The 115343-nt window shown below is 46.4% G+C and carries 87 protein-coding genes, 1 pseudogene, 1 riboswitch and 1 other annotated feature (1 of these 90 running past the window's edge); of the genes and pseudogenes, 22 read left to right on the forward strand and 66 right to left on the reverse strand.

Features of this window, described 5'->3' with window-relative positions; translation table 11 throughout:
* Positions 1–151: 151 nt before the first annotated feature.
* The 10 genes from KI350_RS09905 to KI350_RS09950 all read right to left on the reverse strand — a co-directional run bounded on the left by KI350_RS09905 (position 152) and on the right by KI350_RS09950 (position 9514).
* The gene (locus tag KI350_RS09905) at positions 152–526 is read right to left on the reverse strand and encodes a GNAT family N-acetyltransferase (protein ID WP_020452011.1); all 375 of its coding nucleotides are present in this window, start codon (positions 524–526) and stop codon (positions 152–154) included.
* A gap of 101 nt (positions 527–627) precedes the next feature.
* Positions 628–1092 (reverse strand): 6,7-dimethyl-8-ribityllumazine synthase, encoded by a 465-nt coding sequence (gene ribH / locus KI350_RS09910; protein ID WP_003183115.1) that lies wholly within the window; start codon positions 1090–1092, stop codon positions 628–630.
* Between the two features lie 34 nt (positions 1093–1126).
* The gene (locus KI350_RS09915; protein ID WP_020452012.1) at positions 1127–2323 is read right to left on the reverse strand and encodes a bifunctional 3,4-dihydroxy-2-butanone-4-phosphate synthase/GTP cyclohydrolase II; all 1197 of its coding nucleotides are present in this window, start codon (positions 2321–2323) and stop codon (positions 1127–1129) included.
* A 21-nt stretch (positions 2324–2344) separates the two neighbouring features.
* On the reverse strand, positions 2345–2992 hold the full coding sequence (gene ribE, locus KI350_RS09920; RefSeq protein WP_020452013.1) for a riboflavin synthase: 648 nt from the start codon (positions 2990–2992) through the stop codon (positions 2345–2347).
* A gap of 11 nt (positions 2993–3003) precedes the next feature.
* A complete protein-coding gene (gene ribD / locus KI350_RS09925) occupies positions 3004–4092 on the reverse strand; it encodes a bifunctional diaminohydroxyphosphoribosylaminopyrimidine deaminase/5-amino-6-(5-phosphoribosylamino)uracil reductase RibD (RefSeq protein WP_020452014.1) in 1089 nt (362 codons plus the stop codon).
* Between the two features lie 109 nt (positions 4093–4201).
* Positions 4202–4352: riboswitch (FMN riboswitch) on the reverse strand.
* 101 nt (positions 4353–4453) lie between these two features.
* Positions 4454–4798 carry a hypothetical protein gene (locus tag KI350_RS09930; protein ID WP_020452015.1) on the reverse strand — a complete coding sequence of 115 codons (345 nt, stop codon included), beginning with the start codon at positions 4796–4798 and terminating at the stop codon, positions 4454–4456.
* A gap of 264 nt (positions 4799–5062) precedes the next feature.
* Positions 5063–7252 (reverse strand): RNA ligase, encoded by a 2190-nt coding sequence (locus tag KI350_RS09935; protein WP_020452016.1) that lies wholly within the window; start codon positions 7250–7252, stop codon positions 5063–5065.
* A gap of 205 nt (positions 7253–7457) precedes the next feature.
* Positions 7458–7727, reverse strand: coding sequence for a hypothetical protein (locus KI350_RS09940; protein WP_020452017.1), 270 nt, complete (start codon positions 7725–7727; stop codon positions 7458–7460).
* Positions 7717–8847, reverse strand: a complete 1131-nt coding sequence (locus tag KI350_RS09945) for a Rap family tetratricopeptide repeat protein (RefSeq protein ID WP_020452018.1) — start codon at positions 8845–8847, stop codon at positions 7717–7719. The genes KI350_RS09940 and KI350_RS09945 overlap by 11 nt, the downstream gene beginning before the upstream one ends.
* A gap of 229 nt (positions 8848–9076) precedes the next feature.
* Entirely contained in the window at positions 9077–9514 is a 438-nt protein-coding gene (locus KI350_RS09950; RefSeq protein ID WP_020452019.1) for a peptidylprolyl isomerase, read from the reverse strand.
* Between the two features lie 337 nt (positions 9515–9851).
* Between KI350_RS09950 and KI350_RS09955 the strand changes: the two genes are divergently transcribed.
* Positions 9852–10748: a DUF1002 domain-containing protein gene (locus KI350_RS09955; protein WP_020452020.1), complete on the forward strand. Its 897-nt coding sequence runs from the start codon at positions 9852–9854 to the stop codon at positions 10746–10748.
* On the opposite strand, the gene KI350_RS09960 is transcribed toward KI350_RS09955, so the two are convergent.
* Positions 10745–11605: a poly-gamma-glutamate hydrolase family protein gene (locus tag KI350_RS09960; protein WP_020452021.1), complete on the reverse strand. Its 861-nt coding sequence runs from the start codon at positions 11603–11605 to the stop codon at positions 10745–10747. The genes KI350_RS09955 and KI350_RS09960 overlap by 4 nt on opposite strands.
* Before the next feature lie 259 nt (positions 11606–11864).
* Positions 11865–13184 carry a diaminopimelate decarboxylase gene (gene lysA / locus KI350_RS09965; RefSeq protein WP_020452022.1) on the reverse strand — a complete coding sequence of 440 codons (1320 nt, stop codon included), beginning with the start codon at positions 13182–13184 and terminating at the stop codon, positions 11865–11867.
* Between the two features lie 365 nt (positions 13185–13549).
* Between lysA and KI350_RS09970 the strand changes: the two genes are divergently transcribed.
* Positions 13550–13873, forward strand: a complete 324-nt coding sequence (locus KI350_RS09970; protein WP_143260970.1) for a hypothetical protein — start codon at positions 13550–13552, stop codon at positions 13871–13873.
* Between the two features lie 44 nt (positions 13874–13917).
* On the opposite strand, the gene KI350_RS09975 is transcribed toward KI350_RS09970, so the two are convergent.
* The 19 genes from KI350_RS09975 to KI350_RS10065 form a co-directional block, all read right to left on the reverse strand.
* Complete coding sequence (locus tag KI350_RS09975; protein WP_020452024.1) at positions 13918–15390, reverse strand: spore germination protein; 1473 nt, start codon at positions 15388–15390, stop codon at positions 13918–13920.
* Complete coding sequence (spoVAEA, locus tag KI350_RS09980; RefSeq protein WP_020452025.1) at positions 15350–15952, reverse strand: stage V sporulation protein SpoVABEA; 603 nt, start codon at positions 15950–15952, stop codon at positions 15350–15352. Before spoVAEA ends, KI350_RS09975 begins: the two co-directional genes overlap by 41 nt.
* A gap of 6 nt (positions 15953–15958) precedes the next feature.
* Complete coding sequence (gene spoVAE / locus KI350_RS09985) at positions 15959–16309, reverse strand: stage V sporulation protein AE (protein WP_020452026.1); 351 nt, start codon at positions 16307–16309, stop codon at positions 15959–15961.
* A gap of 1 nt (position 16310) precedes the next feature.
* A complete protein-coding gene (gene spoVAD, locus KI350_RS09990; protein WP_020452027.1) occupies positions 16311–17330 on the reverse strand; it encodes a stage V sporulation protein AD in 1020 nt (339 codons plus the stop codon).
* A 12-nt stretch (positions 17331–17342) separates the two neighbouring features.
* On the reverse strand, positions 17343–17792 hold the full coding sequence (spoVAC, locus tag KI350_RS09995; RefSeq protein ID WP_020452028.1) for a stage V sporulation protein AC: 450 nt from the start codon (positions 17790–17792) through the stop codon (positions 17343–17345).
* Positions 17793–17805: 13 nt separating this feature from the next.
* On the reverse strand, positions 17806–18231 hold the full coding sequence (locus KI350_RS10000) for a stage V sporulation protein AB (RefSeq protein ID WP_025811211.1): 426 nt from the start codon (positions 18229–18231) through the stop codon (positions 17806–17808).
* Positions 18221–18841 carry a stage V sporulation protein AA gene (locus KI350_RS10005; protein ID WP_020452030.1) on the reverse strand — a complete coding sequence of 207 codons (621 nt, stop codon included), beginning with the start codon at positions 18839–18841 and terminating at the stop codon, positions 18221–18223. Before KI350_RS10005 ends, KI350_RS10000 begins: the two co-directional genes overlap by 11 nt.
* Positions 18842–18993: 152 nt before the next feature.
* On the reverse strand, positions 18994–19761 hold the full coding sequence (gene sigF / locus KI350_RS10010) for an RNA polymerase sporulation sigma factor SigF (protein ID WP_020452031.1): 768 nt from the start codon (positions 19759–19761) through the stop codon (positions 18994–18996).
* Between the two features lie 12 nt (positions 19762–19773).
* Positions 19774–20214, reverse strand: coding sequence for an anti-sigma F factor (spoIIAB, locus tag KI350_RS10015; protein WP_020452032.1), 441 nt, complete (start codon positions 20212–20214; stop codon positions 19774–19776).
* Positions 20211–20564, reverse strand: a complete 354-nt coding sequence (gene spoIIAA, locus KI350_RS10020) for an anti-sigma F factor antagonist (RefSeq protein WP_020452033.1) — start codon at positions 20562–20564, stop codon at positions 20211–20213. The genes spoIIAB and spoIIAA overlap by 4 nt, the downstream gene beginning before the upstream one ends.
* Positions 20565–20657: 93 nt before the next feature.
* Positions 20658–21830: a D-alanyl-D-alanine carboxypeptidase family protein gene (locus tag KI350_RS10025; RefSeq protein WP_020452034.1), complete on the reverse strand. Its 1173-nt coding sequence runs from the start codon at positions 21828–21830 to the stop codon at positions 20658–20660.
* A gap of 157 nt (positions 21831–21987) precedes the next feature.
* On the reverse strand, positions 21988–22794 hold the full coding sequence (locus tag KI350_RS10030) for a purine-nucleoside phosphorylase (RefSeq protein ID WP_031304985.1): 807 nt from the start codon (positions 22792–22794) through the stop codon (positions 21988–21990).
* 20 nt (positions 22795–22814) lie between these two features.
* Entirely contained in the window at positions 22815–23999 is a 1185-nt protein-coding gene (gene deoB / locus KI350_RS10035) for a phosphopentomutase (protein ID WP_020452036.1), read from the reverse strand.
* Positions 24000–24192: 193 nt separating this feature from the next.
* Positions 24193–25083: a site-specific tyrosine recombinase XerD gene (xerD, locus tag KI350_RS10040; RefSeq protein WP_023855928.1), complete on the reverse strand. Its 891-nt coding sequence runs from the start codon at positions 25081–25083 to the stop codon at positions 24193–24195.
* A 6-nt stretch (positions 25084–25089) separates the two neighbouring features.
* Positions 25090–25314, reverse strand: a complete 225-nt coding sequence (locus tag KI350_RS10045; RefSeq protein WP_041817238.1) for a YqzK family protein — start codon at positions 25312–25314, stop codon at positions 25090–25092.
* 120 nt (positions 25315–25434) lie between these two features.
* Positions 25435–25884: a ferric iron uptake transcriptional regulator gene (gene fur / locus KI350_RS10050; RefSeq protein WP_003183178.1), complete on the reverse strand. Its 450-nt coding sequence runs from the start codon at positions 25882–25884 to the stop codon at positions 25435–25437.
* Between the two features lie 118 nt (positions 25885–26002).
* Positions 26003–26659 carry a stage II sporulation protein M gene (gene spoIIM / locus KI350_RS10055; protein WP_020452038.1) on the reverse strand — a complete coding sequence of 219 codons (657 nt, stop codon included), beginning with the start codon at positions 26657–26659 and terminating at the stop codon, positions 26003–26005.
* A gap of 369 nt (positions 26660–27028) precedes the next feature.
* Positions 27029–28375: a PTS sugar transporter subunit IIC gene (locus tag KI350_RS10060; protein WP_020452039.1), complete on the reverse strand. Its 1347-nt coding sequence runs from the start codon at positions 28373–28375 to the stop codon at positions 27029–27031.
* A gap of 18 nt (positions 28376–28393) precedes the next feature.
* Positions 28394–28693 (reverse strand): PTS sugar transporter subunit IIB, encoded by a 300-nt coding sequence (locus KI350_RS10065; protein ID WP_020452040.1) that lies wholly within the window; start codon positions 28691–28693, stop codon positions 28394–28396.
* Between the two features lie 261 nt (positions 28694–28954).
* On the opposite strand from KI350_RS10065, the gene KI350_RS10070 reads away from it, so the two are divergent.
* Together KI350_RS10070 and KI350_RS10075 are read left to right on the forward strand one after the other, a co-directional pair.
* On the forward strand, positions 28955–30436 hold the full coding sequence (locus KI350_RS10070) for an NCS1 family nucleobase:cation symporter-1 (RefSeq protein ID WP_020452041.1): 1482 nt from the start codon (positions 28955–28957) through the stop codon (positions 30434–30436).
* A 220-nt stretch (positions 30437–30656) separates the two neighbouring features.
* Positions 30657–31217: a GNAT family N-acetyltransferase gene (locus KI350_RS10075; protein ID WP_020452042.1), complete on the forward strand. Its 561-nt coding sequence runs from the start codon at positions 30657–30659 to the stop codon at positions 31215–31217.
* Between the two features lie 272 nt (positions 31218–31489).
* Here KI350_RS10075 and KI350_RS10080 read toward each other — a convergent pair whose 3' ends face one another.
* Genes KI350_RS10080 through KI350_RS10090 form a run of 3 tightly spaced genes read right to left on the reverse strand, consistent with a single transcriptional unit; the run spans position 31490 to position 33680 of the window.
* Positions 31490–31942, reverse strand: coding sequence for a GNAT family N-acetyltransferase (locus tag KI350_RS10080; RefSeq protein WP_020452043.1), 453 nt, complete (start codon positions 31940–31942; stop codon positions 31490–31492).
* 20 nt (positions 31943–31962) lie between these two features.
* Entirely contained in the window at positions 31963–33126 is a 1164-nt protein-coding gene (locus tag KI350_RS10085) for a TIGR00375 family protein (RefSeq protein ID WP_212930475.1), read from the reverse strand.
* Positions 33123–33680 (reverse strand): NUDIX hydrolase, encoded by a 558-nt coding sequence (locus KI350_RS10090; protein WP_025811205.1) that lies wholly within the window; start codon positions 33678–33680, stop codon positions 33123–33125. The genes KI350_RS10085 and KI350_RS10090 overlap by 4 nt, the downstream gene beginning before the upstream one ends.
* A 76-nt stretch (positions 33681–33756) precedes the next feature.
* On the opposite strand from KI350_RS10090, the pseudogene mciZ reads away from it, so the two are divergent.
* From mciZ to KI350_RS10110, 4 genes and pseudogenes are all read left to right on the forward strand, one after another.
* Positions 33757–33873, forward strand: a pseudogene (gene mciZ / locus KI350_RS10095) (Z-ring formation inhibitor MciZ); the annotation flags it as partial.
* Positions 33874–33973: 100 nt separating this feature from the next.
* A complete protein-coding gene (locus tag KI350_RS10100; RefSeq protein WP_039072812.1) occupies positions 33974–34579 on the forward strand; it encodes a TetR/AcrR family transcriptional regulator in 606 nt (201 codons plus the stop codon).
* A 5-nt stretch (positions 34580–34584) separates the two neighbouring features.
* On the forward strand, positions 34585–34932 hold the full coding sequence (locus KI350_RS10105) for a DoxX family protein (protein ID WP_039072836.1): 348 nt from the start codon (positions 34585–34587) through the stop codon (positions 34930–34932).
* A gap of 73 nt (positions 34933–35005) precedes the next feature.
* Complete coding sequence (locus KI350_RS10110) at positions 35006–35926, forward strand: aldo/keto reductase (protein WP_020452049.1); 921 nt, start codon at positions 35006–35008, stop codon at positions 35924–35926.
* 41 nt (positions 35927–35967) lie between these two features.
* Here the strand turns inward: KI350_RS10110 and KI350_RS10115 are convergent, their stop codons facing one another.
* On the reverse strand, positions 35968–36201 hold the full coding sequence (locus KI350_RS10115) for a YqkE family protein (protein ID WP_020452050.1): 234 nt from the start codon (positions 36199–36201) through the stop codon (positions 35968–35970).
* A gap of 155 nt (positions 36202–36356) precedes the next feature.
* On the opposite strand from KI350_RS10115, the gene KI350_RS10120 reads away from it, so the two are divergent.
* On the forward strand, positions 36357–37286 hold the full coding sequence (locus KI350_RS10120; protein WP_020452051.1) for an alpha/beta hydrolase: 930 nt from the start codon (positions 36357–36359) through the stop codon (positions 37284–37286).
* A 24-nt stretch (positions 37287–37310) separates the two neighbouring features.
* Here KI350_RS10120 and KI350_RS10125 read toward each other — a convergent pair whose 3' ends face one another.
* Positions 37311–37550 carry a YqkC family protein gene (locus tag KI350_RS10125; protein ID WP_003183211.1) on the reverse strand — a complete coding sequence of 80 codons (240 nt, stop codon included), beginning with the start codon at positions 37548–37550 and terminating at the stop codon, positions 37311–37313.
* Positions 37551–37563: 13 nt separating this feature from the next.
* Entirely contained in the window at positions 37564–37887 is a 324-nt protein-coding gene (locus KI350_RS10130) for an iron-sulfur cluster biosynthesis family protein (protein ID WP_020452052.1), read from the reverse strand.
* A 109-nt stretch (positions 37888–37996) separates the two neighbouring features.
* Here KI350_RS10130 and KI350_RS10135 point away from each other — a divergent pair, with 109 nt between their 5' ends.
* On the forward strand, positions 37997–38194 hold the full coding sequence (locus KI350_RS10135; RefSeq protein ID WP_020452053.1) for a CDGSH iron-sulfur domain-containing protein: 198 nt from the start codon (positions 37997–37999) through the stop codon (positions 38192–38194).
* 13 nt (positions 38195–38207) lie between these two features.
* Here the strand turns inward: KI350_RS10135 and KI350_RS10140 are convergent, their stop codons facing one another.
* Genes KI350_RS10140 through KI350_RS10150 form a run of 3 tightly spaced genes read right to left on the reverse strand, consistent with a single transcriptional unit; the run spans position 38208 to position 39714 of the window.
* Positions 38208–39179, reverse strand: coding sequence for a bifunctional GNAT family N-acetyltransferase/GrpB family protein (locus tag KI350_RS10140; RefSeq protein WP_020452054.1), 972 nt, complete (start codon positions 39177–39179; stop codon positions 38208–38210).
* A complete protein-coding gene (locus KI350_RS10145) occupies positions 39176–39544 on the reverse strand; it encodes an antibiotic biosynthesis monooxygenase family protein (protein ID WP_033155094.1) in 369 nt (122 codons plus the stop codon). Before KI350_RS10145 ends, KI350_RS10140 begins: the two co-directional genes overlap by 4 nt.
* A 17-nt stretch (positions 39545–39561) precedes the next feature.
* Positions 39562–39714, reverse strand: coding sequence for a hypothetical protein (locus tag KI350_RS10150; RefSeq protein WP_153247058.1), 153 nt, complete (start codon positions 39712–39714; stop codon positions 39562–39564).
* Positions 39715–40080: 366 nt separating this feature from the next.
* Here KI350_RS10150 and KI350_RS10155 point away from each other — a divergent pair, with 366 nt between their 5' ends.
* The gene (locus KI350_RS10155; protein ID WP_020452056.1) at positions 40081–40695 is read left to right on the forward strand and encodes an esterase/lipase family protein; all 615 of its coding nucleotides are present in this window, start codon (positions 40081–40083) and stop codon (positions 40693–40695) included.
* Between the two features lie 147 nt (positions 40696–40842).
* Here KI350_RS10155 and KI350_RS10160 read toward each other — a convergent pair whose 3' ends face one another.
* The gene (locus KI350_RS10160) at positions 40843–41055 is read right to left on the reverse strand and encodes a hypothetical protein (RefSeq protein WP_003183222.1); all 213 of its coding nucleotides are present in this window, start codon (positions 41053–41055) and stop codon (positions 40843–40845) included.
* Between the two features lie 269 nt (positions 41056–41324).
* Here KI350_RS10160 and nikA point away from each other — a divergent pair, with 269 nt between their 5' ends.
* From nikA to KI350_RS10190, 6 genes are read left to right on the forward strand one after another with little or no spacing between them, the layout of a single operon-like run.
* A complete protein-coding gene (gene nikA, locus KI350_RS10165; RefSeq protein WP_020452057.1) occupies positions 41325–42854 on the forward strand; it encodes a nickel ABC transporter substrate-binding protein in 1530 nt (509 codons plus the stop codon).
* Positions 42851–43792, forward strand: a complete 942-nt coding sequence (nikB, locus tag KI350_RS10170; RefSeq protein ID WP_020452058.1) for a nickel ABC transporter permease — start codon at positions 42851–42853, stop codon at positions 43790–43792. The genes nikA and nikB overlap by 4 nt, the downstream gene beginning before the upstream one ends.
* Complete coding sequence (gene nikC / locus KI350_RS10175) at positions 43789–44619, forward strand: nickel transporter permease (RefSeq protein WP_020452059.1); 831 nt, start codon at positions 43789–43791, stop codon at positions 44617–44619. Before nikB ends, nikC begins: the two co-directional genes overlap by 4 nt.
* A gap of 1 nt (position 44620) precedes the next feature.
* Positions 44621–45460, forward strand: coding sequence for an ATP-binding cassette domain-containing protein (locus KI350_RS10180; RefSeq protein ID WP_020452060.1), 840 nt, complete (start codon positions 44621–44623; stop codon positions 45458–45460).
* On the forward strand, positions 45460–46245 hold the full coding sequence (locus KI350_RS10185) for an ABC transporter ATP-binding protein (protein WP_020452061.1): 786 nt from the start codon (positions 45460–45462) through the stop codon (positions 46243–46245). The genes KI350_RS10180 and KI350_RS10185 overlap by 1 nt, the downstream gene beginning before the upstream one ends.
* A gap of 15 nt (positions 46246–46260) precedes the next feature.
* Entirely contained in the window at positions 46261–47589 is a 1329-nt protein-coding gene (locus tag KI350_RS10190) for an MATE family efflux transporter (RefSeq protein WP_020452062.1), read from the forward strand.
* Positions 47590–47639: 50 nt separating this feature from the next.
* Here the strand turns inward: KI350_RS10190 and KI350_RS10195 are convergent, their stop codons facing one another.
* The 3 genes from KI350_RS10195 to KI350_RS10205 form a co-directional block, all read right to left on the reverse strand.
* Positions 47640–48281, reverse strand: a complete 642-nt coding sequence (locus KI350_RS10195; RefSeq protein ID WP_020452063.1) for a FusB/FusC family EF-G-binding protein — start codon at positions 48279–48281, stop codon at positions 47640–47642.
* A gap of 211 nt (positions 48282–48492) precedes the next feature.
* Positions 48493–48831, reverse strand: coding sequence for a YolD-like family protein (locus KI350_RS10200; RefSeq protein WP_020452064.1), 339 nt, complete (start codon positions 48829–48831; stop codon positions 48493–48495).
* 15 nt (positions 48832–48846) lie between these two features.
* Positions 48847–50109 (reverse strand): Y-family DNA polymerase, encoded by a 1263-nt coding sequence (locus KI350_RS10205; RefSeq protein WP_020452065.1) that lies wholly within the window; start codon positions 50107–50109, stop codon positions 48847–48849.
* A 274-nt stretch (positions 50110–50383) separates the two neighbouring features.
* On the opposite strand from KI350_RS10205, the gene KI350_RS10210 reads away from it, so the two are divergent.
* On the forward strand, positions 50384–50596 hold the full coding sequence (locus tag KI350_RS10210; RefSeq protein WP_003183240.1) for a YqzH family protein: 213 nt from the start codon (positions 50384–50386) through the stop codon (positions 50594–50596).
* A gap of 127 nt (positions 50597–50723) precedes the next feature.
* Positions 50724–51962, forward strand: coding sequence for an MDR family MFS transporter (locus KI350_RS10215; protein WP_020452066.1), 1239 nt, complete (start codon positions 50724–50726; stop codon positions 51960–51962).
* 51 nt (positions 51963–52013) lie between these two features.
* Here KI350_RS10215 and KI350_RS10220 read toward each other — a convergent pair whose 3' ends face one another.
* From KI350_RS10220 to KI350_RS10310, 19 genes are all read right to left on the reverse strand, one after another.
* Positions 52014–52397 (reverse strand): VOC family protein, encoded by a 384-nt coding sequence (locus tag KI350_RS10220; protein WP_020452067.1) that lies wholly within the window; start codon positions 52395–52397, stop codon positions 52014–52016.
* Positions 52398–52411: 14 nt separating this feature from the next.
* Positions 52412–53371, reverse strand: a complete 960-nt coding sequence (coaA, locus tag KI350_RS10225) for a type I pantothenate kinase (RefSeq protein WP_020452068.1) — start codon at positions 53369–53371, stop codon at positions 52412–52414.
* Positions 53372–53617: 246 nt separating this feature from the next.
* Positions 53618–54583: an ABC transporter permease gene (locus KI350_RS10230; protein ID WP_020452069.1), complete on the reverse strand. Its 966-nt coding sequence runs from the start codon at positions 54581–54583 to the stop codon at positions 53618–53620.
* Complete coding sequence (locus KI350_RS10235; protein WP_020452070.1) at positions 54561–55223, reverse strand: ATP-binding cassette domain-containing protein; 663 nt, start codon at positions 55221–55223, stop codon at positions 54561–54563. Before KI350_RS10235 ends, KI350_RS10230 begins: the two co-directional genes overlap by 23 nt.
* A gap of 115 nt (positions 55224–55338) precedes the next feature.
* Positions 55339–55881 (reverse strand): hypothetical protein, encoded by a 543-nt coding sequence (locus KI350_RS10240; protein ID WP_020452071.1) that lies wholly within the window; start codon positions 55879–55881, stop codon positions 55339–55341.
* A 445-nt stretch (positions 55882–56326) separates the two neighbouring features.
* A complete protein-coding gene (gene bcrC, locus KI350_RS10245; RefSeq protein WP_020452072.1) occupies positions 56327–56938 on the reverse strand; it encodes a bacitracin resistance undecaprenyl-diphosphatase BcrC in 612 nt (203 codons plus the stop codon).
* A 120-nt stretch (positions 56939–57058) separates the two neighbouring features.
* Positions 57059–57793 carry an ABC transporter permease gene (locus KI350_RS10250; protein ID WP_020452073.1) on the reverse strand — a complete coding sequence of 245 codons (735 nt, stop codon included), beginning with the start codon at positions 57791–57793 and terminating at the stop codon, positions 57059–57061.
* Positions 57786–58706, reverse strand: a complete 921-nt coding sequence (bcrA, locus tag KI350_RS10255) for a bacitracin resistance ABC transporter ATP-binding subunit BcrA (protein ID WP_041817242.1) — start codon at positions 58704–58706, stop codon at positions 57786–57788. Before bcrA ends, KI350_RS10250 begins: the two co-directional genes overlap by 8 nt.
* Positions 58707–58785: 79 nt before the next feature.
* Positions 58786–59820: a sensor histidine kinase gene (locus tag KI350_RS10260; protein ID WP_020452075.1), complete on the reverse strand. Its 1035-nt coding sequence runs from the start codon at positions 59818–59820 to the stop codon at positions 58786–58788.
* On the reverse strand, positions 59807–60523 hold the full coding sequence (locus tag KI350_RS10265; protein ID WP_020452076.1) for a response regulator transcription factor: 717 nt from the start codon (positions 60521–60523) through the stop codon (positions 59807–59809). Before KI350_RS10265 ends, KI350_RS10260 begins: the two co-directional genes overlap by 14 nt.
* A gap of 158 nt (positions 60524–60681) precedes the next feature.
* Complete coding sequence (gene bacC, locus KI350_RS10270) at positions 60682–79761, reverse strand: bacitracin non-ribosomal peptide synthetase BacC (RefSeq protein WP_212930476.1); 19080 nt, start codon at positions 79759–79761, stop codon at positions 60682–60684.
* Positions 79762–79865: 104 nt separating this feature from the next.
* A complete protein-coding gene (gene bacB, locus KI350_RS10275) occupies positions 79866–87683 on the reverse strand; it encodes a bacitracin non-ribosomal peptide synthetase BacB (protein WP_041817244.1) in 7818 nt (2605 codons plus the stop codon).
* Positions 87684–87800: 117 nt separating this feature from the next.
* A complete protein-coding gene (bacA, locus tag KI350_RS10280; protein ID WP_154059222.1) occupies positions 87801–103571 on the reverse strand; it encodes a bacitracin non-ribosomal peptide synthetase BacA in 15771 nt (5256 codons plus the stop codon).
* A 335-nt stretch (positions 103572–103906) separates the two neighbouring features.
* A complete protein-coding gene (locus KI350_RS10285) occupies positions 103907–104611 on the reverse strand; it encodes a thioesterase II family protein (RefSeq protein WP_020452080.1) in 705 nt (234 codons plus the stop codon).
* Positions 104612–104657: 46 nt separating this feature from the next.
* The gene (locus tag KI350_RS10290; protein WP_020452081.1) at positions 104658–105923 is read right to left on the reverse strand and encodes an MFS transporter; all 1266 of its coding nucleotides are present in this window, start codon (positions 105921–105923) and stop codon (positions 104658–104660) included.
* A 459-nt stretch (positions 105924–106382) separates the two neighbouring features.
* Entirely contained in the window at positions 106383–106892 is a 510-nt protein-coding gene (locus KI350_RS10295; protein ID WP_041817455.1) for a DUF3189 family protein, read from the reverse strand.
* Between the two features lie 53 nt (positions 106893–106945).
* Positions 106946–107668, reverse strand: coding sequence for a poly-gamma-glutamate hydrolase family protein (locus KI350_RS10300; RefSeq protein ID WP_080646604.1), 723 nt, complete (start codon positions 107666–107668; stop codon positions 106946–106948).
* A 427-nt stretch (positions 107669–108095) separates the two neighbouring features.
* Complete coding sequence (locus tag KI350_RS10305; RefSeq protein WP_020452084.1) at positions 108096–108878, reverse strand: SDR family NAD(P)-dependent oxidoreductase; 783 nt, start codon at positions 108876–108878, stop codon at positions 108096–108098.
* Between the two features lie 9 nt (positions 108879–108887).
* A complete protein-coding gene (locus tag KI350_RS10310; protein ID WP_041817457.1) occupies positions 108888–109841 on the reverse strand; it encodes an MBL fold metallo-hydrolase in 954 nt (317 codons plus the stop codon).
* A 145-nt stretch (positions 109842–109986) separates the two neighbouring features.
* Positions 109987–110188, forward strand: a binding site (T-box leader).
* Between the two features lie 44 nt (positions 110189–110232).
* Here KI350_RS10310 and proC point away from each other — a divergent pair.
* Positions 110233–111054 carry a pyrroline-5-carboxylate reductase gene (proC, locus tag KI350_RS10315; protein WP_020452086.1) on the forward strand — a complete coding sequence of 274 codons (822 nt, stop codon included), beginning with the start codon at positions 110233–110235 and terminating at the stop codon, positions 111052–111054.
* Positions 111055–111117: 63 nt separating this feature from the next.
* Here the strand turns inward: proC and KI350_RS10320 are convergent, their stop codons facing one another.
* On the reverse strand, positions 111118–112722 hold the full coding sequence (locus KI350_RS10320; protein WP_020452087.1) for a M20/M25/M40 family metallo-hydrolase: 1605 nt from the start codon (positions 112720–112722) through the stop codon (positions 111118–111120).
* A 137-nt stretch (positions 112723–112859) separates the two neighbouring features.
* On the opposite strand from KI350_RS10320, the gene namA reads away from it, so the two are divergent.
* Entirely contained in the window at positions 112860–113930 is a 1071-nt protein-coding gene (gene namA / locus KI350_RS10325; RefSeq protein ID WP_116758571.1) for an NADPH dehydrogenase NamA, read from the forward strand.
* 119 nt (positions 113931–114049) lie between these two features.
* Positions 114050–114811: an alpha/beta fold hydrolase gene (locus tag KI350_RS10330; RefSeq protein ID WP_145654050.1), complete on the forward strand. Its 762-nt coding sequence runs from the start codon at positions 114050–114052 to the stop codon at positions 114809–114811.
* A gap of 35 nt (positions 114812–114846) precedes the next feature.
* On the opposite strand, the gene rpmG is transcribed toward KI350_RS10330, so the two are convergent.
* Together rpmG and rnz are read right to left on the reverse strand one after the other, a co-directional pair.
* Positions 114847–114996, reverse strand: a complete 150-nt coding sequence (gene rpmG / locus KI350_RS10335) for a 50S ribosomal protein L33 (RefSeq protein ID WP_003183271.1) — start codon at positions 114994–114996, stop codon at positions 114847–114849.
* A gap of 117 nt (positions 114997–115113) precedes the next feature.
* On the reverse strand, positions 115114–115343 hold the 3' end of the coding sequence (gene rnz / locus KI350_RS10340) for a ribonuclease Z (protein WP_020452090.1). 694 nt of this gene lie beyond the right edge of the window; only the last 230 of its 924 coding nucleotides appear in the window; its start codon lies beyond the right edge, outside the window; its stop codon occupies positions 115114–115116.

Here is a 115343-nt window from a genome sequence, read left to right on the forward strand (position 1 = left end):
GCTGTTCGCGCTGATCTTTAGAGTGCTTAGACAACATGGAAAAACCTCCAAAAACTAGATTTCACTCACATTTTAACAAAAAAAGCTTGTCGATCAAGCCACTTTTTATGGCTTTGTCGACAAGCTGAGAGCAGAGGCTAGAAGCCTCTGCTCATTGGTTATATGTGATGTCTTCATTTTCGTGATCCTGACAGCGCTCAAAGAATCCTTTAGTTAATTCATTCGGAACCAGCGGTTTAGGTGCAAACATTTGCGAAATGGCCGACACCATTTTTTTGCCGATTCCTTGATGACGGTGAGACGGGTTTACACTGATATGCTTGATCTCGACTTCTTCTTCTCTTTTCTCTACTCCTACACAGCCGACAATATCCTCGCCTTCTTTCCATAGGAACAGCTGCCTTTCAGTGTCCGTTTCATAGTCTTTAATTGTCTGCTGAAGCTGCTTGACGTCCTTCTCATTCGGCATAAACGAAAGGAGCCCCATCGCAATCTTTTCGAATGACTTTTTATAACGAATTAACATAAATACCCCTCAATATATCAAAATGTGGATCTAACGAAGGCTAGTCGCTTCACATCACATTATAAACATTTTTATAACCTTTTTAAACTCTTTTTCGGTAATTATTGAAGCGACCGGGTCAGGTTCGCCATTTCAATCGCTGCCGCGGCAGCTTCTGCACCTTTATTTCCGGCTTTTGTTCCGGCGCGTTCTACCGCCTGCTCGATCGTGTCTGTCGTCAATACGCCGAAGATCACCGGAACGCCTGTTGACATGCTGCTCGCCGCAATCCCCTTTGCCGCTTCATTGCAGACATAGTCATAGTGGCTTGTCGCTCCTCTGATGACCGTGCCCAGTGTAATCACGGCGTCGTATTTTTTCGTTTCAGCCATTTTTTTGGCGATCAGCGGAATCTCGAATGCTCCGGGAACCCAGGCGACATCAATATCATCAGCTTTGACCCCATGTCTCAACAGCGTATCTTCTGCACCGCTTAGAAGTTTGCTTGTAATAAAATCGTTGAACCTTGACACAACGATCCCAATTTTCAAATCTGTTCCAATTACATGACCTTCTATTTTATTCATATGAATCCCGTCCTTTTTTGTGATTGATTTTAGTTTAAAAATGAAGCATATGCCCCAATTTTGATTTTTTCGTTTTTAAGTACTTTTCATTGTCTTTTTTTGTCTCCATCTGCAGCGGCACCCTGTCTGCGATCGTCAGTCCGTAGCCTTCGAGACCGGCAATCTTTCGCGGATTGTTCGTCAGCAGCTTCATTTGTTTCACGCCGAGGTCTCTTAAAATTTGGGCGCCGATCCCGTAGTTGCGAAGATCTGGGAGAAAACCGAGCTTTTCATTAGCCTGCACGGTATCATATCCTTCTTCCTGCAGTTTATAAGCTTTCAGTTTATTGATTAAGCCGATTCCTCTTCCTTCCTGTCTCAAATAAAGGAGCACGCCCCGGCCCGCTTGTTCGATTTGCGCGAGTGCGGCAGCAAGCTGCGGGCCGCAGTCGCAGCGGTAAGAGCCGAAAACATCGCCCGTCAGGCATTCTGAGTGTACGCGGACAAGGACAGGCTCGTCTCCGAAAGGTATATCGCCTTTGACGAGTGCTATATGTTCCTTGTCATCGATTTCGTTTGTATAGCCGTAAACCTTGAATGTGCCGAATTCGGAAGGCAGCGTAATCTTCACTTCTCGGTTGATCAGCGTTCCCTTGCTGTAGCGGTATTCGATCAAATCTTTAATCGTAATCATTTTCAAGTCGTGCTGGTCGGCTATTTTTTTGAGTTCAGGCACCCTTGCCATCGTGCCGTCTTCATTCATGATTTCGCAGATGACGCCGGCCGGCGCGGAACCGCACGCCTCCGCAAGGTCAACGGCCGCCTCCGTATGTCCGGCTCTTTTTAAAACGCCGCCTGTTTTCGCAATCAAGGGGAAAATGTGCCCCGGTCTTTTAAAATCGCCCGGAAGCGCGTGATCATCAATCAGCGACATGACGGTCAACGACCGCTCTTGAGCGCTGATCCCCGTCTTTGTATCGCGGTGATCCACACTGACCGTAAATGCCGTGTGATGAGAATCGGTATTTTCGTCCACCATCGGATGGAGGTCAAGCCGTGAAGCGATCTCTTCATTAAGCGGCGCGCAGATCAAACCCCTTCCGTGCGAAGCCATAAAGTTGATCACCTCAGGTGTTGCGTATTCTGCTAGCGCAACGAAATCGCCTTCGTTTTCCCTGTCCTCGTCATCGACCACGATGATGACTTTTCCTTGCTTCAAATCGCGTATCGCTTCTTCAATTGTGTGAAACATAGGCGCGCGGCCTCCTTTCATTTAAAACCCGTTTTCTTTAAAAAACGATTCAGTCAATGGCTTTACCTGTTTGTCTTGTTTTGCTTGGTGGAGAAACCGGTAAATGTATTTGCCGATCATATCGCACTCGATGTTGACGATGCTTCCGGGCTTTTTTTCCGAAAAAATCGTTTCATCCAATGTGTGCGGGATAAGCGAGACTGTTACTTGATCTTCCGTCAGTCCAAAAATGGTGAGGCTGACGCCGTCTACGGCGATCGAACCTTTTAACACAAGCATTTTGGCCAGTGAAGGGTCAAGTTTTAAATCATAGTATACGGCGTTAGCCGCTTTTTCTATGCGCACGATAGACGCGGTGCCGTCGACATGCCCCGACACCATATGCCCGCCGAAGCGGCCGTTTGCCGCCATCGCCCGTTCAAGATTGACGCGGCTTCCTTTTTTTAATGTGCCGAGTGATGTTGCTTTCAGGGTTTCAAGCATGACATCCGCCGTGAAACTGCCGGAACCGAACTCATTTACGGTCAGGCAGACTCCGTTGACAGCAATGCTGTCGCCAAGCTTCACATCCTCGGTCACTTTGTTGGATTGGATGACTAAAGACATGGCGCTTCCCGCCTTTTTCATGTCCAAAATCATTCCGACTTCTTCAATGATGCCTGTAAACATATGCCACCGCCTTATTCTTTTATCGGTTTTGCCGCCAGCTTTATATCCTGGCCGATTTTGGTAATGGTTGTGAAATGCAGTAAGGGGACATCTTTCATCGATTGAAAGCCTTCACCGGAGAGGATGCTGGGAGATTGCAGCCCTCCGATTAATTTAGGGGCAAGATAGAAGATCATTTGCTGATAGAGTCCTTCTTTGACGAAGCTTGCGTGAACCGTCGCACCACCTTCGACAAAGACTGAAGCGATACCTCGGTCTGCAAGGTGCAGAAGCACGTCGCGCACCGGAAGTTCATCCGCATCCAGCACGGTTACCTGTACACCTTCTTTTTCCAGGTTCCGAACCTTTTCGGGATCTGCCTTGGACGTCGTGTAAATCCAGGTTGCCGCTGCTTTATCCTGAATGACTTTTGACTGAAGCGGGATTGACAGCGTCGTATCGAGAACGACACGCACCGGCTGATTCACTGCACCGGGGAGACGGCATGTCAAACTCGGGTCGTCTGCTTTTATTGTGCCCGATCCCACTAAAATACTCTGGTGGTTTTTTCGGTATTGGTGAGCGTCCATCCGCGCTTCTTCAGAAGTAATCCATTTGCTGTCGCCTGTTGCGGTAGCGGTTTTGCCGTCAAGGCTGGCAGCTGCTTTTAATGTCACATACGGAAGGCCTGTCCGCATAAAATGCATGAACTTTTCGTTCAGCTCTTCCGCCTGTTCTTTGAGAACGCCTGTTTCGACCTCGATCCCGGCGCTTCTCAGCATCCCGATTCCTCTTCCGGAAACGAGCGGATTCGGATCTTCGGCCGCCACGACTACCCGCTTCAAACCGGAACGGATAATCAGTTCCGCGCAAGGAGGCGTTTTGCCGTAATGGCTGCACGGTTCAAGCGTCACATAAATGACGGCTCCTTCCGCATGGCGGCCTGCCATTTGAATGGCGTGCACTTCTGCATGCGCTTCGCCGTATTTTAAATGAGCCCCCATTCCGACCACTTCACCGTCTTTGACGACAACGGCTCCGACAAGCGGATTGGCTCCTGTCTGACCTTCACCCTGCTTCGCAAGCTCCAATGCAAGATTCATATAATGCGCATCTGTCATGAATTTCCCTCCCTTCTTCCAAAAAAATAACCCCGGATGTCGATCCGGGGGGTTGTTTTTGTGCATGAGAAATAAAACTATGCATCATCATTATTTTTCACATAGTCTCTTCATCCTTCTCCCATCCAGACTTTCACTGTCGGCTTCAGCTTCTCACTGAATCCACCGCTTTGCACGAAGCACAGCGGGTCACGGGCTCTAAAGCTGTCTCTCGCTTTATTACCGCCGGTCGGGATTTTCACCCAGCCCCGAAGGATACAATCGATATTTACTTGTCCTTATGCGTAATTATAGCGGCCGCATATTAAAATTGCAATGAAAACTGCTTGCACAAAAAAACCCTCTGAGAAACAGAGGGTTTTTAATCTGCCACCTTGACGACTTTGATTAATCCGTCGATTCTGTTGGCATTAGAGAAGTAGGCCTTTACTTTGTCTCCTTCTTTAATGTCGGACAGATCCTGGTTGAGATTTTTCGCATTGAAAATGATCTTCGTTCCGTTATCTGATACCCCGTGGTATTCAGTGCCGTCAATTTTGGTGATCTTATATTGATAAATGGTATAGTTCTTTTCCTCAGATGAGACGGTTTGGCTGAGCGCCGTTGAGACATCTTGAACGCTTCCGTTTTTTAAATAATAAAAGCCTCCGGCCAGTACGGCAGCCAAAACGAGCAGAACCGTGAGCTTGAATCTTATTTTCCCCATGATCAAAACCTCCAGAACACGTTCTGAACTATCCTATGTTTATTTCCTGTGAATGATGAAATAAAACATGTTCGATTCAGACGGAAAATATGTGGTTTTTAAGTATAACGCAAAATGAAGGGAAATCGTTTCATATTCAGACGAAATACTACTTATAACCTACGAATGTACATTCTGGTTTAGGGGTGTGTGTGTGAAAACAAGCTTGAAAATTGAGTCTAAATAACTATGTTTCAAGAAACCGTTTGTTCTGTTTTCTTCGCTTTAGGTTTCGCTGTAAAAGTCGTTTCGGATGGTGATAACGGACTGGTTTTTAAGATACTCGCTGTCTTTCGTTTTGGCCCAGGCGAGAAACTTCACATGCTCGGAATGGAACAGGGCCTCGTGATGGGGCGAGCGACCAGCAGCCGCGCCGAGTCTGTGCTTGATACCGCGCACGAACTTCCAATATTGATAGAAAGGCAGTTTTAATTTTGTCATAAATCCTGCCGAGTCTTCAATCACATATCCTTCCTCCTCAATCGACGGGTCATTTGACACAGACAGGTACCATTTATAAAAATCGGTCCACTGGTCAAAAGAAATGACTTTTTGCTTACATTCTACGCGAAATGTCTCAGAAAAACAGAGGACATCTTCATACGGCAGCTTTTCATATTTCATCTGTCTTTTGACAATGTCGAGAAGGACAAGCTTATCCGATTTGTACTCGATAATGTGCGGATCTTTTTCTGGCAGCACGACTTCAAACACTAACGAAACATTGCGTGTTTTTACATATTCTTTTATATCCTCAATCTGAGATGCGTCAAACGTTTTGTGAAACAGCTCTTCCACCCATTTCGCATGGCCGTCTTTTTGTCCGCTTGCCGATGTATAAGATTTTGAGGTGAAGACGAGCTCATCGGTTTCAGAATTGTAGCCGACCGTTCCCAAAAATCCATTCGCCTTATCATAAACAGTGACCGGAAAGCGCAGCGTGTTAACGAGAACATGCATTTTCGTCGTCAGGCGTTCATCGATGTTGAAAAATTTGTTGTAGCTTCTGCTGACGATTTCCTTGGTGTTTCTGTTGATAAACAGCCCTCTTGCCTTCATGCTGACGCTGTCCCATTTTCTCTCCTGAAAAGCCTTCCTCGTAAAGTTAAAAGAGGAAATGCCTCCGGCTAATTTTTGCTCAGATACATAATCGTGTTCGTCCAAATGCTTTAGAAAATGGTCGACAGTCAGCTCCTCGTGTTCGTGATGAGAATCAAGCGAAGGAGAGGACGTTTTAAACACATCATTTTTTATCTCATGTGTTTGAATGCCAGACCGATCGATGGTGACAACCCTTAAATGCCCGCCGTGCTCCACCTGCCCTTCCAGGTTATATGATTTTGCGGCTGCATGCACTGGAAGCCGGAACATGTTTCTGTGCCCGTGGATTTGAATGATGTTCCGCCCTTCCATATTTTTTGTAAAGACATGGTCGATATCTGTCTCATATCCGCCGACACCGTTGATCAGCTGGCTGGTAGCTGTAAGCAGAAGGTTGTCAGGAAGCGCGGAAATACCTCCGTGCGTGATGATGTAAGTATCTTCTCCATACGTGAAGTAGACAATTTGGTGGAAGCGCCTCGCCAGTTCCCTGATATCTTTTTTGTCAAAGCCTGCTTCGTCTAATTCCGGTTTTGTCTTCTTGTTGAATACGCTGCTTCTTGTTTCTTCATCATGCCCGTATTGCTTCAAATATTTATCATGATTTCCTTCGAGCAAAATCACATTTTTACGATCTTTGATACTGAGCAGGAATTGAACGACTTTTGCGTTTTCTATTCCTCTATCAAGCATATCACCTGTAAAAATATATAACTCGTCATCTTCGAGTCTGCCTTTCAAATAAGAATCCAGCACCGTAAAACAGCCGTGCACATCCCCGATCACATGTATTTTTTCATAACTGTCGAGCCGCCTCGGCTTATACTGCATCACATCGTCAAATTCTTCCGGCTTGATGACCGTTGTCCAGGAAGGCGCCGGTTCGGTTAAAATCCGCTCGTGCATGGCGTGAACCACGCTGTCGGGCACCCGCTTATGCTCAGCCCTCTCCCGGTTTCTCAACAGAGCAGTCTCAAGCGGAATATCGGAAAAATCAACCACATACGCTCTGTAGCGATACTTTAAAACGAGAGCTTTATAGCTTGAAATCATGCTTGGTTTCGCATGTGTGGCATCAACAACGGTGAATTCCCCCCTTTCCATCCTTTCTTCAAGGAGGGTGAACAAAAGCTTCCATACTTTTCCGTCATTTTTTTGAGAAATGTCGTATTTCCCTTCCAAATTTAACACGGGTGACTGATGGATCAGCCTCAGCTGATCAGCAGACAGTGTATATTGATTCAATTGATGATCCCTGATCCAGGTTGATTTTCCGGTGCCAGGGCAGCCTCTAAGCAGTACCAAAGTCCTCATTATTGATCTCCTTATTTAGTTCTGATAAGTTTTATTATAAAAAAATTTAGCATTCCTTCCAAGAATATACGTCCTTATTTGCTTTTTGTTTCAAAAAATATCCCCTAAAGGGGACTTTTTACGTGTTATTTCACACCTATCCTCTTTTTATCGGACATAAAAAAGGCAGTGCTCATATAAGCGAGCACTGCCCTTTGACGGAATATTATGTTACATTTCGTTCTCCGATATGAATCGGTGACGTTTTGGCAGATGTTACGTTTCTCTCAGCAACATGTACCGGTGCGGATGTTACATTTCTCTCAGCGATTTGCACCGGTGTGGACGTTACGTTTCTCTCGGCGATTTGCATCGGTGCGGACGTTACATTTCTCTCGGCGACTTTCATACCATCTGTTTGCGTCATCAGCACAGCACTTGCCAGAGAAAGTCCTGCTACTGAAGCAGCGGCGGTTAACAACAGTTTAGATTTCATACGACCAGTCCCCTTTTTTCATTTGTTTTCGAGCACTGAATACCGTTTGATAGAAATAAACAGAGTCGCTCAAGCGCCCAATTTCATTATAGTATTCAGCAGCTTCCAATGCCAAGTCCTCAATATCGGGATACATCTTTTTTGACCCGAGCAGCTGAAAAGTTTCCAGCATTTGAGCTCTTCCGTCATCATCAAGATACAAGGCTTTCAAAAAATGAAATTTTGATAGATAGATCGAATCGTCTGATCGCCGGGCGATGTCAATCCCTTTGTTTAACGCGTCATCCGCCTGTTCCAGCTGCTTCAGCTTGAAATATGCATGTGCAAGACTAAAAAACGCTTTTGGGAGAATATCTGATGACTCTTCTTGATAAATCGCAGCAGCTCTGTTGAAGTATTCAGCCGCCCGATTAAAATCCCCCATCTTATAATAGCAGTTACCCAAATTGTAATAGGTGTGTCCTTCCAATATGAGCTGGCCTTTCTCCTGTGAAAGCTTCAGCGCCTTTTCAAGATGCGAAAGCGCTTTTTCATTCGACTCCAGATCGTCATAGTTGCCTGCGATGACGAACTCGCATTGGATTCTCCGAACCGTGTAAGTTTCATGCGCCTGGTAGGTTTCAATCGCTTGAAGCGCATAATTCATCGACACGTGGCTCTGTTTCATATGATAAAACACTTCAGCCATTTTAAAATGAAACTCGGCTCTCTCTATTTCGTCCTCGACATGCAGCAGCTTTTTTTCGGCGCGCCTGTAAAAAGAGATCGCTTTAATATAATCATGGTTTTTATATTCATACATCCCTCTAAAAAAATTGAAATAATATTCAAGCAGGCCTGTCAGCTTTCCTTGTTCATCTTCGATATCTTTTAATATTTCAGAAAAGTCAGGCGGGGTTTCGCCTTCTTCCAATGGTTTTACGTAATCAAGCATAATTCTGTGTCTGAATTCCATTAAGGCGTAATACAATAATAAGTCTTGATCTTCTTCCATTTGAGAAATTTCGCGCTCAATTTCTGCCTTCAGCATTTCGGCGTCCGTAACATTGAATTTGCGTATCGCGTTATACCAGTCATTAATTTTTACGCCGACTGCAGTCGATGGGATTTTTACGCTCACCCCTTACGCCCCTTCCTTTTATACAGATTGCGTTCTCTTTCTAGCTCTTCACTTGAATATATTTTACATAAAGGGTCATTTTTTCACAATTATTTTATTTATTAGGATCATCATTTCCTAGCAAAACGCGGTCGAAGAATCGGTCCCTGGTCCTATTGCATCTGGAAAATGAACACCGTTTCAGACAAAAAAACAGCCCGGCTTAGCGGGCTGTTTCTTCGCTTTCTAATTATGCGTCAAATACTTCGACTTTTTCCATGCCTTGTCCCTGCTCCATTGAAGTGACAGCATCAAGACCTGATGTGACTTTTCCAAAAACAGTGTGTACGCCGTTCAAGTGCGGCTGAGGCTCATGGACGATAAAGAATTGGCTGCCTCCAGTATCTTTTCCTGCGTGAGCCATTGAGAGAGAACCGGCTTCGTGTTTATGCGGATTCCCTTCTGTCTCGCATTTAATCGTATATCCAGGTCCGCCTGTTCCGGTGCCGTGCGGGCAGCCTCCTTGGCTGACGAAGCCCGGAATGACGCGGTGGAACTTCAACCCGTCATAGAACCCTTCGTTTGCAAGTTTTTCAAAGTTGGCGACAGTTCCCGGCGCCGCTTCCGGATATAGTTCAAACTCGATTTTTTTGCCGTTTGTCAGTTGTATGTATCCTTTTTTAGCCATCTTGATTCTCTCCTTTCATTTCACAAGGGTCATTATATCATATCAAAGAAGCACAGAGCCAATCTACCTGAAATAAACGGCGCTCTTGCATCACTTTTGTAAAAGATTTTAAAAAAAGGTTGAATCGCCTGTGAAAATCATGAATGATAAAAGAGCGGTGTGATACGATACCCGGAGGGCATTTGACTTGAAGAAAAATGGATCACTTTTTTTCTTTGAAACCTCTCTCATCTTTCATCCGTCTATATTTCGGAACGCATTATTTCCGTTCCGGCAGGCTTCTTTAAAAGTACAGCAATTCTGCCTGAAGCCTGCATTTTTAAGGAGGGCATTGAGCTTGAAAAAATCGATACTAGGAATCTTTACAGCATTGTGTCTGCTCATTTTCCCGCAGGTCAGCTTTGCTGACGCCGCAGTGGGTGATGTGATCGTCACGCTGGGGAAAGACTTGTCAAGCCAGGACAGACAAAAGGTATTAAAAGAAATGAATGCGCCTGAAAATGCGACCATCATCGAGGTGACAAATGATGAGGAGCATAAATATTTAGGGGATTATATACCGAAAGCACAAATCGGAACAAGAGCGATTTCTTCTTCTTCGATTACCGTAGCGAAAAAAGGCACCGGTTTGGAAGTGCAGACACACAATATCAGCAGAATTACGGATGAAATGTATTTAAACGCGCTGATGACAGCCGGTGTAAAAGACGCTAAAGTCTATATCACTGCACCATTTGAAGTATCAGGCACAGCCGCTTTGACCGGTTTAATGAAAGCCTATGAAACGACTTCGGGCGAAAAGATCTCCGAAGACGTGAAAAAAGTCGCGAATGAAGAGCTAGTCACCACTTCAGAGCTTGGCGAGAAAATCGGCAGTGAGAATGCATCAGCGCTGATGGCCAAAGTCAAGGAAGAAATCTCGAAAAACGGGGTTCCCGAATCAAAAGAGGAATTGGAAAAAACGATTGATTCCGCCGCTTCCGATCTGGGAGTGACGCTCACAGAGGATCAGAAAAAATCTCTCATGTCTTTATTTAATAACATGAAAAATATTAATATCGACTGGAACCAGGTTGGAGACCAGCTTGACAAAGCAAAAGATAAAATCACGAAATTCCTGGATTCTGAAGAAGGACAAAATTTCCTTCAAAAACTGATCGACTTCTTTGTGTCTCTGTGGAATGCCATCGTTTCCGTATTCACCGGCGGCGGCACCTCAGAGTCCAACGGTTAACACAACCGCCAAAACACCTCCTTTTTCAATTGAAGGGGGTGTTTTATTTTTGCAGAGGGGAAGTCCCCTCCGTCTTCTTCATAGTTTTCGTGAATAAAATCGGTCAGCAGTTTTGTAAATCGGTAAAACGTTTCGTTTTGCGTCGCTGCCCTGTCTTTTAGCGTGAACCGATCAAATAAAGATTGGCGGAATCCTGTGCTCATTTCAAGCTGAATGCTCAGCCCGGAAAGCGACTTGTTGGCGATGTTATTCGGATGGGTTCCGGCGTACTTGTCGTCCGTCGCCAGCATTTCAGCGGCAAACCCCGAGCGATTCAGCTCATCAACCAATATTCTGATTTTAACGCGGTCTGTCCCGCCCACTTTAATAGCGCGGTCTTCACTGTAATAGCCGTGAAGCGACATGACATACTGGTGGCTCGCAGTGATGGCGAGCGCCGCCGGCTCGTCAAAACGGGTGCTTGTAATGTGAAGATCCCTATTGCCTGATGATTTCAGCCCTTCAAACAAGTACAAGGAATAATTTTTCGCCACTTCATTGGCGATTTCACTTGTTCCGGGTTCGATGCCGCCTCCATGGATCGCCATGATGAGCATCGGCACTTTTGCGTCCTTCTCCGTCATTCGGTAAGACGCCGGATCTTCATTCCGCTCCAATTCTTCAAAGCTTGAATATTTATCAGCGGACTGTGTTGCAGGATGAGCCGCAGCAGAATATGGGAATGAAATCACAGCAGAAATTAATAAAATATTCACAGAACTGTTTATTGCTGTAAAACACTTCGCTATGTTACAATCAACACATTGCTTCAGGCACTGGAGCATGCGGTGGAGTAGGGATACTTTGGCCGGTTTCATCTACTCCGCCTCTAAATCCGCAAAATCAGCAAATCTCATCCTTTTCACCTTGATCATTGCCTTTACCATCTCCTTTGTTAAATTTTCGTTAAATTCCCAATATTATATACAATCAGCCCGGTCGCTGTTCTATGCATGTCATGATCTTTTTTGCAAAAAACACCGCCCGATGGCCGGGAAATATTCTTCATGCGGCAAACGGGAAAAAATTCTTTTTGAATAAAAAAATGGAGACCCCCCTTGAGGGAATCTCCATTTTTTATTGTTTTACTTTCGATTTCAGCGGCAGATCCAGCTTGACGATATCCTCATACGTCTCTCTCTGAATGACGAGCTGCGCTTCTCCATCCTCGACAAAAACGACGGCCGGGCGCGGAATGCGGTTGTAGTTGTTAGCCATGCTGTAGCCGTATGCACCGGTGCAGAAAACGGCGAGCACATCTCCGTCACGAACTTCGGGGATTTCCAAATCCCAAATCAGCATATCTCCGCTTTCACAGCATTTTCCTGCGATTGATACGGTATCATGACAAGCATCGTTCATCCTGTTGGCGACGGCCGCTTCATATTTTGCCTCATAAAGCGCCGGCCTGATATTATCGCTCATGCCGCCGTCAACAGCCACATATTTGCGAATGCCCGGCACCTCTTTTTGCGAACCGGTCGTGTACAGCGTGGTTCCCGCATCTCCGACGAGAGACCTGCCCGGTTCGATCCAAATCTCAGGGATGTCAAAGCCGAAATGCTCGGCATTTGCTTTGACCGCCTCGATGATTTTTTCAACATAGACATCGGCAGCGAGCGGCTCGTCGTCTTTTGTATAGCGGATGCCGAAGCCCCCGCCGAGATTGAGCACTTCCGGAATGAATGAGTAAGTCTCCCTCCATTCAGCGAGCTTTTCAAAGATCTTGTCTGCCGCAAGAACAAATCCTGCCGTATCAAAAATTTGCGAACCGATGTGGCAGTGCACGCCGAGGAGCTTAAACGCAGATGAGCGAAGGACTTGTTCGATGGCTTGTTCGACCTGCCCATTGTGCAGATCAAAACCGAATTTCGAATCTTCCTGTCCCGTCGTAATATAATCATGCGTGTGCGCTTCAACTCCCGGTGTGATTCTGAGCAAAACGTCTACAGTTTGTCCTGATTGCTTGCAAAGCTTTTCTGTAATGGCGATCTCGTGAAAGTTATCGAGCACGATGCAGCCGATTTGATGCTCCAGAGCCATGGCTAGTTCTTCAGGGCTCTTATTGTTTCCGTGAAAATGAATCCGTTCAGCGGGGAACCCTGCTTTGATCGCAGTAAAAAGCTCTCCTCCCGATACCACATCCAGAGACAGCCCCTCTTGTTCGGCAAGCTGAATCATGGCGACCGCTGAAAACGCCTTGCTTGCATACGCTACCTGCGCTTTTAAACCGGCTTCCCTGAATGCCTTCTGGAATTTTCGGGCGCGCTCTCTTATCAGCGCGACATCGTATACATAAAGAGGTGTTCCATATCTTTCTGCCAATGATAGAACATCGACACCGCCGATTTCGAGGTGTCCACTTTCATTTCGTCTGCTAGTACCATGTAAAAACAATTGTCATTCCCTCTTTCTCTATCTACAAAGGTGCAAGGGGCGGTCCGATTGCTGCCCGATGCATCTTCCGGCTTCATGATAGTGCGATTCTTATGTTGTATTATAACATTTCGTTTTAAAAACTAAACCACCATTTGTCCAAATTTTCTTGATTTACAAAGGGAATAATCCCCTAAAAAACCAATCCATTCTATTGATTATAGAATAACAGAAAACAGCACTTGATAGAAATAGGCATACATAACGTCCATTCAGTTAAAAAAAGAGCTGAAAAATCGAGATTATCGCCCATACAAATAGGCATTTACCTGAATATAATCTTAAAGATGAAACCTAAAAAAACGAAGTGGGAAAGAGGTTATCATATGTATCCAAACCGTTACCCCTACACCCCGGCTCCAGGCTATACACCGGAAGATGTATACGGCTCTTATCAGCCGGCTGTACATCATGAACAGCGAATTTACGAGCCTTATGAAGGGCAGATTATTACATCTCCGGCGAATACGAGATTTTGGCGGAGAGGAACCGAGGTTTTCCTTCATTCGTCAACGTTTGACCCGTCCGGCCGCGAAATGTTGTATGTCGTCTATCCGATCAGAAGACAGAACAACATCTGCAGCCTCCGGGCAGTCGCGATCTCTGCGAACGAATACAGAGGCATCGGGACCCCTGAATTCGATTACTGAAAAAGAGGCTTTTCCCCGGGGAAAAGCCTCTTGGAGTACCGTCTTCACGGCTGTCTGGAGCGGTTTCGCGGATGAACGATGCTCGGCCTGACTTTTCCCCCGGGAACGGAAGTGCGCACGAGAACATGCCAAAACGCTTTTCCGTTGAACGGGAGGAGGGGCCATAAGTAAGGCGTCCGCAATGATCTGATCGAAGTCATCACTATAGTTAAGATCGTTAATCCGATGACAAATCCCTCCACTTTAAAAAGCGCCACCAATATCAGCATAAACAGCTTCACCATTTTATTCGCCAGACTCAGCTCGTAGCTTGGTGTCGTGTACGCTCCGATTGCCGAGAGGGAAACGTATAAAATGACTTCGGGAGAAAACAAGCCGACATTGATCGCGATATCGCCGATCAATACGGCAGCAATCAGGCCCATTGCAGTCGAAAGCGCCGTCGGCGTATGAATGGCGGCCATTCTTAAAAATTCGACGCCGAGATCCGCCAGGAAAATCTGCATGATAATCGGGATATGAGTGTCTTTGTTTAAACCGATAAACGATAAATGATCAGGCAAGAGCGACGGCTGAATGACAAACAATAGCCAAAGCGGCAGCAAAAAGGTGGAGGCCAAAATACCGAAAAACCGCACCCACCTTAAAAACGTCCCAACAGCCGGTGTCTGTCTGTATTCCTCAGCATGCTGTACATGGTGAAACAAGGTCGTCGGCGTAATGATGACGCTTGGCGACGTATCGACGATCACGATGACATGCCCCTCTAAAATATGGCTTGCGGCTACGTCTGCCCTTTCCGTAAACCTGACAAGCGGAAACGGATTGAAGCCTTGGCCGACAATGAATTCCTCTACCGATTTATCCGACATCGGCAGTCCGTCGATCTTCACATTTTCAATTTCTTTTTTTAATACTTCAACAAGATCGGGATCTGCAACATCTTCCAAATAGCAAAGGCAGATGTCTGTTTTGGAGCGTTCACCGATATGAAGCATTTTATAGCGCAGGCGTTCATCTCTGATCCGGCGTCTGATCAGGGCTGTGTTGACGATGATGTTCTCGACGAGCCCGTCTCTTGCACCGCGTACGACTTTTTCTGTATCAGGCTCTTCCGGCGTTCTGCCCGGATAGCTTCTGACATCAATGATAAATGCAAATCCCGCATCTTCGACGATGATGGCAACCAGTCCCGACAGCACTTGGTCCACCGCTTCATCAAGCGTTTCTGCTTTTGAAACCTGCTGGTTCAAAAGCCTGTTTTCGACAATGTCTTCGACCTCGCCCGACTCTTTTTCTTTATCATTGAGATGGACCAGTTCCCTTAACAGGTGAATGATGTATTGGGTGTCGCACAACCCGTTGACATAATAAAGCTGAACTTCATGGCCGAGGATAAAGACCTTGCGTACGCCAAGGTCAAAGCTTTCTCCCATGCCGACCCGCTTCTTGAAATACGCTTCATTCTTAGAAGGATCAAGGAATACGTTCGTCTTCTCTTGCTTTTGAGCACTCATGATACCCGCTCCTTTCTAAAATGAGCTCGACCGCTTTCATTGTAATCGGCGACCCTTTTTCCACATCGTCTTTTCTGTTCATTTTACCGATATCACCGATTCCGACGATGATCGGAACATCCAGCTGATCAAGGCAATAGACCGTGTCACCGTTCATTCGTTTGACATCGAGCTCTTTGACCCCGTGTTTATCGACGCCGAATTCCGTCAGTTCACCTTCCGCATCGATTGATACATCGATCCTTGTCCACTCTGCATAATGAGTTTTTGAAGCGACGGCGATGACCCCGAGCACCTCGATATCGGCATGCATCGCTACATATTTCATCGCTGTCTCTCCCGGCCCTTCGCCTTGAAGTCCGGAATCATCAAACATGACGAATACAGGATCATGAGGGGTTTCTAGGATCATGGATACAAGCTCCGGTCCCGTTTTAATGCTTGGATTCCCCGCCGATTGGGAAATACAGCGGCCGCCCGTTTTTCTTGCCGCATATTCGATTGCTTTTGCAGCGTATATATCGCCGTCTGTGACCAAAATGACCTTGCGTTTTGCTGGCATTATCCTTTATCCTTTCGGTTTAAAAATCACGGCAACAAGAAAAGCAAACAAGATAGCGGCAGATACACCGGCAGATGTCAGTTCGAATATCCCCATGCCGATTCCGATAAAGCCATGTTCCTCAGCCTGGTGCATCGCGCCGTGCAAAAGAGAATGGCCGAAGCTGACAATCGGGACTGTAGCCCCGGCACCGGCAAATTCGATAAAACGGTCGTAAAGGCCGAAACCGTCAAGGATCGCTCCTGATACGACAAAAGTTGACATGACATGAGCCGGCGTCATTTTAAAGATATCAAGCAAAAGCTGGCCGATGACGCAAATCAATCCTCCTGCAATAAAAGCAATGACATATTCCATCTTAAGCGTTCCCCCCTTCGGCCCGTTCAAATACGACGCCATGGGCAATGCATGGTATCGATTCTTTTTGCTGGACGATCGTCGGGCTTAAAAGGGCGCCTGTCGCTACAACAAGCACTCTGTTCAGCCTTCCCGCTTCAATTTCTTTAAAAATGTGGCCAAAGGTGACGACAGCGGAACAAGCACATCCGCTTCCACCTGCAAAAACCTGCTGGTCAGGCGTATAGATCATCAGTCCGCAGTCATTATGTTTTGTCCCGACATTGATTCCTTCCTCTTTTAACAAATCCTTCAAAATCGGGCTGCCGACACCTGAAAGGTCGCCGGTTAAAATTAAATCGTAATCATCAGGGGTGCGTCCCAGATCCTCTAAATGCTGCTTGATCGTATCCGCCGCAGCGGGGGCCATCGCCGACCCCATATCCTGCGAATCGGTAATCCCCAAGTCGATAACTCTTCCGACGGTTGCACTGCTGATTTTGATGCCGCCTGGCTGCTGACTGAGGACGACTGCTCCGCTTCCGGTCACTGTGGATGTAGCGGTTCCCGGCTTTTGGCCGCCGTATTCCGTCGGGTAGCGAAACTGCCTTTCAGCAGTAGCATTATGACTGCTGGTTGCCGCTAGGGCACGCTTTGCGAAACCTCCGTCAATCAATGCCGAACTGATCGCGATCGATTCCATTGATGTCGAGCATGCTCCAAATAAGCAAAGAAAAGGAATTTTCAAATGCCTCGCCACATAGTTGGCTGTCACGTTTTGGTTGAGCAGATCGCCTGCCAAAAAGATATCGATGTCTTCCTTTTTAAGATTTTGTTTTGATAACGCAGTCTGAACCGCATCCTCCATCAGCTTGCGCTCTGCCATCTCCCAGTTTTTCTGGTTGCAGTGCATTTCATCATACGTTTTATCAAATAAGTGTCCTAAAGGCCCTTCTTTTTCTTTAGGTCCAACCGCTGTTCCGCTCGAGTTAACAAACAGCGGGTTCTCGAACTCCCATGTTTGTTTTCCAGTTAATTTCATGATGTTTTCCTCCTAAAACAACTTGTCAAAGGCAAAGCGGATCATTCCCACAATATAAGCGGCCACAACGCCGAACACGATGACGTTTCCGGCAAGCTTGAACATGTTTGTCCCCACGCCGAGAACATAGCCTTCGCTTTTATGCTCAAGGGCTGCACTCGTCATACTGTTGGCAAACCCTGTAACCGGAACGGCGGAACCAGCGCCGGCAAACTGGCCGATTCTGTCGTAGACGCCAAGGCCTGTTAACAGAGCGGAGATTAAGATGAGCGTAGCAACCGTCGGGTTTCCAGCTGTTTTTTCATCAAAGTGGAATACGGCCATATAAAAATTCTGGAGAGCCTGGCCGATCGTACAGATCAGACCGCCGACAAGAAAAGCCTTGATACAGTTCAGGACATAAGGCGGCGTAGGCTGATAAGCTTTGACTTTCGATTGGTAATTATCTTTCAAACTTGACATCATATTCCTCCTTTTATGACAAATGAACAAAAATGAGCCATTGAAACATCGAGCCAAGGATCTTCCCGAACACAATGGCCATTAAAAGAATCAAAATCCTGTCCCCCATACCGATGCGTTTCGCCAGTATCGGAAGCACGTTCAACACTTCTGTCAGCGCCGCTGCAAGCATTCCGATGAAAACGCCCGCAAAAAGGCCGATCGGAACAAGCAGCCATTTGGATAAAAAAAAGCGGGACATGTTCAGCGATTCCCATCCTCCGAACACCGCGCCCAGAATGACAGCCCATTCATACGCCTGGATAAACCCTTGCGTTTTCGTCAGCTGAGTCAGTCTCGGTATAATGCCAAGCACGGTAAGAAAAGCGACAAATCCAGATCCAACCGCAATCCCTCCTGCGAGTCCGAGAAAGATGATAAAGATCACGCTAATGATCATGAATATCCTTTGTCGTTTCTTTGTTTTCGTGCAATGCCACATAATGGTCCAAATCAAGCTGATATTTAAACATCTCGACCTCCAGAGGGCTCGGCTCCTCGTTAAACCGTTTTTTAAATAAATGATTAAAAAACAAAATCATGCCGAGACCGAGACCGATGCTGTACGGAATCTGCAAAAGGTATGGATAGCGGTTCTCCTTGCCCGTCACCATTTCGTAAAGCAAGATGTGTACGTCCCTCATGCTGACATCTTCATGAAAGTTCATGACAGCAAGGCCGGCACCGACGAACAGGAGCAGCCAGACGCCGACGAACAGTACGGGAGACAGCCCCCTTTTCGGATATTGGATCTCCACGATTGTTTCGGAACCGCCGACGGTTTGGACGTCAAGGTCAGGAAACGATTTATGTACAGCTTCGATCACCTTCATCACGTCCAACACCACCATGCTTTGATCCGCTTTGCTGACCTGATAAATAGGCAGCCGTTCAAGCTTTTCTTTGTATCGGCGGTCGCCCGCTACCTGTGCGATATGGCCGAGCAGAATCAATTCATCGGGATCGGCCTCAAGCCGGTGGCGGAGTCTGATAAAAACTTGACGTTCCATCTGGGTCACTTCCTATATGATGGTTATAGTTGTAGTATGAAGTACATCCCATTTATCATTCAGCAAGCGGCAAAAGACCATAAATTACCACAAAAAAACCGGAACACTCTTTTTTGGAGCGTTCCGGTTTTTCATTAGACATCCGAGCAGCCTCAGCTTTCAAATTGATCCATCTGGTTTTTGATTTGCTTTAAAATCTTTTTTTCAAGCCTCGACACTTGCACCTGGGATATGCCGAGGCGGTCGGCAACTTCAGATTGCGTCTTGTCTTTGTAATACCTTAAATAAACAATCAGCTTTTCCCGTTCATCCAAATCCTTGATGGCTTCCTTCAAAGCGATTTTATCGAACCACTTCTCTTCCGACTGATCGGCGATTTGATCCAGAAGTGTAATCGGGTCTCCGTCGTTTTCGTAAACCGTTTCATGAATGGATGAGGGAGAGCGGACCGCTTCCTGAGCCATCACGACTTCTTCCGAACTGATTTCGAGATAATCGGCGATTTCCTGAACGGTCGGAATCCGTCCGTTTGACTTGGAAAGCTCGTCTTTTGCCCGCCGGATTTTGTTGCCGAGTTCTTTCAGCGAGCGGCTCACTTTGACGGTTCCGTCATCTCTGATAAACCGCTGAATCTCGCCAATAATCATCGGGACGGCGTAGGTGGAAAACCGAACGTCATAGGAAAGATCGAATTTGTCCACCGACTTCAAGAGGCCGATGCAGCCGATTTGAAAGAGGTCATCAGGCTCATAGCCTCTGTTCAAAAAACGCTGAACGACAGACCAAACAAGACGCATGTTTTTTTCTATGAGGAGGTCCCTTGCTTTTTGATCGCCGTTCTGGCTGTTTTTAATCAGTTCTTTCACTTCATGGTCTTTAAGCTGAGTGTTCTGGTTTTCTTTTTTAACCTCCACATCCATAACAAATCTCCCTTAATTGCAAAGCGCTTTGCTTTTTGATAAGTGCTTTGTTAAGTGTATTGTGGTTCCCATCTCAGGTGAGGAGTCGATCGAGATATCATCCATGAAATTTTCCATGATCGTAAAGCCCATTCCCGACCGCTCGAGTTCAGGCTTTGTCGTGAACAGGGGCTGGCGCGCTTCCTCAAGATCAGGGATGCCGACTCCTTCGTCACGAATCGTTAAGTAGACGATATGATCATGAAGGGTGACGGAAATGTATACGTCTCCCTGCCCTGAGTTTTCATAACCGTGTATGATCGCGTTTGTGACCGCTTCGGATACGACCGTTTTAATTTCGGTCAGTTCATCCATCGTCGGGTCGAGCTGAGCGATAAAAGCAGCGACTGTCACCCGTGCAAACGATTCGTTTTGGCTGAGTGCCGTGAACTGGATATTCATTTCATTTTTCATGACGCCACCCCCAACGTTTCAAGTGCACGCTGCTCTGATTGCTCAAGGCGAATGATTTTAAACAGCCCGGACATATCAAATAAACGTTTGACAGCAGGAGAAATGGCGCAGACGATCATTTCTCCGCCGAGCTGTTTAATCTCCTTATATCTGCCGAGCACGACGCCAAGTCCTGAACTGTCCATAAACGAAAGGTCTGCAAGATTCATGACAATATGGCGAATGCCGGATTGTTCCAGATGGTCACTGACTTGTTTTCTCAAGGTTTCTGCTGTATGGTGATCGAGTTCACCTGTCAACCGAATGCATAGTACGGATTCTTTGACGTGAATATCGATTCCGAGGCTCATCCTCATTCCTCCTTGGTTTAAATCGGATAATGAGTGTTTCGCTTCAGACTTTATAAATTCCTTCACCGTGACAAAACTAGTGACCGTTCGGCATTATTCACTCCACTTCGTCCAGTGGGTCATCGTCCGCTTGAACATCGTCCACATCCCTGCTTTATCCATGTCTTTTTCCGCGACAAGAGGGCTTTCAGCGAGAACCTTTCCGTCCTTTTTCAATACGAGCGTCCCAAGCTCTGTGCCTTTTTTGACAGGGGCCTGGATATCTTCCTTCTGTTTGATTTCTTTTTTAACAGCTTCGATATTTTCGCCTTTTTTCGTCAAAAGGGAAATCGGTTCCGATGTGACAAGGTTTATTTTTTGCTCATGGCCTTTATTGACCTTCAAATCGGAAATGATTTCATTGCGTTTATACATCGGATGCGTTTCATATTGGCTGAATGCAAAATCAAGCATTTTTGTGATTTGGGCATTTCGTTCTTTTGGCGTACTGGCACCAAAAACGACAGCGATGACGCGCATGTTTCCTTTTTTCGCTGAAGCTGTCAGGCAGTACTTTGCTTCATTTGTAAAGCCGGTCTTGACTCCGTCAACGCCGGGATAAAATTTGATGAGGCGGTTTGTGTTGACGAGCCAGAATTTTTTATCACTGTTTTCTCTCAGATAGTCTTCATATGTTCCCGTAAATTTCGTGATGTTTTCATATTTTAAAAGCTCTTTCGCCATGAGTGCCATGTCATAGGCTGTGCTGTAATGGCCTTCTTCAGGCAGACCTGTCGTATTTTGAAAAGATGTATCCTTAAGGCCGAGCTCAGCGGCTTTTTCATTCATTCTTTTGACAAATTCCTCTTCAGATCCGGCAATATGCTCTGCCATTGCCACAGAGGCATCATTACCCGATCCGATGGCGATCCCTTTCAGCATATCTTCAACCGTCATTTCTTCGCCGGGCTCAAGGAAAATTTGCGATCCCCCCATTGAAGCGGCATACTCGCTTGTTCTGACTTTGTCTTTCATTTTGATCTTGCCTTCATCAAGAGCTTCCATGATCAACAGCATGGTCATCACTTTTGTCATGCTGGCCGGGGGAAGCTTTTCACGGCTGTTCTTGTCATACATCACCTTACCGGTATCCCGCTCGATTAAAACGGCAGATTTTGCGTCATCAGCAAGCTCCGACGGTTTCTTTTCGCTCTCTTTTGCAAACGCCGGCGGCGCAGTCATCAGGATTATCGTAAAAATCAGCAATTTGGATAAATGACGTTTCATCACCCAGACCTCCATTTCGTAATCCTCTCTATTTTTTCCAATCCAGTTGGATTTATACGGATTGATTGGAAAAAATTTCTCATCAGGCAAAAAGAAAGAGCCAATGCAGGTTCTTATTTGAACTTGCATTGGCTCACATTTCAACTTCGCGGCGGTTTTAGCCAATTTTGGCGACGGCCGCTTTAACAAACCGCAAAAAGTCGGCTTTTACTTTTTCGGTGACTTCGATCACTTCGTCATGGGAGAGCGGCTGATCGAGGATTCCGGCTGCCGCGTTTGATATACACGAAATGCCGAGCACGCGAAGGCCCGCATGTTTTGCCACGATGACTTCCGGAACCGTCGACATGCCGACAGCATCCGATCCGATCGTTCTGAGGAAGCGCACTTCGGCAGGCGTTTCGTATGTAGGTCCTGTGACGGCTGTGTAAACCCCTTCTTGTACACTGATGTTCAATTCTTCGGCTGTTTTTTTCGCCAAGAGGCGCAGTTCCTTATCATATGCGGATGACATGTCAGGGAATCTGACACCCAGCGAGGAATCGTTCGGCCCGATCAGCGGATTCGTTCCCATATAATTGATATGATCGGATATGATCATCAAATCGCCGGGACGGAACGATTCATTGACGCCGCCTGCGGCATTGGTCACAATTAAAGTCTCGATCCCGAGTTCTTTCATGACACGTACCGGGAAGGTTACCTTGTCCATTGAATATCCTTCGTAAAAATGAAAACGCCCTTGCATCGCGACGACTTGCACATTTTCAAGTCTGCCGATGACAAGCTGTCCGGCATGCCCTTCAACAGTGGAAACAGGAAAATCCGGGATGTCTTCATATTTAATGCGAACGGCGTCTTTTATCTCATCAGCAAGCACGCCAAGGCCCGATCCCAAAATCAAGCCGACCGCCGGTTTGATTTCTGTTTTGCTTTTAATATAGTCTGCGGCATTTGCAATCATCTGTTTCACGTCGTTTCCTCCTATTTCAGCAGGGATAAAAAGCTTTTTCCGTACTTTGGCATATTCGTTTTAAAGTTGTCGGCAATCGTCGCGCCGATGTCCGCGAATGTATCTGCGAGCGGAAGCGCACCGGGCTTTTCGTGCTTTTTGCTGTATACAAGAAGCGGCACGTACTCCCTTGTATGGTCTGTGCCATGGTGAACCGGATCATTGCCGTGGTCGGCGGTAATGATGAGCAGATCGTCTTCACGCATCTTTTCAAATACTTCAGGAAGGCGCGCGTCGAATTCCTCGAGCGCTTTTCCGTATCCTTCAGGATCGCGGCGGTGCCCGAACAGCGCGTCAAAGTCCACGAGGTTTACAAAGCTGATTCCTGTAAAATCTTTGTCAAGCGTTTGCACCAGCTTGTCCATCCCGTCCATATTCGATTTCGTTCTAAGCGATTCCGTAATGCCCTCGCCGTCGTAGATATCGGAGATTTTGCCGATCGCAATCACATCATAGCTGTCATCTTTCAATTCATTCATTACGGTTCTGTCAAACGGCTTCAGTGCATAATCATGCCGGTTCGGCGTCCGTTTAAATTCGCCCGGCTTGCCGACAAACGGCCTCGCAATGACGCGTCCGACCATATATTTCTCGTCAAGCGTAAGCTCGCGCGCGATCTCGCAGATTTTGTACAATTCCTCGAGAGGTACGACTTCTTCGTGTGCGGCAATCTGCAGAACGGAGTCCGCTGAGGTGTAGACGATCAGCGCGCCGGTTTCCATATGCTCCGCACCGAGCTCATCCAAAATCGCAGTGCCTGATGCAGGTTTGTTTCCAATCACTTTTCTTCCGGACTTCTGTTCAAGTTCATGGATCAATTCGTCCGGAAAACCTTCGGGAAACACCTGGAAAGGTTTGTCTATGTAAAGTCCCATTATCTCCCAATGACCAGTCATCGTATCTTTTCCGTTTGAAGCTTCTTTCATTTTGCCGTAATAGGCAAGCGGCTCTTCTGCCTTTTCGACACCTTTGATTTCTCGGATGTTGCTGAGTCCGAGCTTCGACATGTTCGGCAGGCGGATGCCTCCCATGTGTTCAGCAATATGGCCCAATGTATCTGCGCCTTTGTCATTAAATTGATCGGCATCAGGCGCCTCGCCGATTCCAACGGAATCCATCACAATTAAAAATACGCGGTTGTAATCAAATGCAGGCATTTGTCGGCCTCCTTTTTTTCTTTCTGTCAGCTGTAGGCTGTCACGCTTGGCATAAAAAAACCAAAATACCGCTATTAGCCAAGTATAAACCGTTTACACAACAGTTGACAATACGAACGGGAATAGTGAGAAACTTCCCGCAATTTGCTGCTCACTCAACATGAAAAACCGTGCTTTCGCCTGTTCTTTTAGGCTATGCACGGGGATGGTATTGCTTATATACGTCTTTCAGCCTTGTTTTCGTCACATGTGTATAAATTTGCGTCGTCGAAATGTCGGCGTGTCCGAGCATTTCCTGAACGGCCCGGAGATCGGCTCCGTTTTCGAGCAGGTGTGTGGCGAATGAGTGCCTCAGTGTATGCGGCGTCAGCTCTTTATTAATTCCCGCTTCCAAGGCGATTTTCTTTAAATTTTTCCAAAACCCCTGCCGGCTCATCTGTCTGCCGTGGTGATTCAGAAACAGGGCGTCTTCGGAATTTTTTTTCAAAAGCTTTCCCCTCGCTTTTGACAGATATTCGCCGACTGCATGTGACGCCGCTTCGCCGAGCGGAACGATCCGCTCCTTTCTTCCTTTCCCGAAGCAGCGGATAAAGCCCATCGATAAATGGACATCGGACAGCTTTAATGCGATCATCTCGCTGACGCGGATTCCTGTCGCATACAGTAATTCCAGCATCGCTTTATCGCGGTAGCCGAACGGCCCCGTCAGCTTCGGCGTATCGAGAAGCGTTTCGACTTCCTGTAATGACAGCACCTTCGGGAGCGTCCGTTCCGTTTTTTGTGACTCAATATGGACGGACGGGTCCTGGGCCGTTACTTTTTCCCTCAGCAGAAACTGGTGAAAGCTGCGGATGGAAGCGAGATGCCTCGCAATCGTCTTACCGGATTTTCCGGCGTCTTTTAAATGCTTTAAAAACTGGATGATGGTAAGCCTTGTCACCTGGTCAAAAGAGCTCAGCTGCTCCTGTTCCTCTAAATAGGCGGCGTAGCTGTTCAAATCCCGTTCATAGCTCACAACCGTGTTGTGGGAAAGCCCCCGTTCAACAACGGCGTAGTGGATAAAGTCTTTAATATGAACTTTCACGCTATCCTACTCCCCGTTTAAATAAAAAAAGATTAACCGGCTAAACCAGCTGCCCTGCTCGTCCCCTTCCATCGAGGCGACCTTGAGGGCTGCTCCTTCAGGTTTATCATACCGATGATAGTTTTCATACTCTGAATTTATCCATATCATAGCATAATAAAACAAGACGGTAAAACCGGTAAACAGCACGAACACCTTGATCATATCGGCAGCCGTTTTCAGCATTTTCATACGGTTTCAGGTCCCTTCTTTTGATTCGATTACTAAAACTTATGCCAAATGAGACAAGTTTTATACGTCTGAATCAAAAAAGAACCCGCTCATGGCTGAAAGGGTTCTCTCCGGTTTAGACTATTCCGATTCCTTTTGCTGACAATCATGACAGATGCCGTGGAACGTCAGCCTGTGGTCTTTTATTTTAAATTTCCAATCCTTTTCAATGATTTCTTCCACATCTTCAAGCAAATCTTCTTCAATCTCAACAACCGAACCGCATTCCATGCAAACGAGATGGTGATGGAAATGGGCGGCACCTTCTTTACGGAGGTCATATCTTGACACACCGTCGCCAAAATTGATTTTATCCACTACTTTTAATTCAGTTAACAGTTCAAGAGTCCGATATACTGTCGCAAGACCAATCTCAGGAGATTTCTCTTTTACGAGGAGGTATACATCTTCTGCGCTTAAATGGTCTTCCTCATTCTCAAGCAGCACCCTTACAGTAGCCTCGCGCTGAGGGGTGAGTTTATAGCTGGAAGAATGCAGTTGCTTTTTAATCCGATCAATACGTGTTTCCATTGACTTTCCCTCCTACGCCGCATTACCTAGCTTATTATAACAAAACAAGCGCAGGGAGCCAACTATAATCATTACAAATTGAGAAACAAAATGAATATTTTTTAATAATTATTATAAATTAATGCTGTTTCGGCAAGACGTACTCTGTCAGCTTTTCCATCAACACCGGCGAAAGATATGCTTCAAAGGAAGAGGATATAAGAGACATCGCGAGAATCAGGACGAGCACGAAAGCGTACCGGCCAAACCAATGGACAGGCGCTTCCGCAAGGCTGCGTTTGACAAAAAGCTGGCGGATGAGCCTCATCGAAAAAGCGATGGCGCAAGTCCCCATGATCAAGTAAGCCGGGATCAGCAGAATATTTTGCGGGAGCACGGAGACAAAAGACAGGAAAAAGCCGTTGATTCCCATTTGATTGACCAGAAAGCCGACTGTAAATCCGACGACGATCCCTTTTAAGAAGACCATGATAAAAATGACGGGCAAGCCGATGATGGAAATCCCGAGAATCCACATTAAGCCTAAATATTTCATATTATGAAGAAAGCTCTGCAAAAACATTTCCTTTGAGCTGGCTGCTTTTCCTTCGGAAAGCTGTCCAAAAAATCGATTCAAATAGTAGAACAAATCTTCTTTTTGACCGATCGTCATGCTGTTGACGATGACCGCGCCGAAAATCACACCCATTAAAAACAGCACTGAAACAAATAAATAGATCGACAGATGATCCTTCATATGTTGAAAGATGAGCTCTTTGATTGTGGGCTTCCGCATGTATCTTCCTCCCAGACGTGCTTTTGATTTTAATAGATTGTATGAGAGAAAAGAGAGCCGCATGACTTTTTTTGAAAAAAGACAGGCGCCCGTAAAAGGCGCCCCAGATTGTTGACAAAATCGCAAAACGACTTTTAGTTTTGGGATTTTGTCATCCTTTCAGCGTGACCCGCAACCCTTGCAGTCTAGGAAGGCCGAGCATCGGAGCGGACTTTCACAGGAAGTGATGACGGCGGCGTTCAGGCAGGACGCCTGGGCGGTTAGCCGCCGATCCTTCCTCTATTCGTGAGCACCGACTTAGCAGGCCTGACAACGAATGCGAGGGTTTGTCGACACGCTGAGGCGCCTGTAAAAGGCGCCCCGATAACGTTATGATTCCTCCCTGTTTTCCGCAGAATGCTCCCTGTCCGTATTCACAGTCTTGTTGGCGGCCATTACAAACGGCAGATAAATCACCGTTGAAATGGCGAGGCAAAGAAAGCCGACCCCGAGCGCAAGCCAGTTCCCTCCTGTCCCGAGAAACGGAATCAACGGCCCGGGCGTTGTCCACGGAACAGCGTATGCAATCGGCGGAATCAGCTGAAACTTGATGAACAAATAGCCGATGACAGTATTGACTGCCGGAACGATGATAAAGGGAATCATGAAGATCGGATTGAGCACGACCGGAAGTCCGAAAATAACAGGTTCATTAATGTTAAATATCCCCGGCCCGATCGAAAGCTTGCCGATGTCTTTATAATCCCGGCGCTTTGAAGCGATGAATATTGCGATCAAAAGCCCCAGCGTCATGCCCGATCCCCCGTAGTTTGCAAAGGCGTCATTCAGCGCCCATGTTTCAGGAAACGGAGCGTTCCAGGCAGAGCCTGTTTTGGCGGCAAAAGCGAGATTTTCAAGGTTTGCTTCGGCAAAGATCGTTTCTCTGATCGCCGCGATTGTATTCGGACCGTGAATGCCGAACAGCCATAAAAAGTTGGCGACGATTCCAAGAAAAACAACGGTGAAAATATTCGTTCCCATCTCTCTCAACGGCGCCTGCAGCACGGTGTACACCAATTCATGCAAACCGTTTTTCGACAGGGACATCAGCGCAAAGCTTAACACCGCAAAACCAATCGTAATGAAGATGATCGGAAACAGCACTTTAAATGTCCGGGCGACCGCAGGCGGCACCTGCGGAGGCATATGAATTTGCAGGCGCTTGGCATTTGAAAGCCTGCTGAACACTTCACCGACGATGATCCCGATGATTAAAGCGACGAACAGTCCTTGCGCGCCGAGCCACTTCGTCGTTAAAAAGCTCTCGTTTTCGATCAGGCGGTACGGTGAATAAATGATAAAATAACAGGATACGGCCGTTAATCCGGCAAGCAGTTCATCCGCTTTCATTGAGATGGCTAAATTGCGTGCGACGAGAAACACGACAAATATCGACATAATATCGAGCGACCCCCGCAGTACGGGGGTAAAGACCGACTGATAATCAGCCAAGTTCGGAAATATCTTTTCAAGGAACAAAATGTTGGCGATAAACCCGTCCGGAGATAAAATAGCGAAATTTAATAAAATGATAATCGATCCTGCCATAATAATCGGAAATGATAGAATAAAAGCATCTCTGATCGCACATATATGGCGCTGTGAGTTCAGTTTAGCAGCAACGGGAACCAAAAACCGTTCCACGTTCCGCTCAAACTTCTCCATAAATCCGCTCATCCCTGTCTCCCCTCCTTTTTATTTCATCAGCTGCAGCGCTTTTTGCAGCACAGCTTCGCCGTTCATGGTGCCGTAGTCGCGCATGTCGATCACCTGAACCGGCGTGTCTCCCGCGCTCGCCTCAACCTGTGACTTTTGGTACCTGACTTGCGGCCCCAGCAATACGACGTCCGCGCTTGACGCGGCAGTCCCGGCTTCGGATACAGGCAGTGCGATGATGTCGACCTCTTCGTTCAGCGTCTCGGCATGCTTTTTCATTCTGCTGACAAGCAGGCTCGTTGACATGCCGGCCGCGCAAACCAATAAAATTTTCTTCATTATTTATTAACCCCCTTCAGTTTCACCTCTCCGCTATTTAGAAAACGCTTTCATTGTGGTGCGGAGTCATATTTCAACCTGGTCTTTTATCCTATGATCGAGATAGACAACTGTTTCATAAAAATCAATATTTTTATAACGGTTTCAAACGGCTCGTTTAGTTAACCTCAACAAACGCCTTGAAACATTTGTTTAGTTTATCTAATGAATTTTTCAGAATAATAAGTTATATTTTCCCTTAAAAATAACCGGAGGGATTACATGAAATCTGTTCATCATGAAAAAGTTCAAACAGACCGCACACTCTCAAACAGCGACCTGCAGCCACTGAAACCTGAGGAACGCACATGGAAAGCGGTCAATTTCGCATCGATCTGGATGGGCTGCATCCATAACATCCCGACTTACGCAACGGTTGGCGGGCTGATTGCGATCGGACTTTCTCCGTGGCAGGTGCTTGGGATTATCGCTGTCGCTTCGATCGTGCTCTATGCAGCCCTCGCTTTAAATGGACATGCCGGCGCAAAATACGGCGTGCCTTTTCCCGTGTTAATCAGATCTTCTTTCGGGATATACGGGGCCAATATTCCGGCGCTCCTCAGAGGTTTTGTAGCGATTATGTGGTTCGGCATTCAAGCGTTTGCGGGAAGCACGGCGATCAACATCCTGATCTTAAATGTGTGGAATGGCTGGAAAGACATCGGCGGCGATTGGAATTTGTTTGGATTGCATTTATCGGGTCTTTTGTCATTTGTTTTCTTTTGGGGAATTCATCTGCTCGTCCTCCACCACGGGATGGAGTCGATTAGAAAGTTTGAAGTCTGGGCCGGCCCGCTCGTTTATCTCGTCTTTGGCGGAATGGTGTGGTGGGCGGTCGATATTGCGGGAGGACTCGGTCCGATTTATTCGCAGCCGGGAAAATTCCAGACATTCGGCGAATTGATTTGGCCGTTTCTGGCCGGTGTGACGGGGATTATCGGCATATGGGCGACACTCATTTTGAACATTCCCGATTTTACGAGGTTTGCAGCCTCTCAAAAAGAACAAATCAGAGGGCAGTTTTACGGTTTGCCGGGCACATTCGTACTGTTTGCATTTGCAAGCATTACCGTCACCTCCGGCTCACAGGCTGCCTACGGGGAGCCGATTTGGGATGTTGTCGATATTCTCGCCCATTTTGACAACCCGTATGTGATCGCGCTTTCGGTCATTACACTTTGCATCGCCGCCATTTCGGTAAACGTTGCGGCAAATATTGTCTCGCCGGCCTATGACTTGGCCAATTTTTTGCCGAAATACATCGATTTTAAGCGAGGCAGCTATTTGACAGCTGTTTTGGCCCTGTTCACTTTCCCATGGAAGCTGATGGAGAATGAAGCGAGCGTGTTTTCCTTTCTCGGCACAATCGGCGGCATATTAGGGCCGGTCGCAGGCGTAATGCTTGCCGATTATTTTATCATCCGGAAGCGCACGCTCTGCCTCGAAGATCTCTATTCTGCAAGCGGGCAGTACATGTATTATAAAGGCTATAATTACAGGGCTTTTGCTGCGGTTGCTCTCGGGGCGCTGATGTCTCTGATCGGCTCTTACATCCCCGCCATGAAGCCGCTTTATGACATCTCCTGGTTTTCGGGCGTGCTGATCGCTTCCTTCGCCTATATCCTTTTGATGCGCATCCATCCGCCGGCCTCCATTTTAAATGAAACGGCTCAATACGAAGACGGAAGACAAATAAGCGGATAATTAATATGGGAAAAAGATTTTTTGCTAGAGAAAAACGCCTTTTCTTCTGTCCGCTTTTTTTCAGAGGCCGCTTATGATAGACTCATATTATCAAATATTTTCCACAATTCTACTGAAAGAGACGATGCAAACGGGAGCCGAGTGCGGCAGTTAGGCCGTTTCGGATCACGTCGTTGCGATGGCAAGATTCCATGAATAACGTCTGCAGGAGGAATACGCTATGAATCCGATACTGCTCGATTTTCCGGACAGCTTTGAAACAGAGCGTCTGCTCATCAGAGCGCCGCGCGCCGGCGACGGCAAGGCTGTATATGACGCTATTACAGCTTCGTTTTCAGAGCTTAAGCCGTGGATGCCGTTTGCAAGGGAGATGCCCGAGGAAGAACATGTAGAAATCAACGTCAGGCAGGCACAGGCCGATTTTATTTTGCGCAACGATTTACGGATGCATATTTTCCATAAAGAAACGGGAAAGTTCGTCGGCAGCACAGGCCTTCACCGCATGAACTGGAAAGCGAAACGGTTTGAAATCGGCTATTGGCGCAGTTCTGAATTTGCCGGACAGGGGTACATGACAGAAGCGCTTAACGGACTGATTGATTTCGCGAGGGGACACATCAAAGCCAAGCGGCTTGAGATATGCTGTGACAGCATGAACACGAAAAGCAGAAAAATGGCGGAGCGCCTCGGTTTTCAGCTGGAGGCCGTTTTACAAAGCGATGACCTTTCGAATGATTTAAGCGAACATCGGGACACATGCATGTATTCGCGCATCTTCTAAAAAAAGAACCCTTATGATCTTCATGAAGCAAATCATAAGGGTTCTTTCGTTTATGTTTCATATGCAGCTTTGCAAGCTCTTCCCGCCTGCTTTTCGTTTTTCTGACGTGCGTGCTGAAGTCAGGCGCCTTGCCTCTTGATGCGGCGGCATCTTTGCCTGTGTTTCTCAACATGTGTTCGCGCTTTTTCCTTGCCTTGCTTTTGGCCATGTTCCCCACTCTCCTGTCAAATTTTTACCTTACTATTATAGAAAGGCGTGGGGCTGAACGCAAGTCATACGGTTTCTGCCGTTCTGATCATATCCACATGCGGAATGCCGTCCTCCATATAGACGTCTGATATTGCTTTAAATCCGAAGGAGCCGTAAAAGGAACGCAAATGATTCTGGGCGCTGATTTTGACCTTTGTCTCTCCCCGCTCGCCTTCCAAAAAGCGGAGCGCTTGATCAAGAAGCGTCTGCGCATATCCCTTTCCCCTGTCTTCTTTGCGGACGATCACCCGGCCGATTGACGCCTCCGGGTAAGCCGTGCCGCTCGGGAACAGCCTGCAATACGCAGCGATCTCTCCTTCTTGGCTCAGAAATAAATGGTGTGCCCGTTCATCTAAGTGATCAAGCTCGTGATACGGACAGTTTTGTTCAACGATAAAGACGTCTATTCTAAGCTTGATGATTCGGTACAGTTCTTCCTTCGACAATTCCTCATACGATTTTAGTTTCCACTCCATCCCTTTTTCTAAAGCCCCCTTTAGCTCTGCACTTTTCCATAGGTTCCGCCGCCTCCGGCTTTCAGCTCTAAACCCCCGTTCCTTGCTTTGATCACGAGCTCAGCCGTCTGCGGACGAATGGTTTCTTTCAGTTCGCCTTCTTTTACCCGGTGAAGGATATTCATCTCAGTGCCGAAAGCATCTTTCAGCTTCTGAATCGTTTTCGGACCGATGCCGGGGATCAGCTGCAGCGGAACCTGGTGAACGTACGGCGGGCGCTTGACCGGGCTTTCATCCTGATCGTAAAGCTCCTTTAGACGTGTGCTGACGCCTTTTGTAAACTTTCGGCTTCCGCACGCTTTACACACCGTTTCACCTGCCTCCTGCAAACGGCCGCATGTTTCACAAGCGGTTTGAAAATATTTGCCCAACTGCGGGTTCATTCCGTAATTGGCGGCAATGCAGCGCCCCTCTTGTCCTTTTAAAGCAAGTGAAAACTCTTGAAAGCTGGCATGTTTAATGTGGAGCTTATTATACTCCCTGCCGATTTTCCCAAGAGAATGGGCGTCCGAATTGGTCAAAAATGCATAAGGATTCAGTTCGGATACGTGTGAAGCCATATCGGTGTCGCTGCTCAGCCCGAGTTCAACCGCATCAATCATCTTCGGATCAAACACTTCTTGCAGCGAAAATTTGACTCCTTTTCCATACAGGCTCTTATGCGGTGTAAAAATGTGCGCGGGAATGAACAAGCCGCCGAGTTCTTTCACTTTCCGCTGCAGGCCGATGCCCGTCTCATAGATGCGCTGGGAGCTCAGGTGGATATTCGTCACCCTTTCTGAGAGCCAGGCGGAAAACTGCTTCATTGCGGAGATCGACGGCATAAATGCCAGCACATGAATCGGGCCGCGGCATCTGTCATCATTGATTTCCAATTCAGACCCGCACAGAAGCACGGTATCTTTATACTTGATTCCGCCGTCTTCAAGCTCTGTATAACGGCCTGAAGACACCCCTTTTTCAATTTCGGCCAGCACTTCGGGTGAATGACAATCTATAATGCCGATCAGTTCCATTCCTTTATGCTCGCTTGCTTCAATCAAAATTTCGTCGAGCGTAAGTGTTCTGGCAGCCGTTATCTTAACGGGCCGGCCTGATTCCGTCCGCCCGATATGGATATGCATGTCTGCGAATATTTCTTTCATTTTTTTGCTTGCAGGGCCTTTCTCAGCTCCAGATACTGCACGGCATAAGCCGTTTTCGCATCATAGATGTCCTGAGTTTCCATCAGTTTCAGCGCGCCTGTAAGCGGCACCTCCATTACTTCTACAAATTCGTCTTCATCAAGTTCGCGCTTTTCTTCAAGCGGTGTCAGCTCTTCGGCAAGGTACAGGTGCACCAATTCGTCCGCAAAGCCCGGCGATGTGTAAAAAGCGGTGATTTTCTCCAGCTTTGCCGCCGTGTATCCCGTCTCTTCCTCAAGCTCCCGCAGCGCGGTATATTCAGGTTTCTCTCCTTTTTCAAGCTTGCCCGCCGGTATTTCAACGATCGTCCGTTCAAGCGCTTTTCTGTACTGCTTCACCAAAATGATGTTTCCTTCATCAGTCAAAGCAAGCACCGCAACAGCGCCCGGATGCTTCACGATTTCGCGCTTTCCCGTTTTACCGTTCGGCAGTTCGACGTCTTCAAGATAAAGATCGATCACCTTGCCTGAAAAAAGTTTTTCTTTACATATGGTTTTCTCCTCTAAATGCTTCAGTTTGATCATCTCCTAAGTTCTGCTCTGGCTTTTGATCCCATACATTTTATCATACACCATGGAAGGGGGACGCGCCATGAAGGTCTACCGGCTGAACAACCGCATCGTCATGTCGGGGAAAGCATGGGAAATCCGCGCCAAGCTGAAGGAATACGGACGAATGTATCACTATGTGAAAGACTGGCTTTCTGAAAAAGAAAATCGCATGATTTTGATTGACATCAAGAAGGATCGCATGAAATAATACTTTTCAGTAACATTACTTGAAAGTATTATTTTGGAGGCGGATGGATGTGGGAAATGAAAAAGGACGCAAAGGTAAAGAAAGCCGGAAGCGGCTGCTCACAGTTGCTGCAAACGAATTTGCAAACCGGGGATTCCATGAGACGAAAGTAAGTACGATTGTCAAAAGAGCGGGGCTGACTCAGCCGTCTTTCTACTTATACTTTCCAAGCAAAGACGCCATCTATAACGAGCTGATCAATGGCTTTCACGCGAACTTAAAAAATCTGATCGAATCGTTTCGTTTAGAAGAAGGAATCGAGAAAAAACACGTATCAAAACGGGTAACGGCTGCTGTAGAGGCTGTATTTCGGTTTTTGGCAGAGGACCCGGATTTGACCCGCATCGGTTTTTTTCTCAGCCCGGAAGCATGCAAAATGAAAAAAGATTTAACACTGGCCTTGAAAGAAAACTTGAAAGCAGAGCAGGAGCTTGGCTACTTCCGGTCCGGCCTGGAAATGGAGACCGTTGCCGAATGCCTGACAGGCATGATTGAGCACCTTGCCGATATCTATTTGCTTGACGGATCAAAAGACCCCTCAAGTCTCGCAAAACAAATCACGGATCTTTTGATCCACGGGATGCTCATTAATCCGCAACATCCAGAAACGGAGTGAACATGGTGGCATTTATTTTCGTAAAAGCAGGATTGGCGGCATTTATGCTGATCGGAGGCGTAATCAAGGCGATGCACGTTCCTTTTCAAGTGGAACATTGGCGCCATTATCAATACCCGCTGTGGTTTCTTCCAGTAACAGGGTTTCTTGAAATCGTCGGAGCGCTCGGCATGATCGCCGGGATTTGGAATGTGCATCTGGCTGTCGGCTCGGGGCTGTTGTTCTCCCTGCTTATGACAGGCGCCATTCATGCCCACCTATTCCGGGCGCGGCAGCCTTTTTTTACGGCCATCCCTGCCGCGGTTTGTTTGATTTGCGCCCTAAGCGTGATCATCTTCGAGCTGTACTTCTGATTCCGATGCCGATGGGTTGAAAACTTCGCTCCTTTGTATTACGTTCAAAGTAAGAAAAAAAGGAGTGAAGCTTATGAAAAAAAGGACGCTCGGACATTCCGATTTACAGGTGAGTGAAGTCGGCCTCGGCTGCATGTCTCTCGGAACAGACAAAAAGCACGCACTGTCAATTTTGGATGAAGCTTTGGAGCTTGGCATCAATTATTTGGATACTGCCGACCTGTACGATTTTGGACGCAACGAAGAGATTGTCGGTGAAGCGATCAAATCAAGGCGCCAAGACGTGATCCTTGCGACAAAAGCAGGAAACCGCTGGGAAGAAGGAAAACCGGGCTGGTTCTGGGATCCCCGGAAAGCGTACATAAAAGAAGCCGTCAAGCACAGCTTAAAGCGGCTGCAGACCGACTACATCGATCTTTATCAGCTGCACGGCGGCACAATTGAAGACAATATCGACGAAACGATCGAAGCCTTTGAAGAATTAAAACAGGAAGGCGTCATCCGTCATTACGGCATTTCTTCTATTCGGCCGAACATCATTAAGGAATACGTCAAAAAATCAAACATCGTCACGGTCATGATGCAATACAGCTTGTTGGACAGACGGCCTGAGGAATGGCTTTCTCTCCTTGAAGAACATGGAATCAGCGTGATTGCAAGAGGACCTTTGGCAAAAGGGATCCTGACAGAAAAACCTCTGTCAGACGCAAACGCCGCGATCAAGAAAAACGGCTATTTATCATATTCCTATGATGAACTCGTTAAAACAAAAGCGGATATTGAAAAAACGGCGCCTGATTTATCCGCGACCGAAACCGCGATGAAGTATATTCTCGCCCAGCCGGCTGTCGGCGCGGTCATCCCCGGGGCGAGCAAAATCTCCCAGCTGCGGGAAAACGTTGAATCTGTCGGCGGACGCGCTCTGACAGAACAGGAAATCAAAGCGCTCCGCTTTTATACAAAACGCGGCGTGTACACCGCACATCGCGAATAAAGCAGTAAGAAAGCCCCGTCTCTTGGTCAGACGGGGCTTTCTTACTTATACTTCCTCCAATCGTCAATTCCGCTTTCGTTGAGGAGTTCTTCAAAGCTTTTGTTTTTTTCCCTTTCCTGTCTTTCCTTGATGAGCCGCTCTTTCTCACGCTCTTTTCTTTTTTCATCCTCCTCTTTCAATTCGCTCTTTATTTGCTGAAGTTTATCTTTCAAATCGTCGGCGAGCGCATCTTTCAGCAGCTGCCGGGCATTTGGGTCTTGTTTTTTCTTTCCCATATCCTGTCCTCCGTTCTCCCTGTTTGTGATGATAGTTTATCAGGAATCTAAAAGTTCAGGCAAGCCGTCACTCGTGAGCCGTCTCTCTCGGCAAATGCCAATCGTTGTGTGGTATGATAAAGAAAGAAGCATTTAAGAAAGGAAGAATACATCAGATGTTGATTTGGCTGGCTGCTATCGGGGCGGTTTTGCTGTTTATTGCCGCGCTCGGAATCTATTTTACGAATCAAATCATGTACATTAAAAAACGGACCGACGAATACATTATCGAACGGGAAACGGCCGACGGCCATTATGATGAAAAAGCTTTTGCCGCTCTCCCGAAAGAAGAAATCATCCTCGCTTCTTCTTACGGCTACAATATTAAAGGATACTACGTCCACCCGCACAAAACGAAAAACACCGTGATTATCTGCCACGGGGTGACGATGAATCTGCTGAATTCGATCAAATATATGAATCTGTTTCTTGACCTTGGCTGGAACGCCGTCATATATGACCACCGGAGGCACGGCACAAGCGGCGGGAAAACGACGAGCTACGGATATTATGAAAAAAACGATTTGAAAACGGTGGTCAATTGGCTTCGTGAAAAACACGGCGAACACGCGCTGATCGGGATTCACGGCGAATCGATGGGCGCTGTCACGACGCTTCTTTACGCGGGAATGGACGAAGCCGACGCTGATTTTTATGTGGCCGACTGTCCGTTTGCCACATTTGAGGATCAGCTCGTTTACCGGCTGAAAGAAGATTTTCATCTTCCGGGAGCTTTCATTTTGCCGCTTGCCAGCCTCTTTTTGAGATGGCGGGACGGCTACCGCATCCGTGATGTCTCCCCTTTATCCGTCGTCGGGAAGATCAAAAAACCGGTGCTGTTCATTCACAGCAAACACGACGACTATATCCCGGCTGAATCGAGCGAAATGCTTTACGAGAAAAAGCCGGGGGAGAAAAGGCTTTATATCGCTGAAAAAGGTGCGCACGCGATGAGCTACACCCAAAACAGAAACAGCTACAAAAACACGGTGCGGGACTTTCTTCAAGAGATCACAAACCGGCGCAAAGAAGGCGAACGAGCATAAGTCTCGTCCGCCTTCTTTTTTGTGCTACAAAATATCCGTAATGTCGCTCATATGATCGCCGATCCAGGAGATCGCCGTCTCAATTGTATCGAATTCCTTTGTTTCAAAAGTCATTTCATCTTGAAGAAGCCAGACATCCTTTTTGACGGACTCTGTCCCTCCGATTGACCAATGAAGGAGTGTATACGGATGATTTTGATGTAAAAAGGACGCCCATGTTTTATTTTGAGCGGTTTGCTTTAAAGATTTTACCTTTTGATTCAAATCGAACGCCACCCTATTTCACTAAAATACTCATTCTGGGAGAAAGCACCTGTGCCGGACTTTTCAGCATCAAGGCACCCGCTTTCTCATAATAGTCGATGGTCATCGCTTCATCAAAAAAGACTTTTTGCGATGACTGAATATAAATCGGAAGCCCGTTTGTCTCAAGGGGCTCGCAACTTCCCGATAATTCGTCCGTCAGCCACAGAACCGGTACGCCGCTGACCGCGCATCCGCAGCCCTCGGAATCATAGCGGAGCTGGATCTTTTTATCAGGGTAAGGCTCTGTTGCCCGCTGAATGGCTTGTTTTGCCTGTGCAGTGATTTCAAGCTGCATGATATCATCCTTCTTTGTTTCGTTTACGGACATTGTACCACAGGAGCGGGAAAAAGCGCATTGTTTCCGGCTGTCAGGCATAAATATGAAGAGATTCGGAGGTGGAATGATGCCCAAAAAAGTGCAAATTAAAGTGATGGACAACGGCGGTTTCCGGGTCACGGGAGACGTCGACCTGATCGATATGGATGGAAACCCGTTCCCTGAAAAACCCGCTTTTTCGCTCTGCAGATGCGGAAAAGCGCTGAAAATGCCTTACTGTGACGGAAGCCATAAAGGAACGTTTGACTCTTGTGTCAGAGCCTGAAGCAGGAGGGGGCTTACCTGTCCTCCCCTGCCTTTTTCCATTGTTCAGCCAAGCGCTCAGTCTCTTTTATCCAGCCGTTTTTGCCGTCAATATAGCCTGCCATGTCAAGCGGAAACATCTCCGCCAGCTTCATCTTCAGAGCAGCATATTCTTCGGCCCGCTCCGGATGCGAGATTAAATAATCCCGAAACGCGAGATGCCGCCTAATATCATGATGCCCGCTTTCATACAGATGGACATGATGTGTACGCTTCCGCCCCCCTTTTTGAAAGAACCTTCTCCCCGGAATGCCGTTTTCCCCCTTCGGTTCATAGCCGAGCATTTTCATCCCCTTTTCGAAGCGGGCGGCAGAGCCGAGATCTTTCACTTCAATCAGCATGTCAATGACAGGCTTGGCGCTCATCCCCGGAATTGACGTGCTTCCAATGTGGTGAATATGCAAGACTTCATTCTGGAAAAGCGCTTCAAGCTGCTTTTTTTCTTTGAAAAATTCGCCTTTCCACTCCTCTTGATAGGAGACGACTTTAACCTTTCTCGGCGCATGCAGCGTCAGCTTTGAAAGAACAATTCCTTTTTCAGGTTCATACTGCTCAATCTCGGAAAATCCCAATTTCTGATACAGCGCTTTTGCCGGCTCATTCCCCGCTCCCGTCGTCACTTCAAATGATTCGGCTTCCTTCTCCATCAATAGATAACGAAGCAATGCCATCGCAATTCCTTTTCGAAAATGGACGGGATGAACGGCCAGCCTGCAGATCGTCAGCTTTTCGGCTGTATGTATAAAGGAAGCGATTCCGGCTAATTCTTCTCCCTCAAACCAGCCGATGAAAGTTTCACGGGAATCCATCACATCAAATGCCGTTTCATTCAGCTGCGGAATGCCCTGGAATTGAATAATCTCCGCTTCTCTTTCATAAGCCGGCCTTTGAACATTTACTATGCAGCGGGCCGTGTGCGGGTCTTTATGATTTAACAATTGAATCATTGCATTTCCTCTCCGCCGGTGCCATCTGACGGGGGCCGGCCGTGCCGCTCTGAAATTCTCGCGTCTTCAACTTTTGCAACCCGCACGGCAAAGTCGGAATACCATTCCGTTCGGCCTTTTTCCTTCGCCTGCCGGTGTTCGCTGTGAAACTTCCATTTTTCAATCGCTTCAAGGCTTTCCCAATAGGAAACCGTTATTCCTTTTCCGTTCATGTCCCTTGCGCTTTCTGCTCCTAAAAAGCCCGGCTGTGCTGCGGCAAGCTTTAGCATGTTCGCAGCCGTCTCTTTGTAGCCATGATCCCCGTTTGTTCTGACCGATGTGAAAATCACCGCGTAATACGGCGGCTCCGGCGTTTTTGAAATCATGTTCATCCCCCTTTGATTCACAATTCTTTAATAAACAGAACTTGATCTTGATCCGGTCTGTCATCATTCAAAACGTCTCTTTTTTCAACCGAAAACCCCATTTCCCGCTGATAAGCAATCGATACTTTGTTAACATGCAGCGGACCGCTCTGCATCCTGCACGCTTTCATTAAGATTTAACCCTCTTTTTCAACAGTGCATCTGACCATCGGCCAAAACGTTCAGCAACTCTGCGATGGATATGTTTCCTTATTATACCGTTTTCCGCTCCCAATTTACCATTTTAATCTGTCTGTAGATTAAATAGGAGAATGTGCTTAGTCCTCATTCAAGAGCACAAATCGATTTGCCATCTCTCAGGAAAGCTTCACTCTCCTTACCCTACAGGCAGCCTGCATACGGAGCGGCAAAAAAACGTTTCATATACTGCTCTTTTTTCTGGGGGAAAAATAGATAAAATTACACTTCGTTTTCATATGTTCGTTTTATAGAATTGTCGTTGTTGTGAATTTATTACTTTTTTAGGAGGAGAAACAATGCGTCGTCATTCATTTTTATCTATTCTATTGATTTGCATGCTGTCTGCCGTGTCCGTCTTTTCGTTCCAGCCTGCTACAGCTTCCGCCGCTTCCCGCAATCCGGTCGTCATGGTTCACGGCATCGGCGGAGCTGATTATAACTTTATCGGCATTAAATCGTATTTACAATCTCAAGGCTGGACGAGCAGTGAGCTTTACGCCATCAACTTTATCGATAAAACGGGAAATAATAAAAACAATGCGCCGAGATTATCCGAATACATCAAACATGTGCTGAATCAAACAGGAGCGTCAAAGGTCGATATTGTCGCTCACAGCATGGGCGGGGCCAATACGCTCTATTATATTAAAAATCTGGACGGCGCACATAAAGTCGGACATGTCGTTACCCTTGGCGGCGCTAACCGTCTGGTTACAAACACGGCGCCTCAGGGAAACGAAATCTCATACACTTCGATTTACAGCACAAGCGACTATATCGTCTTAAACAGCCTCTCCAAACTTGATGGTGCAAACAATGTGCAAATCTCAGGCGTAAGCCATGTCGGCCTTTTGTTCAGCAGCAAAGTGAATGCCTTGATTAAAGACGGACTGACCGCCAGCGGGCAGTAAAAGCGAAGGAGCCTTGAAGGACTGAGACCTCTTCAAGGCTCCTCATTTATCAGGACTGTTTTCCCGCCCGGGCAAAAATAAAAAGGACTCTAAATAAACGCCTTTTCGACCGTTCATTCAGTGTCCGTCAACCCCGTCGATATATGATTATTCCACAATGATTTCAAAGACTCTTTGTTCGAGGTTATATTTAGCATCCTGGAATGTAAATTTATAATCATCTGTGTCGGCATCAGGTGAAAGCCAAGCTCCGTATTTTCTGATCGTCTGGACGATGCTTTCGAGTTCAGCAGGAGTGAAGTCACCTATGTCTGTGCCTTCGGTTTCAGCTGTATGGCGTATTTTTACTGTAATCATCATCGCTTTTTGGCTCCTTTCACTTGCTGTTTGAACATCTTATTAACAGCATATTTTTTTCCCCTGTAAATCGTTCCATTAACTCCCTTGTTTCAAATTATTCGGGCTTTCTTTTTTGCAGACCTATTTTATATGGAAAAGCAGGCCGGACTTCAAAAATTTGTCCCCGCACGTTCGTCAAACATGAGCAATCATTCCTGTTTACAACAAAGGGAATATCCCCTATGATAATGAGGGTAAATCGAAACCATTACTTTTTGGAGGTGTAACCGATGGCTTACATAGCAAAACGCATGATCATACCGATTGTTTTTCTCTTCATTCTCGCTTCCTGCTCCTCCGGAGGCGCGGACTCGGCGAAAGGTGATGAGAAGAAACTCACCTTTCTTTTCAATATTCCAAGTCAAACCCTTGACCCGAATCTCGATGTCAATTATACGGCGGTCCGCGCCGGCATCAGCGAAACGCTCGTCAAAATCAGCGCTGACCTTTCCATCGAACCTTGGCTTGCCAAGGATTGGGAAAGTAAAGACGGACAAACATGGGTCTTCACCCTTAAAGACAATCTGACGTTTCAAAATGGCAAAAAAGCGGATGCCAAAGCGGTAAAAGCGTCTTTAGAACGGACGATACGCGAGAGCAAAGCGATGAATAACGCCTTAAAAATTAAAGAAATCAAAGCTGCAGGACAAACATTGACGATTACAACAAAGGAGCCTTTTCCCGAATTCCCTTCAGAGTTGGTTCATCCAAACACATCGATCATTGACGTCAGCGCAGCAAACATTTCTCAACAGCCCGTTGGGACGGGCCCTTTTCAAGTTTCCTCTTTTGAGGCCGGCCATAAAATAGAGTTAGAACGGTATGACGATTATTGGGACGGCAAACCGAAGCTGAAGCACGTCACATTTTCGTTTAATGAAGACGCAAACGCCCGCGTCATGGCTCTCCAATCAAAAGATGCCGACATTATTTACAGACCGAGCGTGGAGGATATTGACCAAATTCAAAAAGATTCATCGATTACCGTTGATTCGGTGCCGAGCTTGCGCGTTCACCAGATTCTCTACAATACAAAGAAGGATCATTTCGCTGACCGTCACCTGCGCCGCGCCTTCGACGCATTACTGGACCGCAAAGAAATCGCTGAAAGCATTTTGAACGGGCATGCTCAGCCGGCAGACGGACCTTTCTTAGCGGATTTCCCGTTTTCCGCCGGTACGGTTCAAAAGCCGAGCGGACTGGAAGCGGCAAAAGCTGAGCTGAAAAAAGCCGGCTACGAGCTTGAAAACGGCAAAGCCGTGAAGGACGGACAAGCCTTATCTTTTACACTGCTAACCTATCAGTCTCGTCCGGAATTGCCTTTAATCGCACAAATTCTTGAATCAAATGCGAAGGAACTGGGCATTTCGATTAAGATTCACCAAGTCGAAAATATCGATGAGTATTTGGCGAAGAACGATGATTGGGATTTGGCGACATACAGCTCGATGACCGCGCCCAGAGGCGATGCCGGCTATTTGCTGAACACCGCCTATATGCCGAATGGCGCTTTAAACTACAGCGGCATCGAAAATCAAACCTTGATCAAATGGATTGAGGAATTCAACCGCACAATCGACAAAGAGAAGCGAGACCGCCTTGCTAAAAAAGCAGCTGAATTGATCGAGAAGGAGACATTGAACTCTTTTATCGTCACTCCCGAAAACATCACGGCATACCGAGACGGTGTATTAAATTGGGAAACGAGCAAAAGTGAGTATTATATGCTGACGAAAGATTTGGATGTGAAAACGAAATGAAGCAGATCGCTAAGCGGCTGTTTGAACTGGTTCTATTCTTATTCCTGCTTTCGTTTATCAGCTTTGTATTTATGAAAGCGGCTCCCGGTGATCCGGTGAAACAGATGCTTCGCGTAGATGATGTAGCGGTAACAGACGAGCAGATCGAGGCATTCAAAGAGGAGCTCGGTTTGGACAAACCGGTTTATATTCAATATTGGAACTGGTTTAAACGCTTTTTCCAATTTGATTTGGGAAAATCCTATACAACACACGAACCCGTCATCGACGAGCTCAGCCGGAAATTCCCGGCGACATTGCTTCTGACCGGCGCATCGCTTCTCGTCATGCTGCTGATCGCCGTGCCGGTCGGAACGCTTTCCGCTTTATACCGGGATCGGTGGATCGATCATCTCGGCCGCTTGCTCGCTTTAGTGGGAGCCGCGCTCCCAAGCTTTTGGCTCGGATTGATACTGATCGATCTCTTCTCCGTCAGGCTGAATTGGCTGCCGTCGATGGGAGCCGGAACGTTTAAACATTTGATTCTCCCCTCTCTCACGCTCGGGATCGCGATGTCGGGCGTTTATGTCCGCCTTGTACGGTCAAGCTTGATCGAAAGCCTTGGTCAGGATTTCATCAGATCAGCCAGGGCGCGCGGTATCAGCGAGGCGAGAATTTTCTTCTTTCACGCGTTTCGCCACTGTCTTGTCCCTGTCATCACGATATTCGGGGTCAGCCTCGGCAGCCTGCTCGGCGGCACGGTGATTATTGAAGTCCTGTTTGCATATCCCGGCGTCGGCAAGCTTGTCGTTGACGCCATCGTTCAGCGTGATTATCCGATCATTCAGGGGTACATTCTTTTCATGGGGATCACGGTTGTCCTGATCAATCTTTTGGTCGACCTCTCCTATCGGTACCTCAATCCGGAAATTCGCTTAAAGGAGGCTGGACGCCGATGAGAAAAAACGTCAAACTTATATTCCGAACCAAAACAGGACTGTGGTTCGTGCTGCTGTTTTCCGCGGCGCTGTTCACCGTCCCCTTCTTTTTGCCGTTCGATCCGCTCCGCACAGATATGGCCAACCGTCTCCAGCCGATCAGCTTGCAGCACTGGCTCGGGACAGACCATTTGGGCAGAGATATATTTTCCCGAATGATCGCCGGTGCGAAAGCGACGGTCGGCACCGCCTTGGCCGCGATTCTGATCTCCGTTTTCATAGGCGTTCCCGTCGGGCTTGTCTCCGGCTTTTTCGGCGGACGGCTGGATCGGATGATCATGAGAATCGTTGACGCGGTCATGGCGTTTCCGGACTATATTGTCGCGATTGTTTTAAGCGGTTTGCTTGGCCCTGGTCTGATGAACTTAATATTAGCCGTTGTCGCTGTCAAATGGGTCGGCTATGCAAGGCTGGTCCGCAGCACGGTGTTTTCGGAAAAACAAAAAGATTACATCGCCTTGGCCGAGCTGACGGGCTTAGGCTCCGGGGCGATTTTAAAAAAGCACTTGCTGCCCCATGTTCTCGGCAACGTTTCCGTACTTGCGACACTTGATATCGGAAAAACGGTGTTAATGATTGCTGCCCTGTCCTATATCGGACTGGGTGCTCAGCCTCCATACCCGGAATGGGGCGCCATGCTGAATGACGGAAAACATTACTTTTTGCATGCGCCTCAGCTTATGGTGATTCCCGGTCTTGCGATCATGTTCATCGTTCTGTTGTCCAACCTGTACGGTGATCGTTTAAGGGACAGGTTTGACGTTAAACACAAGAAAGGAGTTTCTTAGCATGCCGATGTTATCCATTAAGGGCTTATCAATCAGCTCCCGACAGCACACCATTGTCAAAAATGCCTCCTTCTCGATCCATGAAGGGGAATGGTTCGCGCTGCTCGGGGAAAGCGGCAGCGGAAAAAGCCTGACCGCTTCGGCCATAGCCGGGCTGCTTCCGGACGGACTAACGGTGTCCGGCGGAGATGTGATATTTGAGGGCCGCCAGATGCTTCAAGCCGGCCGCAAAGCGCTCCGACGCATGCGCGGAAAGGATATCGCCTGTATTTTTCAGGACTGTCACGGAGCATTCACCCCTTTTATACGGATCGGCAGACAAATTGACGAAATGGTCAAAACGCATACCGATTGGTCTAAAAACAAGCGAAGAGAAGCGATTCTCCGCGCTTTTCGGGAGGTTTCTCTGCCGGAAAACAGAGTATATGAAAGCTACCCGTTTCAATTGAGCGGCGGGCAGCTGCAAAGGGCCGCGATCGCTCAAGCGATGGTGCTCCGCCCGAAGCTTCTCATCGCAGACGAACCGACAACGGCTTTAGACAGCATCACGGCCGCGGACGTCTTGCAACAGCTCACCGTGATGCGCGCCAAAACAAACTGCGCCATCCTTTTTATCACTCATGACCTCCGGCTTGTCAAAAGGTACGCCGATCAAACCGCTGTCATGCAAAACGGAGAAATCGTCGAAAGCGGTTTAACCGCTGATTTAATCAGACAACCGGCACATGAATGTACAAGACGTTTATTCGCAGCCGTCCCGCCGCTGAAAAATCCTCCGCCGAGGCTGACAGCCGCGCCTGAAACAAAGGAAGCGGCGCTGGCGGGAACAGGAGGTGCGTGATGACCCATTCAGCAGAAACCGTTCTTTTTGTCAGCAATCTGACAAAACATTACGCTTGCGGCCACAAAGCGGTTGACAATGTATCGTTCTCCATTCGAAAAGGCGAATGCCTCGGGCTCGCCGGCGAGAGCGGCAGCGGGAAAAGCACCCTCGCGCGCTGCCTTCTCCTGCTCGAAAAAATCGATCACGGAGAGATTCGGCTTCATCAACATCCGCTTCCCGGCATAAACAAAAAAGAGACCCGAAGACTGCGCCGAAAGCTGCAGGCTGTTTTTCAAAATCCGGCCGCATCATTGAATCCAAAGCTCAATATTATCGATTCAGTTATGGAGCCGCTTGATGTTTCCAAACAAGACATACCGCCATTTTTAAAGGACTTCCAAGGCAGCCGCCGTCTGACGGCTGAGCGTCTGTTCTCAATGGTCGGCCTTCCCTCGAGCCTCCTTGACCGCTATCCGCATGAATTAAGCGGCGGGCAGCTCCAAAGGGCCTTAATCGCCAGAGCCATCAGCACTCACCCGTCTTTAATCATCTTTGATGAGCCTACGGCAAGCCTGGATGTCACCAGTCAGGCGAAGATCCTCGACCTCCTCAAAGATTTGCAGGATGATATGGGGCTTTCCTATTTGTTTATTTCCCATGATCTGGCCGCTGTCCACTTTATGAGCCATCGCATCATGGTCATGAAAGACGGGCAGATTGCCGATCAATTTAAAAAAGAAGAGCTTTTTTCTGCCGAAAGGCACCCATATGCCAAAAAGCTGCTTCAGGTGTTTGAATCCTAAGGGGGGTCATAAGAGATGAATCACAGACATTATCTAGCACTCGCCGTTCCGCTGATCATTTCAACGATCACCACTCCTTTGCTGGGGGCGGTCGATACGGCGGTAGCCGGGCAGCTTTCCTCCCCTGCTTACATCGGCGGTGTTGCAGTCGGAACGATGATTTTTAATACGATGTATTGGCTCCTCGGCTTTTTGCGGGTGAGCACATCGGGGTTCGCTGCTCAGTCGCTCGGCTCCCAAAACAGATCAGAGAGCGTTTTGGCTCTTGCCCGGCCTGTTTGCATCGCGGTTTTTGCCGGACTGATGTTCATTCTCTTGCAAAAACCGCTTGAATACGCAGCGCTGACGCTGATACAGCCTGACCGCCATACCGCTGAATTCGCCTCGCAGTATTTTTCGCTGAGGATTTGGGGCGCTCCATTTGCTTTAATCAGCTATTGCATTCTCGGCTGGCTGATGGGAATGTCCCTTATCAAAGTGACATTGCTTTTGCAGATTTCGATGAACGTCTTGAATATCGTGCTTGACATCGTTTTTGTCTACGTCTTTCACATGGAAGTATACGGCATCGCTCTAGCCACTTTGATTGCGGAAGTGACGGGCTGCCTGATCGGCTGCTGGCTTGTGAAAACGAATGCCGCCATGCGGTTTAAGCTGCCGTCCGTCAAGGTTTTGTTCGACCCGAAACCGTTTAAAAAAATGATGGTTGTCAACCGCGATCTATTGATTCGGACATTGTGCCTTTTAACGGTTTTTAATTTGTTTACGGCTAAAGGAGCCGGCTTCGGCGCTGAAGTTTTGGCCGCAAATGCGATCTTAATTCAAATTCATTATATGATGGCTTATGTGTTTGATGGATTTGCCAATGCATCGAGCATTTTTGCCGGGAAAGCCGTTGGAAGAATGGATCGGGAACTTTATTCCCGTACGCTTTCCCTTTCGATCCAGTGGTCGCTGATCTCGGCCGCGCTGCTTTCAGTCGGCTACTTTCTTTTGAAAGGTGTAATCCTTCCCTTGTTTACACCGCTTGAAAGCGTTTTGGAACCAGCGAAAACCTACGATATTTGGATCGCTCTCTTTCCTTTGGCCGCAAGTTTCGGACTCGTTTTTTACGGGATTTTTACAGGAGCGACTGAAATAGGCCCGGTCAGAAATTCAATGTTCTTGGCTGTTCTCGTCTTCCTGGCCGCCTTTTTTACCGCTGTGCCCGCTTTCGGAAACCATGGGCTGTGGCTCGCTTTTCTTTTATTCAGCCTTGGACGTTCCGTATTCTTATGTATGGCTGTTCCCGGGCTGACCACCCGTCTCTTCGGAGAGCGAAGTGCTGCAAAAGAGGCAGGCTAAAAGCCAAATCATAAAACCCCCCGGCTAAAGCTTAGCCGGGGGGTTCTCGTTTATTCTTTCGTTAATTGTGCGACGAAATGGTTCAGATGATCCAGCGTCATCACATTTTGATTGCATGTTTCACTGTCACAGCAAATATAATTGCCTCTGTCTGTATAGGTTTCTTTCCCGCTTTTCACCCGGGCCATGAACAGTCCGATCTCTTCGGTCCTGTTGCATATCGCGCAGATTCCTTTTTTATTGCTGGATTTGATGGTGCCGTGTATTCCGGTCAGCTTTCCGCCGGCATCCACAATCATGTACTTTCTGCCTGATCCTGCATCATTCCATCCCAGGTAGGAATATCCGCTGAAATCCATCTGTTCAAAATCGGGCGTCTTTAACTTCTTCACTTTAGAAAATAGCTTTTTAGCGGTTTTTACTGTTATACGCTGAAATGGAATGACATGAGGCTTTAATTCGGCTAAAAAGCGCATCGCTTCACCGCTGTCTTCCACTTCTGCCATCTTCTGCAGCAAAGACTTTTGATCGCTGCTGAGATCAGGAAAGAGGTTGAACACTTGATCGAGCGCATTGCATTTCAAAGCGTCAAGTACGTTTTCGTCATTGATGTTCGCATGTCCCTGAACAAGGCTGTCCGTTTGAAACTTAATAAAATTATATTGGTCATTTCTGATAAAAGGTGTCTTCATTTCTGCCAGCTCCTTATTTATGGATCTATATTTAAAAATAAGGTGCAAAGCCGGATGATCAGAAATGATACCTTGCTTTTTTTAGGCGATTTGTTTATAACCCCGCCTCATGCAAAGTATCGCCTTTCAAGATAACAGGCTTTGCATGAGACGCTGCAGTCGGCAAATGAATGTCATTTACCATTTTATCCACCTCCGAATACTGATTCTATTATAAACGACAATCGTATTCAATCTCAATGATATCCTCCATCTTTAAAATGCATATTTCATCCGCCCGGCTTACGATCCGCAGCTCCCTTTTCAGGGCGTCGGCATAGTGAATCCGGCCGGCCAGCGTTTTCACTTCCCCCTGCCGATAATAGGCAAATTGCAACATTCTGTTTTCTGCCATCGCTTCACAAATGATTTCATTAAATTCTTCATATTTTTGTTCATCCAGGATCGGTTTTTTGAGTTTTTGAAGGCTTTCATGATATTCCCTGAGCAATTCCACGTGCTCAGGCAGCATCATGGAAACCCATTTGATACTGCCTCTGTCGCGAAGCATAAATGATTCTCCTTTCTATGCCTGATGGCCTCCGACCAATTTTGACCGCAGCCGGGCCGTCCCGGCGTTTGTATAGGAAACAGCCCGCAAAAGCGCTGTTGATCCGTGCCGTTCTCTGATGCCGTCCATCACGTACCCGAGCTGCCGCTTCTTTTCCTGATCGGGACGAAAAAGATCAAGCTGCATATTGGTGTCGTCTTGAATATTGGACAAAGAGACGGAAATTTTCCGAACCGTTTTGCCGGCATAAAACCGCTCGAACAATGCCAGACATGTATGGTAGAGATCAAGGGTGACATTTGAAGGGCTTTCCATTGTTTTTGAACGGTAAAACCCGCCGCCAAGCTCATCGCGGCTGTATTCGACGCCAAGACTGACGGTCCGGCCCGCCTGGCGGTGGGCGCGCGCCCTTTTGGCCACTTCTTCACACATTTCAAGAATGACATGCTTGACTTCCTCCGGATTCGGATAATCGCGAAGCAAAATCTGGCTTTTTCCATAGCTGACCTGCCCCTCCAAGAGCGGCGCTCCGATCGCTGAAAGGTCGATGCCCCAAGCGTGATAATAGAGCTGGTTTCCCATCACCCCGAATGTTTTCTCAAGCCGCTTGAGATCATAGTGAGCCAGCTGACCGACTGTAAAAATCCCCATCCGGTTTAACGTCTTTTCCAGCCTGGAGCCGATTCCCCACATGCGGCGCAGCGGAGACAGCGGCCACAGCTTCGTTTTCACGTCTTCGTAGCCCCAGACGGCCACCCCGTCTGCTGATTTTTTCGCTTCAAGATCAAGGCACAGCTTTGCCATCAGCAGATTCGGTCCGATTCCGACAGCACAGGGAAGGCCAAACTCCCTTTCCATATCATCTTGAATTTTCATCGCAATCGTTCGGGCGTCTCCCCACATGCTCTTAACACCGTCCACCTGAATAAAGCTTTCATCCACGCTGTACGTATGAATGGCATCAGGCGGCACATAGCGGCAGAACAGCCGGGTGAGCTCTGTAGAAACACGGACAAACAGCCCCATCTTCGGATTGACCAGCTTGATGCGCGGATCATCCGGCAGCTGATAAAGCCTTGTTCCCGTTTGAACGCCGAACTCTCTTTTCAGAGCCGGAGAAGCAGCGAGAACGATGCTCCCCTGCCGCTCCGTGTTTCCGACAACCGCCAGCAGGCAAGTCATCGGATCAAGTCCGAGCAGGACTGCGGCACAGCTTGCATAAAAGCTCCGCATATCAACGCACAAAACCGAACGCGACGGATATTGACCGTAATCCATCTCTCTCCCTCCAAAAAGAACTGATGTTCGTACAATTAGTGTATGAATACTATACTCCGAATATACGTTCGATTTCCAGGCGTAATTTTATCCAAAGAAAATCCTGGCTGAAAGCAATAAAAAACACCTTCTTTGGAAAGAAGGTGACATGGCGGATCATTCCAGTTCGGAATGCCGCCGCATTCGGTTTAATGGCTCAAATTGAAAGCTCCCTTGAGAACCTCGTTTTTTCCTAGTAAGATAAAAGAAAAAGCGCTCCTAAAGGAGAAGAAAAATGGATGAGAAACTGATTGAAAAAATGCTCGGACAGGCGCTGAAGCAGTACGGACGCAATGTTGCAACCGATCCGCTCAGCCCCGGCGAAAAAGAAATCCTGAAGCTGGCTTTGCAGGAAAGGCGGATCGAGGAACCGAATGAGGGGCTGCATGCCCATATCGAGGATGTCATCTATGATTATGTCACAAATCAAGGCTTGTTCTCATCATAAATCGATTTTTCCTGTCGGCTTCCTTTATGCAGGAAGCCTTTGATCATCCAGCATATAGAAATTCCTCTATTCACCGCCATCTGTTTCATGTATGATAAACAAATCAAAACGTAACGGAGAGTTTATCATGAAACAAAAATGGCAGAACATCCACCCGCTCAGCTGGACCATTATTGTCGGAACCATTTTCGGACGTATGGGCACAGCCATGAGCATCCCTTTTTTAGCAATTTATTTGACACAAGTGAAAGGCGCCTCTTCAGGCTTTGCCGGCGCCGTCATTGCAGCGAGCTCTCTGATCGGAATTGCGGCAAGCTTTTACGGCGGGTACTTATCAGACCGGTTCGGCCGGAAAACCATCATGCTCGTTTCGATTTTCGGCTGGACGTTCGTGTTCGCCGGTTTCGCACTCGCCGATCATGTCTGGACATTCTTTGTCATGAATGCCTTAAACGGATTATGCCGCGCCTTGTTTGAACCGACTTCAAGAGCGCTGCTTTCAGACGTATCAAAACCCGAAACGCGCCTTTTCGTCTTTAATCTCCGCTATACCGCGATCAACCTCGGCGTCGTCTTCGGTCCGCTTTTAGGCCTGTACCTCGGATCTTCAAAAACGACGCTGCCGTTTTTCATTGCGGCTTTCATTTATTTTATTTATACGGCGGTGCTGGTCATTCAATTTAAACACCACACCGTACCGGCAACTGAGCGGAATAAGCGTATAAAAGTGCGGGACGCGCTGGAGGTGACAAAAACAGACCGGGTATTTACGATTACACTAATCGGTTCGATTCTTTGTTTATTCGGGTATTCCCACTTCACATCGACGCTCGCACAATACATGGCGGCCAGCCCGTTTATCGAAGACGGGACGAAAGTGTTCGGCATGATGCTGACGCTGAATGCCTTGGCCGTGCTTGCCGTACAGTACCCGATCGTACATATCGCCAAACGGTTTTCACCGATTTTATCGCTGATTGCCGGAAATGTGCTGATTAGCGGAAGCCTGTTCAGCCTCTCGTTTTTCCACGATCTATGGTCCATCGTCTTGATCATTATCGTGTTTACGATCGGGGAAGTGCTTCTCTTTTCGATGATGGATTTACTGGTCGACCGGATTGCCCGGCCTGAGCTGAAAGGCACTTACTTCGGGGCTATGGGCTTCACCCAGCTGGGAAGCGTGGTCGGCCCTTGGGCGGGGGGAATGCTGCTGGACGCCTTTGGAGCGGAAAAGCCGTTTTTCACTTTTGCAATCCTGGCTGCTGTCACCATTTGCGGCGTTCCTTTCCTGGTGGCAGCCTTCCGGAAGCTCAAAATAGAAGAAGCAAAAGTCAAATTAAGTTCGAAAAAAACGATGGAGCATTAAGTGAAACCAGGCCGGCCCGGTCAAAGGCCGGCCTTCCGGCGGACGCCCGCCTCAAGGCGCCGCAAGTTCGACTTTGATGCGATCGGGATCTTCGGTATACAAGGCATAATGCCCGCTTCCGCCGGCAAACGGATGTCTGTCTTCATATAAAATGCGGCATCCCCGCTCCCTCAGTTTCATTGTCATTTCGTCGACTTGTTCTTTGGATGCCGCGTAAAAAGCAAGATGGTTTAAGCCGACGCGACACCTGTGATAACCCGCTTTGACAAACTCCTCTTTCGCCTGCACAAGCACGAGATAGGCGCCGTTTGCTTTCCAGCTGATCCCGTCTTCCCATTGTTGAAAAACCTCATAGCCGAGCTCGCCGAGAAACCAGCCCCAAAAGCGCTTCGACGCTTCCAAATCTGAAACATACAGTTCAATATGATGGATCATGCAAGCCTCCTCTTCTACACCCGTCTGACGAGAATCTCTTCCACCTTGTGGCCTTCACCTTTTCTCAAGATTAAATCAGACCGGAATTTTGTAGGCAGAATGTTCTCATACAAATTCGGACGGTTGACGGTCTCCCATATTGACTTTGCCATATGGTCCGCTTCTTCGTCCGCAAGGTCTTTGAATTTATGGAAATAAGAACTCGGATCTTGAAATGCCGTCTCTCTGAGCATGCGAAAGCGTTCAAGATACCATTTGATAATGAGGTCTTCTTCGGCATCCACATAAATCGAGAAGTCAAAAAAATCGGAAACGAAAACCCGCGGTTTTGTCCGGTCGTCTTCGATCGTCGGTGTCTGCAGCACATTGACACCTTCGATGATGACGATATCCGCTTGTTCAACCGTTTCGTAAACCCCTTCCAATCTGTCGTACGTTAAATGGGAGTAAACGGGTGCGCGAACGATTTCCTTGCCGGATTTTAAATCGTTTAAAAACTCAAGCAATGCTTTGACATCGTAGCTTTCCGGAAACCCCTTCCGCGACATCATCTGTTTTTCTGTCAGCACCGCATTGGGGTAAAGAAAACCGTCGGTTGTGATCAGACTGACTTTCAGCCGTTCCTGCAAACGGGAGAGCACAGTCTGAATGATGCGGGCCGTCGTGCTTTTTCCAACCGCGACGCTTCCGGCAATCCCGATGATGAACGGAATTTTGGCCGCGTGCGGATGGTTCAAAAAACCGTTCACCCGGGTGTTCCGTTCATATTGAGTTGTCCGGTGTAAATAAAGCAGCCTCGCCAGCGGAACATAAACGGTTTCGACTTCTTCCAAAGACAGATAGTCATTTAAACCTTCAAGCCTTTTTACTTCCTCTTCGGTCATTTCTACCGCCATATGCCCGCCGAGATTTGCCCAGGCATCGCGGGTATGACTCGTATATAACGTGTGCAAATTCAAATCCTGATTCGCCATTGTTCTCACCTGCCCTCTGTTCAAAAGCTGTTTACTAAAAAGTTCATGAATTTCTGAGACCGCTTTATTATTATATAGAATTTTTTGAATATTTACGAGGAACAAGGTTTCAATCAAAAAAACCGCCTCATCCAGAGACGGCAGATTCTGTTGTTCCAACCGTTTGACACTCGACTGCCAAACCTGAGCCAACGGGCATCCGTCGCTTGCAAAAGAACAAAGAGCGCAAGTGCCTGCGCTCTTTGTTCAAACGACATATTTGCTTTGCCTGTGCGCCATATAATAAGTAACCGCAGACAGCAAGCCGACGGATGCGGCTAAAATGATGACGACCGGAATCATGTCCACCTTCACCGGTGTAAACAGTTTAAAGCCGCCGCTGAAACTGAAAACCGCATGCCCGAGATTAGACAGCAGGTTTTTCAAATCGAACCTGCCCAAAGCAGGGATAAGCAGGCTGTAAACGATATAAAGCAAAGCAGGCGTAATAAAGCTTCTGAAGAGGACGCCCAAATAAAATCCGATCGTCGAAAAAATGAAGCTGACCGCCAAAACGACAACGAGCTGAAGCGGGATATTGCTTTTTGAAACAGCGGGTATTGTGAACTCGCCGACCGGTATGGCCCTTGAAGCCAGGGAATAAAAGACGAGGCTTGACACATATGCCGTACATACAACGGCGATCACGGCGGCAGCCATCACCATGTAAACCGAACACTGTTTGGCCAACAGAACGGATTTCCAATCATGACTGACAGCTTTCACTTTCACCGTCTTGAACCTGATGTCGTAAGAGGAGATATAGATGGCATACAGTGTAAAAGCCAAGGGAAAAATGATGAAGCCCATCAGCTCAAGCGTCATGATAACCGACTGCTTGGGCTCCAGATGATGGAGGGACAAGACGAAATTCTCATAGTCAAACCTTAAAATATTTTCGACGATCTCTCCGTCGCCATCCTCGCTTTTCAGCTCCCCTTCCTTCACCTTGACGGGCGACGCCAGCGCCTGCTTAATATCGATGCCGAGTTCTTTATATTCGTCTTCAGTCTTTTTAAACTGCTGATAGCTGTCAATTGTATTTTTATAATGTACATATATGTATCCGGATGAAATGAATAATAGAGGAAGCAATAAAATGACGAGCATTTTAGAATACGATTGAAATGCAAGCTCTTTTTTGAAAATATTATAAATATTCTTTATAGACATCGCCCAATTCTGCTCCATTCGTTTTAAAATTGTCTATGTGGATAGCTGAACCGTCTTTCAACACGTATAATTGATCGACGATTGAGGAATAAAACTCAAACTGATGGCCGGCGGCAACAATCGTCATCGTGCTTGACCAGTCATTGATCAGCTTCTGAAGCTCCATCATGGACCGGTAGTCAAGCCCGTTTGATATCTCATCCAAAAACAAATATGACGGTTTGTTTAATGCAGCGATCATTAAAGCCAGCTTTTTCTTTTGTCCGTATGAATAGGTCTTCACCTTTTTTTTCAGCAGCGCCCGGCCGAGGAACTTTTGCGATAATTGTTCCAGCTCTTCTTTGCCGGCAGGTTGATTGATCAACAGTTTAATATTTTGATAGCCGCTCAGATGATCGTAAAACGGGGAATCGTCATAGATGACGTGCACTTTGCTCCTGACGGCTTCAAGCGGCTCGCCGTCGTACAGAATGCCGCCTTCGAAATGTTCCAGCTTGAGCAGGCATTTCAGGAGCGTCGTTTTCCCGGCGCCGTTTTCCCCCATCAGGAAGGTGACTTTGTTTTTTTCGATATTCATGTTGAGACGGTTGAATACCGTTTTGTTTCCATAAGATTTCGTCAGGTCATCGATTTTGATCAATTTAAAAAACCCTTTCTTGCATCAGGATGGTGTTGCAACATTCTCCATTATACAACGCTGCCATTAATTTCAAAATAGTCTTTTAGCAGCGTTGTATGAAATGGCTTACGGCAAATTAATCATTTCCGTATTTTCCTTTTTTATTGACCCACCTTCTGTCTGTAAAGGTTGAGCTGGCGAATTCAACATCTCCCCACGGTGTAACGGTACCGAAGCTCAGCGTTTTTTTCGCTCTCCATTTGTGAAGCCCTGAAGACTTATAATACCTTTTAATCCCCTTTGCCCTCACGACATTTGGAAAGACGTAGCCGACATCCTGCGATCCGCTGCTTTTCGATATTTTTTTGCCGTTGTAGTACCAGTCGATATAATCTTTCGACCAGGCGAGGAAGCTTCCCCTTTTAATTGTGAGCCTTTTTCCTGCATATGCCGTCACACCGCTTTGGACAGATGCCTGTTCAGGAAGTGATTGCACGTATTCTGTCTTGGCTTCAAGCAGTTCCTTTTGCTCACTTGTCAGCTGCCCGTCCTCAGCAGCCGCAGCGAATGAGGATGGAACCAGGAGCGCCGCAGACAAAGAAAACCCTAAAATCGCTTTTTTCATTTCGTTTCCCTCCGTATTTTTGATCATATTCGTATGTACGTCTTCAGCTGCCATCCATAAGCTACTGCCGCATCCAAAACAATTTGAGGTCCGAGTTCTCTCATTTTAATGGATGAAAAAATAGATTTCTAGCAGAATGGACCATTTTATCATTACCTATTGGAAATTATCACCTCCTATATATATTCGATATTATACCATATTTTTACTTATATTCAATTCCTATTATTTGGAATTTTTGTCATGGGCAGCTCGCACCTTTTATAATGAGAATGAAAAAAGGAGGAAGAAGAGGAACCTATACTACCTGGAATGCGATTCAACAGCTGAAAATTCCTACTCGTAAAAAACAAAGCACTCGACAGACCGTCTTCCTTCATGGAGACGGTCATATACTCTTACTGCCAGGAACCGCCTTAAATTTGGAGGATGAGGAAGCCGAGCGTTTATTTGTGAGTGCACATAGCAAAGGCTGCCTAATCCAAGGCAGCCTCATCCTTTAAAAGTTCTTCGATTTATCGTTCGATTTGTTTTTGGAAGGAACAATCCGCTGTTCCACCTTTTCATAAAGGGACAGCATTTGATGAATAAATGACAGCTTCGGTGCTGTCCAGAATACAAACAGAGCTGACAACACGCCAAGAAGGGCTCCCGCCGCAACGTCGAGCGGATAGTGAACGCCCGACCAAATGCGGGAAATTCCCACGGCAAACGCAAGTACAAGCCACAGCCAGCCCGTCTTTTTGTGAAACAGAAAGATTAAAAAACCAATTGAAAAAAACAAAATCGTATGGTCGCTCGGAAACGAATTGTCAATTTCATGCTCTATCAGCTTGTTGACATTCGGAAGCGTTGCAAACGGTTGATAGTTGGAATGCAGAGAGCCCATGATTTTCCCGAGAATTTCGGCAACCACAAATGCGATGACTGCATAAATGACCATCAATCTGTTTTTTGTCGTCCGGGTCAGCCAATAAACGACAAGACCTAATGCGAGAAAGTACATCATATATTCGGCTAGAAAGTAAACGACCGGATTCAGCATCGAATACTCTTTTCCCAAATCATTAATGAAACGAAAAGCATCAATATTTAATTCTGAAAAAGACATGTTTCAATCTCCTTTTTTGTACTTTTATTCTAAATATATCCATTTAAATTGTGCAAAAAAGCCTTATCGGAATGAGGAATGTGCAAACATGTGTCACACATTCCCTTAGACTCTCCTGCATCAATGAATATCGATTTTTTTAAAGTAAACGATTGTCGCGGCTAATCCAAGAACGGTTGTGGCGGCAACACTGATAAAAGAATATTCGGGCGGATATTCCGGAAAGAACGTACCCGAAGCGATCACCCATACCGCTGACCAAGGGAATAAAGCGCTGTATTCCGTGCCGTATACCATAATGCTGACCATTGATATAATGATCGTAAAGATAATGGTGGGCACGTAGTTTTTAAACAGCAGTGTCACAAATATAATCGGACTGACCAGGAAGAAAAGAAGTGCCCCGCCTATCATAAATTGTTTAAACCCTTCAATTAAAACCGCCGAACTGAGCCCTTCAAACTGACCGATCAGCCCGAACAGCAGCGTCAGCACCCAGGCGATTAACGTCAGCATCATGATCCAAATGAGAAGCAGAACCAATTTGCTGACAATCAGGCTGATTCTTGAAACAGGAATCGTCAATAGATTCTTTAGCGTGCTTTCAGCGTATTCCCGATTGAATAAATATGATGTAATCACACCATACAACGGGACTCCGATCAAAAGCACAATATACAGGTTGGTATCGGAAAAGGTCTCACTGAAGCGAATCGGTACATCAGGGTACTTGGCTTTTTTAGCCAAAGACGATATAAAACAGATGAAAGGGGCTGCCGCCGCTCCCAAGATGCTGACCAGAAACATCTGTGAACGTTTCAGCTTCAGCAATTCGGTATATAGCAAATTAGCCAATCGTCCCGCCCCCTATCAACTTCACGAAGTAGTCTTCAAGACTGTCTTCGCTCATCGTAATCTTCAATACGTCTATTCCGTTTTCGACAAACAATTTATTGAGCTTTCCCTGCTGGCCCAAATGGGAGTATACCCGGATGATCCCGTCCTGGTGAACTTCGTAGTCATGAATATCAAAATGCTGTTCCATCAGAACGACCGCTTTATTTTGATCGGATAATTGAAATTCCAGATATTTGCGGTTTCTTTTTTTAAGATGGTCAAACGGAATTTCTTCAAGCAGTTTTCCTTCATGAATGATCCCGACATGATCGACGAGCTGTTCGATTTCAGACAAAATGTGGCTTGATATAAAGATGGTGATGTTTCTTTCTTTGGCGAGAGAATGAATGAGTCTTCTCATTTCTTTGATCCCGATCGGGTCCAAGCCGTTTGTCGGCTCGTCCAGTATCAACAGCTCCGGATAGTGAAGCAAGGCTCTTGCAATTCCCAGCCTTTGTTTCATGCCCAAGGAAAACTTGCCGACGAGCTTTTTCGTTTCATGCTGCAGGCCCACGATCTCCAATACTTCATCGATCGCATTTTTTTTATGGATACCTATGATTTTCGCATTGATCAGCAGGTTTTCCCTCGCCGTCAAGTTCGCGTAAAAGCCGGGCACTTCCACGATAGATCCGATTCTTCTTAAAATTTCTTTTTTATTCTTGAAAAAATTTTCTCCGAAAATTTCTATCTGCCCACTGGTCGGTTTGATCAGACCCAGCAGCATTCTGATCGTCGTCGTTTTGCCGGCGCCGTTCCGTCCCAAAAAGCCGTATATATCTCCTTGTTTTACATTGATATTGAGATGGTCTACAGACTTTTGCGACCCGTACATTTTCGTGAGATCCGTCGTTTTAATAATTGTGCTCAAAGTTGATCCACTCTCTTTCACTAGCCTTATAACTACATCATAAACAGAAGGATTTAACTTCTTCTTAACCAATTCTTAATTAATTCTTAAATGATTGGAGATGGTTTTGTTTAGGCAGCGAAAAACCAAACGTCGTTTTTTCCCACGGGACGCTCTGTGCCCATATGCGTCCGCGGTTTTTTTCGACGAGCGATTTGGCGATGGCAAGCCCCAGGCCGCTCCCGTCATCAAGGCTTCTCGACCGGTCTCTGCGGTACATTCTATCAAACACGTTTTCAATCTCGCTTTCCGGAATTCCCGGACCTTGATCCCAGATGAGAAGCTGATATTCATGCTCTGATTCCGTCAGTTCGATTCCAAGTACTTTTCCCGCTTTTCCATAGTGAATCCCGTTTCTCACGATGTTTTCGATCACGCGGATCAAGCTGAGACGATCTGCGATAACAAAGCATTTCTTTTCCGGAATCTGCACATTCAAATCAATGTCATGTTTTTTCAGTTCCGGCAAAAAGTCGATCAGCGTTTCCCTAGCGACTTCGGCAAGGTCAAAAAACTCTGTTTTCAACTGGACTTCATTCGCGTCCAATTTCGCCATGTTGAATATTTCATCGATCAATTGCTTGAGGCTGTTGGATTTTTTAGAAAGGATATTGAGATATTCCTGTTTCTCTTCTTCTGAAGAAGCGACCCCGTCTTTTAATGCATCAACATAGCCAATAATTGATGTGAGCGGCGTTCGGATATCATGGGAAATATTAGACAGCAGCCGTTTTCTGGCCGCTTCCGATTTTGCGGCGTTGATTTGAACTTTTTCAAGCTGCTCTATCAATTCGTTAATGGAAAAAATGATTTCATTAAACGGCTGACCGCCTTTCGCCAGCAATCTTCTTCTTAAATTTCCATCCGCCACGCGCTTCAGCTCGGTTTCGATCAGCTTTAAGCGATCGATGAAGCGAAGCCTCATCGTAAACAGCAGCGCGGTAACGGCAAACAGAAAAATAAACAGCATTGTGCTGAAAACCCCAAGGGAAGCCGTTTTCATATAGATGAACAAAAGTGCTGCAATCGCCGCACATTGCAGAATGAGAAGCAGCAGCTTTTTATCGGTCAGCATCTTTCTCACCTACAAACTTATAGCCAATTCCCCAAACGGTTTGAATAAATTGCGGATCGGAAGGGTCCGGCTCTATTTTTTTTCTCAGCCTTCTGATATGCACCATGACCGTATTATCATCTTCTATGTATTGATCGCTCCATGCGTTTCGAAACAGCTGCGTTTTCGTAAATACCTGCCCCGGATTTGAGGCGAAAAATTTCAGCAGTTCAAACTCCTTCGCCGTCAGGGAGATCTCCTGTCCGCCTGCGGTGACCGTATATGTTTTCAAATCGATGGTCAATCCTTTAAATTGAATCAACGATTGTTCATCGGAGCGGCTTTCGCTGCCGAGGACCAAAAAGCGCCTCAGCATGGCTTTGATCCGCGCAAGCACTTCGTTCACGCTGAAGGGCTTTGTTATATAATCGTCAGCACCGATGGACAGTCCTAAAATTTTATCGCCTTCAAGGTCTTTGGCGGTCAGCATCAGGATCGGAACATTCGTATGATTCCTCATCCTTCTGCAAACCTCGATGCCGTCGATTTTCGGCATCATCACATCCAATATCACGAGGTGGTAATGGTTTTGTTCAAACAGCCTTAACGCATCTTCTCCGTCAACTGCCACGTCAACCTCATAACACTCTCTTTTTAAATAGGTTTTCAATAAATCTCTGATTTCTTTTTCATCATCCGCTATGAGCACTCGAATGGCTTCCACTTGGTTCACCCGCTTTTATTTTGTCTTGATAGATATTCACACCGCAGCACCCGCTGCTGCTTGTTTTTTGAAATATTTCCTCTCTTTTCTTTGCCTTTCATTATAACAGAGACTTGATAAGGCAAACAAAAGGCACCCTGAAAAGGATGCCGTTTTGTTCATATTTTGACAGTCTTATTGATGATATCATGGATCAATCTTGCATTTCTTTCAAGAATGTCGGGATGGGACTTGGAGATCATTTGCATATGGGTTCCGGCTCCTTGAACGACTGTAAAGGTTTTGGACGTCGCTTTTTCCCACATCATCATATTTTCACCCCGCTGATTGTCGCTTGACTTGATATAGCTGATATGTCCGTCAATTGCGCCGGTTGTGACCGTGTTTTGTATATAGACATAAGACTTCATCACCAAGTCCACTAAATAGTCGCTCAATAATTTCTCTACGTCGCGGTATTTCTCAAGTTCAAATGTTTTGGATATCTCTTCTCTGTATTCCTCCTCTGTGAACTGATGTTTCTCGGCTTTTGTCCGATATTTTGAATCGATGATGATCAAATCCTCGACTTCATATCCTTGCCGGTTCAATTCTTTCGCCACATCAAATGCCAGGATTCCGCCGGATGAATAGCCGATTAATGTGTATGGCCCTTCACCTTGAATGTTTTTAATGATATCCGCGTATTTTCGAATCCTGTTTGCGGATGGAATGAAGTTGAAGCTGTACACCGAATGCTGCTTTAGATGTTTGGCCAAGCCCATGTAGGCAATGCCCATCGACGCGGCCGGCGGGAAGCAGAACAGGTTTTTGCCGCCTTCTTCCGCCCTGGTCAGCTGCATGCAATCATCTGTGTAGTCTTTCAGCAGGTCTTGTGCATGCTTCAGAAAATCAGACAGCTCTTTAATGGTCGGCTTGGAGAAAATGTCCTTAAACGGAACTCTGAAGCCAAGCTCTGCATATAGCCTAGAGACAAATGACATGACGTTTAAAGAATTCGCCCCGATATCGAATATGTTGGCGTTGATGCCAATCTGTTCGATATTCAGGATGTCTTCCCAAATGGCGGCCATTTTTTCTTCAAGTTCGTGTCTTGGAGGCTCGTATTCCAGTAAAGCGCCCGCGCTTCGATCTGGCTCTGGAAGGGCCTTCAAGTCGACTTTTCCGTTTGGTGTCAGCGGCAGCTCATCAAGCTTCAGCAAATAGGACGGCACCATATATTCCGGAAGCTCCTTCGCCAAAAACGTTTTGATGTCTTTCTGTGTGATGTCTCTTTCGGAAACGACGTATGCGCAAAGAACTTGATCGTTGTTTTGATCTGTTTTGGCGGCAACCGCCGCTTCTTTTATATCGCTGTGCCTTAACAATTGATGCTCGATTTCGCCAAGTTCGATCCGGTAGCCCCGAATCTTGACTTGGTGATCGATCCGGCCCAGATACTCAATATGTCCATCCGGCCTCATCTTCGCAAGATCTCCTGTGCGATACATTCTTTCACCCGGTAAAAACGGATTTGGCAGGAATTTTTCAGACGTCAGCTCCGGTTTGTTCAAATAGCCTTTTGCGACTCCGTCTCCGCTGATATACAGCTCTCCGGCAATTCCGACCGGCTGCACTTCCTGACGCTCATCCAAAATATAGAGCTGGACATTGGAGGCCGGCTTGCCGATCGGGACAGAAACTTGGCGGTCCCATCCGGCATCATATTGATAGATCATACAGCCGACAACCGTTTCGGTCGGACCGTATTCATTGTAGATTTCAATGTTGTGATGAAATCTCTCCGTGATTTCTTTGGCCAGTTCCGTTTTTAAATCTTCCCCGCCGACGATCAGGCGTTTGATGCTTGATCCGCTGGCATCCATGTCTTTGACAAGGCTTAAATGAGACGGGGTTAATTTGACAATCCCGGCTTTTTGGTCTCTGAACACTTTTCGAATCAGCGGTTCTCCGTCCTCGCTATGCCGATACACAATCACCCGATTGCCTGAGATTAACGGCGTAAATATCGATGTCACCGTTAAATCAAAGGCAATGGATGAGTAGAGGGCAAAATCGAGCTGTTCGCCTTGGACATATACACGGTCAGCCCAGGTAATATAGTTGACCAGCCCTCTTTGCCTGATCATCACCCCTTTTGGTTTGCCTGTAGAACCTGACGTGTAGATGATATATGCAAGGCTGTCGGCGTTACCCGCCGGTTCCAGATTGTCAGCCGGATAACTGCTGAAATCTCCGGTTAATTCGACGGCTTCTTGATGAAGTGTGCCCAAGTCCTGCTTGTGATCCGCAAGGATGATGGCCGCGCCGCTGTCTTCAAGCATATACTTGATCCTTTCTTCCGGATAATCGGGATCAATCGGCAAATAGGCTCCTCCGGCTTTCAAAATCCCCATGATTCCGACCACCATTTCCGGTGAGCGTTCTGCCATGATGGCGACAATCGTATCCGCTTTGACCCCTTTGTCCCTGAGGTATCTGGCAAGCTGATTTGATTTTTCATTGAGCTCACGGTATGTCAGTTTGTCATTTCCTGAGACAACCGCAGCAAGCTCAGGGGTTTTTTCGGCTTGTTCCTCAAACAGCCGGTGAATCGTCTGATTCGGATATTCCGCTTTCGTGTCATTCCATTCGTACAACAGCCTGTTTCTTTCAGCTTCGGAAAGGACTGTGATATCGTTTAATGACTGATCTTCATGTTGGACGACCTGTTCCATCACTTGTTGAAGGTGTCCTTTGATACCGGCGATGATGTGGTCATGATAGATATTTCCGTCATAAGTCAATTTGATGACCAAACGTTCGCCCGGGACTGCCACAATATTAAATCCGTAATTTGTTTGTTCTTCGGCGTGAATTTCTTCAAAGACAAAACCGGCACCGCGTTTGCCGCTTGTCTCAAATGCACTCTGATCAACCGCGTAATTTTCGAAAATCAGGATATGATCCAGCAGCTCTCTTTTTAATTCACTGAGCGACTGTACTTCCGACAAATTCATGTCATGATATGTCCTGCCTTCCAAAGCCTGTTCCTGAACGCTTTTGATGAGTTCCTTAAAGCTTTGGCTTTTGTCCAGTCTAATTCTCGTCGGTACAGTGTTGATGAATAATCCGACCATTTTTTCAATTCCGGTTACTTGTGCATCCCTTCCGGAAATGACTGTACCGAATACGACATCATCCGTTTGATTGTATCTTGCCAAAAGCATTCCCCAAATGCATTGTAAAACGGTATGGAAGGTGACATTGTTACGGCTGGCAAGTTCTGTGATCCGGCCGGTCAATTGTTCCGGGAATTCGATGACGGCCTCTTTTCGCTTATATTTCGCATGTCCGGAAGAACCCGCCAAAACCGAAATCGGCGATTTTTCGGTAAAGCCTGATAAATAGTTTCTCCAGTACGCTTTTGCAGCTTCTTTATCCTGTTGCTGTAGCCACCCGATATAATCGCTGTACGGTCTTGCCTCTTCAAGCCGGTGTTTTTGCCTGGCTTCTTTCATATGATACATGTGGAACAGCTCTCCCATAATGATTCCCCGGGACCAGCCGTCAAGCAGAATATGGTGGTTTGTCCATATGAACGTATAACTGTCATCCCCGGTTCTCATCAGCGCGGCTCTGATCAATGGTTCGCTGTTTAAGCGAAAACCTTTCTCCCGATCTGCTTTGCGATACGCTTGAATCACTTGCTCTCGTTCCGCCGGACTCTGCTTTCGCAAGTCATGATAGTCAAGATTGATCTTTCTGTCCTTGATGATCACATTCCTTGGTTCATCCGTTATTTCATACTCAATAGAGGCCCTTAGAATCTCGTGTCTTTCCATGATGTCATTGAAGGTTTCTGCAAATAGACGCTCATCGATCAAACCTTTCATATTGATGGCCATTTGTTCAAAGTACGCCTGTGATTCCTTGTCTTCGAGCGCGTGGAACAGCATGCCCCTTTGCATGTTGGCAAGCGGATAGATTTTTTCGATTTCCATCCCTTTATATTTCAGTTTGATTTCCTCAAGCTGATCTAAGCTGATGCCTTTGTCTCCGTAATCGGACGGCGTTTTTTCCGTCTCTTCTCGTTCCGCGCAGTGGCGAATGACCGCTTTAAGAGCTTCTTTATAGTTTTGAGCAAAAGCTCTGACGACGTCTTCACTGTACGCTCTTGTGTTATAGGTCGTTTGAATGGCCAGTTTTCCCCTGAAGACCACCGCATTGATTTCGAGCGGATGTTCTCTTGTGATGCCCTTTCCGGCTGCTTCTCCCGGCGAGAGATGTGATGAAGAAAATTCTCCGCTGTTGATGTCTTCATCAAGCTGCCCCAAGTAATTGAACAGGATTGGAGATGCTGCGCCTTTAGCGATCTCACTGTCCCGAGTAAGATACTTTAAAATTCCGTAGCCGATGCCTTTGTTCGGCACGTTTCGCAAGTGCTCTTTCACCATTTTAATCGTTCTGGACATGTCTGTTTCTTGTCCCAGATCGATGAATACCGGGTATTTCGAGGTAAACCATCCGACCGTTCTGCTGATGTCGATGCCATCAGCCACCTGTTCTCTTCCATGCCCCTCCAGCGTGATTCTTAATTGATTTTGCCCGTTCATATCCCTTGCCGCCACCAGAAGCGCTGTGATCAGAATATCGTTGATTTCGGTATGATAAGCTCGGTTTGTTTCTCTTAAAAGCCGCTTCGTCTCCTCTTTTTCGAGTTCCGTGCTGAATGTCCGGCTGTCCTCAACTTTGAAGGCTCCGGCATTTTCATTCATATCCAGGAATTCGACGCCCTCAGCTATAGCCTTCAGCCAATACTGTTTTTCACTAAGCAGTTTGACGGATTTTGCATATTCCGCTATGTGCCGCGCATATGCTTGGTAGGAAGCCGTTTTCGGATAAAATTCGACTTTTTCTCCATTCGCTAGCTGGCTGTACCCGATCGCCAAATCTTCAAATAATATTCTCCAGGAGATCCCGTCGACCACAAGGTGATGGATGATGATCAGCAGGTGATCCCCATTATTCGTTTTGAAGAGCGCCAGTTTGACCAAAGGGCCGGTTTCAATATCGATGCTTTGCTGAAGCTCCGTGGCCAATTGGTACACTTTCTGAGGCTGGTCGTTTTCGCTCGAGACATCATAGACAAATAGGTCAAACAGCTGTTTGTCCGGTCCCCGGTTGTACTGAATGATCTTTCCGTCTTCTTCTGTAAACACCGTCCGGAGTGCATCGTGATGTTTGATGATTTCTTTGAACACACGTTTGACGATGCTCTCGTCGAATCCGTTTTTCCGATAAAGCATAACCGCATGGTTGTAATGGTTCCTGTCCGTTTTGTTCAACGAGAAATACTCTTGTTGAATCGGGGTCAAGAGAACCTCGCCCTCTACCGTTTCATATGATGCTGATTTATCAGATTCGGCTTTGACATATCGGCTCAAAGACTTGATTTGCGGATTTGCAAACAGATCTTTCATTTCTAGTGACAGGCCTTCTCTTGATAATCTTGAGATCATTTGCAGCGCTTTGATGGAATCGCCGCCTGCTGCAAAAAAGTGATGAGTGATCCCGATCTTGTCAATGCCAAGTACTTCTTCCCATATTTGAACAAGCTTTTCTTCCGTCTCGTTCCGCGGCGGTTCGTATTCCGTCTCTTTTCCCGGCTGCGGTTCAGGCAATGCGGCCGTATCGATCTTTCCGTTGGCTGAAAGCGGCATCTTCTCAATTTGGACAAATGAAGACGGAATCATATATTCTGGAAGCTCATGCATCAGATACGTCCTGATGTCCTCGAACGGCAATTCGGCGTCTGCTGTGAAATAGGCGCACAGCTGTTTTGCACCTTTATGGTCTTCCCTTGCAGCAATAAAGGCTTCCTTGATATCATCATGAGCCAACAGCCTGTTTTTGATTTCTTCCGGTTCTATTCTGTAGCCCCTTACCTTCACTTGGGTATCTATCCGGCCTGCAAGTTCGATATTTCCATCGCTCAGCCTTCTGGCGAGATCCCCTGTCCTGTACATTTTTGTATGCGGTGCAAACGGGTTTTCGATGAATTTTTCTTTCGTTTCATCCGGTCTGTTGACATAGCCTCCTGTCACTCCGGCTCCTGCGATGCAGAGCTCTCCGTACACACCTTCCGGAAGCAGCTTCATGTTTTCGTCCAGCACATATGCATTCGTATTATGAATCGGGGTGCCGATCACCGGACATTCTTTGAAAGAATCGAGGTGTTCCGGGTCGATCACTTTAAAGACTGAGCCGATTGTCGTTTCCGTCGGGCCATAATGATTCATGACTACATGATCCGGATATTGGTTGTAAAATGTCTCAACATCCCTTGTATTGATCATCTCCCCGCCCAAGACGACCAGCCTGAGAGTGGCGCAAGGTTTTTCGGCGGAAAAGCCCGGATCATTGACAAAAATGTTAAACAGAGACGGCGTCAGTTTGATATAGGTGATGCCGTTTTCTTTGATATACTTTAAAGCCCGGTGCGCATTTGTATAGCATTCTTTTCGTGCGATATGCAGTTCGCTTCCGCTTAACAGTGCCGAAAAGATGCTCGTATAGCCCAAATCGAACGCATATGAGGACACAAGCATGGCTTTGTCGTTTTCTGTAAGACCAGCTTCCTTCATAAACCATGTTGTATAATTCACCACATTCCCGTGTCTGACAAATACGCCTTTCGGCTTTCCGGTGGAGCCTGATGTGTATATAATATATGCATTCTGATCGGCTGAACCCGATGCAGACAGGTTTGACGCGACCTTCGCATCAATCAAACCGTCGGCAACATTGACGATTTCTCCAGCGAACGCGACGTTTTCTTTGACAGAGCCTTTGACAAGCAATATTGCGGCTCTGCTGTCACTTAAAATCTCATTCGTCCGTTTGGCCAATTGCTCCGGCTCGATCGGCACGTAAGCGGCTCCGGCTTTCAGTACCGCCAGCATGGAAATGATCATCTCAAGCGATGGTTCAATCATGATCGCCACAGGCTGATCGGCGTCTGCTCCTTTGTCTCTCAAAAGCCGCGCCAATTGGTTTGCTCTTTCGTTCAGTTCCCTGTACGTCAGCTTTTCATCCGCATAGACCACCGCTGTTTGCTCCGGCGTTTTGTCAGCCTGCTGCTCAAACAGCTGATGAACCGTTTGATCTTGAGGATAATCGGCTTGTTTTCCTTGATTTTGATCCAAGAGCGCGTTCATTTCTTCATCTGACAGCATGTTGACGTCGCTCAACGGCATGTGCGGATCGTTTGCCGCTTCCTTTAAAATATTGATCAAATGGCCCGCCATTCTTTCAATCGTCGATCGCTTAAACAATTTTGTACTGTAGTTGAAAACACATTGAATGCCTTCATTTGTCTCAGCGGCTGTCAGCGTCAAATCAAATTTTGAGATGTTCACCTCGGTTTGGAGCGGCTGGAAGGTCAAGCCGTCGATGTCCGCTTCATCGCCGTCGAAGTTTTGCAGAACAAGCATGGTATCAAACAGCGGGTGTCTGCTCATATCCCGTTTGACATCAAGTTTTTCAACCAGTTCATCAAATGGATAGTCTTGATTTTCATAAGCTTTCAGCGCCGTTTCTTTCACTTCTTTTAAATAGTCGGCAAATGGCATGTCTCCTTTTGGATGGTTCCTCATCGCCAGCGTGTTGATAAACAGTCCGATGACATGTTTCAAATCGCTGTGATGCCTTCCCGCGATCGGTGAGCCGACAACGATATCCTCCTGGCCTGTATACTTCGCCAAGAGCGTTGTATATCCCGCCAAAAGCAACATATACATCGTCGCGCCGTTCTCTTTCGCCAGTTTGTTCAGCATGGCGGACGTTTCGCCGTCTATTTCAAACTGAACGATATCTCCTTCAATCGAACGCTTTTGCGGACGTTTTTCATCCGCCGGCAAATTCAGCACCGGCACTTCACCTTGAAAAACGTTGAGCCAGTAGTCTTCCTGGCGTTTAACCTCATCTTTTTGATAAAAAAGTTTTTGCCATTCTGAAAAGTCTTTGTACTGAATCGTTAACGGCGGCAATGTTTTCCCCTCATACAACTCGGCCAGCTCTCTTGTGAAAATGGCCATGGATACCCCGTCTGAAATAATATGGTGCATGTCGAGCATCAGTACATGTTCATCGCCACTCGCTTTTAATACTTCCGCTCTTAAAAGCGGCGCTTTTTCCAAAGCAAACGGCTTGATGAACGCTTTGATTTTTTCTTCTAACGGGTCCTGCCCGAGTCGCCCGTACTTCACTTTAAAATCAACTTCTTTTTCGATTTTTTGTACAGGTTCGCCGTCAACCATCACAAAGGCCGTCCTCAAGGCTTCATGTCTTTCTATCAATTGCCGAAAAGCATCCTCGAACCGGTCGACATCAAAATCTCCTGCAATTTTCATGGCGAAAGGCATGTTGTAAGAGAGGCCGCCTGGTTCGATTTGATTAAGGATATACAGCCTTCTTTGTGCGGATGACAATGCGTAATACTCTTTCTCTTCCGCCTGTGTGATGGACGCATACGGGCTTTCTTTCATGGATTCGATAAAATCACCGATGTCTTTAATTGTCGGTGTTTCGAATAGTTGTCTTAAAGGGACTTCAATCTTCATTTCTTTATGCAATTTTGCAGTCAATGCCGCAGCTTTTAAGGAATGGCCGCCAAGTTCAAAGAAATTGTGGCTGATTCCGATGTTTTCGATCCCTAAAACGTCCTCCCAGATTGAGACAAGCTTTTCCTCTGTGCGGTTCCTCGGTGCTTCGTACGTCGCTTCACTGATTGTGCTGCTAGGTTCAGGGAGCGCTTTTCTGTCGATTTTGCCGTTTGCCGTAAGCGGCAATTGATCAAGCTTGACAAAGTATGACGGCACCATGTAATCCGGCAGTTCCTTTAACAAGCATTTTCTGACGTCTGCAACGCCTGCCGCTTTGTCCGCGACGATATATGCGCATAGGTATTTGCCGCCGGCTTGATCTTCCCGCGCCATGACTGCTGCCGCGTCAATGCCTTCGATTTTCAGCAATTGGTTTTCGATTTCGCCCAGTTCGATTCTGAATCCGCGGATTTTGACTTGGTGGTCGATTCTTCCTAAATATTCGATTTGACCATCAGGCAAAAATCTTGCGAGATCCCCCGTCCGGTACATGCTTTCCCCTGGAGCAAACGGGTTTGGAACAAATTTTTCAAGCGTGAGGTCTGGTCTGTTTAAGTATCCGCGGGCAAGGCCTTCCCCGCTCAGACAAAGTTCACCGGGCGTGCCCAACGGCAGCAGCTGCTGGTTGTGATTTAAAATATAAACCTTGTGGTTGCTGATCGGCCGGCCGATGACGACTTTTTCGTCATCTTTTCGCAGCTCGCCCCGCGTTGAGCAAACGCTGTTTTCCGTCGGTCCGTATTCATTAAACAATTTGACGTTCGGCAGCTTTTCAAAATGCTGCCGGATCAGACTTTCATTGAAGCCTTCCCCTGCGACCGTGACAAATCTTAAATCGTCTAAAGGCTGCTCAATCGTGTCGAGCAGGTTTAGATAAAAGCTCGGAACGGCCAGCAAGTTTGTCGCTTTATGCGTTCGCAGCACGCCGATGATCTCACGCGGATTCATCCGTAAATCTCTAATTAAAACCAGCTTCGCCCCAGATATAAGCGTCGTGAAAATATCTTCAACAGAACTGTCGAAAGAAAAGGACGGCACTTGAAGCGTGGCATCGGCTGTACTGTAGCCATACGATTGTTTCCTCCAATAAAGCGTATTGACAATTGATTGATGGTTGACCATGACACCCTTCGGCTTTCCGGTCGAACCTGAAGTATAGATGACATAAGCCATGTCGGAAGAGCCGCTCGTGTGCCCTAAGTTCTCTGCGGCCATGTCTTTTGCCAGCCCTTTTTCGTTCATATCGATACAGGTGAAATCAACGTCAATCTGTTTGTCCGCCTTTTTCAGCAGGATGCTGATGCCGCTGTCTTCGATCATGTACCTGATCCGGTCTTCCGGATATTCGGGATCGATCGGCAAGTATGCGCCTCCGGCTTTCAGCACCGCCAGCATTCCGACGATCATCTCCACAGAACGTTCCGCCATAACGCCGACGATCATGTCAGGTTTGACGCCTTTTTCCCTTAACAGTCCCGCCAGCTGATTTGACCTTTCATTCAATGCTTTGTAAGAAAGCTCCTCCTTTTCAAATACAACCGCAGTATGCCCAGGCGTCCGTTCCGCCTGTTCTTCAAATAATTGATGGATCGTTTTATTCCTTGGATAATCTGCGTTTGTCCGGTTGAACTCATATAGGAGCGTCTTTCTTTCTTCCTCCGCCAGCATGTCAATCTCTGCAATTTTCCGGTTCTCATTTGCCGTCACTTGCTCAGCGACCCTTTTGATATGACCTTCGATATTGTTGATGATATCCCTGTCATAGACATTGCCGTCATATGTCAAAACAAGTGTGAGCTCTTCGCCTGGAGTCACCGACATGCTAAAGCTGTAATTGCTTTGTTCGGCAGCGCTGATCTCATTCACCTTAAAGCCTGTCTTCATTTGACTCTCTTCAAAGTCCTGTTCATCAGCTTCATAGTTTTCAAATACGAGAATATGATCGATCAGATCTTTCTTTAAGCTGCTCAAAGCCTGGACTTCAGCGAGATTCATATAGTTGTAGCGGTTGCTTTGAATCGCATCTTCCTGAACCTTTTGCAAACAATCGTTAAAACGCGCCTGCTCATTGAATCTGATTCTTGTCGGGATGGTGTTGATAAACAGACCGATCATGTCTTCGATTCCGTCTACGTTTGCTTCCCTGCCAGATACGACCGTTCCAAACACGACATCATCGATCTTGTTGTATCTCGTTAGCATCAGGCCCCAAATCGTTTGAATTACCGTATGAAGCGTAACGCTGTTTTTGGCAGCGAGCTCCTTCAATTGTTTTGTCAACTGTTTTGACAAATGGATGACCTTCTCCCGGCGGTCATAGCGGCTGCTTTTTTTGCGTTTTGTTAATGTAGGCAGCTGCGCCTGTTCCTCATACCCTTTCAAATATTCGCGCCAATATTGACGGGCCTCTTCCTGATCCTGTCTTTCAAGCCACTTGATATAATCGCTGTACGGCTTCGTCTCCTTTAATGGACTGGCTTTGCCGTTCATCCGGTTTTCATAGATGACAAACAGCTCGCGCATGATGATGCCAAGGCACCAGCCATCGAGTAAAATATGGTGATGGCTCCAGACAAGCCGGTACGAGCGCTCCGCCGTTTTCAGCAAATAAGCCCTCATCAGTACATCTTTGCTTAAATCAAAGCCTTTTTTTCGATCTTCATTGAGCAATCTTTCAATGAACATTTCCTGTTGCTGGGCGGAGCTTTTCGCGATATTGAAATAGGTGAAATCGATGCTGCGGTTTTCGATGATGATCTGCCTCGGTTCTTCAACGATTTCATATTCATAAGAGGCCCTTAAGATTTCATGCCGTTTCATGATGTCATTAAAGCTTGCCTCAAGAATCGCCGGATCGACATATCCTTCAATATCCATGACCGTCTGCTGAAAATATGCATCTGAGGTATGATCCTCGATGGCATGGAACAGCATACCTTTTTGCATGTTGGCGAGCGGATAGATTTTTTCAATGGCGCTTCTGTATTTTCCTTTGATTTCTTCAAGTTCGGCTAAACTGATATTTGTATCTCCATAATCGGACGGCGTTCGTTCGCTTTCCGTCTGTTGCGTGCAGTGCTTAATGATTTGTTCCAGGCGTTCTTTTAATTGATGATTCAGCCGGCTGATCGTATCTTTTTCGTATTCCATTTGATTAAAGGTTGTATGAATCACCAGCTCATGATTCATCACGATGGCGTTGATTTCGATAGAATGACTTCTCGCAATTTTTCCGCCGATGCTTTCCCCTTCGGAAAAGCTGGAGCCGGAAAATTCGCCGCGGTTCATGTCGGCATCGATCTCGCCTAAATAGTTAAATGAAATCCGGGCTTTTTCTTCGTTGGTGAAATCCGGGTCTTCAGCCATATACTTTAATAGCCCGTAGCCGATTCCTTTATTCGGTATTTTTCTCAACGTTTCTTTGACCATTTTGATCTGTTGGGAGAGGGCTTTTTCTTCTCCTGCATCAAGAAGCACCGGATACATCGTCGTAAACCAGCCGATTGTTCTCGTGATGTCAACGCCTTCTAAAATATCTTCCCTGCCGTGGCCTTCCATCATGACCTTCAGTTTGTTTTCACCTGTGATGTCCCTTGCTCCGGTCAGTAATGCCGTTAACAAAATATCGTTGATTTCGGTATTGTAGGCTCTGTTCGTGTTTCGCAAAAGGTCCGCTGTTGCCTCTTTGCCGAGCTTGATGCTCAACGTCGTGCTGTTTTCGTATACATCTTCCTTTAATACGTTCTTTGGCGGAATAAACCGGACACGAGCCTTGGCAATGTTCCGCCAATACTCGGCTTCCTTCGATAATGTTCGGCTGTGGGCGTATGCTTTTAACCTGCGGGCGAATTCTTGATAGGAATCCGTTTTGTAGCCGATCTCGAGCGTTTGCCCCTTTAATGCCTGACTGTACAATGTTTCGAAGTCCTCAAACAGAATTCTCCACGATACACCGTCGACGACAAGGTGATGGATTACAATGAGCAGGTGGTCGCCCTCATCAGCCCGGAAGATGCCGAGATGAACAAGTTTTCCTTTTCTAATCGATGATAGTTTTTGAATGCTCGTCGCCAGCTCATATACCTTTTCCGCTTGACGATCAAGACCTCTTACATCATAAACATCCAGGTCGAACAGATCTTCCCGAAAGCTTCTGTTGTACTGAATGAAGTCCCCGCCTTTTTCTTCATAGATCATCCTTAACGCGTCGTGCTGCTCCATTATTTTATTGAAAGCCTTTTTGACACAGCTTTCGTCAAATCCGCCCTTTCTGAAGAGCACAAATGACTGGTTAAAGTGATCCAGTTCTTCTTTGTTATTAGCAAAATACCATTTTTGGATCGGAGTGAGTTCTGCATGTCCCGTGACGATTGTATTGGCATTTTTCCTCTGTGATTGTTTTTTAACATATTTGGCAAGATCCTTGATTCTCGGATTGGCGAACAAATCCTTCATTTCAAGCTTCAGGCCAAGCCTGGACAGCCTTGAGACGATTTGCAACGCCTTGATCGAATCTCCTCCTGCTGCAAAGAAGTGATGGCTGATACCGATGTCTCCGGCACCGAGAACATCCCTCCAGATGTCAACGAGCTTAGCTTCTGTGTCATTCCGCGGCGCTTCGTATACCGCTCCTGTGGCGACATGTCTGTCAGGTGCAGGAAGGGCTTTTCGATCGACTTTATCGTTTGATGTGAGCGGCAGCTTATCAAGTCTGACAAAATAAGCCGGAATCATATAGTGAGGAAGCTCTTTTTCGAGCCATTCACTGATCTCGGTTGATGTCCAGTCTTCTTTGGAGACGATATAAGCGCACAAATAATCGCTGTGGTCATCGTCCTTCCTGGCTATAACCGCCGCTTCGTCGATTTTGTCAAGCTTGAGCAATTGATTCTCAATTTCCCCCAGTTCAATCCGGTATCCGCGAATTTTCACCTGATGGTCTATTCTTCCTAAAAACTCGAGATGTCCATCAGGCAGCCATCTGGCCAGATCACCCGTCCGGTACAATCTTTCCCCTGATGCAAACGGATGTGAAATAAACTTTTCGGCTGTCAGTTCCGGCCGGTTTAAATACCCGCGCGCAAGGCTCATTCCGCCGACGCACAGCTCTCCAACAACGCCTGTCGGCACAGGCTTCTGGTTTTGATCCAATACATATACGTTTGTATTGGCAATCGGACTGCCGATATGAGGACGACCGGATCCTTCGTAAATCCCCGCCGTTGCACAGACCGTCGTTTCCGTCGGTCCGTAGGCATTGATAAACAGCCGATTTCCGGACCATCTTTTTGCGAGTTCTTCGCTGCAGGCAGAGCCCGCGGAAACGATTACTTTGAGGTTTTCCAATCCGGATTCATCCAACACATTCAGTACGGTCGGCGGCAAGGTCGCATGAGTGATGTTATACTGCCTTAGAAAGCTTGTTAACGGCTGCCCCGGCATCATTTCCTCCTGCCGTCCCAACACTAAAGCCGACCCGGCTGCCAGCGCCGGAAAGATTTCAAATGCTGACGCATCAAATGATAGTGAAGCAAATTGAATCACTCTGCTGCCCGTGTTTAAATGCATCAATTTGACAACCGCTGAAACGAGATTGCTCAGCCCTTTTTGTTCGATTAAGACGCCCTTCGGTTTTCCTGTGGACCCTGAAGTATAGATGATGTAAGCCAAATCCCCGCTGCGGCTGACAGGCTCCAATTGAGCCGCATCCTGTGCGGCAATTTGCTTGTCGTGAATATCAATGTTGATCATGTCGGCCTCTTTGATAAAGGCCCGTTTTTTGATGAGCGCCTCTTCCGACAGAAGAAACTTTGTTTGGCTGTCGCCCAGGATGTATTTGATCCTGTCTTCAGGATATGCCGGATCAAGCGGCAGGTACGCGCCTCCGGCCTTCAAAATTCCCAGAAGGCCGATGATCATCTCGGGAGAGCGGTCCACCATGATGCCGACGGCTGTGTCCGGTTGAACCCCTTTTTCTCTTAAAAACCGGGCCAGCTGATTTGACCTCTCATGCAATTGTCGATATGTCAGCGTTTGATCTTCAAACACGACCGCGGTTTTGTCAGGCGATGTCTCCGCCCGCTCCGCAAACAGCTGGCAAATGGTTTTGTCTGTTGGAGCATCCGTTTTCGTATCATTAAACCGATATAGCAATGTGTTTTTTTCGTCTTCTGACATGGCCTCTATTTGATCAAGCCGCTTGTCCGTCCGTTTGGAAATGTCTTCTAAAACACGGACGAAATGCGCCGCCATCCTTTCGACCGTTTCTCTTTTAAACAGCTTTGTACAGTATTCCAAATCAAATTCTATCTTCGAGTCTTTTTCGATTGCCGATAAAGTAAGGTCAAATTTTGAAATATGGATGTCGCTTTCAAACGGTTCAAATGTGAGCCCTTCTATTTCAGCATCCGCTTTTTCCAGGTTTTGCAGGACAAACATCGTATCAAACAGCGGATTTCTGCTCATGTCGCGTTCAAGGTCAAGCTGTTCGACAAGATCATCAAATTGATAATCTTGGTTTTCATATGCCTTCAGCGCCGTCTCTTTTACATCTTGCAAATATTCAGCGAATGTCTTGTCGCCTTTCGGATGATTTCTCATCGCCAGCGTATTGACAAACATCCCGATCACATGTTTCAGCTCGTGATGTTTTCTTCCTTGAATCGGCGTTCCGATAATCACATCTTCCTGTCCGCTATATGTTCGAAGCAAAACCGTATACGCCGCCAGAAGAAGCATATACATGGTGGCTCCATTGTCTTTGGCGATCCGCTTGAGCTTCTTCGTCAATTCGCCGTCGATTGCAAAACCGATTCTATCGCCTTCAACACTGTGCATTTGCGGCCTCGGGTAATCCGTCGGCATGTTGAGGACTGGAATCTCGCCTTTGAAAATATTGAGCCAGTACTCTTTTTGCCTTTTCATCTCATCTTTTTGATAAAAATCCCTTTGCCATTCTGAATAGTCTTTATATTGGAGGCTGAGCGGCTTCAGTTCTTTTCCGCCGTACAAATCGCAAATTTCTTTTGTCAAAACCCCCATCGATGCACCGTCTGAAATGATATGGTGCATATCAAACAGAATGATATGTTCCTCGTCATCAACCTTGACCACCTCTGTTCTAAAAAGCGGGGCCTTTTTTAAATCAAACGGTCTGACAAATTGTTTGATGATCTCCTGAATCGATAGAGACTCTATTTTGCTGCATTTGATGCTGAAATCTACTTCTTTTTCAATCTTTTGAACAGGCTCTCCATCCGCCATCAAGAAGGACGTTCTAAGCGCTTCATGTCTTTGAATGATGGTTTTCAATGCGTTCTCAAACCTGCGGATATCGAAGCGGCCCTTGACTTTCATAGTAAAGGGGATGTTATAGGACAATCCGCTCCCTTCGATTTGATCTAAAATGTATAGTCTTTTTTGTGCGGATGAAAGACGATAGTATTCTTTTTCTTCCACTTTTTGAATAGATGAATAGACACTATCTTTTGTCGATCTGATATATTCTCCCAATCCTTTGATTGTCGGCGTTTTAAAGATTTGCCCAAGAGGGATTTCCGCTTTCAGCTCCTTGCGGATTCTTGCCGCCATTGCAGCCGCTTTGAGAGAATGTCCCCCCATCTCGAAGAAATGATCGTTGATACCCGATTTTTCCACCTTTAAAATATCCCGCCAAATTGCTGCCAGCTTTTCTTCCGTTTCATTTCGCGGCGCTTCATATTCGTTTTCCGCCCCCGCCGTTCTGTCCGGCTCAGGCAGGGCTTTTCTGTCCACTTTCCCGTTTTTGGTGAGCGGCAGCTTGTCCATTTTCACGAAATAGGCGGGGATCATATATTCCGGAAGCTTTTCACCTAAAAATCCTTTCAGCTCATCAAGAGAAATCTCGCGATTTGCCGTGATATAGGCGCAAATGTACGGGCGGCTCTCTTCGTCTTCCCTGACGGTGACGATTGTCTCATTGATGTCTTCATGCATCTCCAGCCGGCTTTCGATTTCGCCAAGTTCGATCCTGAAGCCGCGGATTTTCACCTGGTGGTCGATTCGGCCGATGAATTCGATGTTGCCGTCAGGCAGCCATTTCGCTAAATCGCCCGTCTTGTACAGCCTTTCTCCCGGAATGAACGGATGCGGGATGAATTTTTCCGCCGTCAGTTCCTCGCGGTTTAAATATCCTTTGCTTAAGCCATCGCCTGCGATGCACAGCTCTCCGGGAACCCCGATCGGCAGGAGCTTGCCGGCTTCATCCATGATCAAGACCGACGTATTCGCCAGCGGGCTGCCGATCGGAATCGTTTCCGCCTCATCGTCTATCTCGTTGATGAAATAATATGTCGCATATACCGTGCTTTCTGTCGGGCCGTAAACATGAATCAATTTATCCCGGCCGACATGATTCAGCACTTTTCTTACATGCGGTATCGACGCTCTTTCCCCGCCGAAGAGGATTTTTCGCAGCTTGGCAAGGCAGCCGATATTGATGTCGGCGAGCGTATTGAACAGCGCCGTGGTAATGAACATCACACTGACTTGTTCTTTTTTTATCACTTCGGCCAGCTCATGTGTATTCAAGACCGTCTCTTTTTCGATCAGGACGAGTGAGGCTCCGTTTAATAAAGCGCCGAAGATGTCGAACACCGATCCGTCAAACGAATAATTGGACAGTTGGAGGATGGCGTCATCTTCTGTGATGTCGATATAATTGGTGTTTTTAACGACTCTTGCCGCACTGTAATGCGGGGTGACAACGCCTTTTGGCATTCCCGTAGATCCTGATGTGTAGATGATATAGGCGGTATCGCCGGAATCATTGACAGAACTGAGCCGTTCTTTACTGAATCCGTCCGCCACTCCTTTATCCAGATGAATGATGTCAGCCTCACAGTCAATTCCATCTGCCGCTTTTCCTTGCGCAAGCAGCACCCCGGCTTTCGTGTCGCTGAGCATGAAGGCTATTCTGTGTTTAGGCGTTTCAGGGTCAATTGGCAGATAAGCGCCGCCCGCTTTTAAAATCCCGATGATGCCGATGATCATCTCGAAGGAGCGGTCCGCGATGATCGCGGCAATCGAGCCTCTGCCGATCCCTTTTTCTCTGAGGAGCCTCGCGGTTTGGTTTGCTTTCTCATTCAGCTCTCTGTAGGTCATGCGCTGAGCACCGAACACAAGAGCCGTATGGTCAGGCGTCTTCATGGCCTGTTCTTCAAAGAGCTCATGAAGCGGCTTGTCTTTCGGGTAACCCGTTTTTGTATCGTTGAATGTGTGTAAAATCCTGTGTTGTTCTTCTTTTGACACAAGGTTGATGTCTCTTAATGTTTGTGTCTCATCTTCCGCCACTTGTTCTGCGACGGTAATGATATGCTTTTCTAATGTTTCGATGATGGTGGTGTCATATACATTTTCATCATAGATGAAGAGCAGTTTTAATTGATCGTCAAGAGCTGCGGAAATGCTGAAATGGTAATTGGTCTGTTCTTCCCCGCTGACATTCACCATTTCAAAACCTACATCATTTTTTTCTTCAAACGCTTTTTGGTCAACGGCATAGTTTTCAAAGACCATGACATGGTCGATCAAATCGTTTTTCAACTCGCTTAGCGCTTGAACCTCCGCTAAATTCATATAATTGTAGCGGCTGCTTTCCAAAGCGTCGGCTTGGGTTTGGCGCAGAACATCTTTAAAAAGCTTGTCTTTGTCCAGCCTGATTCTGGTCGGGATGGTGTTGATGAAGACGCCGACCATTGTTTCTATACCTTCCACTTCGGCATCTCTGCCGGAAACAACGGTTCCGAACACCACATCCTCGCTGTTGTTGTATTTCGCCAAAATCACGCCCCAAATGCTTTGCAGCACGGTATTGATCGTTACATGATTCCGGTTGGCCAATTTAATCAGGCGATTTGTCAATTCTTTGGAACATTCAATCGTTTTCTCTCTTCTTTTAAACCCCGTCTCAGAAGGTGTGCGGAGCTTTGGAAGCGAATTTTTTTGATCATAGCCGCTCAAATAGCTCTCCCAATAGCTCTGAGCTTCTTCTTTATCCTGATCCTCCAGCCATTTGATGTAATCGCTGTACGGCCTCGGGTCTTCCAATTGATGATTTTGGCCTTTCCGCTTCATTTCATATATCGTCAACAGCTCATCCAGGATGATGCCAAGGCACCATCCGTCAAGCAATATGTGATGATACGTCCAGACAAATTGATACGAATCGTCAGACATTCTGATGAGACAGGCTCTCATCAACGTATCTTTGGCTAGGTCAAAACCCTTTTGTCTATCTTCTGCCAAATATCTTTCCAAAACGCCGTCTTGATCATGCCGGCCTCGTATATCAAGATAGTCAAACTTCATGTGCCGATCTTTGATAATGACGTGCAGCGGCTCATCCAATCTATGATGAAATGATGCTCTTAGGATCTCATGCCTTTTCATGACTTCATTTAGGCTTTCTTCAAACATCCGCTCATCCACATCACCTTTTAATTCAATGATGAACTGCTCAAAATATGCGTGTGACGCTTCGTCTTTCATGGCATGAAACAGCATTCCTTTTTGCATGTTTGATAACGGATATATTTTCTCAACTTTTGTTTTCATATCGTCATCTCATCTCCTAGAATTCCTTTTGTTTTCAGATCCACATGGGCCGCCCATTTTTTAAGCAGCAGGTTAACCACTTTTCATCTCTTTTGTCAGGATTTCTAGCTGTCGACAGATTCATATTCATTTAATAATTCTTCTAGATCTTCCAATGAGAGTTTGTCATAACCGTAGTCAGAGGACGTTTTTTCGGTTTCATGTTTGCCCGTGCAATGGCTGATGACCATTTGCAAACTTTCTTTGAATGCTTGATTCAATTCGCTGATCGTATCTGGAGAATACTCGTATTCGTTAAATGTCGTACTGATCATCAATTGCCGGCCGGCAACGACTGAATCGATTTCAACAGAAGCATCCCTTGCACTTTTTTCTCCGATGCTTTGACCTGCCGAAAGCTTTGACGATGAAAATTGTTCAGTCGTCAGATCATGATCGAGCTCACCAAGATAATTGAATAAGATCGGAGGCTTTTCATCCTTTAAAAGCCCTTCGTCTTTTCTCAAATACTTAAGGATGCCGTATCCGATTCCGTTATTCGGTATTTTTCGCAAAGTTTCTTTCACGATCTTAATCATCACAGACAAGTCTGCTTCATCTTCTAAGTCGATGAATACCGGATACATTGCGGTAAACCAGCCGACCGTTCTCGTGATATCCACATCTTGCAAAATATCATCTCTTCCATGGCCTTCCATAAGAATTTTCAGCCTGTTTTCCCCCGTCAGCTGCCTTGAGGCGATCAACAAAGCCGTTAACAGGAGATCATTGATCTGCGTATTGTATGCTTTATGCGCCTCTTTCAGGAGCTGTTCCGTCTCCGTTTGGCTGAGGGATATTCTGAGTGTTCTGCTATTTTCATAGTTATCATGTGCCGCTTGGCGATGTTTAGGGAGGAATGCCATCTTTCCTTTGGATATCTCCCGCCAATATTCTTGTTCTTTCAGGAGCTTTTTGCTGTTTGCGTACTCAGCCAGTTTTTCGGAAAACGTCTTGTACGAATCCGTTTTATAACCGAGCTCTATCGGTTTGCCTTGCAGGGCTTGACCGTATGCCGCTTCAAAATCCTCGAACAATATTCTCCAGGACACGCCGTCTACCAAAAGGTGATGGATCGCAATCAGCAGATGGTCTCCCTCCGTTGTTTTGAACACGCAGAGCTTGATCATTTTGCCCTCGCTGATGGATATGTCTTTTTGAATATTCGTCGCTATCTGATAAACGGTTTTCTCGAGATTTTTTTCCGTTTTCAAATCATAGACATACAGATCGAAGACGCTGTCTTCCAAGCCGCGGTTATGCTGAATGATGTCACCGTTCTTCTCCCAATAGACCATCCGTAATGCATCATGGTGTTCTGTGAGTTTACGGAAAACCTTTTCGACGATCCTTTCAGCAAACCCGTTTTCCCTGTAGAGCATAAACGCTTGATTATAATGGTTTTGCTCCCTTTGATTCGCTTCAAAAAACGACCTTTGCACAGGGGTCAGCGGCACTTGCCCTTGCACGATTTCGCTGGTGCGTGCTTTCGTTTCTTTTTTGACATATTTACTGAGGTGTCTGATGAACGGATTGGTAAACAGATCTTTAACCTGAAGCTTGAGATCGGCTCTTGATAATTTTGAAACGATTTGCAGAGCCTTAATTGAATCTCCCCCGATTTCAAAAAAATTATCGTTGATTCCGATTTTGTCCCTGTCCAGCACTTCCTGCCAAACAGCGGCCAGCTTTTCTTCCGTTTCATTACGCGGCGCTTCATATCCGCTTGCCGCTATGACGTCTCCGGCAGGTTCAGGAAGCGCTTTTCGATCGATCTTTCCGTTTGGTGTGAGAGGCATCTTGTTGATTTGAATAAAATAGGAAGGGAGCATATAGTCCGGTAAGTGATCGGACAAATATTCCCTCAGTTCATTTGTGTTTGTTTTCGCTCGAGCGACAATATAGGCGCACAGGTACTTATGTCCTTTCTTATCTTCCCGGTCTATAACGACAGCTTCGCTGATGTTTTGATTTTCCAAAAGCTTCGTTTCAATTTCGCCGGTTTCGATTCTGAAACCGCGAATCTTGACTTGGTGATCGATTCTCCCGAGGAATTCGACATTTCCATCAGGCAGCCACCTTGCCAAGTCTCCCGTTTTATACATGTTCCCCCCGGCGGCAAAACGATTTGGAACAAACCTTTCCTTCGTGAGTTCCGGTTTGTTTAAGTATCCCCTCGCGATCCCTTCACCGCCGATGTACAACTCGCCATAAACGCCGACCGGCTGCGGGTTTAATGAGGGATCCAATATATAAAATGCTGTATTGTCCAGCGGCTTTCCTATCGGCGTATTCGCAATCTCTGGAATCCGATCCAAAGCTTCCTCATAATAGCCGGAATCGACAGAAGCTTCTGTGACGCCATAGCTGTTGATGATTCTCATCCTTTGTCCGAACCGTTCAACGAGCCACTTATAATCTTTGATCGTGCAAGTGTCAGAACCCATGATCAACAGCTTCATGCTTGAAAAGTCAAGCTTGTGATGATCGATATATTTCATCAAAGGAATGATCAGGCTTGGCGTCGATTCCAACATATGAATGCCGTATTTGTTGATCATGTCATACAGAAGATTCATTTCCAGTTTGACATCATCCGGGACTATATACATTGTTCCGCCGTTGAGAAGACTGCGGCATAAATCTCCCGCGAATACATCAAACGACATGCTGGCAAGCTGGAGCAGGTTAACTGAAAATGATGCCAATTCATAGTGCTTTCTCCAAGTATAGTGGGCATGAATGATATTGCGGTGCTCGACCATCACGCCTTTTGGGTTTCCCGTCGTACCCGAGGTATAGATGACGTATGCCAAATCACCGGGGGAATTAAGATGCTCCAGATTGCTTCCATCCGTGTCGTAAGCATCGGCCTGATCGATTTGGATGATTTCTCCGGCAAAGCTGATGCTGCCAATAAGCTGATGCTGGGTCAGCAATAGATCAGCTCCGCTATCCGTGATGAGATATTGGATGCGCTCTTTCGGAAGCCCCGGATCGATCGGCATGTACGCCCCGCCGGCCTTTAGAACCGCCAATATGCCTGTCAACATCTCCAACGAACGCTCCGCCATGATTCCGACTACTGACTCCCGCTGAACCCCTTTTTGCCGCAATGTTCTGGCCAATTGATTCGCTTTTTCATTTAATTCGCGGTATGTCAACATTTGATCTTTGAAGACCGCCGCCGGATGATTCGGTGATTTTTCGGCCTGCTCTTCAAACAGCTCAGAAAAAATCCCTGACGGGTGTTCGGTGTTCGTATCATTAAATTGATACAGCACTGTGTGTCTTTCTTCTTCTGAAAGCATGCTGATGTCGTTTAATGTCTTCTGCGGATGATCGGAAATATCTCTTAGGATATTCACGAAATGCTGCGCCAGCGTTTCGGCGGTTTCTTTTTTATACAGCCTTGTGCAGAATTCCAGGTGAAACGTAATGACGCCTGCGGACTCTGCTGCTGTTAGCGACAAGTCGAATTTTGAAATCTGAAACTCCAAATCGACGGGTTCAACATGCAATCCCTCTATATCAGGCTCTGCATCATCCAGCGCCTGCATATCAAACATTGTGTCAAATAAGGCATTTCTGCTGATGTCCCGTTCCAAATCTAATTTGTCTACGAGTTCATCGAAAGGATAATCTTGATTTTCATAGGCGTTAAACGTATTTTCTTTTACATCTTGCAAATACTCAATGAATGTCCTGCCGCCTTTTGGATGGTTTCTCATCGCAAGGGTGCCTACGAACATCCCGACCGTCTGTTCCAACTCCTCCCGGGTTCGCCCCGCAATCGGCGAACCGACAATGATATCTTCCTGTCCGGTGTATTTCGAAAGGAGTATTGTATACCCGGCCAACAGCAGCATATACATCGTGACTCCGTTTTCTTTCGCTGTTTTTTTCAGCTTATCCGTCAGCTCTCTTTCGATTGCAAATGCGATTCGATCTCCTTCATAACTTTGCATTTGCGGCCTTGGAAAGTCTGTCGGCATGTTCAGAACAGGAATGTCGTTTTGAAAAACGGATAGCCAGTATTCTTCCTGTTTTTTCAACCGGTCTTTTTGCCAGGACTCTCGCTGCCACTCGGAATAATCTTTATACTGGATCTTTAACGGTGCAAGTTCTTTTTCTTCATATAAAGCCGCCCATTCTTTCATCAAGATCCCGATTGACACGCCATCGGAAATGATATGGTGCATATCAAGCAGGAGAATGTGTTCGGCTGCGTTCACCCTCACCAGCTCCGCTCTCAGAAGAGGGGCTTTTTCCAGTTCAAACGGTCTGATAAATTGATTCATCCGTTCCCGAAGGCTGCAATTGTCAAGCTCCCGGTATTTCATTTCAAATGTGACCTCTTCGTTTATGTTCTGAACGGGTTCGCCATTGATGGTCACAAAGGATGTTCTTAAGCTCTCATGTCTTTTGATTAGCGTTCTGAAGGCCTTCTCGGCCTTGTCCGTTTGGAGCTCACCTTTTATTTTCATCGCAAAAGGCATATTGTAGGCGGTTTGGCCTTCTTCGATCTGATTAAGGATATACAGCCTTTTTTGAGCGGAAGAAAGCGGGTAGTATTCTTTCTTTTCCGCTTTTTGAATGTCGGATTGAACTTGTTTTTGTTTTTGTGCGATATAAGCTGCCAAGTCTTGAATCGTCGAATGATTGAAGATTTCCTTTAGTGTCACTTCGACTTTTAATGCCGATTGAATTTTCGCGGCCATTGAAAAAGCTTTCAACGAGTGTCCGCCGATGTCAAAGAAATGGTCGTTAATCCCGATCTGTTCCGCTGGCAAGATGTCCTGCCAGATCGATAAAAGTAAGGCTTCCGTTTGATTGCGCGGGGCTTCATAGCGGGCTTGGGCAAATGCCCTTCGATCCGGCTCCGGCAATGCCTTAAGATCAGCCTTTCCATTGATCGTGCGGGGAATTTGATCAAGCTTGATAAAGCAGGACGGAATCATATACTCCGGAAGGTCCTTCGCCAAACGTTCTTGAACCTGCTCAATATCTGCGTTTTTGTTATTGAATGCGATGTAGGCGCATAGATATTTGCTGTTTTCCTGATCTTCCTTCGCCACCACGATGGCTTCATTGATATTATCGTTCATCAGCAACCGGTGTTCGATTTCTTCCAGTTCGATCCGATAGCCGCGGATTTTGACTTGGCTGTCGATTCTGCCTAAAAACTCGATGTTTCCGTCAGACAGCCATCTTGCTAAATCGCCTGTACGATATACTCTCTCGCCTGATTCGTCCACCACAAAGGCCGCTTTTGTCAATGTTTCATGATTCAAATATCCCCTTGCGACCCCTTCGCCGCCGATCAGCAGTTCGCCCGGTACTCCAACCGGCTGCGGCCGGCCGTATTGATCTGCAATGTATACCTTATAATTGCTTAAAGGCTTGCCGATAGGAATGCTCGTTTTTTTGCGGTCTGCGCTGCTTAGTTGATAATAGGTAGCGCAAACTGTCGCTTCCGTTGGACCGTAGGAATTGTAAACGTCGGCGCCTTTGATGATATTTTCGACGTACTCAAATTTTAATACGTCGCCTCCACTGATAAATTTCATCTGCGGATGAAAGGTTAAGTGCTGATTTTTATCGATTTCATTTAATAGAAGCGGGGAGCAGCTGACAAGTGTGACACGATACTTCCCGATCGTTTTCACCAGTTCATCAATGTTCAGATCGCTTACTTTTCTGCTGATCACCAAGCGCCCTGAGCAAGCTAAAATAGGGTAGACTTCTTCAGAAAATGCATCAAATGAAAAGGATACGACTTGCAAAACTGTATCATGTTCGCTTAAAGGAATCCTTTTCGTAAAAGCATCAACATAATGAACGACATTACGGTGAGTCGTCATGACACCTTTCGGCCTGCCAGAAGAACCCGAAGTATAAATTACATATGCCAAATCAGAAGCCTTGTTGACATTTGGGAGATTTTCTTTGCTGAAAGACCGGGTATCTTCGGCGGTTATCAGTTGACGCCCGTCTATTTTTGATTTAAAGGGCTCCTGGATAACGACCATATCAGCTCCGCTGTCTTCCAGCATATATTTGACTCTGTCCTCGGGATAATCCGGATCAATCGGCAGATAGGCTCCGCCGGCTTTTAATATTCCGATAATCCCGATGATCATCTCGAGTGAACGGTCTGTCATGATCGCAACAATTGTATCCGGCTTTACACCCTTCTCTCTTAAAAGCCAGGCCAATTGGTTGGCCTTTTCGTTCAGCTCTCGATATGTCAATTGCTGATCTTCGAATATAACAGCGGTGTGATCGGGTGTTTTTTCAGCCCGCTCTTCAAACAGCCGGCTGAGTGTCTTGTTTTTCGGACCATCTGTTTTCTCATGATTGAATGTATGTAAGATGATGTCTTTCTCCTCTTCCGACATCATCCTAATCTCGCTTAACGCCAGTTCAGGGTGATGAGCAGCGTCTTTTAAAACATTCAAAAAATGTCCGGCCATTCTTTCAACCGTTTCTTTTTTATACAGATCAGTGCAATATTGGAAATCAAATTTCAGGTTGTCTCCATGCAAAAATGCCGTCAGGCTTACATCGAATTTCGCGACATGAAATGGAATATCATACGTTTCAAAATGCCCCCCGCCGGCTTCAGATGCGAAATCATCCGCATGCTGCAGATCAAACATCGTGTCAAACAGCGGGTTTCTGCTCATGTCATGTGTCAAGCCCAGATGTTCGATCAATGCATCAAATTGATAATCTTGATTTTCATAGGCTTTCAGCGTATTGTTTTTGACCGTTTGGACATATTCGCTAAATGTCATGTTCCCCTTTGGCCGGTTTCTCAGCGCAAGGGTGCCGACAAACATCCCGATTGTCCCGTTTAAATCGGCATGCGGTCTTCCGGCAATCGGCGAGCCGACAATGATATCCTCTTGTCCGGTGTATTTTGACAGCAGAATGGTGTAGCCTGCCAAAAGAAGCATGTACATTGTAACGCCGTTTTTTGCGGCGATCGTCTTCAGTTTTTTTGTGGTGTCCTGATCCAATTCCACAACCGTTCTGTTTCCTTGAAAGCTTCGGATTTTCGGTCTCGGAAAATCGAGCGGCATATTCAATACCGGAATGTCTCCCCGGAAGGTATTGAGCCAATACGCTTCCTGCTTCTTCAACCGGCTCTGCTGCTCGATGTCTCTCTGCCACTCTGAATAATCTTTATACTGAACCGCCAGCGGAGACAATTCTTTGCCTTCACAGCAGTCGGCGAATTCCTTCATTAAAATTCCGATAGAGACGCCGTCTGAAATGATATGATGCATATCAACCATCATCATATGCTCAGCTTCATCCACTTTTACGATTTCCGCTCTTAAAAGCGGGGCTTTTTCTAATTCAAAAGGTTTGATGAAACGGCTGATTTTCTCCTGAATGCTTTGATCCCCCAACTCGCTGTATTCAAGTCGGAACTCGGCTTCCTGTTCGATTTTCTGCACCGGTTCGCCATCGAGCATGACAAAAGAAGTTCTTAACGATTCATGCCGTTTGATGAGTGCTTTCCATGCCTGTTCAAGTCGGCTGATTTGAACTTCACCGTTTATTTTTACCGCCAGCGGCATGTTATAGGCCGTTTTGCTGTCATCAAGCTGATTTAAAATGAACATCCTTTTTTGTTCCCTTGACAAAGGGTAGGTTCCGCTTTTAGACGGCGCCGCTTTCGGAAAGCTTCGCTCAATGTCCGTTTCGCCCGCTTCCAGCGCTGCGATGATGTCTTCTTTATACCGCTTGATTTGCTGTTTTAAGTCAGCCGTCAATAATTCTTGAGGACCGATGATTTTGATTTTTCCCTTGTTATGGTATAAGGTGATATTTTTCTTTTTCAAATCATTTATGAAGTCCATTATGCTCATACTCATCTCACTCCATTCGTCAGACTTGCGGCCAATATCAGAATCGGTTTTTTTAAGGAAAATGGGGCAGCTGTACAATCTATCATTTGAAATGATAGATTGTACAGTGCAATTCCATCACACTTCCTCTTCCGCGTACTCCTCACTAACGGCCGATTCGGCTTCAGCGGTTAATACAAAACGCGCTAATGATTTTGCAGTCGGATGTTTAAAGAACGTGCTGATCCTCATATCAATGCCAAACGTTTTGTTAATGGAATGGACAGCTTGCATCGCTTTCAGCGAATTCCCCCCCTTGTCGAAGAAATGGCAGGAAATACCCATCCGCTCTGTTCCGAGTACGTCCTCCAAGATGGAAATGATGCGCTGTTCGACATAGTTTCTTGGCGCTTCGTACTCTGCTTCAGTTCCTGCGCTTCTGTCCGGCTCAGGCAGGGCTTTTCTGTCCACTTTCCCGTTTTTGGTGAGCGGCAGCTTGTCCATTTTCACGAAATAGGCGGGGATCATGTAATCCGGAAGCTTTTCACCTAAAAATCCTTTCAGCTCATCAAGAGAAATCTCGCGATTTGCCGTGATATAGGCGCAAATGTACGGGCGGCTCTCTTCGTCTTCCCTGACGGTGACGATTGTCTCATTGATGTCTTCATGCATCTCCAGCCGGCTTTCGATTTCGCCGAGTTCGATCCTGAAGCCGCGGATTTTCACCTGGTGGTCGATCCGGCCGATGAATTCGATGTTGCCGTCTGGCAGCCATTTCGCTAAATCGCCCGTCTTGTACAGCCTTTCTCCCGGAATGAACGGATGCGGGATGAATTTTTCCGCCGTCAGTTCCTCGCGGTTTAAATATCCTTTGCTTAAACCGTCGCCCGCGATGCAAAGCTCTCCGGGAACCCCGATCGGCAGGAGCTTGCCGGCTTCATCCATGATCAAGACCGACGTATTCGCCAGCGGGCTGCCGATCGGGATTGTTTCCGCTTCATCGTCTATCTCGTTGATGAAGTAATATGTCGCATACACCGTGCTTTCCGTTGGGCCGTAAACATGAATCAATTTATCCCGGCCGACATGATCCAGCACTTTTCTCACATGCGGTATCGACGCTCTTTCCCCGCCGAAGAGGATTTTCCGCAGCTTGGCGAGGCAGCCGATATTGATGTCGGCGAGCGTATTGAACAGCGCCGTCGTAATGAACATCACGCTGACTTGTTCTTTTTTTATCACTTCGGCCAGCTCATGTGTATTCAAGACCGTCTCTTTTTCGATCAGGACGAGTGAGGCTCCGTTTAAGAGAGCTCCGAAGATGTCGAACACCGATCCGTCAAACGAATAATTGGACAGTTGGAGAATGACATCGTTTCCTGTGATGTCGATATAATTGGTATTTTTAACGACTCTTGCCGCACTGTAATGCGGGATGACCACTCCTTTTGGCGTTCCGGTTGAGCCGGACGTGTAGACGATGTACGCTGTATCGCTTGAGCGATTCACACGCGGAAGATTCTCTTCACTTAGTAAGTGCAACTCGTCCGAACACAAATCAACGGTTTTTATATCAAAAGGTTTAAGAAGCGAATCTGTTGTTACTAACAATGCCGCACCGCTATTTTTCAACATATAATCGATTCTGTCCCTAGGCGTTTCAGGATCGATCGGCAAATACGTGCCGCCCGCTTTTAAAATCCCGATGATGCCGATGATCATTTCAAAGGAGCGGTCCGCGATGATCGCCGCAATCGAGCCTCTGCCGATCCCTTTTTCTCTGAGGAGTCTCGCGGTTTGGTTTGCTTTCTCATTCAGCTCTCTGTAGGTCATGCGCTGAGCACCGAACACAAGAGCCGTATGGTCAGGCGTCTTCATGGCCTGTTCCTCAAAGAGCTCATGAAGCGGCTTGTCTTTCGGGTAACCCGTTTTTGTATCGTTGAATGTGTGTAAAATCCTGTGTTGTTCTTCTTTTGACACAAGGTTGATGTCTCGTAATGTTTGTGTCTCATCTTCCGCCACTTGTTCTGCGACGGTGATGATATGCTTTTCTAATGTTTCGATGATGGTGTTGTCATACACATTTTCGTTAAATGTCAATTTGAGCTTCAGCTGCTCATCTTCTAAAACGCCGGTCAGATTAAAATTATAGTTGGTCCGTTCTTTTCCATGAACACCTTCCAGTTCAAAACCGGTTTCCCCGGATTGGCTTCTGAACAGCTCTTCATCAAACGCATAATTTTGAAAGGCCATGACATGAGTGATCAGCTCTCTTTTCATTTCACTCAGTTCCTGAATTTCCGATAAATTCATATAGCTGTATCGATTGCTTTCGATAGACTCGGCTTGTGTTTTCTTTAACACCTCTTTAAAGCTTCTTGCGCCTTCAAAGCTGATCCGTGTCGGTATTGTATGAATAAACAAGCCGACCATCTCTTCGATGCCGTCAACAGGAGCCTCCCGTCCCGAGACGACGGTTCCGAATACGACTTCATCGGTATTGTTGTATTTTGCCAGAATCATGCCCCAAATTCCTTGAAGAACCGTATTGATGGTGACATGATGCTGCTTGGCGATCCGGGTGATTTTCGTTGTCAGTTCTTTTGAAAACGATATGACTTTTTCTTTGCCGCAATATTCTTCTGACGTTGCGCCGCGATTGAACGCCGGAAGTTCAGACCGCGACTCATACCCTTTTAGATAATCCTTCCAGTATGCCACCGCTTCTTCTTGATCTTGTTTTTCCAGCCATTTGATATAGTCTCCATACGGCTTCGGCTCTTTTAATCGGCGGGATTCGCCCTTCATTATTTTTCCATATAGACTGAACAGCTCGCTCAAAACAATACCCAGACACCAGCCGTCCAGGAGGATGTGGTGATGACTCCAAATGAGCCGATACGATTCATCACTCATTTTGATCAAACAAACCCTCATGAGGGCTTCACTGCTCAGATCAAAGCCTTTTTCTTGATCTTCTTTTAAATATGTTTCTATGAACCTATGCTGCCGCGTTCGATTTTCGCCTGTCAGATCTATTGATGTGAAAGGTGTTTTCCGGTCTCTAGCTATGATTTGTCTCGGTTCGGCTGTGATTTCATATTCAAAAGACGCCCTTAAGATTTCATGCCTCTTCACGATTTCGTGAAAGCTTTCTTCTAAAATGTCCGGATGGACACGTCCTTTTAATTTGATGACAATTTGCTGGAAGTATGCCCCTGATGTCTGATCCATAGCGTTATGAAATAGCATTCCTTTTTGCATATTGGCCAGTGGATAGATCTTTTCGATTTGAAACGCGCTGTACTTATCTTTAATAAGCTCCAGCTCTTCAAGACCAAGCGAGACATCGCCATAATCGGAAGGCGTCATGTCCGATCCTTCTTTATCAACGCAATGATCGACGATCTTTTCCAGGTTTTCTTTGAATGATTGATTGAGTTGTTCGATTGTGCTTGTTTGGTATTGGTCCTGGTTGAACGTCGTATAGATTGTCAATTCGCCGTTTAAAGAGATCGCATTCATTTCGATGGCGCAGTGCCTTACGATTTTTCCGCCGATGCTTTCTCCCGGTGAAAATGGCGACTGGGAAAATACTTTTCTATTCATGTCATTGTTCATTTCTCCAAAATAGTTAAAAGAAAGCGGAGCCTGTGTTTGTATTTTCTGAAGCTCTTCTGTCATGTATTTTAAAACACCGTAGCCGATCCCTTTATTCGGTATTTTTCTCAACGCTTCTTTGACCATTTTGATATTTTGCGATATTTCTTTTTCTTCTCCCAAATCGATAAAGACCGGATAAACCGTCGTAAACCAGCCGATCGTTCTCGTGATGTCAACACCGTCTAAGATGTCCTCCCTGCCGTGCCCTTCCATCATGACCTTCAATTTGTTTTCGCCGGTGATATCCCTGACTGCGGCGATTAATGCCGTCAGCAAAATATCGTTGATTTCCGTGTTGTAGGCTTTGTTTGCGTTTCGCAAAAGTTTCGCTGTCACGTCTGGGCCGATTCTGATGCTCAAAGTCGCGCTGTGTTCAAACGTGTCTCGTTCAAGCTTTTCAGCAGGAATAAATGGAACATCCGCTTCCAGGGCCTTTTGCCAATACTCCCTTTCCTTTAACAGCCTGCGGCTTTGGGCATACTTCTTCAATTGACGGGCGAACTCTTGGTATGAATCCGTTTTATATCCGATGTCGAGAGGTTCACCTTTCAATGCCTGAAGGTACAATGTTTCAAAATCCTCGAACAAAATTCTCCACGATACGCCGTCAACGACAAGATGATGGATCGCAATGAGCAGGTGATCGCCCTCATCAGCCCGGAAGATGCCGAGATGAACGAGTTTTCCTTTTCTAATCGATGATTTTTTTTGAATGCCTGTCGCCAGCTCAAACACCTTTTCCTCTTGACTGTCAAAGCCTCTTACATCATAAACATCCAGGTCGAACAAGTTTTCACGATAGCCTCTGTTGTATTGAATAATGTCTCCGTCTTTTTCTTCATAGATCATCCTTAACGCGTCATGCTGCTCCAGTATTTTATTGAATGCTGTTCTGACGATGTTTTCGTCATAGCCGTCTTTTCTAAAGAGCATAAATGACTGGTTGAAGTGGTCAAGCTCCTCTTTGTTGTTCGCAAAATATCTCTTTTGGATAGGAAGCAGTTCCGTCTCACCTGTAACGGGTTTGTTATGTTTGCGATGTCTCGTTTCTTCTGTAATAAATCGGCTGAGATCTTTTATTTTCGGATTGGCGAACAGCGCCTTCATCTCAAGTTTCAGGTTCATCTTTGCCAGCCTGGATACGATCTGGAGCGCCTTGATCGAGTCTCCCCCTGCCGCAAAGAAATGGTGACTGATCCCGATGTCCTCGGCACCGAGAATCTCTCTCCAGACTTGCACGAGTTTTCGTTCGATTTCATTACGGGGCGGATCGTACCCGGTTCCTTCCATGACATTTACATTGCCGTCCGCCTCAGGCAGTGCGCTTCTGTCCACTTTACCGCTTGGGGTGCGCGGGAGCCTGTCAAGCTTCACAAAATAGGACGGAATCATATAATCAGGCATTTCCCTTTCGAGAAATTGTCGTACATCAGCTGCAGGCAATTCCTTGTCAGAGGCGATATAGGCGCATAAATAGCTGTTGCCGTTTTGATCCTTTCCTGCGATCACTGCCGCTTCTTTGATTTTCTCATGTGTCAAGAGCTGCTGTTCCACTTCGCCGAGCTCTATGCGATAGCCGCGGATTTTCACTTGATGATCGGCCCGTCCTAAAAACTCAATCTGTCCATCCGGAAGCCACATCGCCAAATCTCCGGTTTTGTACATTTTTTTGCCTGGCTCAAATGGATGGTCGACAAACTTTTCCGCCGTAAGCTCAGGTCTGTTTACATACCCCCTGGCAACCCCTTCACCTGCTATACATAGTTCTCCGGCAATGCCAACCGGCAGAGGGCGGAGTTCTTTGTCCACAATATAGATGCTTGTATTGAGAAGCGGTCTGCCGATCGGAATGGACGGTGTTTGCGGCACTTTTCCCGATTCGATTTGATGTGAAGCAGCATCAACACAGCACTCTGTCGGGCCGTATACATTCGTGATATTGCATGACAGATTCGGAAATTTATGAAATAGGCCGCCTATGACATCAGGTGTTAATGCATCTCCTCCGACAATCAATTCCTTCAGATCGAATTCGAGTTCCGTTTTGTCTACATAAGCCAGCATGTTTAAATGAGCAGGCGTCATGTCAGATACATTGATGTTGTTTTTCGAATAATACTCAATTAAACTCATGGCATCCCAGGCTGTCTCGCGTGGGACGATGCAAAGGGTATGCCCGAAGAGAAGCGCTGCGAATATTTGTTTGACAGAGGCATCAAATATATAAGGCGCAACCAGCGCTACATTTAAATGAGCATCGAGATGCTGATAAATTCTTTCATTTAATCCATGAACAAGATTGTTCACACTATGATGCTCGATCATGACGCCTTTCGGTTTTCCAGTGGATCCCGATGTATAGATGACATATGCCAAATGCTGCGGCTTGATGTCATGCTTAAGGTTTTCCACGTGGTCATTTTGTCCGGTTTGATCAATCCGGATGATATCTCCGGTATATGCTTCACCCGGGTCCACATCGCCTGCCGCGCATAATACGCTGACATCGCTGTCTTTTAACATGTAGCTTATTCTTTCCTGCGGATACGCCGGATCGATTGGCAGATAGGCTCCGCCAGCTTTCAAAATACCCATAATACCGACGATCATTTCGATTGACCGTTCTGTGAGAATCCCTGCTATCACATCAGGGCCTACTCCTTTTTGACGCAAGGTGAAAGCCAGGCTGTTCGCCCTTTCATTCAGCTCCCTGTAAGAAATCGTTTCATCCCCGAAGGCAACCGCCGGATGATCAGGCGTTTTTTCCGCCTGCTTTTCAAACAGCTCCGGTATCGTCATCTCTTTGCAGAACACACCGTCTGTTCGGTTAAAATCATACAGAACCCGATGTCTTTCACCCTTTGTCAGGACATCTATCTGATTGATGGCAATGTCCGGATGATCCGCCGCTTGTTCCAACAAGCTGATCAGGTGTTCAGATAGTCTTTCCATTCTTTCCTTGTTGAATAGCGTCGTTGAATACTCAACTTCCAATCTTAATCCGTCTGCCGCTTCACTCGCAGTCACTGTGATGTCAAACTTGGAAATGCCGCGCTTGATCTCCACCAGCCTGCTTCTCAGCCCCTCTGCTTCAAACGGCTTTACGTCTGTGTTATGGTACACGAGCATCGTATCAAAGAGCGGGTTTCGGGCCATGTCCCGTTTGATGTTTACTTTTTCTACAAGCTCTTCAAACGGATAATCCTGGTTTTCATAAGCCTGAAGCGTGTTTTCTTTTACCTCTTGCAAATAATCTCTGAAAGTCTTTTTCCCTTCCGGATGGTTTCTGATCGCCAAGGTATTGACAAACATGCCGATGAGATGTTGAATATCCTCATGATTTCTCCCTGCAGCCGGGGTTCCGACGATGATATCTTCCTGACCTGTATATTTGGAAAGCAGTGCTGTATAACCGGCCAACAGAAGCATGTACATCGTAACGCCGTTTTCTTTCGCCATATGCTGAAGCTTGCGGAATGTTTCACTTTCGATTGCTGCAGTGACGGTGTCACCTTCAGAGCTTTTCGTCAGCGGCCTTTTATGATCTATCGGGAGATCAAGGACCGGGATATCGCCTTTATACGTCTTCAGCCAGTATTCTTCCTGTCTTTTCAGCTCCTCGCTGCGGGCATGGCTATTTTCCCATTCTGCGTAATCTTTATATTGAATATGGAACGGCTTCAGTGATTTCCCTTCATACAGCGCTCCCAGTTCTTGAATGAAGATGTCGGTGGACACGCCATCGGAAATGATATGGTGCATATCGAACATCAGCAAGTGCTCACGTTCATTCAATTTGACGACCTCCGCCCTTAAAAGCGGTGCTTTTTCCAAATGAAACGGCCTGATGAAGCTTTTGATTTTTTCTTCGGCGCTTTCTTTGCCGATGTCACTGTATGCGACTTGAAAATCGATCTCTTTTTCAATCTGCTGCATCACCTCACCGTCGATCATGACAAATGAAGTTCGAAATGATTCATGTCTTTTGACCATGTTTTTTAATGTATTCTCAAATCGGCGGATATCAAAATCGCCTTCGAGCGTCATGGCAAAAGGCATGTTATATGCAACATGACTGCCTGTTTGAGAAAGGATATAGAGCCTTTTTTGCGCTGAAGACAATCGGTAATATGGTTTTTCTTCCGTTTTTCCTATCGATGTAAAAACACTTTCCTTCGCCGCACCGATATATTCCCTCAGCCCTTTAATCGTCGGGGTTTCGAATATTTGTCTTAAAGGCAGCTTGACATTCAGTTCTTTATGAATGGTTGATACCAAAGCGGCGGCTTTAAGCGAATGCCCGCCGGCTTCAAAGAAATGGCTGTTGATCCCGATTTTATTGATTCCTAAAGCCTCTTCCCATATGGAAACAAGTTTTTCTTCCATCTGATCCCGCGGCGCTTCGTAGCGGCGATCCATTGTGACGCTCCGTTCCGGAACCGGAAGGCTTTTCTTATCCACTTTTCCATTCACGGTAAGCGGCAGCCCGTCAAGCTGGACAAAGTACTGAGGAATCATATAATCCGGAAGGCTTTTCTTTAAAAACGCTCTGATCTTCTCCGGTTCGACTTCCTTTTTAACCGTTACATATGCGCAAAGATACGGGTCATGATCTCCGTCTTCTCTTGCGATGACCGCCGCTTCTTCAATCTTTTCATATTTAAGCAGCCGGTTCTCGATCTCGCCGGGTTCGATCCGATAGCCGCGAATCTTAACCTGCTGGTCAACCCGTCCCAAAAACTGAATGTTTCCATCCGGCAGCATTTTGGCAAGATCACCTGTGCGGTACATTCTTTCCCCGGGTACAAACGGATTTTCGATGAATTTTTCCCGAGTCAATTCCGGTCTGTTTACATACCCGCGGGCCAGCCCTTCCCCGGCGATGCAGAGCTCACCGCTGGCTCCGAGCGGACAAAGCTGAAGGTCTTTGTTCAATATATACACTTTGACGTTATCGATCGGTTTTCCGATTGGAATATTTTGATACGATTTGTCTATTGGAAAACTTGTAGCAACAACTGTATTCTCCGTCGGTCCGTAATTGTTTACGATTTGATAGCTTTTTTCTTTAAAGACGTTTAATTTATCTCCACCCGTTAACAGCGTTCTTAACGAATGATTGTCAAGCGCTGTAAATTGTTCGCAGACTGGTGTCGGCAAAAAGCTGATCGTAATATGATGGTCATGAAAATACCGGTTCAGCTTTTCAACATCCAGCCTTGTCTCCTGATTGAGGACATGAACGGTGGCTCCCGCTGTTATATAAGGGAACAGCTCCCAGACAAAAGCGTCGAAGCTGATGCTCGCATAAATCGAGCTGTTGTCGTTTTGTCCGACTTCAAAACAGGATTGATGCCAGCTGCACAAGTTGATCAATGATTGATGTTCGATCATCACGCCTTTTGGCTTTCCCGTTGACCCCGACGTATAGATGACATATGCAAGGTCGCCGCTTTGATTGACATTGTCAATGTCTGACCGATCCTGCCCGGCAATCCTCTCATCATCCATATGAATCAACTCGATCGATTCGGCCGTAAGCTCCTCGGCAAGCGGAACGTCAGAGATGATGACTTTGACTTCACTGTCAAAAGCCATGTATCTCATCCGCTCCAGAGGATACTCAGGATCAATCGGCAAATAGGCGCCGCCTGCTTTCAGCACACCGAGAATCGCTGCGATCATATCTGACGAACGCTCCATCATGATCCCGACGAGCGTATCCGGCTTGACACCTTTTTCTCTCAAAAGCCTTGCCACTTGATTTGCTTTTTCATTCAACTGTCGGTACGTCAGTTTTTGATCTTCAAAAACAACTGCAGTGTGATCTGGTATTCGTTTTGCCTGCTCCTCAAACAGCTGGTGGATTGCTTTTCCTTTTGGATATGCCGTCTTTGTATGGTTAAAGGACTCTAAAAGTGTCCGTTTTTCTTGACGGGATATCATGTCGATTTGATGTAAAGCAACATCAAGGTTTTCTGAAACTTCCTCTAAAATCCTGAAATAATCTTCCGCTATCTTTTGAATCGTCTCTTCCTTGAAAAGACTTGTCGAATATTCAATGTTCAATACGATCTTTTGTTCAAAATCCAACACATTAAAGATCATGTCAAATTTTGCATTGTCCAGTTCAAAGATGATCGGACTCAGCTTGACATCGCCTTTCTGTTTGGTAAACATCCTGGCATCTTCCAGAACAAACATCGTGTCGAACAAAGGATTGCGGTTAGACTCCCGTACACCATTGAGTTTGCGGATCAAATCATCAAACGGATACTCGGAATTGTCAAAGGCCGCAATCGTACGCTCTTTCGTCTGCTGCAAAAATTCTTTAAAACTGTAGGAAGTATCAACCTCGTTCCGCAAAGCAAGTGTATTAACAAAAACGCCGAATACATCTTGCAGATCAGGATGCAGCCTTCCCGCAGCAGCGGTTCCGACAACGATATCTGTTTGATTTGTATATTTATTTAAAAGCACATAATATGCGCTCAGCATCACCGTATAAAGAGTTGTTCCGTTATGTTTCGCCAGCTTCCTTATATGATCTGACAGTTCCCGCTCCATTTCCAAAAACACGCTGCTTCCTTCAAACGTGTCGATATGATGACGTTTATAGTCATAAGGAAAGTCCAGCTTTGACGGTATATCGCGATAAACGTCAAGCCAATAGGCTTCCTGCTTTTTCATCGCGGCTGATTGATTAAATGTATGATTCCATTCCACATAATCTTTATATTGCACATTTACTTCCGGCAATGGCACATTGCTGTAAAGTTCCAATATTTCATTCATCAGGATGCCTTGAGAAACCCCGTCACTGATGATGTGGTGGAAATTTATGACCAGTATATGCCTAATATCTTCGATTTTGATCAGCTTGGCCCTCATAAGAGGCGGCCGGCTTAAATCAAAAGGCTTGATGGATTCTTTACAGTACGTGCTTGTGATCTCCATTAAAGCACGCTGATCTGTAATCGAAGCGTCTAAGCACTCGTATTCCAGGCGGAAGTCGACATTCTCATAAATTTTTTGGATGAGTTCATTGTTTTGGATTTCAAACCCGGTTCGCAATATTTCATGTCTTTGCAAAAATGTCTTCAATGCGTTTTCGAGCTGTATGGCGTTGATCCGGCCTTCGACAAGAAGGGCCATCGGAATATGGTAAGCTCCCCTTTCATTTTCCAGCATCGACAGCATATACATTCTTTGTTGGGCAGGGGATGTCGGATAATACTCTTTTTCGCGAGCCTTTTGAATCGGATGTTCCATATCGCTTTCTTCTCTGTTTTTCAAATAGTGGTCCAAAGCGATGATTGTATCATTTTTAAAGATTTCGCTGATCGGCATCTCAACATTCATTCGTTTGTTGATTTCTGTGATGATGGATATCGCTTTGAGTGAATCTCCGCCAATTTCATAATAGCTGACATCGAGATTGATGCTGTCTAGGCCAAATATATCTTTCCAAATCTCCAGAAGCATGGCTTGTGTTTCATTCTCCGGCAGCATCGATCCGCCTCGTTGACCTTCATCTGCGGTATGCTGTTCAGCCAAGTCATGGAGCGTGCGTTTATCGACTTTTCCGTTTACAGTTAACGGGATTTCCTCAATTTGCACGAATTTCGCAGGAATCATATAGTCAGGCAGCGTTTTTTGCAAAAATTCCTTTACATCTAATTGGCTGATCGCGTTCTCGGCTACAACAAAAGCGTATAAGTTTTTGATTCCGTCCGGACTTGTATAATCAATAACCGATGCCTTCGTAATCTCCTGATGGCTTACGAGAGTATTTTCAATTTCCCCCATTTCCACTCTGTAGCCTCTGATCTTCACCTGGCTGTCTTTTCTTCCGAGAAACTCTACATAACCGTCCTCTTTCAAGACGCCGTAGTCACCCGTTTTATAGATGTAACCTAATTCCTGATGCTGGATAAATGAATGATCCGTTTTTTCTTGATCATGAATATACCCGCTTGCTACCCCCGCTCCGCCTATATACAGCTCTCCTTCGACACCGACGGGACATAATTGTTTATTCTGGTTCAATACGTATATTTTTTGATTGGCCAGCGGTTTTCCATAAGGAATGCTTTTCCAGTCTTCCTCTACTTTTTGAATCGGATAGTAGATCGACCAGATGGATCCTTCTGTTGCGCCTCCCAAACTAATCACTTCTGCGTTTTTAAACGTCTTCTTTATGGTTGCAGGCAACTGAAGCGGTATCCAGTCTCCGCTTAGCAGGATGAGTCTGAGATGATGATTGAGTTCGTTGTCCGGGTATACATCGGCCGTCATTCCCATAATCGCCGGAACAGAATTCCAAATTGTAATCCGTTCTTTTTCGACTGTCTCTTTCAGACTGAATACATCCCTTTGGTCATCAATGATGACAAGTGACGCCCCGCTGCTTAAAGCGCCAAACACGTCATAAACAGATAAATCAAAGCACAATGAGGAAATGCCCATCATGTTATCTTGTTCTGTGACGCTGAATTTTTCATTGATATCTAGAATGGTATTCGCTGCGGCACCATGCGTAATCTGAACGCCTTTTGGCTTGCCTGTGCTTCCTGACGTAAAGATGACATATGCCATGTCATCCAAATCGACTTTTCGGTCAACCGGCGCTTTTGAGAAGCGCTCGATATGTTCTTTGTCATACACGTCATGGCTGATGAAGAATTTGCAATTGCTTTTTGATTGGATATACGCCTTTCTTTCTTCCGGATAATCCGGATCGAGAGGGATATAAGCTGCTCCAGTCTTCAATACAGCCAATAAATTGACAATCGTCCCCAGGCTTCTTTTGCCGATGACACCGATATAGTCGCCCCTTTCAACCCCTTTTCCAATGAGAAATCTTGCGACCTGGTTGGATTTTTCGTCAAGCTCCTGATAGGTCATCACCTCATCATGATGCTTGAGTGCTATTCTGTCAGGTCCATGTTTAACCTGGCCGGTAAACAATTCGTGCAAAGGCTCGGTATCGAAAGATTGATCTGTGTCATTATAGGCGCTGATCATTTGGCGGCTTTTTTCATTCATTTGGATGGTTGAAACGTCCTCGCCGGATACGGCTTTCTGGATGACAGCGATATACTGGTCAAACATCGATTCAATTACTTCATGTTCAAAAATTTGCTCCACATAGTCCCATGTAATATAAAGGCCGCCGTTTATTTCATAAACTTGGTTGTCAATATATACTTGCGACGTTCTCGTGCTAAAGAAATGAATGTTGTCAAAATCGACAAGACTGTCAAATGAGTCGTCGGGATTTTCACTCAGCACGCTTGTGAATACGATCGGCATGACAGCTTTTTTATTCATGCCATTCTTTTTGGCAATGTTTCTGATCACATCAACCCCGTCATAATGTCTGTGTTCCAGTGCTTCCAAAAGCGTGTCCTGAACATTTAAAGCAAATCTCCAGAAAGAGCTCATGTTTTCTTCGGCATGGATATCCAGCAGCATTAAAGAGGTAAAATCTCCGATCATGTTCTTGACATCCGGATGAAACGGGATTCTGTTAAATACGGTTAAATTGATAGCAAAATGATTTTGCCGGCTCCAATAAGCTAATATATAGGCATATGCAGCACAAAGGACGGAAGTCGGCGTGAGATGATGATGCCGGGCTTTCTTTTTTAATTCATTCCATGTATGTCCATCCAAAAACGTTGAAAACTTCTTGAACGAAGGTTTCGCTACATGAGCTGGATCAGATTTAAGAGGCAGCTCAGGCGCACTTGGAAAATGATCCAGTTTATCCAGCCAATATTGTTGATCTTTTTGATATCTGCTTGTTTGCTTAAAATTGATTGAGGCCAAAACATAATCTCTGAAGCTGTATTCTAGTGAAGGCAGTTGGAGGCCGGGGTTTTCATATAGTTGTTTAAACTCTCTGATTAATCGTTTCATACTGCTGTCATCGCAAATGAGCGGGTCCACATTGAGGAAAAAATATTTTTTCTCTCCAGGCAGCATAAACGTTTTGAGTTCAAACAAAGGCCATACACTTGGATCAATGATTTTTGATGTCATCTTCTCCCGCTGTTCTAAAATTCTGGCGTTGATTTCTTCTTCTGTGAAACCTCTTAAATCCTGAGTTTCGATCGTATAACGTTGTGTTGCTTCGAGAATTTTTTGCGTTCCGTTTTCAAATACGATCGTGCGGAGAATCGGATGCCTGTCAATCAGTTTTTGCAGTGTCAGCTGAAATCGATTCAAATCGACATCAGCTTCAAATTCGACAGTTAAATTCGTAGCGACTCCGCCGATTTCGAACGTCTCATCCCTGCCAACCAAATAAGCCAGCTGAATGCCTGTGAGCGGGAATATTTCATGGATATTTTCCGGATCGGCAGCCCTTGTCACGAGAGTGTCGCCCTTGTCTTCTTGGTGATTAGCTTCGATAAAAGCGCTCAATTCCTTTATGGTCGCAAGCTTAAATAGCTGATGCAGCGGAATTTCAACATTCATTTTTTCCTTTATTTTGGCGATGAGCTCCATCGCATGCAATGAATGTCCGCCCATTTGTGCAAAATGATCATGAATGCCCGCTTTTTCAACGTGCAAAACATCCTGCCAAACAGCTGCCAGCTTTTCTTCCGTTTCATTTCGCGGCGCTTCATATTCGTTTTCCGCCCCCGCCGTTCTGTCCGGCTCAGGCAGGGCTTTTCTGTCGACTTTCCCGTTTTTGGTGAGCGGCAGCTTGTCCAATTTGACAAAATATGCGGGAATCATGTATTCCGGAAGCTTTTCACCTAAAAATCCTTTCAGCTCATCAAGGGAAATCTCGCGATTCGCCGTGATATAGGCGCAAATGTACGGGCGGCTTTCTTCGTCTTCCCTGACGGTGACGATCGTCTCATTGATGTCTTCATGCATCTCCAGCCGGCTTTCGATTTCGCCAAGTTCGATCCTGAAGCCGCGGATTTTCACCTGGTGGTCGATTCGGCCGATGAATTCGATGTTGCCGTCTGGCAGCCATTTCGCTAAATCGCCCGTCTTGTACAGCCTTTCTCCCGGAATGAACGGATGCGGGATGAATTTTTCCGCCGTCAGTTCCTCGCGGTTTAAATATCCTTTGCTTAAACCGTCGCCCGCGATGCACAGCTCGCCGGGAACCCCGATCGGCAGGAGCTTGCCGGCTTCATCCATGATCAAGACCGACGTATTCGCCAGCGGGCTGCCGATCGGAATCGTTTCCGCCTCATCGTCTATCTCGTTGATGAAATAATATGTCGCATATACCGTGCTTTCTGTCGGGCCGTAAACATGAATCAATTTATCCCGGCCGACATGATTCAGCACTTTTCTTACATGCGGTATCGACGCTCTTTCCCCGCCGAAGAGGATTTTTCGTAAATTCGACAGACAGTCGACATGAATGTCGGCAATCATGTTGAACAGTGCCGTCGTAATGAACATCACGCTGACCTTCTCCTCGTTGATAGCGCTTCCAAGTCTATTGATGTTCAATAGCGCTTCCTTCTCAATCATGACCAGCGACGCTCCGTTTAATAAAGCGCCGAAGATGTCGAACACCGATCCGTCAAACGAATAATTGGACAGTTGGAGAATGACATCGTCTTCTGTGATATCGATATAATTGGTATTTTGAACAACCCTTATGACACTGTAGTGCGGGGTGATGACGCCTTTTGGCGTTCCCGTGGAACCTGATGTGTAGATAATATAGGCGGTATCGCCGGAATCATTGACAGAACTGAGCGGTTCTTTACTGAATCCGTCTGAAGCCTCTCTGTCCAACTGAACGATGTCAGCCTCACAATCGATTCCGTCCGCCGCTTTTCCTTGCGTAAGCAGCACCGCGGCTTTCGTGTCGCTGAGCATGAAGGCAATTCTGTCTTTCGGCGTTTCAGGGTCGATCGGCAGATACGCACCTCCCGCTTTTAAAATACCGATGATGCCGATGATCATTTCAAAGGAGCGGTCCGCGATGATCGCGGCAATCGAGCCTCTGCCGATCCCTTTTTCTCTGAGGAGTCTCGCGGTTTGGTTTGCCTTCTCATTCAGCTCTCTGTAGGTCATGCGCTGAGCACCGAACACAAGAGCCGTATGGTCAGGCGTCTTCATGGCCTGTTCTTCAAAAAGCTCATGAAGCGTCTTGTTTTTTGGATAATCGGTTTTTGTGTTGTTAAAATGTAGGATCAGTTCTTTTTCATTCTCTGTCATTTTGTGAAATACCCCATTTTCTAATGAATGTTTAGCAACCATATAAAAATTCTCCTTTTTGATAAAATATTCACCATAATATTGGTCTGTAGTTGCTCTTTTACCGATTTTTTATTGAACCTCCGTCTTGTGAAAACAGATTATCAAAAATAATCATTATTTTCCATAGGAATATTGTTTAATAATGGTTAATTTTTTATGAATTGGATATTTTATATTTTACATTGTTTAAACATGTATTTATGAGACAAGATAAACACCAAATAGATCAAAAGATCTAAAAAACACTGTTCCGATTATAATAAAAGTAATTTTTGAAGCGTCCGAAGAAGGAAAAATAGATTAGACCCGGGCTTGAATCTCGCCGAAATCGCAGGTTAAAACGTCCGGCTGGCTGTCAGTGAATGATTGATGATTTCGGTGATCTTTTCAACGTGATGGTGCAAAAAGAAATGATTCCCCTCAAAGTAATAGGCTGTAAAGTGTCCTGAAGTATGATGTTTCCAATCGGATACATCTTCCTTGCTCATGGCGTCTTCTTTTCCGTTGAGAACGGTAATGTCGCAATCTATTTTGCTGTTTCTTTCTTGATAGATATAGTTTTCTACCATTTTAAAGTCGCTTTTGAGAATGGGGATAAACAATTCAAATAGCTCTTCATGATTGATGAGCTCCTCAGGCGTTCCCCCGAGCTCGACAATTTTTTTCTTAAAAATAGGATTGGGCAAGGTATGCAGTTTTTCTGTCTTTCTGATCCTGTTTGGCGCTTTATAGCCCGAGAAAAAAATGTGAACCGGTTTTTCAGCTCCCGCCCCGCTCATTTGATAGTAAAGTTCATATGCCAAAAGGCTTCCCATGCTGTGCCCGAAAAGAGCGTAGTCGTCACCTTTTCGTTCAGCTTGAACCTGCTCAAAAATGTCTTGAACTGCTTCTTCAAGGCTTTCGTAACAAGGCTCGTTGAAACGCCGGCCCCTTCCCTTCAGCTGAATCGGACAAATCTCAATGTCGGGCTGCATATGGCCTTTCCAGGAATAAAATGCGGATTCGGATCCGCCGGCGTAAGGCAGGCAAAATAATTTCATTTCTATCATTCCCTTTCGTTGTAGATATTTTTTGGTGAATAAGCCGTTAATCGACGGATACGTCAGCCGTCCGGTTCACCGCTAAAAACTTCGGAAGGATAATCATGTAGAAAACGCCAACAGCAATCAGGCTTCCCCCGACTAGCCAATACAGGCTTTCAAGCGCGATCCATGCCGGGTAAAGCCAAGCAATAAACAGAAGGGTCAGCGACTGTGAGAGCATCATAAGCGGATGAATCCACCCCTGTACCCTTCCCATCATTTTCGGATTGACGATGCTTGGTATCCATCCTCCGATGGCAACGTTGATGCTTGGAAGAGAAACCGCGATAAAGCAGGAGCAGACCATATACAGCCACAAACTTTTAACCAGGGAGCCGGAAATCGTGGCACAACCGCAAACAATCAGCGCCAGGATCAAAAGTTGATAAAGCTTCAATTTTTGAGAAAGCAAGGATGCGGCGATGCTTCCCGCCAAAAACCCCGCACCGAAAACAATGCCGAGTACAATCGACATTTCTTCATAGTTTCCAGGTGCAAGCTTGTATTTTAGTATAAACACCTGCATGACCGAGAGCCCCCCATTGACAACTCCGAAAAGGACGAATCCGGACACGAGGGCAAGCAGCAATTTATGGTTGAGAATATAAGTAAAACCAAGTGTGAAATCTTTCCATATACCAGCGATATTCAGCTGTCTAATGGAATGTTTTCCATTTGGCATGCGGACGGCATCGGAGATCCGGCAGGCTTGAATCAAAAGCCCGCTCAGTGCGAAGCTGGCTGCATCAACCATGACGGCTCCTTCAACTCCAAGCGTCCAATAACAAAATACGCCAAGCCCGTTTCCGAACAGCATAAATAAACTGGCTACCATTTGATTCAATCCGACGGCCAGCGAATATTCGTTTTCAGATAATATTCCTTGAATAAGAGAAGTTTGGGCAGGGGTGAAAAAACTTTTAACGGCGTTTCTTAAAAAAAGAACGGCAAATGTAAACGGCATCCATTCAAGATAGAGCGACAGCAGTAATACAATAGATAGTCCCATACAGATCCAGTCGCAGTTTTTGGCGATTTTCTGCCGGTCAAACTTATCCGCGAAAACACCGACGAGAAAAAATACAGCCAATGTAGGCAATGACAGCATCAGCTCGGTCATTGTGGCATATGCAGGCTGATTGGAAAAACGGTCTAGAAGGTAAAACAAGAGTGCAGTGAGTCCGATGATCCCTCCCATTTGTGAGGTAAAGGATGCGAAGAACAGCAGCGCATAATTTTTATTTTGAAAAATAGAAAACATTTTTTTCATAGGCGCCTCCTAATTTGTATTGAGACAGACGGCTCCATTTGTTATTCTGAAAAAATAACATCATTCTAATTTTCCGTCTCTTATCACATTGATTTTCATTTTTAAAACTACACTTCTATCATTTAAAGTGTCGCAGATTGAATTTCCCAATATAAAATCGCTGCTTCTCATAACGATTGCAGCCGTCTTTTTAACCCCCCGTTTCTTCTTTCAGATAGTATTCTCTAGCAAAGTGGAAGGGAAATCCCCGATCGCTCCCCTTCAAATTTACAAAGAAGTAAATTTATGAAAAGTAATTCTAAGGTTATAGATTCGTCCTATTTCAACAATATCCTCTATCTTATATTCATTTTTTTAGAAAATGTCCTTTTTAAAAAGTAATTACTATATCAAGAAAACAAAAAAACGCTTCCGATATGGAAGCCGAAAGACTCAGCATACCGGAAGCTGTTTAGATGTTCATTTTTTTATGAAATTGTTATCCAGCACTTCGATCACCGAAGAAGTCGTTTTTGAACGGTCTTTTGTTTGCTGTACCAGTTTGATGATGTCTTGGTATGCCTGCTGCGCTCCGAGCACCAGCAAAGGAACCCCGATCGGATCGATTTTCAGCCTCCTTGAAAATAAACCGCCGAATGTCATCGCAATGGGCACAGTCGGAGACGTGTTTGAAAAAATGACTTTTTCCTGCAGTTTTCCGCTTTTTTCAAACAGCTCGAAAACGCCCAGCATGGCTGGAATGACCGCTTTTGATGATCCTCGGCCGATCGTGTACACCTGGTGGCCTTCTTCATCTAGACCGTGAAAAATTAATTTTCCCATTTCCTTCGGACTTAATTGATTAAAACAGTCGGTGCTTAAAATTTCGTTTTTCGTCGGTTTTCTGCTGAATGGGAGCTTTTTCAGATGATAAGCGGCGGCAAGCGCAGATGAATGAGTGCCGCCGTAACAGTTGTATATATAGATCAACATGCTCACCCTCTTAAATGTCTTTAGTTTTAATGTGACCCAAATATACAATCTTATTTATACCGTGTTTCCAAAACTTCTTTAACAGCTGAGACATACGCTTGGAACGTCTCATTTTTAGAACTTGCCCGCGTCCACAGGCCGAACTCCGAAAAAAAAGCCTCTCGTTGAGGCGTGCTGATTTCCAATTGAATGCTTTGACCTGTTTTGCATTGATTATTGATATTTTCGGGATTTCCCCCTGCAAGCCGGTGGCTTGGGCTGACCAGCTCCGCTGAAAAACCTTTGTTCTGCAGCGCTCTGACAATTGCTTTCGCCCCTCCGGTATCCGTTCCCCCCACAAGCGTATGTTCAACGATGTCATGATATCCATGAAAAGCCAGCGTATAGTTGTGCTCTTTGACCGCTTTGACGGCCTGCGGTTCATCAAAATTGTTGCTTGTGATGTGAAGATCCCAGTTTTGCGAGGGTTTGATTCCTTCGAATAAGTAAGTGGAATAATCGGCGCTGAAGGCGCGGACAAGTTCACTGACACCTCCTTCGATTCCTCCGCCGTGCGGCGAAAGAATCAACAGTTCGGTGCCCATGTCTGTATATTCGATTTGATAATCTTCTCCTTCTGTTTCATGTTCGGCAAGCTCGGCAAAATTGGCGTATTTGTCTGCGGATGAAGCGACGCTTTGCAGTGGAAATTGAAAGATGACCGTTAAGCAAATCCCCGTGACTAACCAGATGATGCAACGACTTTTCATCAATGGGTTCCATTCTTCCTGCACCATTAAGAAACTCCTTTTATCGTGTATTTTGTTGCGAGTATCACGTGATATCATGTTTCGGCCGGGATGAGAGAATCTCAATAAATGGTAAAATATTACTTCTTTTCGTCACCCAGTTGCCATTTTATATAAGAAGAACTGCATAACGAAAGCGACCTTTACCTTATTTTTCATCAGCGGCCGGCACGTGTTCCCGGAAGCACGGAATCTTTCGGCATACAGTATTTTTATATCGATTGCCTCAGACGGGACAGGTGCCTTCAGATCAAGCAAAGCCTATAGAAGGAAGCACAGGTTCGGTGCAGCGGTTTGAAGAGGGACAAAGTCTCCCTGTCTTTATATGATATTTTGAGCCTCTCTGACAGGAGATCATCTAAAAAAATGCAAATAAAAAAGAAACGGACATTTCCGTTCCTTTCAGAGACGATCATTTTTTATAGAAAGCGCTCCGGCCTGCTCGTTCAACCAGGGATGGGAAGAGCTGATAGAGTTTGCTGACTCCGTTCATCCAGCCTGGAAGATTAATTTCGCGCTTGTTCGTCATCATTGCCGAGACGACTTTCTTAGCAACCTGATCGGGATCAAGCATCCATCTCTCGACGTTTTTGACATAATCCCCTCTTTTATCGGCCGTCTTGAAAAAATCGGTTTGAATCGGTCCAGGATTGACCGTTGTCACGTTGACCCCTGTCTCGGCAAGCTCCATTCTCAAGCTGTTTGAATATCCGAGCACAGCATGCTTTGTTGCTGCATAAAGGCTTGACTTGGGCGTCGCTAATTTGCCCGCTTGTGAGGCGATGTTGATAATATGGCCTTTGTCTTGCCTGATCATATGCGGAAGTGCCATTTTCGTGCAGGCGATCAGACCGAATACGTTGACCTCAAACATCGCTTTCATATCTTCAAGGGAAGCGTCAAGCGCGCTTTCGAAAATACCGAATCCCGCGTTGTTCACAAGAATATCAACCGGACCGGCCTCTTGGAACGCCGCTTTAATGTCATCCGTCCGGCTGACGTCCAATGCGATGATGCGGCATTTTGCACCGGTTTCATCGGCGATGTTTTGCTTCAAAGCCATGAGGCGGTCTCTTCTGCGCGCAGCCAGAATAATCTCGGCTCCTTCCTTGGCGGCATGGTATGCGATCCGTTCGCCAAGTCCTCCTGAAGCCCCTGTAATCATCACGTTTTGCTCTTTCAACTTTTGCTGCATGTTCGTCACCTACTTTGCGTAATAGTACTCGATTCCATCGGCCGTTTCTGCTCCGATCCTCCCTTGGGATTCCAAATCGTCAAGCTGCCCAATCGTTTCTGACATCGTTAAGAACAGCTCTTTTTCATAGACTGCAGGGAACAGTTTTTGACATATCTGATAAGGTGAATGCGGTTTTTCAGAAAGGATGCGGTACACCTCTTCGGCTCTGTTTCGCTGCTTTTCCAGCCTTTTGGCGACAAGCTCATTCACTTTTGTGATTTCCTCCCCGTGGCCGGGATAAATAATATTGAGCGGAAGCTCCCGCAGCCTGCCGAGCGATTTCAAATAGTCCAGCAGCGGAGTCGGGCGCTTTTCTCCTTTTTGCGGCACTTCCAGAAGCGGATTTGAAGAAGACGGCTTTAACAGCAAGTCTCCTCCGAGCATGCTTCCAAGCTCCTCATGATAAAGGACAATATGTGAAGCGGCGTGTCCGGGCGTCTCAAGAACCCTCCACCCTTCAAGCCCGTCAATTTGCGCGCCTTCTGAAACGGTCTCTGTCAATGTCCGATTACAGGAAAACCGGTACGACGCTTTTACCGTAAGCCCCGGCGGCTTCATATCGCCGGGAACGCCGAATCGCTGAAACAGGTATGTAAAAAAGGCCTTTTGTTTTTCAATAAAATCGGGATTTTGGCTGATATACGGTTCATTGAACGGATGGCCGATGATGTTGACCCCTGCGGGGAATTCGTCCAGCAGTCCGGCGTGATCAGCGTGATGATGGGTCAGAACGACCTGGTCGATATCGTTTAATGACAGTCCCTGGCCGGCCAGCTCTTTCTTCAAAACGGCGGCCGCCTCCTTTGTATTGGGCCCGGCATCGATCAGAGTGAGCGCCTCGCCTCTGACCAAATAAATGTTGACGTCTCCGACTGCAAACGGAGTCGGCAATGAAATAGGAATGATTCTTGCGTCTTTCATCGTTTGATTCTCCTCATCCTGCGAATTGATGTTGATCATATTTTACCTTTTTCTCCCGCGCATGTCATTTTTGCTTCAAATGCCTGTTGACATTTCATCATTCCTCATAGCATAATGAACAACAAATATATGCAGGTAAATGAACGAAGACGCAATGAAGAGGAATAGTAAACAAGCAATGGCGAAAGAGAGTGAAATCCACGGCTGAAAGATTTCACAGCCCGCTTGCCTGTTGAACCTGCCCTCAGAGCGCTTAGGCAAACCTAAACGTATCCCGCGTTACGGGGCAAGAGCTGAGCATGTATATGCTAATGAAGGTGGTACCGCGAAACCTTTTCGTCCTTTGTGAAGACGGAAAGGTTTTTTTGTTTTTTAGAAGGAGGAATTCATAATGAAACGAATGGGATTTATCGGAGCCGGTTCGATGGCTGAAGCGATGATTAAGGGGCTTGTCAAAAGCGGTGCGATGGAGCCGGAAGCGATATTCGTCACGAATCAGTCGAATACGGCCAGGCTTCGTGAATTAAGCGAGACATACGGGGTATGCGGAGAAGCCGATACAGCAAAAGTCGCCGCCCGTTCGGATACACTCGTTTTGGCGATGAAGCCGAAGGACGCGGCGGACGGAATAGCCGCACTCCGCCCCTATTTGCGAAAAGATCAGCTGCTGATTTCCGTCCTTGCAGGCATTCCGATTCACACGATCCAGCACTATGCCGGGCTTGAGCTGCCAGTTGTAAGGGCCATGCCGAATACATCGGCCGCCATTCAAAAATCAGCCACAGCCTTTGCGGCAAGCCCGCTCGTGACGAAAGAGCTGATGCAGGAAGCGGCTGACCTCTTTGCGACAGTCGGAAGCGTTGCAATCGTTGAGGAATCTGCCCTTGATGCGGTGACAGCCGTAGCCGGAAGCGGCCCCGCTTTTGTTTATCGGTTTGTCGAAGCCCTGCAGGCGTCGGCTGCGGAATTGGGGCTTCCTGAAGAAACGGCGAAACAGCTGATTATCGATATGATGTCAGGTGCGGCTCAAATGCTTGAAACCGGCAGGAATCCTTCTGTCATGAGAAAAGAGATCACAAGCGCCGGAGGGACAACGGAAGCAGGCCTTCGGGTGCTTGACGACCATCAGTTTGAACAGATTGTCATATCCTGCGTCAAAGAAGCGGCGAATCGTTCTGCGGAAATCAGGGATATGTTTGCGGCCAAAATTTAAAAAAACCGGGAGACAGCGTGTCGCTTGTTCCCGTTTTTTCCCCAAGCGGTCCCGTCCGTATACTTAGAGAAGCTTGTGTATCGCCAGCCGGAGAATATCGGGCAGCTTTCCGAATGAAAACGGCACATGGAGGCGTTCCGTCCATTTATGAGGGTCTTTGCCGGCCGGCCCGATATTGATGACTGGCATAAACAGTGCGTTTTCTCGTCCTTTAGGCAGTGAATAGCCGTGTTGAAACAGCGGCATATTTGATGTGAACGCATCGACAGACTGCTTTTGCAGCTGAAGGTAGCTTAAATCAGACAAGCCGGGAAAATATTGGACTTCTGTAAATTCAATACCGTACCTGTCGGCCGCATACTGCTTCACTTCTTTCATCACATTTCGGATCAAAGGATCGTCCTTTGAAGAAACAGCCGGATAAAACGGCGGACTGTAAAACAGAACGATCATCGGAGCATCTTCTTTGCAGAGTGAAGCCAATTCAGAGACGATTTTCGTTGAAAAATCGCGGTCTCCCAGCTCGCCCCTGTTGGCAAATGCAAAGTTAAGTATGCGTTCCGCCTCGGGCTTCCCGGCCTTTTCCTTTGCTTTGTTCCACAGCTCCTCAAACGTCAGCACGGAAACGGTCGGGTTCATTGGCGTGAATGCTTCAAACCGCTGATATTCGGCCGTTTTATGCTCAATATTTGTTTGAATATTGGCGGCCGCTTCCTTGGCTGTGTCAAGCAGCATGCGATGGAGCTCGGCGGCGGAACGCTGCATCATCAGTAAATTAAAGAGCGACACCGCTGCGTGAGGAGTCTGAACCGAGTACGCCTCCTTCAAATCTTTTTGCATCAGATTGGCCGGAGGAGGCGTCACCTCTCCGTCCGCTTCTTCGCAATAGTCGACGTTTAATTCGAGCAGCCTGTTGATTTCGGACACCATTAAATTCGAATTCACCCCTGCAAACGGCTCGCCGACATGCGTCTCAACCCCTTTGCAGAAAAATCCGGCAAGCGCTTTGCCGATGCTGCCTGAATAGACGTACTGCTTCGGATCTCCCGGATGTGTTTCAAACATCGGCTCACAATTTAAGCACGATGTATAATGAAGGCCAAATTTTTTTTCCAGAGCTTTCAGTGCGGGTACTGCTTCAAGCATCCCCTGTGAATTGACTTCTTCGTCCGGAACCGTAATTAATAGAAGGTTTCCGTCAAATTCTCCGTTCATCGCCCGTTCCAGCATCGAAAATTGAACAGCAAGACCCGCTTTCATGTCCATGCTTCCCCTTCCAAACAGCCATTCGCCGCTTTCCAAGTCTCTTCTGACCCGTTCGGGCAAAAGTTCTTTTTTATCATTTAATACATCCATGAGTTCCGGGACTTTGCATGCCATATGTTTGAATTCTCCGTAGTCTGCCGTATCGACCACGTCAAAATGGCTCAAGAGGAGCACCGTATTTGATTTCTCTTCCTTTTTGACGAGGGCGGTTAGAAAATAACGCCCGTCTTCCATCGGGTGAAGCTTTAAGTATTCAGGATTCTTTTGAAAGTACGAACGCTCCTTTAATATATCATGCATATACTTCGCAAGCGCCACTTCTCCGGCCGTGCCTGAGATGCTTTCGTATTGAACTAGAGAAATGAGCAGCTGTTTCAGTTCTTCCACTGTCTGCCACTTCATAAAGCAAACCCCCTCTTTCGCTGTTTTCCGCCAGATGTATGCAAATATCGTATTTAGTAAAAATTAGAATGTGAACAACTTTATTGTACTGAACATTCTTATATATGGAAATGACTTGAGCAGTTTATATGACGAGAATGGACAGAATTGGTATAATCGAGGCGAAAACTTACGGGAGGCGAAAAAATTTGAGTAATCGAAAACTGTTTACACCATGGAGTTTAAAAGGAGTTACACTAAAAAACCGGATTGTCATGTCGCCGATGTGCATGTATTCCTCCCATGAAAAGGATGGAAAAGTGCAGCCGTTCCACATGACCCACTACATCTCCCGCGCCGTCGGACAAGTCGGACTGATCATGGTAGAAGCTACCGCCGTCACCCCAGAGGGAAGAATTTCCGATCAGGATCTCGGTATATGGGATGACGCGCATATTGACGGACTTGCCGCATTAACGTCACAAATCAAGCCGTACGGCAGCAAAACGGCGATTCAGCTGGCGCACGCCGGAAGAAAAGCCGAGGTCGAAGGTACAATCTACGGGCCTTCAGCTCTTCCTTTCGACGAAAATTCGCGAATACCTGTTGAAATGACAAAAGAAGACATAAAAGAAACCGTTCAGGCTTTCAAAAAAGGAGCTGAACGTGCGAAAGCCGCCGGCTTTGACATCATTGAGATTCATGGAGCCCACGGATATTTGATCAACGAATTTTTATCACCGCTTTCCAACAAACGCGAGGATGAATATGGAGGATCACCGGAAAACCGCTACAGGCTGCTTCGCGAAGTCATCGACGCTGTAAAAGAAGTCTGGGACGGACCATTGTTCGTACGCGTTTCGGCTTCAGACTACAAAACAAAAGGCCTTGATGTCGCCGATTATGTCGGTTTCGCCAAATGGATGAAAGAACAGGGCGTTGATTTGATCGATGTCAGCTCCGGTGCCGTCGTGCCTGCCGACATCAACGTCTTCCCGGGCTACCAAGTCGGCTTCGCCGATACAATTCGCGCCCAAGCCGAAATCCAGACAGGTGCAGTCGGGTTGATCACAAGCGGCCTTCAAGCTGAGGAAATCCTCCAAAATGGACGCGCAGATCTCATTTTCGTTGCGCGAGAGCTGCTGAGAGATCCATACTGGCCGAAAACTGCTGCCAAACAGCTGAACACAAAAATTGAAGGGCCTGTTCAGTACGACAGAGCCTGGTAAGTTGCTGATATCCCGCCTCAAGGCGGGATATTTCTTTTTTTCAAACTCATGAGAAACGAACATCCTTGTTTGTGCGTCTTTCCTAATAGAACACCATATACAGAGAGAGGATGACCTCTATGACCATAACGGAAAGAATATATACAGTTGAAGGATGCATGTTTTACACAAAGCAGAGAAAAGGAAAAAAGAACGCAACCATTATTTTTGAAGCAGGCTACGGTTCTTCTTCAAAAACTTGGCAGCCCATTTTACCGGATATAGACGAAGATCTCGGCTTGTTTGCATACGACCGTGCAGGCCTTGGCAACAGCGGGCCGAGCAGCAGCAAAAGAACAGCGGATCAGATGGTAAAGGAACTGAAAGCGCTGCTTGCAGCAGCAGGCGTCAAACCGCCCTACCTGTTTGTCGCCCATTCGTTCGGCGCCGTCATTGCAAGGTTGTTTGCAAGCCGGTACAGCGATGAAGTCATCGGCATGGTGCTGCTTGATCCCGCTTGTGAAGATCAGGAGGAAAAAGTGCTGCCTCTTCTTCCGGAAACATTAAAAGAAGACTACAGCAAACAGTTTTCGATCGAAGGGTCTCATGAGGACTTTCAACAAAGCCTGGACATTCTGAAGCAGGAAAAGAAACACCTCGGTTCGGTTCCTTTGCTCGTCCTCTCGGCGGGAAAAAGGACGGAGACGGCGAAACAGGCTCATCACGAGTGGCTGAAGCTTCACAGCAGACTGCTGTCTCTTTCGCATCAAAGCGGCTGGATTCAAGCGAAAAACAGCTCGCATTTGATCCATCATGATGAACCCCACATCGTCCAGCTTGCGATCTATGATGTGTGGTATGCCGCACAGCAGCAAACATACGCCTATCAAGCCGCCAATTAAACAAAAAAACCAGCAGACATTCTGCTGGTTTTTGGTTATTTTGTTTCACGGTGAATCGTGTGCCTTTTCAGACGCGGAGAATATTTTTTCAATTCCAGGCGATCCGGATTTGTACGTTTGTTTTTTGTCGTAATATAATTGCGGTCCCCTGTTTCAGTACACGCCAATGTAATTTTGACTCTCATGTTGTCCTCCTCATCAAAACGTAATGATTACGCTTTATTATACACCATTTTAGAACCGTGTCAACAAAAAAAGCTTCCCGTCCCGCATTGCCGGAACAAAGAAGCTTCGAATGCCAATTAAGTTCTTTTAATCTCATGCTCATAAAAGTCAAAAGCTGCCACGGTATCAGGAAAGATCGCTTTCGCTTCATTGACCAGTTCAAGCACGTTTTCCCCCTGGTATCTTGCACTGATATGTGTTAAAATCAGTTCTTTTGCGCAGGCCTCCCGCGCTGTTTCCGCCGCTTGTTCTGAAGTGCTGTGATAATAGTCTCCGGCAAGCTCCCTGTCACCTTTCGCAAATGTTG

This window comes from Bacillus sp. J41TS8, assembly GCF_018333035.1.
Classification (GTDB): Bacteria; Bacillota; Bacilli; order Bacillales; family Bacillaceae; genus Bacillus; species Bacillus paralicheniformis.

Coding starts and splice junctions, on each gene's coding strand:
- KI350_RS09905 (WP_020452011.1), bottom strand. CDS start 526: ATGTTAATTCGTTATAAAAAGTCATTCGAAAAGATTGCGATGGGGCTC.
- ribH (WP_003183115.1), bottom strand. CDS start 1,092: ATGAATAAAATAGAAGGTCATGTAATTGGAACAGATTTGAAAATTGGG.
- KI350_RS09915 (WP_020452012.1), bottom strand. CDS start 2,323: ATGTTTCACACAATTGAAGAAGCGATACGCGATTTGAAGCAAGGAAAA.
- ribE (WP_020452013.1), bottom strand. CDS start 2,992: ATGTTTACAGGCATCATTGAAGAAGTCGGAATGATTTTGGACATGAAA.
- ribD (WP_020452014.1), bottom strand. CDS start 4,092: ATGACAGATGCGCATTATATGAATCTTGCATTGGAGCTTGCGAAGCAG.
- KI350_RS09930 (WP_020452015.1), bottom strand. CDS start 4,798: ATGGGGAAAATAAGATTCAAGCTCACGGTTCTGCTCGTTTTGGCTGCC.
- KI350_RS09935 (WP_020452016.1), bottom strand. CDS start 7,252: ATGAGGACTTTGGTACTGCTTAGAGGCTGCCCTGGCACCGGAAAATCA.
- KI350_RS09940 (WP_020452017.1), bottom strand. CDS start 7,727: ATGAAATCTAAACTGTTGTTAACCGCCGCTGCTTCAGTAGCAGGACTT.
- KI350_RS09950 (WP_020452019.1), bottom strand. CDS start 9,514: ATGGCTAAAAAAGGATACATACAACTGACAAACGGCAAAAAAATCGAG.
- KI350_RS09960 (WP_020452021.1), bottom strand. CDS start 11,605: ATGAAACCGGCCAAAGTATCCCTACTCCACCGCATGCTCCAGTGCCTG.
- KI350_RS09970 (WP_143260970.1), top strand. CDS start 13,550: ATGTATCCAAACCGTTACCCCTACACCCCGGCTCCAGGCTATACACCG.
- KI350_RS09975 (WP_020452024.1), bottom strand. CDS start 15,390: ATGAGTGCTCAAAAGCAAGAGAAGACGAACGTATTCCTTGATCCTTCT.
- spoVAEA (WP_020452025.1), bottom strand. CDS start 15,952: ATGCCAGCAAAACGCAAGGTCATTTTGGTCACAGACGGCGATATATAC.
- spoVAE (WP_020452026.1), bottom strand. CDS start 16,309: ATGGAATATGTCATTGCTTTTATTGCAGGAGGATTGATTTGCGTCATC.
- spoVAD (WP_020452027.1), bottom strand. CDS start 17,330: ATGAAATTAACTGGAAAACAAACATGGGAGTTCGAGAACCCGCTGTTT.
- spoVAC (WP_020452028.1), bottom strand. CDS start 17,792: ATGTCAAGTTTGAAAGATAATTACCAATCGAAAGTCAAAGCTTATCAG.
- KI350_RS10000 (WP_025811211.1), bottom strand. CDS start 18,231: ATGATCATTAGCGTGATCTTTATCATCTTTCTCGGACTCGCAGGAGGG.
- KI350_RS10005 (WP_020452030.1), bottom strand. CDS start 18,841: ATGGAACGTCAAGTTTTTATCAGACTCCGCCACCGGCTTGAGGCCGAT.
- sigF (WP_020452031.1), bottom strand. CDS start 19,761: ATGGATGTGGAGGTTAAAAAAGAAAACCAGAACACTCAGCTTAAAGAC.
- spoIIAB (WP_020452032.1), bottom strand. CDS start 20,214: ATGAAAAATGAAATGAATATCCAGTTCACGGCACTCAGCCAAAACGAA.
- spoIIAA (WP_020452033.1), bottom strand. CDS start 20,564: ATGAGCCTCGGAATCGATATTCACGTCAAAGAATCCGTACTATGCATT.
- KI350_RS10025 (WP_020452034.1), bottom strand. CDS start 21,830: ATGAAACGTCATTTATCCAAATTGCTGATTTTTACGATAATCCTGATG.
- KI350_RS10030 (WP_031304985.1), bottom strand. CDS start 22,794: ATGATTGCAAATGCCGCAGACTATATTAAAAGCAAAACAGAAATCAAA.
- deoB (WP_020452036.1), bottom strand. CDS start 23,999: ATGCCTGCATTTGATTACAACCGCGTATTTTTAATTGTGATGGATTCC.
- KI350_RS10045 (WP_041817238.1), bottom strand. CDS start 25,314: ATGAAAATGCTGAAAACGGCTGCCGATATGATCAAGGTGTTCGTGCTG.
- fur (WP_003183178.1), bottom strand. CDS start 25,884: ATGGAAACACGTATTGATCGGATTAAAAAGCAACTGCATTCTTCCAGC.
- spoIIM (WP_020452038.1), bottom strand. CDS start 26,659: ATGCGGAAGCCCACAATCAAAGAGCTCATCTTTCAACATATGAAGGAT.
- KI350_RS10060 (WP_020452039.1), bottom strand. CDS start 28,375: ATGAGCGGATTTATGGAGAAGTTTGAGCGGAACGTGGAACGGTTTTTG.
- KI350_RS10065 (WP_020452040.1), bottom strand. CDS start 28,693: ATGAAGAAAATTTTATTGGTTTGCGCGGCCGGCATGTCAACGAGCCTG.
- KI350_RS10070 (WP_020452041.1), top strand. CDS start 28,955: ATGAAATCTGTTCATCATGAAAAAGTTCAAACAGACCGCACACTCTCA.
- KI350_RS10075 (WP_020452042.1), top strand. CDS start 30,657: ATGAATCCGATACTGCTCGATTTTCCGGACAGCTTTGAAACAGAGCGT.
- KI350_RS10080 (WP_020452043.1), bottom strand. CDS start 31,942: ATGGAGTGGAAACTAAAATCGTATGAGGAATTGTCGAAGGAAGAACTG.
- KI350_RS10085 (WP_212930475.1), bottom strand. CDS start 33,126: ATGAAAGAAATATTCGCAGACATGCATATCCATATCGGGCGGACGGAA.
- KI350_RS10110 (WP_020452049.1), top strand. CDS start 35,006: ATGAAAAAAAGGACGCTCGGACATTCCGATTTACAGGTGAGTGAAGTC.
- KI350_RS10115 (WP_020452050.1), bottom strand. CDS start 36,201: ATGGGAAAGAAAAAACAAGACCCAAATGCCCGGCAGCTGCTGAAAGAT.
- KI350_RS10120 (WP_020452051.1), top strand. CDS start 36,357: ATGTTGATTTGGCTGGCTGCTATCGGGGCGGTTTTGCTGTTTATTGCC.
- KI350_RS10130 (WP_020452052.1), bottom strand. CDS start 37,887: ATGCAGCTTGAAATCACTGCACAGGCAAAACAAGCCATTCAGCGGGCA.
- KI350_RS10135 (WP_020452053.1), top strand. CDS start 37,997: ATGCCCAAAAAAGTGCAAATTAAAGTGATGGACAACGGCGGTTTCCGG.
- KI350_RS10140 (WP_020452054.1), bottom strand. CDS start 39,179: ATGATTCAATTGTTAAATCATAAAGACCCGCACACGGCCCGCTGCATA.
- KI350_RS10145 (WP_033155094.1), bottom strand. CDS start 39,544: ATGATTTCAAAAACGCCGGAGCCGCCGTATTACGCGGTGATTTTCACA.
- KI350_RS10150 (WP_153247058.1), bottom strand. CDS start 39,714: ATGAAAGCGTGCAGGATGCAGAGCGGTCCGCTGCATGTTAACAAAGTA.
- KI350_RS10155 (WP_020452056.1), top strand. CDS start 40,081: ATGCGTCGTCATTCATTTTTATCTATTCTATTGATTTGCATGCTGTCT.
- KI350_RS10160 (WP_003183222.1), bottom strand. CDS start 41,055: ATGATGATTACAGTAAAAATACGCCATACAGCTGAAACCGAAGGCACA.
- nikA (WP_020452057.1), top strand. CDS start 41,325: ATGGCTTACATAGCAAAACGCATGATCATACCGATTGTTTTTCTCTTC.
- nikB (WP_020452058.1), top strand. CDS start 42,851: ATGAAGCAGATCGCTAAGCGGCTGTTTGAACTGGTTCTATTCTTATTC.
- nikC (WP_020452059.1), top strand. CDS start 43,789: ATGAGAAAAAACGTCAAACTTATATTCCGAACCAAAACAGGACTGTGG.
- KI350_RS10180 (WP_020452060.1), top strand. CDS start 44,621: ATGCCGATGTTATCCATTAAGGGCTTATCAATCAGCTCCCGACAGCAC.
- KI350_RS10185 (WP_020452061.1), top strand. CDS start 45,460: ATGACCCATTCAGCAGAAACCGTTCTTTTTGTCAGCAATCTGACAAAA.
- KI350_RS10190 (WP_020452062.1), top strand. CDS start 46,261: ATGAATCACAGACATTATCTAGCACTCGCCGTTCCGCTGATCATTTCA.
- KI350_RS10195 (WP_020452063.1), bottom strand. CDS start 48,281: ATGAAGACACCTTTTATCAGAAATGACCAATATAATTTTATTAAGTTT.
- KI350_RS10200 (WP_020452064.1), bottom strand. CDS start 48,831: ATGCTTCGCGACAGAGGCAGTATCAAATGGGTTTCCATGATGCTGCCT.
- KI350_RS10205 (WP_020452065.1), bottom strand. CDS start 50,109: ATGGATTACGGTCAATATCCGTCGCGTTCGGTTTTGTGCGTTGATATG.
- KI350_RS10210 (WP_003183240.1), top strand. CDS start 50,384: ATGGATGAGAAACTGATTGAAAAAATGCTCGGACAGGCGCTGAAGCAG.
- KI350_RS10215 (WP_020452066.1), top strand. CDS start 50,724: ATGAAACAAAAATGGCAGAACATCCACCCGCTCAGCTGGACCATTATT.
- KI350_RS10220 (WP_020452067.1), bottom strand. CDS start 52,397: ATGATCCATCATATTGAACTGTATGTTTCAGATTTGGAAGCGTCGAAG.
- coaA (WP_020452068.1), bottom strand. CDS start 53,371: ATGGCGAATCAGGATTTGAATTTGCACACGTTATATACGAGTCATACC.
- KI350_RS10230 (WP_020452069.1), bottom strand. CDS start 54,583: ATGTCTATAAAGAATATTTATAATATTTTCAAAAAAGAGCTTGCATTT.
- KI350_RS10240 (WP_020452071.1), bottom strand. CDS start 55,881: ATGGCAGCTGAAGACGTACATACGAATATGATCAAAAATACGGAGGGA.
- bcrC (WP_020452072.1), bottom strand. CDS start 56,938: ATGTCTTTTTCAGAATTAAATATTGATGCTTTTCGTTTCATTAATGAT.
- KI350_RS10260 (WP_020452075.1), bottom strand. CDS start 59,820: ATGCTGACCGATAAAAAGCTGCTGCTTCTCATTCTGCAATGTGCGGCG.
- bacC (WP_212930476.1), bottom strand. CDS start 79,761: ATGAAAACAAAAGTTGAGAAAATATATCCGTTATCAAACATGCAAAAA.
- bacB (WP_041817244.1), bottom strand. CDS start 87,683: ATGAGCATAATGGACTTCATAAATGATTTGAAAAAGAAAAATATCACC.
- bacA (WP_154059222.1), bottom strand. CDS start 103,571: ATGGTTGCTAAACATTCATTAGAAAATGGGGTATTTCACAAAATGACA.
- KI350_RS10285 (WP_020452080.1), bottom strand. CDS start 104,611: ATGAAATTATTTTGCCTGCCTTACGCCGGCGGATCCGAATCCGCATTT.
- KI350_RS10290 (WP_020452081.1), bottom strand. CDS start 105,923: ATGAAAAAAATGTTTTCTATTTTTCAAAATAAAAATTATGCGCTGCTG.
- KI350_RS10305 (WP_020452084.1), bottom strand. CDS start 108,878: ATGCAGCAAAAGTTGAAAGAGCAAAACGTGATGATTACAGGGGCTTCA.
- KI350_RS10310 (WP_041817457.1), bottom strand. CDS start 109,841: ATGAAAGACGCAAGAATCATTCCTATTTCATTGCCGACTCCGTTTGCA.
- proC (WP_020452086.1), top strand. CDS start 110,233: ATGAAACGAATGGGATTTATCGGAGCCGGTTCGATGGCTGAAGCGATG.
- KI350_RS10320 (WP_020452087.1), bottom strand. CDS start 112,722: ATGAAGTGGCAGACAGTGGAAGAACTGAAACAGCTGCTCATTTCTCTA.
- namA (WP_116758571.1), top strand. CDS start 112,860: ATGGACAGAATTGGTATAATCGAGGCGAAAACTTACGGGAGGCGAAAA.
- KI350_RS10330 (WP_145654050.1), top strand. CDS start 114,050: ATGACCATAACGGAAAGAATATATACAGTTGAAGGATGCATGTTTTAC.
- rpmG (WP_003183271.1), bottom strand. CDS start 114,996: ATGAGAGTCAAAATTACATTGGCGTGTACTGAAACAGGGGACCGCAAT.